General features: G+C 64.7%; 96 protein-coding genes, 2 tRNA genes and 2 pseudogenes (2 of these 100 cut by a window edge). 48 read left to right on the top strand and 52 right to left on the bottom strand.

Annotation, left to right across the window (positions count from 1 at the left end; translation table 11 throughout):
* Both AC1DBN_RS09405 and AC1DBN_RS09410 read right to left on the bottom strand, forming a co-directional pair.
* Positions 1-491, bottom strand: the 5' portion of a protein-coding gene (locus AC1DBN_RS09405) for an ATP-dependent DNA ligase (protein ID WP_477723064.1). Its footprint begins 598 nt before the window's first position; the window shows 491 of its 1,089 coding nt (coding positions 1-491); the start codon lies at positions 489-491; its stop codon lies off the left edge, out of view.
* A gap of 83 nt (positions 492-574) precedes the next feature.
* Positions 575-1,498 (bottom strand): AEC family transporter, encoded by a 924-nt coding sequence (locus AC1DBN_RS09410; RefSeq protein WP_091716841.1) that lies wholly within the window; start codon positions 1,496-1,498, stop codon positions 575-577.
* Positions 1,499-1,645: 147 nt separating this feature from the next.
* Here AC1DBN_RS09410 and AC1DBN_RS09415 point away from each other — a divergent pair, with 147 nt between their 5' ends.
* Together AC1DBN_RS09415 and AC1DBN_RS09420 are read left to right on the top strand one after the other, a co-directional pair.
* Positions 1,646-2,155 (top strand): N-acetyltransferase family protein, encoded by a 510-nt coding sequence (locus AC1DBN_RS09415; RefSeq protein WP_477723065.1) that lies wholly within the window; start codon positions 1,646-1,648, stop codon positions 2,153-2,155.
* Between the two features lie 11 nt (positions 2,156-2,166).
* On the top strand, positions 2,167-3,393 hold the full coding sequence (locus tag AC1DBN_RS09420) for a pyridoxal phosphate-dependent aminotransferase (protein ID WP_091723724.1): 1,227 nt from the start codon (positions 2,167-2,169) through the stop codon (positions 3,391-3,393).
* Between the two features lie 10 nt (positions 3,394-3,403).
* On the opposite strand, the gene AC1DBN_RS09425 is transcribed toward AC1DBN_RS09420, so the two are convergent.
* Positions 3,404-3,808 carry a hypothetical protein gene (locus AC1DBN_RS09425; protein ID WP_477723066.1) on the bottom strand — a complete coding sequence of 135 codons (405 nt, stop codon included), beginning with the start codon at positions 3,806-3,808 and terminating at the stop codon, positions 3,404-3,406.
* A gap of 150 nt (positions 3,809-3,958) precedes the next feature.
* On the opposite strand from AC1DBN_RS09425, the gene AC1DBN_RS09430 reads away from it, so the two are divergent.
* Complete coding sequence (locus AC1DBN_RS09430; RefSeq protein ID WP_314212740.1) at positions 3,959-4,195, top strand: hypothetical protein; 237 nt, start codon at positions 3,959-3,961, stop codon at positions 4,193-4,195.
* Between the two features lie 88 nt (positions 4,196-4,283).
* Here the strand turns inward: AC1DBN_RS09430 and AC1DBN_RS09435 are convergent, their stop codons facing one another.
* The 3 genes from AC1DBN_RS09435 to AC1DBN_RS09445 all read right to left on the bottom strand — a co-directional run bounded on the left by AC1DBN_RS09435 (position 4,284) and on the right by AC1DBN_RS09445 (position 5,943).
* Positions 4,284-4,571: a MoaD/ThiS family protein gene (locus AC1DBN_RS09435; protein WP_015939011.1), complete on the bottom strand. Its 288-nt coding sequence runs from the start codon at positions 4,569-4,571 to the stop codon at positions 4,284-4,286.
* Complete coding sequence (locus AC1DBN_RS09440) at positions 4,564-5,670, bottom strand: WD40/YVTN/BNR-like repeat-containing protein (RefSeq protein ID WP_091716846.1); 1,107 nt, start codon at positions 5,668-5,670, stop codon at positions 4,564-4,566. The genes AC1DBN_RS09435 and AC1DBN_RS09440 overlap by 8 nt, the downstream gene beginning before the upstream one ends.
* A gap of 72 nt (positions 5,671-5,742) precedes the next feature.
* Positions 5,743-5,943 carry a hypothetical protein gene (locus AC1DBN_RS09445; protein ID WP_056080394.1) on the bottom strand — a complete coding sequence of 67 codons (201 nt, stop codon included), beginning with the start codon at positions 5,941-5,943 and terminating at the stop codon, positions 5,743-5,745.
* A gap of 287 nt (positions 5,944-6,230) precedes the next feature.
* Here AC1DBN_RS09445 and AC1DBN_RS09450 point away from each other — a divergent pair, with 287 nt between their 5' ends.
* The 6 genes from AC1DBN_RS09450 (at position 6,231) to AC1DBN_RS09475 (ending at position 11,754) form a co-directional block, all read left to right on the top strand.
* The gene (locus AC1DBN_RS09450; RefSeq protein WP_157693405.1) at positions 6,231-6,977 is read left to right on the top strand and encodes a hypothetical protein; all 747 of its coding nucleotides are present in this window, start codon (positions 6,231-6,233) and stop codon (positions 6,975-6,977) included.
* A 108-nt stretch (positions 6,978-7,085) separates the two neighbouring features.
* Entirely contained in the window at positions 7,086-7,841 is a 756-nt protein-coding gene (locus tag AC1DBN_RS09455) for a class F sortase (protein ID WP_091716848.1), read from the top strand.
* 52 nt (positions 7,842-7,893) lie between these two features.
* Entirely contained in the window at positions 7,894-8,409 is a 516-nt protein-coding gene (locus AC1DBN_RS09460) for a universal stress protein (protein WP_091716850.1), read from the top strand.
* A 316-nt stretch (positions 8,410-8,725) separates the two neighbouring features.
* Positions 8,726-9,091 carry a metal-sensitive transcriptional regulator gene (locus tag AC1DBN_RS09465; RefSeq protein WP_091716851.1) on the top strand — a complete coding sequence of 122 codons (366 nt, stop codon included), beginning with the start codon at positions 8,726-8,728 and terminating at the stop codon, positions 9,089-9,091.
* Between the two features lie 73 nt (positions 9,092-9,164).
* A complete protein-coding gene (locus AC1DBN_RS09470) occupies positions 9,165-9,404 on the top strand; it encodes a heavy-metal-associated domain-containing protein (RefSeq protein WP_091716853.1) in 240 nt (79 codons plus the stop codon).
* A 37-nt stretch (positions 9,405-9,441) separates the two neighbouring features.
* Positions 9,442-11,754 carry a heavy metal translocating P-type ATPase gene (locus AC1DBN_RS09475; protein ID WP_091716855.1) on the top strand — a complete coding sequence of 771 codons (2,313 nt, stop codon included), beginning with the start codon at positions 9,442-9,444 and terminating at the stop codon, positions 11,752-11,754.
* A 27-nt stretch (positions 11,755-11,781) separates the two neighbouring features.
* On the opposite strand, the gene AC1DBN_RS09480 is transcribed toward AC1DBN_RS09475, so the two are convergent.
* Positions 11,782-12,054, bottom strand: a complete 273-nt coding sequence (locus tag AC1DBN_RS09480) for a DUF2277 domain-containing protein (protein ID WP_015939020.1) — start codon at positions 12,052-12,054, stop codon at positions 11,782-11,784.
* 224 nt (positions 12,055-12,278) lie between these two features.
* Between AC1DBN_RS09480 and AC1DBN_RS09485 the strand changes: the two genes are divergently transcribed.
* Positions 12,279-12,542: a WXG100 family type VII secretion target gene (locus tag AC1DBN_RS09485; protein ID WP_045731203.1), complete on the top strand. Its 264-nt coding sequence runs from the start codon at positions 12,279-12,281 to the stop codon at positions 12,540-12,542.
* A 172-nt stretch (positions 12,543-12,714) separates the two neighbouring features.
* On the opposite strand, the gene AC1DBN_RS09490 is transcribed toward AC1DBN_RS09485, so the two are convergent.
* Positions 12,715-13,755, bottom strand: coding sequence for an EamA family transporter (locus AC1DBN_RS09490; RefSeq protein WP_477723067.1), 1,041 nt, complete (start codon positions 13,753-13,755; stop codon positions 12,715-12,717).
* A 71-nt stretch (positions 13,756-13,826) separates the two neighbouring features.
* Here AC1DBN_RS09490 and AC1DBN_RS09495 point away from each other — a divergent pair, with 71 nt between their 5' ends.
* Positions 13,827-14,372, top strand: coding sequence for a CGNR zinc finger domain-containing protein (locus AC1DBN_RS09495; protein ID WP_091716857.1), 546 nt, complete (start codon positions 13,827-13,829; stop codon positions 14,370-14,372).
* On the opposite strand, the gene AC1DBN_RS09500 is transcribed toward AC1DBN_RS09495, so the two are convergent.
* The 3 genes from AC1DBN_RS09500 to AC1DBN_RS09510 form a co-directional block, all read right to left on the bottom strand.
* Positions 14,369-14,737: a hypothetical protein gene (locus tag AC1DBN_RS09500; protein ID WP_091716859.1), complete on the bottom strand. Its 369-nt coding sequence runs from the start codon at positions 14,735-14,737 to the stop codon at positions 14,369-14,371. The genes AC1DBN_RS09495 and AC1DBN_RS09500 overlap by 4 nt on opposite strands.
* Positions 14,738-14,838: 101 nt before the next feature.
* Positions 14,839-15,429, bottom strand: coding sequence for a hypothetical protein (locus AC1DBN_RS09505; protein WP_477723068.1), 591 nt, complete (start codon positions 15,427-15,429; stop codon positions 14,839-14,841).
* Between the two features lie 26 nt (positions 15,430-15,455).
* The gene (locus tag AC1DBN_RS09510; protein WP_477723069.1) at positions 15,456-16,808 is read right to left on the bottom strand and encodes an MATE family efflux transporter; all 1,353 of its coding nucleotides are present in this window, start codon (positions 16,806-16,808) and stop codon (positions 15,456-15,458) included.
* 192 nt (positions 16,809-17,000) lie between these two features.
* Here AC1DBN_RS09510 and AC1DBN_RS09515 point away from each other — a divergent pair, with 192 nt between their 5' ends.
* The 4 genes and pseudogenes from AC1DBN_RS09515 (at position 17,001) to AC1DBN_RS09530 (ending at position 23,268) form a co-directional block, all read left to right on the top strand.
* Positions 17,001-17,435, top strand: a complete 435-nt coding sequence (locus AC1DBN_RS09515; protein WP_091716865.1) for a DoxX family protein — start codon at positions 17,001-17,003, stop codon at positions 17,433-17,435.
* Positions 17,436-17,753: 318 nt separating this feature from the next.
* Positions 17,754-19,712, top strand: a pseudogene (locus AC1DBN_RS09520) (SGNH/GDSL hydrolase family protein); the annotation flags it as partial.
* 630 nt (positions 19,713-20,342) lie between these two features.
* Positions 20,343-22,157 (top strand): annotated as a pseudogene (locus tag AC1DBN_RS09525) (rhamnogalacturonan lyase); the annotation flags it as partial.
* Between the two features lie 139 nt (positions 22,158-22,296).
* Positions 22,297-23,268 carry an acyl-CoA thioesterase gene (locus AC1DBN_RS09530; RefSeq protein WP_477723070.1) on the top strand — a complete coding sequence of 324 codons (972 nt, stop codon included), beginning with the start codon at positions 22,297-22,299 and terminating at the stop codon, positions 23,266-23,268.
* Between the two features lie 28 nt (positions 23,269-23,296).
* On the opposite strand, the gene dnaB is transcribed toward AC1DBN_RS09530, so the two are convergent.
* Positions 23,297-24,682: a replicative DNA helicase gene (gene dnaB, locus AC1DBN_RS09535; RefSeq protein ID WP_015939029.1), complete on the bottom strand. Its 1,386-nt coding sequence runs from the start codon at positions 24,680-24,682 to the stop codon at positions 23,297-23,299.
* Positions 24,683-25,486: 804 nt separating this feature from the next.
* Between dnaB and AC1DBN_RS09540 the strand changes: the two genes are divergently transcribed.
* Positions 25,487-26,059 carry a hypothetical protein gene (locus AC1DBN_RS09540; RefSeq protein ID WP_477723071.1) on the top strand — a complete coding sequence of 191 codons (573 nt, stop codon included), beginning with the start codon at positions 25,487-25,489 and terminating at the stop codon, positions 26,057-26,059.
* 46 nt (positions 26,060-26,105) lie between these two features.
* Here AC1DBN_RS09540 and AC1DBN_RS09545 read toward each other — a convergent pair whose 3' ends face one another.
* Together AC1DBN_RS09545 and AC1DBN_RS09550 are read right to left on the bottom strand one after the other, a co-directional pair.
* Positions 26,106-26,732 carry an FMN reductase gene (locus tag AC1DBN_RS09545; RefSeq protein ID WP_477723072.1) on the bottom strand — a complete coding sequence of 209 codons (627 nt, stop codon included), beginning with the start codon at positions 26,730-26,732 and terminating at the stop codon, positions 26,106-26,108.
* A 137-nt stretch (positions 26,733-26,869) separates the two neighbouring features.
* On the bottom strand, positions 26,870-27,721 hold the full coding sequence (locus AC1DBN_RS09550) for a PhzF family phenazine biosynthesis protein (protein WP_477723073.1): 852 nt from the start codon (positions 27,719-27,721) through the stop codon (positions 26,870-26,872).
* A 57-nt stretch (positions 27,722-27,778) separates the two neighbouring features.
* Between AC1DBN_RS09550 and AC1DBN_RS09555 the strand changes: the two genes are divergently transcribed.
* Positions 27,779-28,201, top strand: coding sequence for a DUF1801 domain-containing protein (locus AC1DBN_RS09555; RefSeq protein WP_477723074.1), 423 nt, complete (start codon positions 27,779-27,781; stop codon positions 28,199-28,201).
* A gap of 64 nt (positions 28,202-28,265) precedes the next feature.
* Here the strand turns inward: AC1DBN_RS09555 and rplI are convergent, their stop codons facing one another.
* From rplI to AC1DBN_RS09580, 5 genes are all read right to left on the bottom strand, one after another.
* Positions 28,266-28,718 (bottom strand): 50S ribosomal protein L9, encoded by a 453-nt coding sequence (gene rplI / locus AC1DBN_RS09560; RefSeq protein WP_015939034.1) that lies wholly within the window; start codon positions 28,716-28,718, stop codon positions 28,266-28,268.
* A 17-nt stretch (positions 28,719-28,735) separates the two neighbouring features.
* On the bottom strand, positions 28,736-28,975 hold the full coding sequence (gene rpsR / locus AC1DBN_RS09565; protein ID WP_003800144.1) for a 30S ribosomal protein S18: 240 nt from the start codon (positions 28,973-28,975) through the stop codon (positions 28,736-28,738).
* 127 nt (positions 28,976-29,102) lie between these two features.
* Positions 29,103-29,684, bottom strand: coding sequence for a single-stranded DNA-binding protein (locus AC1DBN_RS09570; protein WP_015939035.1), 582 nt, complete (start codon positions 29,682-29,684; stop codon positions 29,103-29,105).
* Between the two features lie 73 nt (positions 29,685-29,757).
* Positions 29,758-30,063, bottom strand: a complete 306-nt coding sequence (gene rpsF, locus AC1DBN_RS09575) for a 30S ribosomal protein S6 (protein ID WP_013602900.1) — start codon at positions 30,061-30,063, stop codon at positions 29,758-29,760.
* A gap of 225 nt (positions 30,064-30,288) precedes the next feature.
* Positions 30,289-31,707 carry an amino acid permease gene (locus AC1DBN_RS09580; protein ID WP_477723075.1) on the bottom strand — a complete coding sequence of 473 codons (1,419 nt, stop codon included), beginning with the start codon at positions 31,705-31,707 and terminating at the stop codon, positions 30,289-30,291.
* Between the two features lie 446 nt (positions 31,708-32,153).
* Here AC1DBN_RS09580 and AC1DBN_RS09585 point away from each other — a divergent pair, with 446 nt between their 5' ends.
* From AC1DBN_RS09585 to AC1DBN_RS09620, 8 genes are all read left to right on the top strand, one after another.
* Positions 32,154-34,847: an AAA family ATPase gene (locus AC1DBN_RS09585; protein WP_477723076.1), complete on the top strand. Its 2,694-nt coding sequence runs from the start codon at positions 32,154-32,156 to the stop codon at positions 34,845-34,847.
* 153 nt (positions 34,848-35,000) lie between these two features.
* Positions 35,001-36,617: a sugar transferase gene (locus AC1DBN_RS09590; protein WP_231994400.1), complete on the top strand. Its 1,617-nt coding sequence runs from the start codon at positions 35,001-35,003 to the stop codon at positions 36,615-36,617.
* A gap of 28 nt (positions 36,618-36,645) precedes the next feature.
* Entirely contained in the window at positions 36,646-37,761 is a 1,116-nt protein-coding gene (locus AC1DBN_RS09595; RefSeq protein ID WP_091716879.1) for a Gfo/Idh/MocA family protein, read from the top strand.
* Positions 37,758-38,750, top strand: a complete 993-nt coding sequence (locus AC1DBN_RS09600) for an NAD-dependent epimerase/dehydratase family protein (RefSeq protein WP_091716881.1) — start codon at positions 37,758-37,760, stop codon at positions 38,748-38,750. Before AC1DBN_RS09595 ends, AC1DBN_RS09600 begins: the two co-directional genes overlap by 4 nt.
* A complete protein-coding gene (locus tag AC1DBN_RS09605; RefSeq protein WP_477723077.1) occupies positions 38,750-39,916 on the top strand; it encodes a DegT/DnrJ/EryC1/StrS family aminotransferase in 1,167 nt (388 codons plus the stop codon). The genes AC1DBN_RS09600 and AC1DBN_RS09605 overlap by 1 nt, the downstream gene beginning before the upstream one ends.
* On the top strand, positions 39,913-40,572 hold the full coding sequence (locus AC1DBN_RS09610; protein WP_091716885.1) for an acetyltransferase: 660 nt from the start codon (positions 39,913-39,915) through the stop codon (positions 40,570-40,572). Before AC1DBN_RS09605 ends, AC1DBN_RS09610 begins: the two co-directional genes overlap by 4 nt.
* 80 nt (positions 40,573-40,652) lie before the next feature.
* A complete protein-coding gene (locus AC1DBN_RS09615; RefSeq protein ID WP_477723107.1) occupies positions 40,653-41,702 on the top strand; it encodes a DegT/DnrJ/EryC1/StrS family aminotransferase in 1,050 nt (349 codons plus the stop codon).
* Positions 41,703-41,724: 22 nt separating this feature from the next.
* Complete coding sequence (locus tag AC1DBN_RS09620; protein ID WP_477723078.1) at positions 41,725-43,215, top strand: oligosaccharide flippase family protein; 1,491 nt, start codon at positions 41,725-41,727, stop codon at positions 43,213-43,215.
* A gap of 463 nt (positions 43,216-43,678) precedes the next feature.
* On the opposite strand, the gene AC1DBN_RS09625 is transcribed toward AC1DBN_RS09620, so the two are convergent.
* From AC1DBN_RS09625 to AC1DBN_RS09640, 4 genes are all read right to left on the bottom strand, one after another.
* Positions 43,679-43,918, bottom strand: coding sequence for a hypothetical protein (locus AC1DBN_RS09625; RefSeq protein WP_477723079.1), 240 nt, complete (start codon positions 43,916-43,918; stop codon positions 43,679-43,681).
* An 856-nt stretch (positions 43,919-44,774) separates the two neighbouring features.
* On the bottom strand, positions 44,775-45,950 hold the full coding sequence (locus tag AC1DBN_RS09630; protein WP_269457148.1) for a glycosyltransferase: 1,176 nt from the start codon (positions 45,948-45,950) through the stop codon (positions 44,775-44,777).
* Positions 45,951-45,963: 13 nt separating this feature from the next.
* Positions 45,964-46,809 carry a YveK family protein gene (locus tag AC1DBN_RS09635; protein ID WP_477723080.1) on the bottom strand — a complete coding sequence of 282 codons (846 nt, stop codon included), beginning with the start codon at positions 46,807-46,809 and terminating at the stop codon, positions 45,964-45,966.
* Positions 46,806-48,227 carry an O-antigen ligase family protein gene (locus AC1DBN_RS09640; RefSeq protein ID WP_477723081.1) on the bottom strand — a complete coding sequence of 474 codons (1,422 nt, stop codon included), beginning with the start codon at positions 48,225-48,227 and terminating at the stop codon, positions 46,806-46,808. Before AC1DBN_RS09640 ends, AC1DBN_RS09635 begins: the two co-directional genes overlap by 4 nt.
* A 144-nt stretch (positions 48,228-48,371) precedes the next feature.
* Here AC1DBN_RS09640 and AC1DBN_RS09645 point away from each other — a divergent pair, with 144 nt between their 5' ends.
* Positions 48,372-49,742 (top strand): hypothetical protein, encoded by a 1,371-nt coding sequence (locus AC1DBN_RS09645; protein ID WP_477723082.1) that lies wholly within the window; start codon positions 48,372-48,374, stop codon positions 49,740-49,742.
* Positions 49,743-49,893: 151 nt separating this feature from the next.
* Here AC1DBN_RS09645 and AC1DBN_RS09650 read toward each other — a convergent pair whose 3' ends face one another.
* The 16 genes from AC1DBN_RS09650 to AC1DBN_RS09725 form a co-directional block, all read right to left on the bottom strand.
* Entirely contained in the window at positions 49,894-54,336 is a 4,443-nt protein-coding gene (locus tag AC1DBN_RS09650; protein ID WP_477723083.1) for a DUF4082 domain-containing protein, read from the bottom strand.
* A gap of 342 nt (positions 54,337-54,678) precedes the next feature.
* On the bottom strand, positions 54,679-57,240 hold the full coding sequence (locus AC1DBN_RS09655) for a WecB/TagA/CpsF family glycosyltransferase (protein WP_477723084.1): 2,562 nt from the start codon (positions 57,238-57,240) through the stop codon (positions 54,679-54,681).
* A 440-nt stretch (positions 57,241-57,680) separates the two neighbouring features.
* On the bottom strand, positions 57,681-58,994 hold the full coding sequence (locus tag AC1DBN_RS09660) for a M18 family aminopeptidase (RefSeq protein WP_477723085.1): 1,314 nt from the start codon (positions 58,992-58,994) through the stop codon (positions 57,681-57,683).
* A 10-nt stretch (positions 58,995-59,004) separates the two neighbouring features.
* Complete coding sequence (locus AC1DBN_RS09665; protein WP_091716903.1) at positions 59,005-59,931, bottom strand: intradiol ring-cleavage dioxygenase; 927 nt, start codon at positions 59,929-59,931, stop codon at positions 59,005-59,007.
* A gap of 58 nt (positions 59,932-59,989) precedes the next feature.
* Complete coding sequence (locus tag AC1DBN_RS09670; protein ID WP_091716905.1) at positions 59,990-60,682, bottom strand: response regulator; 693 nt, start codon at positions 60,680-60,682, stop codon at positions 59,990-59,992.
* Positions 60,679-62,052, bottom strand: coding sequence for a sensor histidine kinase (locus AC1DBN_RS09675; RefSeq protein WP_477723086.1), 1,374 nt, complete (start codon positions 62,050-62,052; stop codon positions 60,679-60,681). The genes AC1DBN_RS09670 and AC1DBN_RS09675 overlap by 4 nt, the downstream gene beginning before the upstream one ends.
* 13 nt (positions 62,053-62,065) lie before the next feature.
* The gene (locus AC1DBN_RS09680; RefSeq protein WP_091716907.1) at positions 62,066-62,962 is read right to left on the bottom strand and encodes an ABC transporter permease; all 897 of its coding nucleotides are present in this window, start codon (positions 62,960-62,962) and stop codon (positions 62,066-62,068) included.
* 5 nt (positions 62,963-62,967) lie between these two features.
* Positions 62,968-63,933 carry an ABC transporter ATP-binding protein gene (locus tag AC1DBN_RS09685; RefSeq protein WP_091716909.1) on the bottom strand — a complete coding sequence of 322 codons (966 nt, stop codon included), beginning with the start codon at positions 63,931-63,933 and terminating at the stop codon, positions 62,968-62,970.
* A 193-nt stretch (positions 63,934-64,126) separates the two neighbouring features.
* Complete coding sequence (locus tag AC1DBN_RS09690) at positions 64,127-65,623, bottom strand: bifunctional phosphatase PAP2/diacylglycerol kinase family protein (protein ID WP_091716911.1); 1,497 nt, start codon at positions 65,621-65,623, stop codon at positions 64,127-64,129.
* A gap of 36 nt (positions 65,624-65,659) precedes the next feature.
* Positions 65,660-66,853, bottom strand: a complete 1,194-nt coding sequence (locus AC1DBN_RS09695) for an MFS transporter (RefSeq protein ID WP_091716913.1) — start codon at positions 66,851-66,853, stop codon at positions 65,660-65,662.
* 90 nt (positions 66,854-66,943) lie between these two features.
* Positions 66,944-68,626 (bottom strand): ABC-F family ATP-binding cassette domain-containing protein, encoded by a 1,683-nt coding sequence (locus tag AC1DBN_RS09700; RefSeq protein ID WP_477723087.1) that lies wholly within the window; start codon positions 68,624-68,626, stop codon positions 66,944-66,946.
* 93 nt (positions 68,627-68,719) lie between these two features.
* On the bottom strand, positions 68,720-70,708 hold the full coding sequence (locus AC1DBN_RS09705; RefSeq protein WP_091716915.1) for a penicillin-binding transpeptidase domain-containing protein: 1,989 nt from the start codon (positions 70,706-70,708) through the stop codon (positions 68,720-68,722).
* Positions 70,709-70,791: 83 nt separating this feature from the next.
* Complete coding sequence (locus tag AC1DBN_RS09710; protein WP_091716918.1) at positions 70,792-72,240, bottom strand: phytoene desaturase family protein; 1,449 nt, start codon at positions 72,238-72,240, stop codon at positions 70,792-70,794.
* Positions 72,233-73,693, bottom strand: a complete 1,461-nt coding sequence (locus AC1DBN_RS09715) for a glycosyltransferase family 87 protein (protein WP_091716919.1) — start codon at positions 73,691-73,693, stop codon at positions 72,233-72,235. The genes AC1DBN_RS09710 and AC1DBN_RS09715 overlap by 8 nt, the downstream gene beginning before the upstream one ends.
* Positions 73,694-74,487: 794 nt before the next feature.
* A complete protein-coding gene (locus tag AC1DBN_RS09720; RefSeq protein WP_045731238.1) occupies positions 74,488-75,072 on the bottom strand; it encodes a histidine phosphatase family protein in 585 nt (194 codons plus the stop codon).
* Positions 75,069-76,577, bottom strand: coding sequence for a CCA tRNA nucleotidyltransferase (locus AC1DBN_RS09725; protein WP_091716921.1), 1,509 nt, complete (start codon positions 76,575-76,577; stop codon positions 75,069-75,071). The genes AC1DBN_RS09720 and AC1DBN_RS09725 overlap by 4 nt, the downstream gene beginning before the upstream one ends.
* 207 nt (positions 76,578-76,784) lie before the next feature.
* On the opposite strand from AC1DBN_RS09725, the gene AC1DBN_RS09730 reads away from it, so the two are divergent.
* The 5 genes from AC1DBN_RS09730 (at position 76,785) to trxA (ending at position 82,819) form a co-directional block, all read left to right on the top strand.
* Positions 76,785-77,285, top strand: coding sequence for an NUDIX hydrolase (locus tag AC1DBN_RS09730; RefSeq protein ID WP_091716923.1), 501 nt, complete (start codon positions 76,785-76,787; stop codon positions 77,283-77,285).
* Positions 77,286-77,352: 67 nt separating this feature from the next.
* A complete protein-coding gene (gene murJ / locus AC1DBN_RS09735; protein WP_091716925.1) occupies positions 77,353-79,500 on the top strand; it encodes a murein biosynthesis integral membrane protein MurJ in 2,148 nt (715 codons plus the stop codon).
* Between the two features lie 162 nt (positions 79,501-79,662).
* Positions 79,663-81,300 carry a protein kinase family protein gene (locus AC1DBN_RS09740; RefSeq protein ID WP_091716928.1) on the top strand — a complete coding sequence of 546 codons (1,638 nt, stop codon included), beginning with the start codon at positions 79,663-79,665 and terminating at the stop codon, positions 81,298-81,300.
* 198 nt (positions 81,301-81,498) lie between these two features.
* Positions 81,499-82,455, top strand: a complete 957-nt coding sequence (gene trxB, locus AC1DBN_RS09745; protein ID WP_091716930.1) for a thioredoxin-disulfide reductase — start codon at positions 81,499-81,501, stop codon at positions 82,453-82,455.
* A gap of 37 nt (positions 82,456-82,492) precedes the next feature.
* Positions 82,493-82,819 (top strand): thioredoxin, encoded by a 327-nt coding sequence (trxA, locus tag AC1DBN_RS09750; protein WP_015939073.1) that lies wholly within the window; start codon positions 82,493-82,495, stop codon positions 82,817-82,819.
* A 5,390-nt stretch (positions 82,820-88,209) separates the two neighbouring features.
* Here trxA and AC1DBN_RS09755 read toward each other — a convergent pair.
* The 8 genes from AC1DBN_RS09755 to rpmH all read right to left on the bottom strand — a co-directional run bounded on the left by AC1DBN_RS09755 (position 88,210) and on the right by rpmH (position 93,945).
* Positions 88,210-89,514: a ParB/RepB/Spo0J family partition protein gene (locus AC1DBN_RS09755; RefSeq protein ID WP_477723088.1), complete on the bottom strand. Its 1,305-nt coding sequence runs from the start codon at positions 89,512-89,514 to the stop codon at positions 88,210-88,212.
* A 66-nt stretch (positions 89,515-89,580) separates the two neighbouring features.
* Positions 89,581-90,648 carry a ParA family protein gene (locus tag AC1DBN_RS09760; protein ID WP_269457149.1) on the bottom strand — a complete coding sequence of 356 codons (1,068 nt, stop codon included), beginning with the start codon at positions 90,646-90,648 and terminating at the stop codon, positions 89,581-89,583.
* 89 nt (positions 90,649-90,737) lie between these two features.
* Positions 90,738-91,388 carry a 16S rRNA (guanine(527)-N(7))-methyltransferase RsmG gene (rsmG, locus tag AC1DBN_RS09765; RefSeq protein ID WP_091716933.1) on the bottom strand — a complete coding sequence of 217 codons (651 nt, stop codon included), beginning with the start codon at positions 91,386-91,388 and terminating at the stop codon, positions 90,738-90,740.
* 19 nt (positions 91,389-91,407) lie between these two features.
* Positions 91,408-91,974, bottom strand: a complete 567-nt coding sequence (locus tag AC1DBN_RS09770) for a Jag family protein (RefSeq protein WP_091716935.1) — start codon at positions 91,972-91,974, stop codon at positions 91,408-91,410.
* The gene (yidC, locus tag AC1DBN_RS09775) at positions 91,975-92,955 is read right to left on the bottom strand and encodes a membrane protein insertase YidC (protein WP_091716937.1); all 981 of its coding nucleotides are present in this window, start codon (positions 92,953-92,955) and stop codon (positions 91,975-91,977) included.
* 15 nt (positions 92,956-92,970) lie between these two features.
* Positions 92,971-93,363, bottom strand: a complete 393-nt coding sequence (yidD, locus tag AC1DBN_RS09780) for a membrane protein insertion efficiency factor YidD (RefSeq protein ID WP_172829889.1) — start codon at positions 93,361-93,363, stop codon at positions 92,971-92,973.
* Complete coding sequence (gene rnpA, locus AC1DBN_RS09785; RefSeq protein WP_091716941.1) at positions 93,356-93,766, bottom strand: ribonuclease P protein component; 411 nt, start codon at positions 93,764-93,766, stop codon at positions 93,356-93,358. Before rnpA ends, yidD begins: the two co-directional genes overlap by 8 nt.
* Positions 93,767-93,807: 41 nt before the next feature.
* Positions 93,808-93,945, bottom strand: a complete 138-nt coding sequence (gene rpmH, locus AC1DBN_RS09790) for a 50S ribosomal protein L34 (protein ID WP_003800212.1) — start codon at positions 93,943-93,945, stop codon at positions 93,808-93,810.
* Between the two features lie 471 nt (positions 93,946-94,416).
* Between rpmH and dnaA the strand changes: the two genes are divergently transcribed.
* The 12 genes from dnaA (at position 94,417) to AC1DBN_RS09850 (ending at position 107,614) form a co-directional block, all read left to right on the top strand.
* Complete coding sequence (dnaA, locus tag AC1DBN_RS09795; RefSeq protein ID WP_314212643.1) at positions 94,417-95,838, top strand: chromosomal replication initiator protein DnaA; 1,422 nt, start codon at positions 94,417-94,419, stop codon at positions 95,836-95,838.
* Positions 95,839-96,365: 527 nt separating this feature from the next.
* Positions 96,366-97,490 carry a DNA polymerase III subunit beta gene (gene dnaN / locus AC1DBN_RS09800; RefSeq protein ID WP_045731249.1) on the top strand — a complete coding sequence of 375 codons (1,125 nt, stop codon included), beginning with the start codon at positions 96,366-96,368 and terminating at the stop codon, positions 97,488-97,490.
* 95 nt (positions 97,491-97,585) lie between these two features.
* The gene (gnd, locus tag AC1DBN_RS09805; protein ID WP_477723089.1) at positions 97,586-98,470 is read left to right on the top strand and encodes a phosphogluconate dehydrogenase (NAD(+)-dependent, decarboxylating); all 885 of its coding nucleotides are present in this window, start codon (positions 97,586-97,588) and stop codon (positions 98,468-98,470) included.
* Positions 98,471-98,515: 45 nt separating this feature from the next.
* Positions 98,516-99,724, top strand: coding sequence for a DNA replication/repair protein RecF (gene recF / locus AC1DBN_RS09810; protein WP_477723090.1), 1,209 nt, complete (start codon positions 98,516-98,518; stop codon positions 99,722-99,724).
* Positions 99,708-100,265, top strand: coding sequence for a DciA family protein (locus tag AC1DBN_RS09815; protein WP_314212637.1), 558 nt, complete (start codon positions 99,708-99,710; stop codon positions 100,263-100,265). The genes recF and AC1DBN_RS09815 overlap by 17 nt, the downstream gene beginning before the upstream one ends.
* Positions 100,266-100,647: 382 nt before the next feature.
* Complete coding sequence (gene gyrB, locus AC1DBN_RS09820; RefSeq protein WP_091716949.1) at positions 100,648-102,729, top strand: DNA topoisomerase (ATP-hydrolyzing) subunit B; 2,082 nt, start codon at positions 100,648-100,650, stop codon at positions 102,727-102,729.
* 53 nt (positions 102,730-102,782) lie between these two features.
* Entirely contained in the window at positions 102,783-105,413 is a 2,631-nt protein-coding gene (gyrA, locus tag AC1DBN_RS09825; RefSeq protein WP_314212634.1) for a DNA gyrase subunit A, read from the top strand.
* Positions 105,410-106,078: a DUF3566 domain-containing protein gene (locus AC1DBN_RS09830; protein ID WP_045731255.1), complete on the top strand. Its 669-nt coding sequence runs from the start codon at positions 105,410-105,412 to the stop codon at positions 106,076-106,078. Before gyrA ends, AC1DBN_RS09830 begins: the two co-directional genes overlap by 4 nt.
* Positions 106,079-106,176: 98 nt before the next feature.
* A tRNA-Ile gene (locus AC1DBN_RS09835) sits at positions 106,177-106,250 on the top strand.
* A 68-nt stretch (positions 106,251-106,318) separates the two neighbouring features.
* Positions 106,319-106,435, top strand: a complete 117-nt coding sequence (locus AC1DBN_RS09840; protein WP_208858419.1) for a DLW-39 family protein — start codon at positions 106,319-106,321, stop codon at positions 106,433-106,435.
* 72 nt (positions 106,436-106,507) lie between these two features.
* A tRNA-Ala gene (locus AC1DBN_RS09845) sits at positions 106,508-106,583 on the top strand.
* A gap of 92 nt (positions 106,584-106,675) precedes the next feature.
* The gene (locus tag AC1DBN_RS09850) at positions 106,676-107,614 is read left to right on the top strand and encodes a DMT family transporter (protein WP_091716953.1); all 939 of its coding nucleotides are present in this window, start codon (positions 106,676-106,678) and stop codon (positions 107,612-107,614) included.
* A 19-nt stretch (positions 107,615-107,633) separates the two neighbouring features.
* Here the strand turns inward: AC1DBN_RS09850 and AC1DBN_RS09855 are convergent, their stop codons facing one another.
* Both AC1DBN_RS09855 and AC1DBN_RS09860 read right to left on the bottom strand, forming a co-directional pair.
* Entirely contained in the window at positions 107,634-108,509 is an 876-nt protein-coding gene (locus AC1DBN_RS09855) for a glycosyltransferase family 2 protein (RefSeq protein ID WP_056080232.1), read from the bottom strand.
* Positions 108,510-108,647: 138 nt separating this feature from the next.
* Positions 108,648-109,634, bottom strand: a complete 987-nt coding sequence (locus AC1DBN_RS09860) for a hypothetical protein (RefSeq protein ID WP_314212627.1) — start codon at positions 109,632-109,634, stop codon at positions 108,648-108,650.
* Between the two features lie 155 nt (positions 109,635-109,789).
* Here AC1DBN_RS09860 and AC1DBN_RS09865 point away from each other — a divergent pair, with 155 nt between their 5' ends.
* Together AC1DBN_RS09865 and AC1DBN_RS09870 are read left to right on the top strand one after the other, a co-directional pair.
* Positions 109,790-110,335, top strand: a complete 546-nt coding sequence (locus AC1DBN_RS09865; protein ID WP_091716956.1) for a peptidylprolyl isomerase — start codon at positions 109,790-109,792, stop codon at positions 110,333-110,335.
* A gap of 9 nt (positions 110,336-110,344) precedes the next feature.
* Positions 110,345-111,223, top strand: a complete 879-nt coding sequence (locus AC1DBN_RS09870) for a rhomboid family intramembrane serine protease (protein WP_477723091.1) — start codon at positions 110,345-110,347, stop codon at positions 111,221-111,223.
* A gap of 794 nt (positions 111,224-112,017) precedes the next feature.
* Here the strand turns inward: AC1DBN_RS09870 and AC1DBN_RS09875 are convergent.
* The gene (locus AC1DBN_RS09875; RefSeq protein ID WP_477723092.1) at positions 112,018-112,626 is read right to left on the bottom strand and encodes a DNA-3-methyladenine glycosylase I; all 609 of its coding nucleotides are present in this window, start codon (positions 112,624-112,626) and stop codon (positions 112,018-112,020) included.
* A gap of 48 nt (positions 112,627-112,674) precedes the next feature.
* Entirely contained in the window at positions 112,675-112,926 is a 252-nt protein-coding gene (locus AC1DBN_RS09880) for a cell division protein CrgA (protein WP_091716962.1), read from the bottom strand.
* Between the two features lie 165 nt (positions 112,927-113,091).
* On the opposite strand from AC1DBN_RS09880, the gene AC1DBN_RS09885 reads away from it, so the two are divergent.
* The 3 genes from AC1DBN_RS09885 to AC1DBN_RS09895 are packed head-to-tail and all read left to right on the top strand — an operon-like array spanning position 113,092 to position 114,685.
* Entirely contained in the window at positions 113,092-113,874 is a 783-nt protein-coding gene (locus AC1DBN_RS09885) for a class E sortase (protein WP_091716964.1), read from the top strand.
* Positions 113,875-113,876: 2 nt separating this feature from the next.
* The gene (locus tag AC1DBN_RS09890; RefSeq protein WP_172829890.1) at positions 113,877-114,047 is read left to right on the top strand and encodes a hypothetical protein; all 171 of its coding nucleotides are present in this window, start codon (positions 113,877-113,879) and stop codon (positions 114,045-114,047) included.
* Positions 114,044-114,685 carry an aminodeoxychorismate/anthranilate synthase component II gene (locus AC1DBN_RS09895; RefSeq protein WP_012630758.1) on the top strand — a complete coding sequence of 214 codons (642 nt, stop codon included), beginning with the start codon at positions 114,044-114,046 and terminating at the stop codon, positions 114,683-114,685. The genes AC1DBN_RS09890 and AC1DBN_RS09895 overlap by 4 nt, the downstream gene beginning before the upstream one ends.
* Positions 114,686-114,740: 55 nt before the next feature.
* Here the strand turns inward: AC1DBN_RS09895 and pknB are convergent, their stop codons facing one another.
* A protein-coding gene (gene pknB, locus AC1DBN_RS09900; RefSeq protein WP_477723093.1) for a Stk1 family PASTA domain-containing Ser/Thr kinase crosses the window boundary here: on the bottom strand, positions 114,741-115,343 show its end. The gene runs 1,350 nt beyond the window's last position; 603 of the gene's 1,953 nt are visible here — the last part of the coding sequence; the start codon falls outside the window, past its right edge — the gene reads right to left on this strand; its stop codon occupies positions 114,741-114,743.

Genomic DNA, 115,343 nt, shown 5'->3' on the forward strand with positions numbered 1-115,343 from the left:
GTGGTGGCAGCGGTGAGGTGGACCGGAGCCTTGCTGGCCGCGAGCGCCTTTTCCAGGGCGGCCCGGCGTTCGGCGAAGGGCCTGCCGGTGTAGTCGTCACCGTCCAGGGCCAGGAGGTCGAAGGCCACGAAGGAGGCGGGCGTCTGCTCGGACAGGAGCTTCACCCGGCTGGCGGCGGGGTGGATGCGCTGCTGCAGGGTGTCGAAGTCCAGCCGGTCACCGGAGGCACCCACCAGGATGATTTCGCCGTCAACCACGCAGCGCTCCGGGAGGTTTTCCTTGAGTGCGGCCACGAGCTCGGGGAAGTAGCGGGTCATCGGTTTTTCGTTGCGGCTGCCGATCTCCAGCTCGTCTCCGTCGCGGAAGATGATGGACCGGAAGCCGTCCCATTTGGGTTCGTAGCTAAGGTCCCCGCCTTTCGGAATGCCGTCGATGCCGCTGACGGCCTTGGCAAGCATGGGCGGGACGGGCGGCATCACGGGAAGTTCCATGTGCCCATTCTTGCCCGGCAGGTGGCGGGGGCGGTACCCCCGGGACGCCCGGCGCGGCGCGGCCTTCGCCGGATTCAGCAGGCTCAGGCGGCCAGGAGCCAGACGATCAGGACCAGGACCGGGGCAGCCGCCGCCGTCGAAATGAGGATGGTCTCCCGCGCCACCGCCATGCCCCGGCCGTATCTGCTGGCGAAGAGGAACACGTTCTGTGCCGGCGGGAGCGCGGCCATGAGCACCACGCCCAGGAGCATGTGCGGTTCGAGGTTGAAGAGAAAGCGGCCCACGACGTAGGCCACCGCGGGCATCACTGCGGACTTCAGTGCGGTGGCGGTAAGGATTTCGGCTGTGTGGCCGCCGCTCCGGAGCATCCGCGTGCCGCGCAGCGACATCCCGAAGGCCAGCAGCACCACCGGCACCGCCGCACCGCCCAGCAGCGTCAGCGGCGCCATGACCGGTTCGGGCAGCTTCACGTGGAAGGCGGCCAGGACGGCTCCGAGGAGGGTGGCGATGATCATCGGGTTCCGGAAGGGCTGCGTCAGCATCAGCCGCGGCGAGAAGCGGCCTGCGGCGGAGAGGTCCAGGACGGTCAGGACCAGGGGTGCCAGCAGGAGCAGCTGGACCAGCAGCACCGGGGCCACCGGCGTGGCGTCACCCAGGGCGTACAGGGTGATGGGAATGCCGATGTTGTTGGCGTTGACGTAGGAACTGGCCATGGCACCCACGGCCGTGTCAGCCATGGGGCGGCGGAACCAGATACGGCTGGCGGCGACGTACAAGAGGGCGGTGATGGTGGCGGTGAGGAGGGCCAGCGGGACGTAGGCGGAGAACACCACGGAGATGTCGGATTTCAGCACCACGGTAAAGAGGAGCACCGGGTTGGTGATGAAGAAGGCGATCTTCGTCAGCGCGGAGACGGTGTGTTCGTCACCCAGTCCGCACCGCGCGGCCAGATAGCCCACCGCAATTACGGCGCCGATTACGGCCAGCCCCACCAGCACGCCGCCCATAGGGGTACTTCCTTTCCCGTCCGCGTTCCCGCACTGCGCAGGCCCAGCGGTATTACAAGTACCAAACTTATCGGTCAAGTACTGGTCCCCGTGCATCGCAAGCCCCTGTCCTCGACACAGAGCGGCCCATAAGGGTAGACGTTAACGATGGTTACGGTGCGTCCAGCGGAAGAGGGGGACCTGCCCGGCATCCTCGAGACCGACCGGCAAAACGGCCGGCTTCCTTCGGGGACCGCGGCCCTGGCCGCTGCGCTGGCAGACCCGGACCGGCTCGTGGTGGTCGCGGAATCCGCGGGAGAGGTGGTCGGGTGGGGCAAGACCCACTACTGGGACTATCGGGACGGCCCCGCACCCGCCGGCCACTACCTTGGCGGCGTGACGGTCCGGCCGTCACAGCGCCGCCGCGGCGTGGGTGCCGCCCTCACGGCGGCCCGGCTCCAGTGGATCTGGGACCGCACCCCGGATGCCTGGTACGTGGTCAATGCCGGAAACACTGCCTCGATCGGCATGCACAGCTCCTGGGGCTTCGTCGAAGTGGCCCGCGCTGCGCGGTTTCACACCACCACGTTCGACGGCGGCACGGGACTTCTCCTGCGCGCGCACCGGCCCGGGCGGGGACTCGCGCAGGAACCGGCCTCCCGTCGTCGTGCTTTGTGAAAAAATCAACCATGCGCGCCATGCAACACTCCAGCAAACTCCAGAACGTCCGGTACGAACTCCGCGGACCCATCCTCCAGGCAGCCAAGAACATGGAGGCCGAGGGGCACCGGATCCTGAAGATGAACCTGGGCGACACCGCGCCGTTCGGCCTGGAGACTCCCGAGTCCGTGGTGGTGGACATGATCCACCACCTGCGGGGCGCCCAGGGGTACAGCGATTCGAAGGGCATCTTCTCCGCACGGACAGCGATCTCGCAGTACTACCAGACCCGCGGCCTCATGAACATCGGCGTGGAGGACATCTTCATCGGCAACGGCGTCAGCGAGCTGATTTCCATGTGCCTGCAGGCGTTCATGGAGAACGGCGACGAGATCCTGGTGCCCGCACCGGACTACCCGCTCTGGACCGCCGCCGTGACACTGACCGGCGGCACCCCGGTCCACTACCTCTGCGACGAAGCCGACAACTGGTGGCCCAACATGGCCGACGTCGAAGCCAGGATCACCAGCCGCACCAAGGGCATCGTGATCATCAACCCGAACAACCCCACCGGCGCCGTCTACCCGCGCCGCATCCTGGAGCAGTTCGCCGACCTCGCCCGCAAGCACAACCTGGTGCTGTTCTCCGATGAGATTTACGAAAAGGTCCTCTACGGGGACGCCGTGCACATCCACACCGCGGCCGTGGCCGAGGACGTGTGCTGCCTGACGTTCAGTGGACTCTCCAAGGCCTACCGGATGCCCGGCTACCGGGCCGGCTGGGTGGCGGTCACCGGACCCCTCGCAGCAACCGCCGCCTACCGGGAAGGCCTGGAACTGCTCGCGTCCCTGCGGCTGTGCCCCAATGTCCCAGCCCAGCACGCCATCCAGACCTGCCTGGGCGGCTACCAAAGCATCGAAGCCCTGGTGCGGCCGGGTGGCCGGCTCCGTGAACAGCGCGACCTCGCCTATAAGCTGCTGACCGCCATCCCGGGCATCACCTGTGTCCCCGCGGCGGGGGCCATGTACCTGTTCCCGCGACTGGACCCGGAGCTGTACCCGATCGCCAGCGACGAGCAGTTCGTCATCGACCTGCTCAGGGACCAGAAGATCCTGGTGTCCCACGGCACGGCCTTCAACTGGCCCACGCCGGACCACTTCCGGTTCGTGATCCTCCCGTCCGTCCTGGACATCGAGGAAGCGGTCCGCCGGATTTCGACGTTCCTGGCGAGCTACCGCAACCGCGAAGCGGCGTAAAAACCCGGGGTCAGGAACGGCCCTTGGCCCCTGCGGCCTTGACCAGCCGTTCCGCCTCAGCCACGATAAGCCCCTGAACCGGCGGCGGGACGGCCGCCCCGCGCCGGCCGCTGCCCTCTTCCTCCCGGATGCCCACGGCCAAGGCGCTCATCAGGTCGGCATCCTCGGTGGTTGCCAGGTCACTGCCGATGAGCTGGACCAGCACCTTCAGGCCTGCGAGCCGGCGGTGCGGGTCACGGCCATCCAGGGCGGCATCAATAGCCCACTGCGCCCGCTTCCACCACTGGTCCCGCCTGTCCGCGCGGTCCCGCTGCCGGTAGGTCAGGTAGGCAACGAGGACGACGCCGAAGGTCGCCAGGGGCGCCAGCGACGCCGCCCCGAGCACCACAGCCCAGATCCCCTGCAGAATCTCCATGGCACCACCATAGGCGCGGCCCGGACATTTACAGGTCCGGCGCCAAGAACTAACCGGCAGCTAACCGCGGGGAAACGGGCACGCAACATTCGCAGCCCACACTGGTGAATGCAGGCAAGAGCCGGCACCAGCTCCAGCCAGGAGGCCCCGATGTTGAAGAAGGCGACCACGCATGTAACCAGAGTCCGCACTTTGGATCAGCTCCACCGCGGCGACGAAATCGAAGCCCGGCTGTCCGTGGGGCCCTCCTACGACGATGTGGTGATCCGCCGCGGCAGCGTCCAGGAAACAGCGCCAGGAATCGGCGTCGTCTGGATCATGGACCGGATCACGGGCCTCCGCAAAGCCGTCAATACGGACGAATGCACGGTCTGGCGCGTCGCCTGACCCGTTTCTTGACGCACGACGGCGGCACACCAGTGGCGCGGCATCGGGCGCAGTCAGTAAGGACTGCCCGAAGCCGCGGCAGGAACCGTCAGCCGCCGGCCACCGACTGGATCACCAGCACCTCCTGGCCCGGGGACACCTCGGTATCCAGCCCCTGCAGGCGCCGTACCTCGTCACCGTCCACGTAGACGTTCACGAAGCGGCGCAGCGCACCCGTTTCGTCCCGGAGCCGCCGGGCGAGCACAGCGAACCCGGCAGTGACCGAATCGAGGAGCTGCCCCACTGTTACCGGCCCGTCGGCGGGCGCAGTCAGTACGGACTGCCCGCCGGCCAGGGGCTGGAGGACGCTGGGTAGAACCACTGTAATGTCAGGCACCGGCCACCACTGCCGCCCGGACACACAGGACGTCCGGAAGGTGCGCGATTACCTCTGCGAACGTCTCCCCCTCGTCCGCGCTTGCGTACACCGTCCCGCCGCGGGTGCCGAAGTACACTCCGGCCGGCTCGGCGGTATCCACCGACGCGGCGTCGCGCAGCACACTGTTGTATTCCTTGCCGGGCAGGCCGTTGCTGAGCCGCTTCCACGAGTTTCCGGCATCGTCAGTCCGGTGGACCGCAAGGTCCCCATCCGGAGGGATGCGTTCGCCGTCGGCTTTGAGCGGGACCACCCAGGCCGTTCCTTCCCGGCGCGGGTGCGTCAGCATGACGAACCCGAAGTCCGCGGGCAGGCCGTCGGCGATCGACGTCCAGGTGTCCGCATTGTCGTCCGTGCGGTACACGCCGTGATGGTTCTGGGCATACAGGCGGCCTTCCACGGCGGAATCCGCCGCGATCTTGTGGACGCACTGGCCAAACTCGGGGTTGGGATCCGGCATGAAGTACGCCGAGATCCCCTTGTTGCGGGGCTCCCAGGAGGTGCCGCCGTCGAGCGATCGGTAAACGCCGCCGGTGCTCATGGCGATGTGGACCGTGTCCCCGGCGGGATCGACCACGATGGAGTGTGCCGCCGCGCCGCCGTAGCCGGCGCCCCAGTCGCTGCGGTGCGGGTGGTCCCAGAGGCCGCGGTTCAGTTCGAAGTGTTCACCGCCGTCAGTGGATTTCCACACGGAGATGGGTTCCGCGCCGGCCCACACCACGCCCGGCCGGGATTCCGCGTCCGGGTAGATCTGCCAGACGCGCTCCACGGCGGCTCCGGTGTCCTCAGGGAATTTGATGGCACCCTGTTCGGGTTCGGACCAGGTTGCGCCCAGGTCATCCGAGTGGGCTACGGTGGGGCCCCAGTGTTCACTGCGCACTCCCACCATGATCCGGGTGCGGCCGCCCCTGGTGTCGATCCCCACGCTGGGAATCTCCGCCATCAGGAAGTGGGGGCCGGTGAAGGACCATTCGCGCCTGTCCTGGCTGGTGGCCAGCCACAGGCCTTTCTTGGTCCCGATCGCTAAGACAAAGTTCTCTGCGGTTGCCATGCCCACCATGCAACCACCGCCGTGTGCAGGCTGCAACGGTTTTGGCGCACGGGAAAAATGAGCGGTGGTCCGGACGGGACGCTAGTCGACGAACTCGGACTGGGTTTCGATGAAGTCCCAGTCGGCGGCCGTCAGCACGGCAGCGGGGTTGTCCGGGTGCGGTCCGCCGGCTTCGGCGATGCCCTGGAGCACCGGCAGCGGCAGCTCACCTGTCCGAAGGTTCTCGCGGAGCCATTCCTTGCTGTCCAGGTCAAGGTCCAGCCACCACATGAAAATTTCCATGCCAGATCCACCCGCCTTTCTTTGAAATCAACGTTAGGCGCGGGCGAATTCCGGGACAAGGCTCAGCCCTCCCCCACAGGTAGTTGCGGGCAAAGATCGGGTACCGGCAAGTAACCTGGCCGCCGGCGGGTCCGGAAAAGACGAGTACACCCTACTGAGGAACTCCCCGGGCGCCGCCCCTAGCCTGAAACCTCAAGCAAGCTGACCGTGCTGCTGGGGCATACGGGCGCCACCGCTGGCCTTCCCCCGCCATGGTCCGTTTCACGCCAAAAATTGGGGAGAGAACAATGAAACGCACCATTGGAACACTCGGCGCCGTGGGCCTGGCGGCACTCGTCGTCGCCGCCCCCGCAGTGGCTGACCGCGGCTGGAGCGATGACGACAAGGTCATCATCTGCCACGCGGGCTCAGGCTCGAACGCCAACCACTACACCGTGAACTCGGTTGCGGTCCCGTCACTGAACGGGCATGGCAAACACGGCAACGACATCATTCCGCCCAACGACGGCCTAAAGTACGGGCAGAACTGGGACGCTGCCGGGCAGGCGATCTACAACAACGGCTGTGTTGCGGCGCCTCCCGTCGACAATCCGCCGGTCGATAACCCGCCCGTGGATAACCCTCCGGTGGACAATCCCCCGGTCGACAACCCGCCCGTCGACAATCCTCCTGTGGATAATCCCCCGGTCGACAACCCACCGGTTGTCAATCCACCCGTGAACAACCCGCCGGCCGTCGTCCCCCCGGCAGTGACGCCCGTGGTCCCGCCCGCCGCAGCACCGGCAGTGGCGCCTCCGGCAGCGGTGACCCCGGTGGTGCCCGCCCAGCCCGCAGCCACCCAGGTGCAGCAGGCAACGGGAGCGGTGGCCGCTGCACCCGTCAGCATGGGAACCAACCAGGGCTACAACGCCCAGACCGCCGTCGGCGGCAACCCGGCCTCACCCGCCTGGCTGGGCGGCATCGGCGCACTGGTTGCCGCCGGAGCTGCCGTGGCCATCCGCCGGCGGTCGGCTTCCTCACCTACGGCCCGCTGACGCCGTCGTCAACGCCGCAGCGCCGCGGCCCCTGACAAGGAAGGCGTTCCGCCAGTGCCCGGCGGGACGCCTTCCTTCCCATCACCAGCGATCCACCGGAGGAGTGCCATGGCCGAGGAGAACAGCCGCCGGGCCGCGCGGCCACGGCGGCCGTGTTGGCGCCTGAACCGCACCGACCTGGCGATCCTCCTGTGCGGCGTCACGGCAGCCATGGGCATCACGTTCGGCGGCCCTCTCCTGCAGCAGGGCCCGCCTCCCGCCGTCGTCAACGCCGTGGCGGCCGCACCGGCCACCGCCGAACCCGTCCCATCCGCCACTCCCGCGCCCATATCGGCTGCCGCGTCCAGCACTACGACGCCGGCACTTGGCTTGCCTGCCACAGCGACACCGGTGCAGGCGGCACCGGAGCCTGCACTTCCGGAAGCGGCGGCACCGGTCCGCATCAGCTACCCGTCCGCCGATCTCGACGTGCCGGTCCACCCGCTGGAACCTGATTCAGCCGCAGCTGCCAGCCAGACCATCGTTCCGCCGGAGACCAAGGACGCCTACTGGCTCACCCCCTACGGAACACCCGGCAACAACTCCGCCAACACCACGTACGTCATCGGCCACAGCTGGGACGGCGCGGACGCCCCCTTCAACCACCTGAGTTCAGCCGCCCGCGTGGGCGACTCATTCACCGTGGAGACCGGCACTGGAGCAATCTCCTACCGGGTGGACACCGTGACCACCTACGTGAAGGCCAGCCTCAAGGACAGTCCCATCTGGGACATCGTTCCCAACAGGCTGGTCCTCATCAGCTGCTACACGCAGGATCCGTGGGGGAAGAACGTGGTGGTGACCGCCTCCCCCGCAGTCCCCTGACAAGGGCCGGCGGGACCTGTTCACCTGCCGCATCCCGGGCGGACAATGGGCTATGACATCGGAACGGTTCAGCGGTACCGCCCCGCTACTGGTGGGCATCATGCCGAAGCAGCACCCGGAAGTCCTCCACACCGCTGCCAGCCTGGCCGCCCGGCTGGGCCAGCCATTGGTCTGCGCGTATGTGGACGAGGCCAGCTACCTGGTGGAATGGGACCCCGCACGCTCCGCCCACCGGCTTTCCCTCCATCCTGACGCCGATGACGGGGACATCCGCGCCCTGACCACCGGACTGAAGGCGGACATCATGGCGGCGATGGAAAAGGTGCCTGCCGGCAGCGGAGCGGTGGCATGGACGCTGCGCACGCTCGCCGGGGATCCCGCCCGGGCGTTGGCCCGGCTGGCCGCCGAAACCAACGCACCCATGATCGTGGTGGGCACCTCGGAACGTGGATTCTCACACCGGCTTTCGGAGGCGCTCAACGGATCGGTGGGCGCCTGGCTCAGCCACCACCAGAGCCTGCCGGTCCTGGTGGTTCCGTACAGGATGCCGGCGCACGAGGACAGCTGAAGCACCGGCCGGGCCAGCTCGCCAATGGCTGCGGAATAGGGCCTGGAACGGCGTCAAAGCGGGCCTCCAACAGGGCCGGATAAAATAAAGCGAAAGTAGTTATTCCGGGTGGTGGCGGAGTTGCCTACCAGACAGTAAGCTGAATCAAGCAGGCCGGTTCCGCGGAGAGTGGATGCCGGGTTTGCCCAAGAGCTGCTCCGGAGTGCGTATCCCCCAATAACGCACTCCGGAGCTTTTTTGTGCCCTGACCGCATTGGGCACGGATACCCCTGGGGGGTACTTGTACCGATACCCCGATGGGGTATACATTGAATCCATGGACGCCACCGAACAGGCAGAAGCCGCGCCACCCTCGGAATTAGCGCAGGAGCAGGAGCAGCACGCACCGGAGCACGGGTACACGGCCAACAAGGACGCCTACCTGCGCCGCCTCAAACGCATTGAAGGCCAGGTCCGGGGCATTGCACGGATGGTGGACGAGGACAAATACTGCATCGACATCCTCACCCAGGTTTCCGCCGTCACCAAGGCGCTGCACGCCGTCAGCCTGGGGTTGGTGGAAGAGCACATCGGCCACTGCGTAGTGGGCGCCGCTGCTGAGCCGGACCCGGAAGCACGCGCCGAAGCCATCGATGCCAAGGTCAAGGAAGCTGCTGAAGCCATCGGCCGCCTGCTCCGCTGACAGCCAGTCGAATTTTTCACGCCAGACCCACCACCCATGCCGGCCACCCGCCGGACGCTACGAAGGAGCAGCCATGAGCACCACCTCCCCCACCACCACGAAAGTCAGCGTCTCCGGCATGACCTGCGGCCACTGCATTTCCGCCGTCAGTGAGGAGCTCGAAGCCCTCAGCGGCGTCGAAGCCGTGGACGTTGACCTCAACGCCGGCGGCATTTCCACCGTCACCATCACCTCCACGGGCAAACTGTCACCCTCCGAAATCGGTGAAGCCGTGGCCGAGGCCGGCTACCTGGTCGTCGCCAACGAAGCGTAGGGACCCCCGCGCACCGCACCAACCCTGAGAGGACGGCATGAACCACCAGGAACTGCTGCAACCGTCCGGTATCCGCGTGGTGGAACTGGACATCGAGGGCATGACCTGCGCTTCCTGCGTCAACCGGGTGGAGAAGAAGCTCGGCAAACTGGAGGGCGTGGCGGCCTCGGTCAACCTCCCCCTGGAATCAGCCCATGTCACGGCACCGGCGGGAATCACCGACGAACAGCTGGTGGCTACCGTCAATGCCGCCGGTTACACCGCCACGGTGCGCACCCCGCCGGCCCCCGCGGACACCGGCGGACCGGATGCGGGTGGCACTGACCATCACATGGCGCACGGCGGCACGGCCGCGCAGCTGCGTCCGCGCCTGATCCTGGCCGCCATCCTCACAGTTCCCGTGTTCCTGGTATCCATGGTTCCGGCGTTCCAGTTTCCACACTGGGGCTGGGCGGCAGGAGCCCTGGCGCTGCCGGTCGTCACGTGGGCGGCCTGGCCGTTTCACCGCGCCGCGGCCGTCAATGCCCGGCATCTGGCCTCCACCATGGACACGCTGGTCTCGATCGGCGTCACGGCAGCCTACCTGTTCTCAGCCTGGCAGCTGGCAGCCGATCCGCGGATGACCGAGCACCCGGGCATGGAGGGCATGGACGCCGGCGGCCTCTACTTTGAGGTGGCAGCAGTGGTCACCACCTTCCTGCTCCTGGGCCGCTATCTGGAGGCCAATGCCAAGCAGAAGGCCGGGGATGCCCTCAAGGCCCTCCTTAACCTGGGTGCCAAGGACGCCGCAGTCCTTCGTGACGGGGTGGAATATCGGGTTCCCGCGGACCGGCTCCAAGTGGGGGATGTCCTGGTGGTCCGTCCGGGCGAGAAAATCGCCACCGATGGCGTGGTCCTCGATGGAACCTCAGCGGTGGACGCCTCACTGGTGACCGGCGAGTCGGTGCCCGTGGAGGTGGGCCCTGACAGCAAGGTCACCGGCGCCACCATCAACACCTCGGGCAGGCTGCTGGTCCGGGCAACCCGCGTGGGCGCCGAAACCACCCTCGCGCAAATGGCCCGCCTGGTCTCGCAGGCGCAGACAGGCAAGGCGCCCATCGCCCGCCTGGCGGACCGCATCAGCGCCGTCTTCGTCCCGGTGGTGCTGGCCATTGCCGCGGCGACGTTCCTGCTGTGGCTTCTTGTGGCAGGTCCTGAGGCCGGCGACGCCGGGTTGCGCCAGGCTTTCACTGCCGCAGTCGCCGTCCTGGTCATTGCCTGCCCGTGCGCGCTGGGCCTCGCCACACCGGTGGGGCTCCTGACCGGCAGCGGGCGCGGGGCCCAATTGGGCATCCTCATCAAGGGGCCGCAGGTCCTCGAAGACACCCGCACGGTGGACACCATCCTGCTGGACAAGACGGGCACCGTGACCACCGGTGTGCTGGCGGTCGGCTCCACCACCGCGTTCGGCCCCTTCGATGAGCAGCAGGTGCTGCGGCTCGCCGGGGCGGTGGAGGCGGCATCGGAACACCCCGTGGCGCGGGCCATCGCGGCGGCGGCCAAGGAGGCCGCCCACGCTGGCCCGGGCAGTGCCGCGGACGACGACAGCCGCTTGCCCAATGTCGACGGCTTCCGTTCCGCACCGGGCGGCGGCGTCACCGGAACAGTGGAGGGCAGGCTGGTCCTGGCCGGACGCAGCGGCTGGCTCCGCGACAACGGCATTGAGCCATCCCCGGCGCAGCTGGAGGCACTGGCAGAAGCAGAAGCGGCCGGCGCCACGGCCGTCTGGGTGGCCGTGGACGGTGTCCCCGCAGGAATCATCAGCCTTCGGGACACGGTCAAGGAAGGCTCTGCCGCTGCGGTGGCACGGCTGAAGGACCTTGGCCTGCGCCCCATCCTGCTGACCGGAGACAACGCCGCGGTGGCCGCCCAGGTGGCTGCCGCCGTCGGGATTCCCCCCGCTGATGTCTACGCGGGAGTGCTGCCGGAAGGCAAAGTGGAGGCCGTGCGCAGGTTGCAGGCCGCGGGAGCAACAGTGGCCATGGCCGGTGACGGCGTGAACGACGCCGCAGCCCTCGCGCAGGCGGACCTGGGGATCGCGATGGGGTCCGGGACGGATGTGGCCATCGAGGCCGCAGACCTCACGGTGATGGGCAACGACCTTGCCCAGGTGGCGCAGGCCATCGAGCTGTCCCGCAGGACCCTGGCCACCATCAAGACGAACCTGTTCTGGGCCTTCTTCTACAACGCCGTCGGGATCCCGGTGGCAGCGCTCGGCCTGCTCAACCCCATGATCGCGGGTGCTGCCATGGCCGCAAGTTCCGTACTGGTGGTGGCCAACTCGCTGCGGCTCCGGAGCTTCGGAAAGTAACGGGTTCTTTGCAGACGCAGCGCGGGCTCAGGCTGCGCCGTAGCGGACGGCGGCGCGCGCCCGGGCCTTGGCGGCTTCCTCATCGCGGTCCTTCGGCGGCGCCTGCGTCACCAGCGCGTCCAGCAGGTGCTGGGTGATGTGGGCGATCTCGTGGACCGCGTCATCGAAAGCGTCCTGGTTGGCCTTGGACGGCTTCGTGCTCCCGCTGATCTTGCGCACATACTGCAGCGCGGCGGCGTGCACCTCCTCGGAGGTGGCGTGCGGTTCGAAGTTGTGAAGGGTTCGGATGTTCCGGCACATAGGGCCATGCTAGGCTCTGGAGCGCCTAAGATCGACCCTTCGAGGCCTGCTTTAAGGGCAGGTTGAGGAGGTCCGTCCATGGGGAGGACAGCATGGGCAGGGGTGCCCATCGACACTCCTTTGAGGGCCGGGATAGGTTTTAGGCAATGGATCTTCCGGATGAGCCGGGGGGCCGCTGGGGATGCCGACCTGGTTCGGATCCACTTACCAACAAGGAGATACTGATGGCTATTTGGGGTGCAGACGTTCAGCAGCTTCGTCAGCTGGGCAGCAAGCTTCAGGCAGGTGCGTCCGAGATTGAGACGCAGAAGTCCACTCTCACCAAGGTTTTGAGCAGCACCAACTGGGAAGGCCCCGACGCTGACAAGTTCCGCAACGAATGGTCGGGCCAGCACACCACCATGCTGACCAAGGTTGCTGAAGCACTGAAGGAAGCCGGCGACAAGGCCAAGCGCAACGCCGAAGAGCAGGACCAGGCTTCCCGCTAAGCACTGGCTGCGCAGGTCCTGTCACCAGGAACCTGTTTGTAGACGGCGAGGGCCCGGGCACCGCAAGGTGTCCGGGCCCTCCCCCGTTTAATCTCGGTTCAGGTGCCGGCGGACCTGCCCAACTCCCCTGCCCCGGACAGCCGTGCGCGGAAGACCGCGCTTGCCGGGGCACTCAGGGCACGGGTTCGACGTCGTTCGCGTGCTCGAGCGGTGAGCCCGCCTTCGCCGTCGGCTGGCCGGGTGAGGGTTGCGGGGCCGGGGCCCGGAGTTCGTCGAGCCGGACCAGGAGGACGCCTCCCACGATGAGGACACCGCCCACAAGCTGGATGGCGCCGGGCAACTCGCCGAGCAGCAGCCAGGCCCAGATCACGGCGAACAGCACCTCGGTGAGGGAGACAAACGAGGCCACCTTGGAGCCCAGTGCGCGGGCCGCCATGATTCCGGAGACGTAAGCCAGCACTGTTGCCAGGACCACCAGGCCGGCCAGCGAAACCCACCACGGGGTCACCCAGGGGCCGAGTGTGGTGTCCGCCGTGTTGAACGCCATGGGCAGCAGTCCCGTGGCGCCGGCCAGCCACATGACGGCGGCACCCACCATCAGGCCGCCGGATGCCAGCACGAGGGGCGGCAGGCTGTCATTTTCCTTTGCCGTAATGAAGAAGTACATGGCCAGGCAGACCGCTGCGGCCATGCCCCAGAGGACACCCACCGGGTCCACCTTCACGGCACCGGTGAGATCCAGGACCAGCACCAGGCCAGCCAGCGACAGCAGGGTTCCCCCAAAGGTGAGCGCGCGCGGACGCTTGCGGCTGGCCGCCCAGATCCAGAGGACGATGATCACCGGGGCAAGGTACTCGAGCAGCAGCGCGACGCCCACGGAGAGCCGCTCCACCGCGTTGAAATAAAACAACTGGCACGCGGCCACGCCGATCAGGCCAAAGAGCAGAATGGTGAGCCAGTTGTCCCGCAGCTGGTGCCAGCGGCCCTTCAGGGCGATGACCGCCGGGACGGCGAGGATGAGCGCGGCGCCGGTGAGGCGTGCCGTGACGGCGGCGCCCGGGGACCATCCCGTTTCCAGGAGCGCCTTGCCGAACGATCCCGACGTGCCGAAGACGGCGGACGAGAACAGGGCGACACCCAGGCCGGAGGCCAGGAAACTGCGCCGGGGTGCCACCAGGCTTGGCGTGGCGGGATGGTTCTTTGCGGCAGGCACCGTCGCCTCCTGTCAGGAGTAAAGTGGGGTATTGGTCATGACAGTACGCTTCGGCGCTGTAAGGAGTCAAGATGGTATTTGCCCCTGACACTGAGGTTGCGCTGCGCAGCGTGGTCAACCTCATCAATTCCGGTGCCAACGGGCGCGAGGCCCTGGGATCCCAGCAGGATCTGGACGGGTTCCTGGCGGCGGAGCAGTTCTCAGGTTCCAGGGCCAGGGATGAGGCAGAGCTGGCCAGCGTCCGGCGGCTGCGCGGGGAACTGGCCGGGGCGTGGGTAGCGGGGGAAGACGGTGCCGTGGCGACGATCAACCGCCTGCTCCGCGACGCGAACGCCCTCCCCCAACTGGTCAGGCACGATGGCTGGGACTGGCATTTGCACGCCACCACGCCCGAGGCCCCGCTTGCGGACCGGATCAGCACGGAGGCCGCGATGGCACTGGCGGATGTGGTGCGCAGCAAGGAGATGGACAGGCTTCGCGTCTGCGAGGCCGAGGACTGCGACGCGGCGGTGCTGGACCTCAGCCGAAACCGCTCTAAGCGCTACTGCGATACGGGCAACTGCGCCAACCGGGCGCATGTGGCGGCCTACCGGGCACGGCAGGCCGCGGCGGGTTAGCGGCCTGCGGAACCTTCAGTGCCGCCGTCGGGATCCTGCTGCTCAGGCGAGCCGGGGGCCTTGGTCCCGCCGAAGCCGTGGGACGTGTTCTTGGCCGAGCTGAGGTTGACGCCGGACCCCTTGCCCAGGTGCTCGGCATTGTCCTTGTGGCTCATGGACAGCATGGCAGCGATCACCAGGGTGACGATGAAGGCGATCCCGGCACCCGTGAAGGCCAGGTCGAAACGCGGAGCGCGGGCGCTGCCGCCGGAAGCGAAAATGACCACGGCGAAGAAGGCCACGACGGCCCAAAACGCGGAGAACATCAGCGGGCCCTTCACAGAGGTCCGCAGCTTGCGCGGTTTTCCCTGGTGCTGGTCTGCCACGGTAAGTCCTCCCTGCGGGCGGCATGGATGGCCGGCCCGGTGTACGTTGTGGGTGGCCCCGGGAAAATTTCTACAGCGAGTAGAACCGGGACCTTCCTAGTTTACGGCTTAGCGGCCGTACTGCGGGAATCGTGCCTGAGCGTCAGCCCGGACAGCGCCCACAGCACACCGAGGATGATGGCCCCGCCGCCGGCCACGCCCAGCAGTGCGTGCGCACCGAGGCTGATGAAGAACGGCAGGATCACCGCCGTTCCGAGGCTGATGAGGCCGGAGGTGATCCAGTCGCGGGCCAGGACGTGCCGGCCGCGGTTCCGGATGCCGCAGGCCAGCTCCAGGGCTCCGGCGACGCCGAGCCCTAGCGCCGCGATGACACCGAACAGGAGGTCGCTGTGCAGCAGGAGCACCGCGAACCCCGCACCCGCCAGCACGGATCCGGCGGCCGAAAGCAGCTTGCCGGACGCAGAGTCGCGCCCGAAGCCGGTAGCCGGGATACCCCAGAGGGTGATGGCGCCGATGGCCAGGAGGTACAGGCCGCCTGCCCAGCCCATGGCTTCCACGGAGGGCGTTGCCCAAAAAATCGTTACGGCTCCGAAGACCAGCGAGGCGGCGGAGCGCAGCAGGACCGGCTTCCACAGGTCAGTGCGGGGGGCGGTTCCCTGGGCGGCGCCTGCGGGTGTCAAGGGTTGTGTCACCGGTCCAGTTTAGTTGCGCGTCCCGGTTAGGCCGAACCCAGCACCATCCACCGGTCGCTCCGGGCGCGCAAGCCCAGCGTGAGCGCCCGGGCAGCCATGTATCCGATGGAGAATGCCGCCCAGAGCCAGCCGAGCCCCGCAACCCCTGAAACTCCGGAGAACGCGACAGCCGCCAGCATCGGGGCATACGCCGCAACATTCATCAGGCCGGCCAGGGCCAGGTAGCGGGCATCCCCCGCGCCAATCAGCACTCCGTCCAGCACAAACACGTAGCCCGCAATCGGCTGGCCCGCAGCCAGGATCCACAGGGCAACCGCCAGGGCGGCCTGTACATCCCGGTCGGGGGTGAAGAGGGCGCCCGCCCACGGCGCCACCGCCGCGAGGAGCAGCCCCGTGACCACGCCGAAGCCGATGCCCCAGCGGATCATGGTGGTGGTCAGCACCCGGGCCCGGGCGGCGTTCGAACCGCCCAATTCCTTGCCGATCAGCGCCTGCGCAGCGATGGCCAGCGCGTCCAGGGCGAAGGCCAGGAAGGAAAAGATGGTCATTGCCAGCTGGTGTGCCGCCAGGTTAATGGCACCCTGCCCGGTCACCACCAGGACCGTCACCAGGATGGCGGCCCGCAGGCTGAGCGTGCGCAGCATGAGCCAGGATCCCACCCTGGTCATGCTGCGGATGCCGCGCCAGCTGGGCAACAGCGATACGCCATGCCGGACGGCGTTGCGCCGCACCATCAGCACGTAGACCGCCGCCATGCACCACTGCGCCACGCTGGTGCCCACCGCGGAGCCGGTGACGGACCAGTTAAGCCCGTAAACCAGCCAGAGGTTCAGGACGATATTCAGCCCGAAGCCGGCAGTGGCCACCACCAGCGGGGTGCGGGTGTCCTGCAGCCCGCGGAGTACGCCGGTTCCGGCAAAGACCAACAGCATCGCCACAAGTCCCGGCATGGACCAGCGGAGGTAGTCGACAGCGAAGGCGCGCACCTCGCCTTCTGCGCCGATGAGCCCGATCAGCGGTTCTGCGGCCACAAAGCCAGCTGCCGCCAGGACGACTCCCAGCAGCATGGCCAGCCAGACGCCGTCGCGCCCTGCCGCCAGCGCTTTCCCAAGCTGGCCGTCGCCGATGGCCCGGGCCACCGCAGGGGTGGTGGAGTAGGCGAGGAAAACCATCAGCCCGACGACGGTGTGCAGCACGGCCGAGGCCAGTCCCACGCCGGCCAGCTGGGCCACTCCCAGGTGTCCAACTATGGCCGAGTCCGCCAGCAGGAACAGGGGTTCGGCCACGAGTGCACCGAACGCGGGGACGGCGAGACGGAGGATCTCGCGGGCATTGCCGCGGCGCGACACTACAGGCGCGGAAGTGGAGGGTTGGGACACCGTGCCAGCTTAACGGCCACTGGGCGGGGACCCGGGGCACTGTGACGTCACGGTCATGACATATCCCACAGAACACCCGGATTGGTTGACTCTTCAACCAATCCTGCGAAACACTGGAGGGGTTCAACGCTGCGATCCGGCCCCTGCTTGCATGTGTCCAGCTCCGACCGATATCCGAAACGGTGAAACCCCATGAACCAGTCCCGCCTTACCACCACCGCCATCACAGCCCTCCGCATTGTCCTGGGCTTCCTCTTCGCAGCCCACGGCTGGCAGAAGTTCAACGAATGGACCATTGCCGGCACCCAGGCGTCCTTCGCCAAGATGGGCGTGCCTGCCGCCGATGTGATGGCCCCGGCCGTTGCCGTCCTCGAATTCGCTGGCGGCATCGCCCTGGTCCTGGGCATCCTGACCCGCGTGGTGGCCGCCCTCCTGGCCATCGACATGCTGGGCGCCCTCTTCCTGGTGCACGCTCCCGCCGGAGTTTTCGCTGCCAACGGCGGCTACGAGCTGGTTCTGCTCCTCGCAGCTGCCGCGTTCGCACTGGCCCTCACCGGCGCCGGCCGCGTCTCCGTGGACCGCGCCCTCTTCGGCCGCAGGAACTCCAAGCTGGCAGTCCTGGCCTAAAGCGAAACGCCCGACGGCGGCTGCGCACCACGGTGCGTGGCCGCCGTCGGCATCTATGGCAACATCCATCACGGAGCCGAACATTTTCCAACAAAAAGATTCGGGAAAGATGGGAAAACGCTTGCCCTGAAATTGGGCGGCCTGATAGACCAATGTCTGTTGCAGTGAAAGCTGCAGCATCGCACCCCTGGTCTCAGCCGCACCTTCCACCGGACTCCCTGGAACCCCTCGGCAACTGCGCGCCTCCCGAAATTTTGCAGTTCTGTTTGAATCGTTCCAAGGCCCAGCTGGGACCGCTTGCACCACTCATCGAAGGAGATGACAGTGAGACAAACCCAGCAAGCCGTACCGCTCCAACCTGAAGGCCCGCCGCCCGGGCGGCGAACGCTACGGAGAACCGGCGCCAAGGTGGTAACTGCCGCAGCCGCGTCCGCGGCCATCGCCCTCGCCGGCCTGCCGCCAGTCCACGCGGATACCACGCCTCCACCGGTTGGCAGCGGATTCAAATTCGACTTTGGCCCCGGCTCCACCGCTGACGGTTACACGCGCGTCGAAGCAGGCACTCAGTATTCTGCCGCAGGAAAATTCGGCTTCACAGACACCGCAGCCACCTCCGGCGCCGACCGCAGCACCGGCGACGCCCTGCGGTCCGACTTTGTTCAGGCCCAGGGCAGCAGCTTCCTGGTAGACCTGCCGAACGGCGACTACACGGTCAAACTGATCGCGGGCGACGCCGTGGAAGCGACCAACATCGCGATCACCGCGGAGAACATGGCCAAAGTCCAGCTCACGGACAAGCCCGCCAGCCAATATCTTGAGATGGAATTCCCCATCTCACTGGTTGACGGCCAGCTGAACCTAGATTTCAGCGGCACCGCAGCCAAGATCAATTCCATCGTCATCGCAGCCAGGGCTCCACGGGCGGCAACCACCGATCCGGCCGTGTACCTTACCGGCGATTCCACAGTCCAGACCTACGATCCCGGGTTCGTTCCGCAGGCCGGCTGGGGCCAAATGATCGACCGGTACTTCGATAGTGCCGTCACGTTCCGCAACCACGCCATCGGCGGACGGAGCTCCAAGAACTTCATCAGCCAGGGCAGACTCGACGAGGTTCTCCGCGTCATCAACCCCGGGGACTACCTCATGGTCCAGTTCGGCCACAACGACGCGACCGTCGGCGTGGACGACAGATACGCCTCCCCCGCCGACTACAAGGAATACCTGCGCACCTATGTCCACGGCGCACGCCAGCGCGGTGCCATCCCCGTACTGGTGACGCCGGTTGGACGGCGCGACTACGACGAGGCCACCGGCAAATTCCGGGTCAGCTTCCCGGAATACGTGTCCAAGATGCAGGAACTCGCCGCTGAGGAAAACGTGGCCGTGGTGGATCTGTCCGCGTCCAGCCGCGCGTACTACGACCAAATCGGTCCCGAGGACACCAAGTCCGTCTTCCTTCATGTGGACGCAGGCGTGTACCCGAACCGGCCCACGGGGACTGCCGACAACACCCACTTCCAGGAATACGGCGCCATCCAGATCGCCCGACTGGTTGCGGGCGGCGTGAAGCAGCTCAACGTTCCCCTGGCCTCGCGTGTCAAGGAGATGGTCCCGCCGTCGTCCGTTCCTGCCAAGCCGCAGGGACTGGTGGCGGGCAGTGTCTCCAACGCCGGGGCGCTGCTCAAATGGCAGCCGGTTGACGGCGCGGACATCTATAAGGTGTACCGCAAGCTGGCCTCCGAACCTGACAGCGCCTTCCAGCTCACCACCACCGCAACGGTGCCAACCGCCAACCTGACCGGGCTGGCAGAAGGCACTGCGTACAGCGTGCGGGTCGCGGCGATGAATGGAAAGGGCCTCTCCGAGCCCAGCGACACGCTGTCCGTATCCACCAAGCAGGCGAAGTACAAGTTCGACTTCGGCCCGGTGGGTGCTCCCGTGGAGTCCGGCTACACGGAGGTGAACCGCACCATGGGATACACCCCGGAGCGCACGTTCGGGTTCAAGGACGTCTCTGTCCTCAGCGACAGGGACCGCGGCGCCGTGACCAGCAACCTGCTGCGGGACTTCGTGCTGAGCGGCACCAGCTTCGAATTCCAGCTGGACGTACCCAACGGCACCTACGCCCTGAAGACCTATCACAGCGACTGGATCGGCTCCACGCGCACCGACGTTGCCGCCGAAGGCATCCCGTTCGGGCAGGTGTCCTCCAGCCGGGCCTCCTCGGCCACCAAGATCATCAACCAGGTCCTGGTCTCGGACGGGCAGCTCAACCTGACCATCAGCGGCTCCGGCCAGCGCCTGAATGGCCTCGAAGTCACCCCACTGCTGGTGGGACCAACGAACCTGCGCACCACGGCCGTGGACGCAACGGCCGAACCCGCGACCGTGGACCTCGCCTGGGACGCAGTGGGTGATGCCGCCAGCTACAAGGTCTTCCGGCAGGCGTCCTTTGAAACAGAACCGCATCTGGTGGCCGAGAACGTCACCGTGCCCGCCTTCCACGACACCACCGCACTGGCCGGGCTGAAGTACAAGTACTTCGTGACCGCCCTGGACAACACCGGTCTCGAGTCAGTGCCCTCCAACACCGTGGAGACCGCACTGGTGGATCCCAAGGCGCCCGTCCCGGGGGCCACCGGCAAGGTGGACGTCAAGGCAGTTGAGAAGACCAGCGCCACGTTGAAATGGCAAAAGGTGTCAAACGCTGCCTTCTACCAGGTCTACCGCGCCACCTCCCCGGACGGTCCTTTCGAATACGTGGGCAGGGCCTCGGAGGTCAACTACACCGACTACACAGTGCTGACCACCATCAAGTACTACTACCGTGTCACCACCGTGAACAAGGGCGGCGAGTCAGCCCCGTCGCCTGTGGTAGGTACCGAAAAGATCACTGTGATGAACCGGCAGATGGAGACGCTCGACCGCGCTCCTGTTGCGTTGCTGGTGGACGGCGGCGTCCGTGTGGGCTGGCGCATGCTGGGCCTGGACCCCGAGCAAATCGGCTTCCACGTCATCCGCGACGGCGTCAAGATCACCAAAGAGCCGATCCGCAACAGCACTACGTTCCTTGACCCGGCCGGCACGGTCTCCTCGCGATACGTCATCAAGGCGGTTGGCGCCGGCGGTGACCAGCTGACCAAGGAGTTCACGCCGCTGGCGCAGAGCTACCTGTCCGTGAAACTGGACAAGCCGGCGGACGACTACACCAAGGACGGGCAGCCATACACCTACTCGGCGGGCGACTCCAGCGTGGCCGACCTGGACGGCGACGGCACCTACGAGATCCTGCAGATGTGGTCCCCGTCCAACGCCAAGGACAACTCCCAGTCCGGTTACACGGGAACCGTGTACGTGGATGCCTACCGAATGGACGGCACCAGGCTGTGGCGAATCAACATGGGGCAAAACATCCGTGCAGGTGCCCACTACACACAGCTGCTGGCCTACGACTTCGATGGCGACGGCAAGGCCGAGGTAGCCATGAAGACTGCTGACGGCACCCGGGACGCAGCTGGAACAGTGATCGGAAACGCCGGCGCGGATTACCGCAACAGCAGCGGCTACGTGCTCAGCGGACCCGAGTTCCTCACGGTGTTCCACGGGGCCACCGGCACCATCATGGACACCGTGGCCTACGACCCGCCGCGCGGCGACGTGGGCGCCTGGGGCGATGCCTACGGCAACCGCGTGGACCGCTTCCTGGGCGCCGTGGCATACCTGGACGGGGAACGCCCGTCCATGATGTTCAGCCGCGGCTACTACACCCGCGCTGTGCTGGCCGCCTACGACCTGGTGAACGGCAAGATCACAAAGCGCTGGACATTCGATTCGGACATCGCCGGTGCGCAGTACCGTGGACAGGGCAACCACAACCTCTCCGTGGCGGACGTGGACGCCGACGGGAAGGACGAATTCATCTTCGGTTCCATGACCATCGATGACAACGGCAAGCCGCTGTACACCACCGGTTTGGGCCACGGTGATGCCATCCACACGAGCGACTTCGATCCGTCCCGTCCGGGCTTGGAAACGTTCGCCGCCCATGAGGACATGGGGTCCAGTGGAAACCTCGGTGCCACCTTCCGCGATTCGAAGACCGGCCAAATCCTGTGGAGCATCCCGGCAGTGAAGGACACCGGACGCGCTGCGATGGGCGACATCGATCCGCGCTACGCCGGTGCCGAGGGTTGGGCCATCGGCGGTGACGCCGCCTGGAACTCCCCCGTCGGCCAGCTCCGGTCCGCCAAGGGCGAACTGATCGCGGAGAAAATCCCCGCCGCCAACTTCCTGGCCTGGTGGGACGGCGACCTCCTTCGCGAGATTGTCGATCACGACTGGAACGCCACGACCAACACGGGCACGCCCAGCATCGCCAAGTGGAACTGGGAAACCGAATCCAGCGACCGGCTGCTGACCGCCACGGGCGCCAAGTCCAACAACGGCACCAAGGGAACCCCGGCCATCCAGGCCGACCTCCTGGGTGACTGGCGGGAAGAGATCGCCTGGCCTTCGGCAGACAGCACGGAGCTGCGAATCTACACCACAGGTTCAGGGACAGACATCCGGCTCCGCACCCTGATGCACGATCCGGTGTACCGGCTGTCCGTGGCACGGGAGAACATCTCCTACAACCAGCCGCCGCATCCGGGATTCTTCATCGGCGAAGGGATGGAGCTTCCCACCCAGCCCGACATCGTTTACACCCGCGCCGGCTAGCCTGCGATTCCCCCATAGCGCTGCCCTGTCCGCCCTCCAGGCGGGCGGGGCAGCCGCTTTTCCGGTCAAATTTCCGGCCGGACGCGGTCTGTTGCGGCCGAACCGGCCGGTAACCGGCTGCGTCAGTATGATCGGCAGCATGACTGAGACCGGTGCGCCCAACTCCGTGACCCTCCGCTTCCTGGCGGCACCCACCGACGTTGGCCACAGCGGCTCCGTGGATGCCGGGACGGTGTTGGAGTGGGTGGACAAGGCCGCCTACGCCGCCGCCGTGGGGTGGGCGAAGTCTTACTGCGTCACGGCATACGTGGGCAACATCCACTTCGCGGACCCCGTCAACAGCGGCGACATGGTGGAGGTGGAGGCCACCATCGTGTACACCGGCCGGTCTTCCATGCACATCCGCACCGTGGTCTCCTCCAGCGACCCCAAGGGCGGCCCCGCCACCATGCGCAGCCAGTGCATCGTGATCTTCGTGGCGGTGGGCGAGGACGGCAAGCCCACCCCGGTCAAGCAGTTTGAGCCCGTCAGCGCCGCGGAGATCGAACAGCGCGACCACGCCCTGGCCCGGATCAAGGTCCGGGAACAGATCGTCGAAGCAATGAACCATCAGGAATATACCGACGCCGGAACGGCCGAGCGGGTGACGTTGCGCTTCATGGCTGCACCCACCGACGTGAACTGGGGCGGCAAGGTCCACGGCGGAATCGTCATGAAGTGGATCGATGAGGCCGCCTACGTCTGCGCGTCACGCTACTGCGGCAAGGACACGGTGGCGGTGTTCTCCGGCGGTGTCCGGTTCTACCGGCCCCTCCTGATCGGGCACGTGGTGGAGGTGGAGGCCCGCCTCGTCTACACCGGCACGAAGGGGATGCACATCGCCGTCCACGTCCGCTCCGGCGATCCCAAGGGCCGTGAACTGAACCTCACCACGTATTGCCTCACGGTCATGGTGGCGCGCGACGGCGCAGGCAACTCAGTGCCGATCCCGGCCTGGGTGCCGCTCAGCGACGAAGACAAGCGGCTTCACGCCCACGCGCGGGAACTGCTGGAGATCCGGGGCACAGCGCCGGGGAACCGGATGCCAAACCACCTTCTGGCCAAGGACTGACCCAGGGCCAGCCACTCCGGCGTCCGGCCTAGAAGCCTCCGCCGCCGCCGGCGTCACCGGCCATGTTGGCGAACCGGGAGTAGTGGCCCTGGAACGCCACCACGATGTCCTTGGTGGGGCCGTTACGGTGCTTGGCAATCAGGATGTCGGCTTCACCGGCGCGCGGGGATTCCTTGTCGTAGACGTCCTCACGGTGCAGCAGGATGACCATGTCGGCGTCCTGCTCGATGGAGCCGGATTCACGGAGGTCCGAGACCATGGGGCGCTTGTCTTGCCGCTGCTCGGAGCCACGGTTCAGCTGGGACAGGGCGATGACCGGCACCTGGAGTTCCTTGGCCAGCAGCTTGAGGGCACGGGAGAACTCGGAGACTTCCTGCTGGCGCGACTCCACTTTCTTGCCGGAGCTCATGAGCTGCAGGTAGTCGAGGATGACGAGTTTGAGGTCATGCTGCTGCTTCAGGCGGCGGCACTTGGCCCGGATCTCCATGAGGGACATGTTCGGGCTGTCATCGATGAACAACGGAGCGTCGTTCATGCGGCCCATGGTGGTGGCGATCTTGGACCACTGTTCGTCCTTGATGGTGCCCTTGCGGAGGTCCTGCAGCCCGATGGTTGCCTCGGCCGAGAGGAGGCGCATGGCAATCTCGTTCCGGCCCATTTCCAGGGAGAACATGACGGTGGCCAGGTTGTTCTTGATCGCCGCCGAGCGGGCGAAGTCCAGCGCAAAGGTGGACTTGCCCACCGCGGGACGGGCTGCGATGACGATCATCTGGCCCGGGTGCAGGCCGTGGGTAAGTTCGTCGAGCTCATAGAAGCCGGTGGGTACACCCACCATGCCTTCGCCACGGTGGCCGGAGGCCTCGATCTCGTCCACGGTGGATTCCATGACGTCCTTCAGGACCACGTAATCCTCAGCCGTCCGGCGCTCGGCAACAGCGTAGACCTCGGCCTGGGCCTGGTTGACCAGGTCCTCCACTTCGCCGTCTGAGCCGTAGCCCAGCTGGACGATCTTGGTCCCGGCGTTGACGAGACGGCGCAGCACCGCACGTTCGGCAACGATTTCGGCGTAGTAGCCGGCGTTGGCTGCCGTGGGAACAGTCTGGATCAGCTCGTGCAGGTAGGCCGGGCCACCGATCCTGTTGATCTCGGCCCGCTTGGTCAGCTCGTCAGAGACGGTGACGGCGTCCGCGGGCTCACCGCGGCCGTAAAGATCGATGATCGCTTCGTAAATGGTTTCGTGGGCAGGGCGGTAGAAGTCCTGGCCGCGGAGGATCTCCACAACGTCGGCGATGGCATCTTTGGACAGCATCATGCCGCCCAGGACGGATTGCTCAGCCGGGATGTCCTGCGGAGGCTTTCGGCTCGCGTCTGATCCGCGGGTAGTTTCGACCTCGTCCAGATGCGCGATTGACAAAGCTGCCGTCCTCCATAGTTACCGGGCGCGCCCGGTGGTTGCCGTCCTGCAAAGGCTTCGCCGGAAATCCGGGTCCGCCACCTGTCCAATGTCTACCGGCAGGGTCCGACACTGCGGCTGACCTGGCCTCCGACCCGACTTGTGCACAGGAGTTATCCCCAAATCCACAGGTTTTCCACAGAGACCCCTCCCCTGGGGTTTACCGCAGCTGTCCGGCCTGCCTTCGATGCAGGTCCGCGGGCCGCAATTGATCCCCGGAACAGGTACCCCGCCACGCTAGCGGCCCCCGGCCCCACCGCAAAGTCCACCACCGGGACTGCCTGTGGATAACCTGTGCACTAACCGGCATAGCTTGTGCACAGCCTGTGTGAAAAGTTGTGGAAAAGAAAAAAGTTTGGCCCTCGTAATGGCTCTGACCTGCGAAAACTCTTCACACGGCATGTGGAGCAAATATTTCTTTTGTGGAATTTCATCCACAGCGGCGTGTCGGAACATGCCGCTCCTGCGCGTGTTGCCGGCATCCGTGACACACCTCATCCGGGCCCTTTGGACGGATTTCATATTCCCTCGAAGGACTGCCCGGCGGCCAGTGGGCCGAGCATGCAGCGCGGTGAATATTGCTGTGGATAACCCGGATCTGCCCTAAGCTCGTAGGTATGGGCGAACTACTCCTGGTTCTGTTGCCTGCGATTGTCCTGGTGGTGATTATGTGGGGTCTTGTGACGTCCGCCGGCCCCGGGTCCTTTCCGCAGCGATCCCGGCCACATCCGCAGCAGCAGGTAGATAGAGAACGGCTTTAGAACCATGGAATCGCTAGTCATCCCCGCCCTCATCCTTGTGGCTGTGGCAGTTGCCGTTGTACTGGCTTCCCGCGCCTTGGGCAAGAGGAAGGCTGCGCATGACGCCGCTCCCCAGCAGCCCGCCCCTGGCGCCGCAGAGCTGGCCCGGACCGCAGCCGCCAAGCTGTCCGAAGCAGAACACCGACGTATATATGCGCTGATCGCTCAAGGGCAGGCGATGGCCGCCACCAAGCTGTACTACGAGGCGACCGGAGACGGCCTGCGTGCCTCCCGCGACGCCGTCGGGGCCCTGGCCTCCCACCCCCAGCCCTACCGCAGCCCGGCAGCCCCCGGAAGCACACCGGAGGACGACGAAGACGACGAGCCGCAGCGCTTCCCGTACCGCTACCGGGCCATCGCCAGCAAGGGCGACGTGACCCGCGAAGTCAGCAGCAACATGCTCAATGACGAGATTTACGGCAGGATCCGCACACTGGCCCGCAACGGGGATGCAGAGGCAGCCGCTGCAGCCTTGACGCGCCACTCAGACATTTCCATGAAGCAGGCGCGGGAGTTCATCGAACTCCTCGACGACTAAGCGCCGGCCAGCCCGCAGGCCGGCCGGCTCAGAGCCGATCGGTTGGTCAGTTGGTTCCTGAGATTCCCGCGAGCAGCTGCTCGAACGGAAGGGATTCCATGGGCGCCAGCTTGCGGCCCGGCTGCAGCCCTTCCAGGAGCTGCGAAAACTCGCCGGATGCCCGGTCCACCCTGCTGGCCAGGGAGGTGCCGGCGTCGCTCGCTGCGCCCCAGTCCTGTGGCCCGGCGAACACGGCCGTGGCTGCAATCCGGGTGCGGAGGTAGCTGAACAGGGGGCGCATGGCGTAGTCCAGAACCATCTGGTGCCGGTCCGTGCCGCCGGTGGCGCCCAGCAGGACCGCCTTGCCGTCCAGTGACTTGGGGTCCAGCACGTCGAAGAACGACTTGAAGAGCCCGCTGTACGAGGCGCTGAACACCGGGGACACCGCGATGATGCCGTCTGAAGCTTCAACCGCGGCGATCACGTCGGCCAGGCGCGGGGCTGCGTAGCCCGTAACGAAGTTGTTGGCGATGTCCACCGCCAGGTCCCGCAGCTCGACGGTTTCCACTTCCACGCTGTATCCGGCGGCCTCCAGTTGCCGCTTGGCCGACGCCGCCAACTGGTCGGCAAGAAGGCGGCTCGACGACGGGACGCCGAGTCCGGCGGAAAGGACGGTGATGCGGCGGGTTTCCATGGCGTTCTCCTGTTGCTGGTTCACTCATCGTACATGCATTTGCATCTACTTGATGAACAGGCGTCGCTTCTGGAGTATTCCCTGCGCAGGATCCCCAAGCAGGGCTGCGGTCCGGAGCCATCCCGCGAAGAGGGAATCTACAGCGTGACAGTCCCGCGGATGCAGGTGGCGGAGTGGCCGCCCACCCAGATGTTCGGCCCCTCGGCGGAGACGTGGACGCGGCCTGCACGGCCCAGCACGGTGCCCTGTGCCGCCACGTACTGCTCCGGCGCCCGCCCGGTGCTGATCAGCCACTGCGCGGCGCCTGCGTTGAAGCTGCCCGTCACGGGATCCTCCACCATGGCATCGCCCGGGATGAAGGTACGGACCTCAAAATCGGCGTCCCCGCCCGGCAGGTGCGGGCCGATAACCCCGACCTTCAGGCTCCCCATGGCAGCAAGGTCCGGCTCGAGGGCCAGGACCTGCTCAGCCGATCCCAGCAAAACCCCAATCCACTCGGGGCCGTTGACCAGCCAGGACGCATCAAGGACGTCGGGCCCGGGCAGCCGAAGAGCGGCGGCCAGCTGCCGGCGGACAGAGCTGTCCACGGGTTCGAAGCGCGTGAGTGGCGGCGCGGCGAAGGCGAGCCGCCCGCCGTCGCGCTTTATCCGCACGAGCCCGGCCCCGCACTCCTGCACCAGCCAGTCGGCCGACTTCGGCACGCCGCCGGCCTCAAGCCAGGTGTGCGCAGAGCCCAGCGTCGGGTGGCCGGCGAAAGGAAACTCCTCGGTGCCGGTGAAGATGCGTACCCGGTAGTCCGCCTCAGGGTCCGTGGGCGGCAGCAGGAACGTGGTCTCGGAAAGATTCGTCCAGTTGGCGAAGTGCTGCATCTGCTCCGCGGACAGGTCTTCGGCGTCAACCACCACAGCCAGCGGGTTGCCGCGGTACGGTTCGGCGGAAAAGACGTCGGCCTGGTGGAACGGGCGGATTCGCAGGCTCTGGTTGGTCACCGGTGCAGGCTATCACCGGTGTGGCCGCACCCCGGCGGCGTCTGCCACACTACGTCCATGGCAGAGAACAAGACCGCCCCTACCGGGGCTGACGTCAACGACTTCCTGGCAAGGGTGGAACACCCGGTCCGCAGGGCCGATGGTTTCGAGCTGCTGGAGCTGATGCAGGACATCACAGGCCAGGAGGCAGTGATGTGGGGACCCACAATCGTGGGCTTCGGCAGCTACCACTACAGGTATGCCACCGGCAGGGAAGGCGACTCAGCCGCCGTCGGGTATTCCCCGCGGAAGGCCAACCTTGCCCTGTACGGACTGACGTACGGACCCGATGCCGGGCCGCAGCTTGAAGCCCTCGGCAAGCACAAGACCGGCGCCGCCTGCCTGTACATCAACAGGCTGGCAGATGTTGACCGCCAGGTACTGGAGGCCATGATCAGGAGCGGCTACCACCATGTAATGGCCCAACTCCACCGGCCCTGACCGCAGATGCAAAAGACCCCCGCCGCCGTTATCCGGCAGCGGGGGTCTTCGGTGCAGTCAGAAATTACTTTCCGGCTACTACGTCGAGTTCGATCACAGCGGCAACATCCTCGTGGAGACGGACGTTGGCCTGGTAAGAACCAACCGACTTGATGTGGACCGGCAGTTCAACCTTGCGCTTGTCGATGCTGCCCAGGCCTGCGGCCTCAACAGCGTTGGCGACGTCGGCCTGCTTGACGGTGCCGAACAGGCGTCCGGTTTCGCCGGCCTTGACGACCAACTGGACAGGCTTGGACTGCAGTGCAGCGGCCTGCTTCTGAGCATCTTCCAGGGAAGCGTGCTCGCGGGCGGCGCGGGCAGCCTTGATGGACTCAACCTGCTTCTCGCCACCCTTCGTCCAGGTCAGGGCGAAGTTGCGGGGCAGCAGGAAGTTACGTGCGTAACCGTCCTTGACCTCGACAACATCGCCGGCAGCACCGAGACCGGTGACTTCGTGGGTCAGAATGAGCTTTGCCATGTTAGTAAATCCCTTCCTTAACCGCGGCCAGCGCCGGAGTAAGGCAGCAGGGCAACTTCGCGGGCGTTCTTGATTGCCTGTGCGATCTTGCGCTGTTCCTGGACCGTGACGCCGGTGACGCGACGGGCGCGGATCTTTCCGCGGTCGGAGATGAACTTGCGCAGCAATGCTACGTCCTTGTAGTCGATGACAGTGATGTCAGCGGCCTTCAAGGGGTTGGACTTTGGTTTGGGCTTACGGAGTTCAGCCTTAGCCATCGTGGAGCTCCTATTCTAGGGAGCCCGTGGATATTGATCCACGGGATGGTGGTGGTCCGACGGCGATACCCGACACCATGCCGGATGGCACAGTGCCGCGGTCCCGACGCCGGGCCGAGATGATTTTTTAGAAGGGCGGTTCGGAGTCGGGGCCGTTGCCCCAGCCACCTGCATTGGAGACACCGGGCGTTGCCCAGGGATCGTCCTGTGCAGCCTGCTGGTTGCCGCCGCCGCCACCCCAGTTACCGCCGGAGTTGCCACCCTGGTTTCCACCAGAGTTGCCGCCGCCGAAGCCACCGCCGCTGTTGCCACCGCCGAAGCCGCCGCCACCCTGACCGCCGGAGCGCTGGGTGCGGTTGACCTTGGCGTTTGCGTAGCGCAGGCTGGGGCCGATTTCATCGACCTCAAGCTCGATAACGGTGCGCTTTTCGCCTTCTTTTGTTTCGTAGGAACGGCTCTTCAGGCGGCCGGTAACGATGACGCGCATGCCCTTTGTCAGGGACTCCGCTACGTTCTCGGCCGCTTCACGCCACACCGCAGCGCGGAGGAACAGGGTTTCCCCGTCCTTCCACTCATTGGACTGGCGGTCAAAGGTACGCGGGGTGGAAGCGATGGTGAAGTTCGCTACTGCCGAACCTGACGGTGTGAACCGCAATTCCGGGTCATTGGTGAGGTTACCGATGACCGTAATGGTGGTCTCGCCTGCCATCTACTGCCTCCTTGTTCGATCCTGGGTGAAGATTCGAGTCCTGCGGGGTGAAGAATGAAGAGTGGTACCGAAATTACTCGGCAACAACCTTCTGCTCTTCGGGGCGGGTGATCTTGGTGCGCATGATGGTCTCGTTAAGAGACAGCTGGCGGTCAAGTTCCTTGGCGGTTTCCGGCTTGGCGGTGAAGTTCACCACGGCGTAGATACCTTCGGACTTCTTCTTGATCTCGTAAGCCAGGCGACGACGGCCCCAGATGTCAACCTTTTCGATGGTTCCACCATCGTTGGTGATGACGTTCAGGAACTTCTGAAGCGACGGCTCAACGGTACGCTCTTCGACCTCGGGGTCGATGATTACCATCAATTCGTAAGGACGCATATGTGAACCCACCTCCTTTGGGCTAAGCGGTTACGGCATTTCCGTAACAGGAGGTTCATTTGCGATTCCATGCAAGCCCCGCCGCCGGAACGGTGGCTGGGGCGCAGCACAGACTTCAATATCTTAGTGCATTTGGACGGGATAGGCGATTCGCGCTTGACTCAAGGCTAGAGCCCGTGCTGCCGGGATGGCAGCACGGGCTCTCCTATGTGGAAAAACAGCAGATTACGACGCCGGGCCCGCCTTGGCCGGGACGTCGTCAGCTTCGAGCCCGTCCCCGGCCTGGCCTGCGGAAGCTCCGCGCCGGCGGTAGCGCAGGACTCCGATGGCCACCACAACTCCGGCCAGCGCCACGGACAGCAACAGGGATTCCCGCGTGGAGTCCAGGATGACCATGCCGATGAGCAGGGCAACGATGCTGCCGATCGACAGCCAGGTCAGGTACGGGAAGAGCCACATTTTCAGGGCAAGGTCCTTGGCGGCGGCGCCCATGCGCTTGCGGAGGATCAGCTGCGAGGAGGCGATGACCAGCCAGACGAACAGCGCAATGGCGCCGGAGGTGTTGACCAGGAACAGGAAAACGGTGTCCGGTGCGATGTAGTTCAGGCCAACGGTGACGAAGCCGACAACCGTGGAGGAGAGCACCGCAGCGACCGGCACGCCGCGGCGGGAAATCTTCGCCCAGGAAGCGGGGGCGTCTCCGCGCTTGGACAGCGAGAACAGCATGCGGCTGGCGGTGTAGAGCCCGGAGTTCAGGCAAGACAGGACCGAGGTGAGCACCACGATGTCCATGATGGTTCCGGCGCCCGGAATTCCGAAGAGCTCAATGACGGCAACGTAGGGGCTCTTGGCCACGCTGGCATCGTTCCACGGCAGCAGTGTGACCACGATGGCGATGGAGCCGATGTAGAAAACGAGGATGCGCCAGACGGTGGACTTGACGGCCTTCTTGACTGCGTCCACCGGATTCTCGGACTCGCCGGCGGCAATGGTGGCGATTTCGGCGCCGAAGAAGGAGAACACCACAACAAGGATTCCGGCCAGGACGGCGCCGGGGCCATTGGGCATGAATCCGCCGTTGTTCAGCAGGTTGTCAACGCCGGGGGCGGGCACGCCGGGAACGAGGCCCAGGATGGCCGCCACGCCGAAGAGCAGGAACAGGATGATGGCGGTGACCTTGATGGAGGCGAACCAGAACTCAAACTCACCGTAGGACTTGACCGAACCGAGGTTGGTCAGCGTCAGGAGGACCATCAGGATCAGCGCCCAGACCCACTGGTCGATGCCCGGAATCCACCGGTGCATGATGGCCGCCCCCGCGGTGGCTTCGATGCCCAGCACGATGATCCAGAACCATGCATAGAGCCAGCCGATGCTGAATCCGGCCCAGCGGCCCAGCGCCTTGTCCGCGTAGGTGGAGAATGAGCCGGTCTCAGGGTGGGCTGCGGCCATCTCACCAAGCATGCGCATCACCAGGATGACCACGATGCCAGCGGCCATGTAGGCCACCAGGATGCCCGGGCCCGCCTGCTGGATGGCGGCGCCGGATCCGACGAAGAGTCCTGCGCCGATAACGCCGGCAATGGCGATCATGGAAAGGTGCCGTGGTTTGAGCGACTTGGACAGTTGCTGGTCAGCGGGCATGCGTGCGCCGTCCTTCTGGTTATTGCGTGGAGTTGGGGCTACTGGCGGCGGCGGAGGTTTCCCGGGGCCCTTCCAGTGCGGTGGATCACAAGTTTCTCCCACCCTAGACCCGCTCCGGCCTCCGCGATTATGTGCATCGGCACAAGCTCGCAGCATCCAAATCAGAACTTTCTCCAGCTGCGGACATCTCAGGGCATCAAAAGATGCATGCAGGGCAACACTGAAATCTCGAGGAAACGCGGCGCCCAATCTTGAGCCAATCCAGCGCCTATTTGGATGGCAACCCGAACTGCGGCCGCTATATATTCCTTCTTACGGCTGGGTTTCGCGCTGGCGGCGGGAACCAGCCGGGACGTACCTCCGGGGCGGGAACCCGGCGGTACGGCTGCCGTGCCGGTACACATGCGCAAGAATGCGGTCTCCTTTCTTAACAGGATGGGGACCCCATGTCTTTGGTAGGCCGGAGCAAGGAACTGGACAGGATCCTGTCGGTGATCCGTGGACCCAAGGATTCCGCCCTGGTGGTGTCCGGCGGCAGGGGAGCCGGAAAATCTGCAGTCCTTGCTGAAATTTCTGCCCTGTGCGAGTACCCCACGGTGTTCCTCAGCGCCAGCGCGTCCGAGTCCGACTGGCCGCTCTCCGGGATCACGGCCCTCCTGAACAGGATGGACGACCCGGTCCTGAACCGGATCGCGGACGAGCTCCTGCGGGACGCGGCGGGCACCCTTAACGTCCCGGCTTTCTCGGCGACGCTCCTGGCCGGCCTGCTCCAGCGCTCGTCATCCCGGACGGTTATTGCCATTGACGACGCCGACCGGCTCGATCCCGGAAGCCAGGCAGTGATCGGTTTCCTGGCCAGGCGCCTGACCGGAACCGACGTTGCGCTGTTCCTCAGCGCCCGTGGCGCCCCGCCTGACAGCCCGTTCAACGGACTGGAGTCGCTCATGCTCAATCCGCTGAGCTACAACGAAACGGTGCGGATGCTGGAGGCCATCCCCGCAAAGCAGGCCACGACGGCGGCCGCCCACGCAGTTGCCTCAGCCACCCCGGGAAATCCGCTCGCCGCCGTCGAGCTTTACCACCACCTGCTGGAGCGGCAGGCCGACGGGAAGTACGCCATGCCCATCCCGTTGCCCTGCAGGGGCAGCTTTGAAACGGAATTTGCGGCGGTAGTGGGCCGGCTGACTCCGGCGGCCCGCGGCATCCTCGACCTTCTCTCGCTGTCCTGCCGGACCGACATCGGAGCACTGGAAGAGGTCAACGGGGACGTATGGTCCGGCGTCGACGAACTGCTGTCCGAAGGGCTGGCCAGCCGAACGGGGGCCCACCTGCGGATCCGCGACCAGTTGCTGCGCGGCTACGTCTTTTCCACCATGACCCCTGCGGCGAGGACCGCCAGCCACCGTGCGCTGGCACACGCCTCAGAGTCTTCTGATCCGTACGCCAGGCGCTGGCACTTGAGCTACACGGCGCTGGAGCGCCAAACCCCGTTCAGCCTGCTGCGGCACGCGGTGGACCTGATCCGGGGCGGAGATGTGCCGTTCGCCGTCGAGTATGTTGAGCGCGCGCTGACCCTCAACCCGTGGGAGGCCGAAACCGCTGCACGCCTCGCCGCCATTGCCGAACTCCTCTTCAGCCTCGGCGAATTCGTGTACGCCCGCCGCTATCTGGACTGGGCGCGCCGGGTCACCCGCAACCCGGCCCTGATCCTTCGGCTGACCGGACTGGCCTTTGAAATCCAGTTCGCCCAGGGCGCTTCGGTGCGCTCGAGCATGGTGCTGCGCCTGGCCAAGGAGTTCGGCCGGCACGACCCCGCATACACCGCGGCCCTGTTGGCCGGTGCAGCCCTCTACTATGCGGAACGGTGGGAGCTGGCGGACGCAGCCGAAGTGCTCCGCTATGGCGCCGGCTTCCGGGATGCGGCATCACCCGAGTGCCTGGCCATCGCCGAACGCGCAAAGACGCTAACGGGCTCCATCAGCGGGGATGCCACCAGCCTTGCCCGCAAGCACGAGCCTGCCGGGGAAGCCCGTGCACTGTGCCTGCTGGTGCAGGGCCGGGCCCTCAGCTACGCCGAGCGGTATGAGCACGCGGAGGAGGCCTTCGCCATGGTGCGCAGTTCCGACGGAGCCGGCGACACCAACTGGCGGGAGTGCGCGATGTTCCTGGCCGTGGACAACGAGGTGCGGGCGGGCAACGTCCGCGTGGCGGTCCGGCTCATCGACGAACTGGAAGCGCAGGAGCCTGAGATCAAGTATTTCCGTGGGATGCGGCACCTCTTCCGGGTGTGGCGGGCACACGCACTGGGGGACGAAGCCCAGGCCACCACGCACGCCACCGAAGCCCACCGGTTCGCAGCTTCCGAAAACCATCCCGCGCTCTCCGCCCAGCTGGCAGCCATGCAGGGCCATTTTGCGTTGCTGCGTGGGGATCTGGCGGAAGCCTGCGCCCAGCTGTCCCGGGCCGCGGAGATCGGGATGTGCTTCGGCAATCCCACCCTGCTCCGCTGTGAGGCGGACCTGGTGGAGGTGTTGGTCCGGCTTAACCGGCACCGTGAGGCCACGCTGGCCCTGCAGCGCCTGGAAAGCCGCTCCGTGGGCCTGCGGTCACCCTGGCTGATGATGGCCGTGGCGCGAAGCCGCGCCATGCTGGCGGACGGGGAACAGTCCCTGCAGCTTTTTGCCCGGGCACTCGAAGCCAGGACCGGGCATGAATCAATCCTTGAGCGTGCCCGCACCCTGCTGTGCTACGCAGAACGCCTCAACGCTTTCGGACGGCTCCGGGACGCCCGGGATGCCCTCATGCGCGCCAAGGTGATGTTCGACGAGGCCGGCGCTGATGCGTGGACCCAGCACGTGGATGTGCTGCTGCTGGACGAACGGGTGGAAGCTGCCCGGCCGCAGGGCAACCCGGCCATGATGCTGCTGGCCGACCATGAACGTGCCCTGGCCCGGATGGTGGCGCGGGGGCTCCGCAATAAGGAAATCGCGGCAACCCTCTACGTGTCCGTCCGGACGGTCGAAGTGCGGCTGACTGCCATCTACCGGAAGCTCGGCGTGGAGTCCCGCGCGCAGCTGACAGCCCTCGCCAGCACGAAGGAATCGACGCCGTCGGAGCCGTACGTACTGCCCGTCCTGTAGGGCCCAAAGCCTGCAAATGCAGGTATCCGCAGTATCCACACTGATCCCGGGACAGACCCACAAAGCCCCTTCTGAACCCCGCCGGGCCGGCATTTTGAAAGCTAGCTTTTCTTCACGGCCAGCCATCAGCGGACATGCCGGGAAGGGGTCACCTTGGCAGAGATACCAGTAGCCAGAACCCGGCGTGCCGGCCTTGACTGGCCCGTTGCGCCCGTTGCTGCACAACGGAAGGCAACACCGCAGTTGGCGGCGGCGGATACCGCAGGAACCCGGTTTCTGCGGCCGCCAACTGCACACCCGGCCAACGCCACGGCTAACGCCCAGGCCAGCGCTCCGGCAACCGGGCGCAAAGCCGCAGCCTCCTGGCTCTCCACGCACGTCAATTTGCTGCGTGCGGCTGATTCTCTCCTGGTCATGGGGGCGGTGGGCGCCGGCTACCAGCTGTCCAACGTGGGATTCGCACCGGCGGACCCGGGCGACGCGGGAACGGCGGCCGCGGCGGCTGCGATTGCCCTCCTGTGGCTCGCCGGCCTGGAGGTCTACCGGACACGCGACGCGAAACTGCTGGGCATCGGCGCCGACGAATTCAAGCGCGTCACCTCGGCAACCCTGCGGGTCTTCGGACTGATGGGACTGGCGGCCGTGCTGTTCTCCCTGCACGGTGCAACCGCTTTCGTTACGGTTTCGCTGCCGCTGGGCCTGCTGGGGCTGACCGCAAACCGGTGGGCGTTCCGCCGCCGGCTGACGGCCCAGAAGGCCAGGGGCCGGTGCCTTTCCCGGGCGCTGGTGGTGGGTGATCCGGACGACGTCCGCTACGTGGTGCAGCAGGTCCTGCGGAAATCGGGGCCGGTGTACCAGATCCTGGGTGTGTGCCTCCCGGGGGCCCGGCGTGGAGCCGTCCTCCGGGTGGACGGGCGGGCCATCCCGGTGCTCTGTTCCACGGATGACATTGCCCGCACTGTCCGGCTTGCGGAGGCCGACTCGGTGATCATCGCCGGGCCCCTCCCTGGCGGCAACCGTTTCATCCGTGAGCTCGGGTGGCGGCTTGAGGAATCGTCAACGGAACTCATCCTTGCGGCCACGCTGACCAACGTAGCGGGCCCCCGGATCCACTGGCGGCCGGTTGAGGGGCTGCCGCTGATGCACGTCGACATCCCGCAGTACACCGGTGCCAAGCACGCGATGAAGCGGGTGATGGATGTGGGGATGGCGCTATCAGCCCTCCTGGTGCTGTCCCCACTGCTCCTGGTCCTGGCGGCCATCGTGCATCTGGACAGCCCGGGCCCGGTGTTCTTCCGCCAGGACAGGGTGGGCCGGGACGGGCAGGCATTCGGCATGCTGAAGTTCCGGTCCATGGTGGTGGACGCGGAAGCCAGGCTGGCAACCCTGGGTGCGCAGAACGAGGGCGCCGGGGTGTTGTTCAAGCTGCGCGACGACCCACGGGTGACGCGCTGCGGCCGGTGGATGCGCAAATACTCCCTCGATGAGCTGCCGCAGCTGTGGAACGTGGCCCGCGGCGACATGAGCCTGGTGGGACCGCGGCCGCCGCTGGCCCGGGAGGTCAGCGGCTATGAACGCCACACCCACCGCCGCCTGCTGATCAAACCCGGCATCACGGGGCTCTGGCAGATCAACGGGCGCTCCGACCTCCCCTGGGATGAGGCCGTCCGGCTCGACCTCTACTACGTCGAAAACTGGTCCATCGCCGGGGACCTGCTGATTCTCTGGCGGACGTTCCGGGCAGTCGTCCGGCCGTCCGGCGCCTACTGACCCAACCGCACTCCGGAAAGAAAGTGATATGAGAGCCTTCCCGAATCCTTTCCAAGCCCACACCCACCGGCAACCGTCGCGGAAACTGCGGATCGCCGTCGTGGGCGCCGGGTACTGGGGGCCCAACCTGGCCCGCAACCTGCAGGCAAGCCCCGACTGGGACCTCGTTGCCATCTGCGACCTGGACCTTGAACGCGCACGAAAGCTGGCGGCGGCGGTGGGTGAAATTCCCGCCGTCGAATCCCTGGACGAAGTGCTGGACACCTTCGACGTGGATGCCGTGGCCATCGCGACGCCGGCCCGCACGCACCACGGCACCGTCATGACGGCGCTGCGCGCCGGCAAGCATGTCCTGGTGGAGAAACCCCTGGCGGACAGCCGGGCGCACGGGCTGGAAATGGTGGCTGAGGCCGAAGCCAACGGCCTGGTGCTCATGGCGGACCATACGTACTGCTACACCCCGGCCGTCCTGAAGATGCAGGAACTGGTCCAGTCCGGGTCGCTGGGCGAGATCCTGTTCGTGGACTCCACCAGGATCAACCTGGGGCTGGTGCAGCCGGACGTCAACGTGTTCTGGGACCTGGCCCCGCATGACCTTTCCATCCTCGACTTCGTCCTTCCGGGCGGGCTCAACCCGGCCGAGGTCTCAGCCTTCGGGGCGGACCCGCTGGGCACCGGGCGGGACTGCGTGGGCCACCTGAACTTCCGGCTTCCCAACGACGCCACGGCCCACGTGCACGTGAACTGGCTGAGCCCCACCAAAATCCGGCAGATGGTGATCGGCGGATCGCTGCGGACCCTGGTCTGGGACGACCTCAACCCGCAGCAGCGGCTCAGCGTGTACGACCGGGGCGTCAGCCTGGACCGGCAGCCCAAATCAGCCGGGGAAAAGGCCTCCACCAACATCTCCTACCGGCTGGGCGACACCTGGTCCCCGGCACTGCCCGAACGGGAGGCCCTCAGCCAGGTGGTGGCGGAGCTGGCCTACTGCATCCGCAACGGCCAGGAGGCCCGTACGGGCGGCGCATCCGGGCTCCGCGTGCTTTCCGTGCTCGAAGCGGTGACCCGGAGCCTCACGCAGGACGGCCAGCCCGCTGCTGTTGCCGGAGCTGAACTTGCCGAAGAGATGGAGGGAGTGCGGTGAGCCGGCTGGAGGGGGCCAATGTCCTGGTAACGGGCGGGGCCGGGACCATCGGTTCCACGCTGGTGGATGCGCTGCTTCAGGCGGGCGCGGGCCGGATCGACGTCCTGGACAACATGGTCCGCGGCCGGCTTGGAAACCTTGAGGCTGCCCTTTCATCCGGACGGGTGGAACTGGTGCAGGGAAACATCCAGGACCGGGATCTCGTCAACGACCTCGTCCAGGGCAAGGACGTGGTGTTCCACCAGGCAGCCATCCGGATAACCCAGTGCGCCGAGGAACCGCGGCTGGCGCTGGAGGTGCTGGTGGACGGAACGTTCAACGTCATTGAGGCGGCGGCCGCGCACAAGGTGGGCAAACTGGTGGCGGCTTCCAGCGCTTCCGTTTACGGGATGGCAGAGGAATTCCCGACGGCGGAACGGCACCACCACGCCAACAATGACACCTTCTACGGGGCAGCCAAGTCGTTCAACGAGGGCATGGCCCGCAGCTTCCGCGCAATGACGGGGCTGGATTACGTGCTGCTGCGCTACTTCAACGTCTACGGTCCGCGGATGGACGTGCACGGACTGTATACCGAGGTGCTGGTGCGGTGGATGGAGCGGATCATGGACGGCCGGCCGCCGCTGATCTTCGGCGACGGGCTCCAGACCATGGACTTCGTGTACACCACGGATGTGGCAAGGGCCAACGTGCTCGCCGCCGCCGGCGACATGCACGAGGGCGTCTACAACATTGCCAGCGGAACAGAGACAAGCCTCCTGGAGATGGCACAGGCGCTGCTGCGGGTGATGGGCTCGGGCCTGGCAGTGGAACATGGCCCCGCCCGGCTGGTCAACGGTGTGGTGCGGCGCCTGGCGGACACCACCGCCGCTGCCCGGGACCTCGATTTCAAGGCCGAGGTGGGCCTGGAGGAGGGACTCCGCGATCTGGTGGCCTGGTGGAGACCGCTGCGCGATGAGATCGCTGCATCCCGGAAGGCCGGTGTGTGATGAGTGCTGAAGCGGTGCTTTCGCGGATCAATGTCATGAAGCCGTGGCTGGGGGAGGAAGAGGCCCGGGCCCTGGCCGAGGTGGTTGCCTCGGGCTGGGTGGCCCAGGGGCCCAAAGTCAAGGAGTTCGAGGAGAAGTTCGCCGCGATGCAGGGGGTGCGCCATGCCGTCGCGGCCTCCAGTTGCACCACGGCGCTGCATCTGGCGCTGGCGGTGGCCGGCATCGGTCCCGGGGACGATGTGGTGGTGCCGTCGCTGTCCTTCATCGCGACGGCGAACGCTGTGACCTACCTGGGCGCACGGCCTGTGTTTTGCGATGTGGACCCGGCCACCGGCAATGTCACGGCGGAGACCATCCACGCGGCGCTCACCCTGGATACACGGGCCGTGATTGTGGTGGACCAGGGCGGGGTGCCGCTGGACCTGGACCCGATCCGTGTCCTGTGCGACCGCCACGAGATCACCGTCATCGAAGACGCTGCCTGCGCGGTGGGGTCCACGTACCGTGGCCGGCCCGTGGGCGCCGGCGCGGACGTTGCTGTCTGGTCCTTCCACCCGCGCAAGATCCTCACCACCGGTGAGGGTGGAATGCTGACCACCAACAGGGCGGACTGGGCGGCCCGGGCCAGGACCCTGCGGGAGCATTCGATGAGCGTGTCCGCGGCGGACCGCCATGGTTCCACGCTGGCCCCGCCCGAGTTCTTCCTCGAAGTGGGGTTCAACTACCGGATGACGGACCTGCAGGCCGCCGTCGGCATCGTCCAGCTGGGCCGGCTCCCGGAGATCCTGTTGCGGCGGCGCGAGATCGCGGCCAGGTATGTGGCAGGACTGTCCGGCCTGCGGGGGCTGCGGCTGGTGTCCGATCCGCCGTACGGGACCAGCAACTTCCAGTCTTTCTGGATCGAGGTGTTGCCGACTTTCGCCACCACGCGTGAAGGCCTGATGGAGCGGCTGGCCGAGGCCGGGATCTCGGCGCGGCGGGGCATCATGGCCGCGCACCGCCAGCCCGCCTACAAGTGGCGCGATACGGGCAACGCCTGCCTGCAGCAGACCGAACGGCTTAACGACAGGACGCTGATCCTGCCGGTCTACCACGAGCTGGACGACGAAGGGCTGAACCGCGTCATCAGTACCATCCGCGCTGCCGCGGCCGGAGCGGACGCATGAGCGAGCTGATCCTGATCGCTGCCAGCGGCCTGGCCCGCGAAGTCCTGGCGATGGTGCGCAGCAGCGGCCAGTACGACGTCGTCGGCCTGCTGGATGACGACCGGGAGATGGCGGGCGTGACCGTGGACGGCGCGCCGGTGCTCGGAACGATCGATGACGCCGCGAACTTCAAGCACGCGTTCGTCCTGGTGTGTATCGGCTCAGGCAGGGCGCGGGAGGCCGTGGTGGAACGGCTCACGGCCCAGGGATTCAACGAATCCCGCTATGCCACCGCGGTGGACCCCACGGTCCAGTACCCGGAGGGGTGCCGGATCGGCCGGGGCAGCATCCTGCTGCGCAACGTCACGCTGACCGCGGCGGTGACCATCGGCGCCCACGTGGTGGCCATGCCGTCGGTGACCTTCACGCACGACGACGACGTGGCGGACTTCGCCACGTTCGCTGCGGGGGTGTCGCTGGGCGGCGGAGTCCGGGTTGGCCGGGCGGCCTACCTCGGCATGAACGCGAGCGTCCGCGAGCGGACATCGGTGGGGGCCTACGCGACGGTAGGGATGGGAGCGGCGGTGCTGAGCAACGTGCCCGACGGCGAGACCTGGGTTGGGGTGCCGGCCCACGAGATCGAGCGGGCGGCTTTTACGTATGGAGGTGCGCTGTGAGTGCGGAAGCAGTGTCATCGGTTGGCGTGGTGCCACTGGTGGACCTTGTGGCGCAGCAGGCCGAGGTCCATGGCGAGGTCATGGCTGAACTGGCGGACGTCCTTGGCTCGGCATCGTTTATTGGCGGCCCGGCCGTTGCTGCGTTCGAGACTGCGTATGCGTCCTTTCTGGGAGCACGTCACTGCATTGGGGTGGCGAACGGAACGGACGCATTGGAGCTGGCACTGCGGGCAGCGGGTGTGACGGCCGGCGGCGAGGTCATCCTTCCGGCAAACACGTTCATCGCCACGGCGGAGGCCGCGAGCCGGATTGGAGCTGTACCGGTTCCGGTGGACGTGGATCAGGAGTACCTGCTGATCTCCCCGGAAGCCGTGGCCGCGGCCGTGACGCCGCGGACGCAGGCGATCGTCCCGGTTCACCTCTTCGGGCAGACGGCCTTCATGGAGCAGTTGATCCCGGTGGCTGAAGCCTGTGGGGCTGCGCTGATTGAGGATGCGGCGCAGTCACAGGGGGCTACACGCTTTGGCCGCCACGCCGGCACCTGGGGACTCGCTGCGGGAACCAGTTTCTACCCGGGCAAGAACCTCGGGGCGGCCGGGGACGCCGGCGGCGTACTGACTGACGATCCCACGATTGCTGCCACGGTCCGGATGCTCGGCGCCCACGGCAGCCTTGAGAAGTACCGGCACGACGCCGTCGGGATCAATTCCCGCCTGGACACGGTCCAGGCCGTGGTGCTCAAGGCAAAACTGGCCCGGTTGCAGGGGTGGAATGCGTTGCGCCGGGCCGCCGCGGAACGCTACTCGGCCCTGCTGGCCGGTATTCCCGGGGTCGTGCTGCCGCGGGAGGCTCCCGGAAATTCGGATGTGTGGCACCTATACGTGGTTCGGGTCCCGGACCGCGACGCGGTTCTCGCAGCCCTGCAGGCGGCGGGGATCCAGGCCGGCATCCACTACCCGGTTCCGGTACACCTCAGCGGGGCGTACGGGTCCCATGGCTGGGTTGCGGGTTCGTTCCCTGTTGCCGAGGAGGCTGCCGGCCAGATCCTGTCCCTGCCCCTGTATCCGCACATCACCGCGGAACAGCAGGAGCGGGTGGCCGGGGCCCTGGGGGACGCGGTGCGGCCTTGATGCAGTCCTCGGGGAGCCCCCAGTGAAGCGTCCCGCGCCTTCCGCTGAACCAGTAAACGTTCAACCCGGGGCCGGGTTGCGGAGGCCGGGCGCCACTACCGCCCTCGCGTGGAGCCTGCTCAACACTGGCCTCGCCAAATTCGGCACCCTGGGAATCGGGATCGTACTGGCACGGCTGCTTGGTCCGGAATCGTACGGCAGCTTCGCCGTGGCCATGGTGGCGTTGCTTGCGGTCCTTACTTTCAACGAATTGGGCGTCAGCCTCGCTATCGTGAGGTGGCCCGGGAACCCCGCACTGATCGCTCCCACGGTTACCACCATCTCCATTGCCAGCAGCGTCGTGATCTGCGGTGCCGGCCTCGTTGCAGCCCCCTGGTTTGCCGGGTTCATGGGCGATCCCGAATCGACTGGCGTTGTCCGTGTCATGGTCTGCTGCGTCCTGGTCAGCGGCGTGGTGGCCACGCCCGCAGCGCTGATGCAACGCGCGCTTGACCAGAAAATGAAAATGCTTATTGACCAGGTGAATGTGTGGACGGGTGCCGTCGTCTCGGTGTGCCTGGTCCTGGCCGGCCTCGGCGCGATGAGCCTTGCTGTGGGCCGCTTGGCGGGAACTGTTGCCGCCGGCGTGCTGTTTGTCGTCAAATCCCCGTTGCCCCTGAGGGTGGGTATGGACCGCGCGTACCTGTTACCCCTGCTCCGGTTCGGCCTTCCCCTCGCAGGGACCAGCATCATCGTCTTTTGCGTGGGCTACCTGGACCAGCTCATTACAGGCAGCACGTTGGGGCCGGTCATGTTGGGGATGTATGTCCTCGCGTTCAATCTCTCCAATTGGCCTGCGACTGTCTTTTCACAGCCCCTGCGCAGCGTGGCGCCAGTCGTTTTGGCCCGGCTTCAGCACGACAGCGGGAAAATGCGCACAACTGTTACAGCCCTCATTGGCGTCTCGGCGAGTGTGGTCTTCCCTGCCGTCACACTGCTGGCGGCCGAGGCAGACGCCATCGTTCGGCTTGTGTACGGGGACGCGTGGGCCAACGCCGCCGCCGCACTGTTTTGGCTTGCAATGCTGGCAGGGTTCCGTATCCTCTTTGAGCTGCTCTACGACTATCTTGTGGTGGCCGGGATGACGGGCTCCATCATGTCCATCCAGGTCTTCTGGCTGGCAGCCCTGGTGCCGGCCCTCTTCTTCGGTGCCGCCGGGGGCATTTCAGGGATAGCCCTGGCCCAGTTCGCCGTGGTTGTGGCGCTGGTCTTTCCCTTGTACCTGTGGCGGCTGCGGACGGTAGGACTTCATCCGGGCCTTGTGCTCCGCCAACTCCTCCTTCCGGCTACGGGTTCAGTCATACTGCTGGCTCTGTCCGGGCTGCTAAACCTGATGGACCTGCCGGCTGTGTGGGCACTGGTCTTATCCGGTATCGCTGCAACATTGGTCGCCGCAGGCCTGCTCTGGTTGAAGCGCTCCGACGTGGGCATCCTGAAAAAGTTGGGAAGGAGCGGCGGCCTTGGAGACCATTAGCGGGAACAGGGAAAACTTCCAGGCCCTGGTCCACCGGGCATCACGGCTCGCTGCGGCCGGACAGTGGGAACGGGCGGCAGTCCAAGCCCAAATCGCTGCGCGCTTCGCGTGGACGGATCACACCGGCCTCTTTGCCAGCCAGGAGCTGGAAGAAGTCCTGGGCCTCATCCGCCAATCGGTTGAACCGCCCCCTCCGCGATTCCTCGCCAGGACTTCGAACGTCCGTCGGGTTGTCCACGTGGCCACGCAGGTATACGGCACCGGTGGACACACCCAAAGCATCGCCCATTGGATCAGGCAGGATCAGGCTTCGCGGCATGAGCTGGTCGTCACCAGGCAGGGAGGCTCTGACGTCCCGGACAAGATTGCGTCCTGTCTTCCGGACAGCGAAGCACTGACGTTGCTTGACCGTATGGCCGGAGGACTGGTCCATCGCGCGGCTGTGCTCCGGCGGATGGTTGCTTCAGCCGACGTGGCCGTAGTGCACGCGCATCCGCACGATGTGGTGCCAACCCTTGCTTTGGGACTGCCCGGGTTGCCGCCCGCGGTCTTCGTCAATCATGCCGATCATGTCTTCTGGCAGGGTACGTCGGCTGCCGGCGTCGTCCTGTGCCTGCGCGAAAGCGGCAGGGACCTGGCCGTTAACCGCCGGGGAGTCGAAGCCGGGCGCTGCGTCGTAGCCAACAGGCCACTCGAACTCCACGGGCTCACCGGGCCCGCTGCGACTCGACGGTCGGCGCTTCGATCGGACCTCGGGGCCCGGGAAACAGACTTCGTTGTGGTCTCTGCCGCGGCCGGCAGCAAGTACGACCCCGTGGGAACAGACTCCCTGATAGGACTTTTTCAGGCATTCCTGGTTGAACGGCCAGGCTCCCGGCTGATTGTGGCCGGACCTGACCCGACAGGAATCTGGTCCCGGGCTGCCGAGGCAACCGGTGGCCGGATCCAAGCGCTCGGCAGGTTGCCGAACATCTCCACCCTGCTGGGTGCCGCGGATGCCTACGTTGATTCCTTTCCCTTTGCGTCCCTGACATCCCTGCTTGAGGCAGGATCACACGGCCTCCCGCTAGTAACGTTCAGGGGACACCCTGAAGACTGCGCCGTACTCGGTTCCGATTCACCCGGCCTTGACGGCCTTCTCCTGGCGCCGACGGGTCCAGCTGAATTTGTTTCCGTGTTGAAAATGCTGTCGGATTCCCCATCGTTCAGGGCAACTCGCGGGGCCGCCGTCCGAAAGGCAATTATTGACACGCACAGTCCCTCAGCCTGGCAGGAAACGGTCCGCGGGGTCTACGCCGCGGCCGGCCGTGCGGGATCGACACCCATTGTCACGGGTCCCACTCCATGGCGGAACGGTCCGCTGGACCGGATGGTTGCAAAAGTGCAGCTGGAAACCGGGTATGCCGGGATGGGCGCTGCCGTTGCCGACAGCCTGCCGTTCCTTGCAGCGCCCGAAAGGGTCAGCCGATGGGCTGACCTGCGTGTGTCGCAGTCGTTGAGTCCCACCCAGCTGCTTCCAGACCGTTTCCGGTGCTGGCTTTCAGATGCACGCAGGCGCTTCACGCCAGCTTCATAGCCAAAGGTATGGACCTGGGGTTCCGGTAATACGCGCTGGCGGCTTCCACACCGGGTCCGGCCAGGATCCAAGCCCCAGTAGTTTGGTGGAATCCCAGCAGGACCCGTCTTCCCTGCAGGGCCTGAACGGCACTCCGGATCGTGGCGCCATTGACGTTCGTGATGGCCACGGTTGAACCGGGGTGGTGCGCGGCCACCAGGCCGGCCAAGGTGGCTTCGTCAGCGGTGAAGAAGCTGAACCGGACGTTGCGCCGGGGCAGCTCCAGGGGTCCGCCCATCCGCCGCGACCCACCATGGTTGGGGTAGACACTGATCACCGAGGCCTCAATGACCCCCGCAGAGGCGCAAATCTCGTCAATATCCCGCCGAAGGTCCCCCAGGACCGTGGGCAGGCGCAGGGATGAGTTCTTCCTCAACCGGTAGGCAGCAAGGGACTCCCGCAGCCAGCGGTACCGCCACTTATGGGCGCCGAAAGGAGCGCGAAGGGCTTTGATGACCCGGACGGGCCGCTTGACCGTGCCGCAGGTGGTCATGATCGGAAGCTGGTCCGGGTACGCCACCGCGATATGTTGATGCGCTTCGGCCAGGCGGTGAAGATTTATGGTCAGGCTATTGTGCGTCAGCGGAATGTCCGCCACGACAACCCGTTTGCCCAGGGTCCTGAGTCTTGCCCCGTATTCGACGGCATAGGCGTGCCACGAAAGATCGATCTCCTGGCTGATGGGATAAAGCCGGACCTGCTCCTTACGGGCCATGAAGAGAACCTCATCAAGGCTGTCGACTTCCGCCAGTGCCGGTTCATGCTCGCCCGAAAGAAATGTACGGTCCCGTATGAGTCCGAGGAGGCGGCCGTCCCGGGTAACTCCCGTTGCTCCGGCCATGCCCAGCGACTCATCCTGCATGAGCGCGGCGGCAGCTTTTTCCAGCGCAGGGATGGAGTGCAGGTAAACATCCTGATGGACAAAGACAACCACGTCGTTTCGCGCCAGGGACGCCCCGTAGTTCAGAGCCGCTCCGGCTGATGAGAACCGTTGGGTCGTGTTGTCCATGGGCAGGTATTCGCTGCCTTCAGCTTCGAACAGGCCGGCCTCCACGGAAGGCGACAGACACTCGCTGAGCACGCGGGGATCGTTGTAGACACAAATGATGGAAACGGGCACACGCGGCCGCGTTTCAACGCTGCGCGGGGACACCTGAACCCCGTTCCTCGTAGGAAAGTGTGTCGGGCACCATCAGGGATGGATGGTCGTCGTCGGGCAAAAAGGCGAGCTGCGGCCCAAGTGCGCCTTCCCTGTGGACAGCCGACGCCGGCCTGTGTCCGCCTGGGCGGGATTGGCTCCGCCGCGCCTGCCGTGGGGATTCCGTCGCCCCGGAGGCCCTGGACGCCCGCGAGTTCTCCGCCAACCGTGCAATGGAGACTGCTCCAAACATGAGGATGACGCCACCAATGAGCACTACAACAAGCGAACGAAGACGGCTGGAAAACTGCTCTGTGGCCTTGCTGGGCGGATCGATTTGGAGAGCTGTGAAGAGGTAGCGGTCATCGGCTCCGTTCACCCTTTGCGCATCCCGGAGCTGGGTAATAAGTCGTTTGCCCAATGTCTCCGCGGTGGTGATGGCGCGTTCTGGACTCGAACCGGTCGCTTCCATGCGGATCAGCTGGCCGGCTCCCGTGGTGGCCGGCAGGGTCACTGTGTAGTCGGGGGTCTCGCCATCTTCCTTGAGGAAGTCAATGACATCGGTGGAGCTCATTTTCGTCGCCATAACCTGCGTTATCAACGAACTGTCAGCAGAACGCAGATACGGGTTGTCCGAGTTCAAGGCAGCCAGTGCGGGATCGCTTCGCATTTCTTCCGTGCTGGGGAGCCGGGGTGTGACCAGTACGTAGACCGTCGACGCCATGTAACTCCGGGGCGCGAAGAAAAAAACGTAGCCCCCTGCAATCAGGGTAAGGACCAAAACCGTAAACATGGCCAGCTTGTGCCGCCACAAAACTTTGAGGACCGAGACGGGGGTCATGGTTGCCTTTCTGATTCTGCAGGGTGGGCACCCTGCCGGTTGGTGGTCGGCCTGGACGTCCGCCGTTCGTCAGCCACGAGCAGCCAAACGGTCCCGGATAGCCCGACACAAAACGGATAGATAAGGGCCACCACGGGGAAACCCAGGAAGTCGAAGGCCGCTGAGGCGGGGGCGGCGACCAGGCAGGAGGCTGCTACCGCACCGGCAAGGGTTTTCAGGCGCTCCGCTTTCGCCTTGAACGCCGCCGTCCAAGCAGCAATCCCGGGAACGACCATGTAGGCAAGCAGCGCCAGGAATCCCGGTACGCCCATTTCAACGATGGTCTTGAGGTACTGGTTATCCAGGACCTCAATAGCGTTGCGGGTGAGATACGCCCCCGGCCCTATCCCAAGCCAAGGCCTGGCCGACATCATGGCCTCCACCCTGGGATAGTCCTCAAGCCTGGCCGTGATGGAAGTATCCGCCGTCCCTGCCGTGACAGTCCCGAACAACGTCGCCACGAATCCGGGCACCGCCAGAAACAGGAGGACTGCCGCACCCAGGAAACCAAGGACTGTCCATTGTCTGGATCGGGACGGAAGAAACGGCAGGAACACGAAAGCCACCGTCAATACGCCCAGAACCGCAGAGCGGGAAATTGTTGCAGCTATGGCGAACACGATGAGTCCCGTGCCCGCCCAGTGCATCCACTTACGCCCTGTGTGATCGTAAAGCGCCCGCCACAGTGCGAGGGGAAGGAGCATCGAGGCGATGACGCCCAGTTCAATGGGGTGGAAAGTACTGCCCGCAACCCGCAGGAAACTTCCCCGTTCCTGGAAGGGCTGGTTTCCGCCGTTGTCCTTAAACCCTGGCATCAGCCCTTGAAACCAAGCCATCGGGTCCGCATGGGCAACAAATTGGTAGGCGGCCACCAGGCTGCAGAAGACAGCGCCGAACAAAAGGGCCCTCACCAGCTGCATGGCAGCGTCGACAGTCCTCGTTGTCTCGGTCGTCATCAGGACGATCCCGGACGAAGCAACCATGAGCAGCATCCAGCGGTCCGCACTTGCACGGGTGGCATCGGTCGATCCGCCGCTTATTCCCACGTACATCGCGGCATAAGAGGCGCACGAAACCACGAACAGCGCCGCCAGGACGGCCCGGCCAGGATGTTCGCGGTCGATCGTTTGGTGCAACCCAAACATGACCGACGTGGTCCACAACGCGAACACCAACAATGCCAGGACATGCGCTACGTAGCCGGCTGCTCCGAGCGGTTCCAGAACCATGTTGGATGGAAATATGAAGCACGCCGCGGCCGTTGCACGCAGCAGAAGGGGAGTTCCCTGATTTCCGTAGCCGAACTGGGTGGGGGCATCAATCAGGGCTGTCGGCCGCAGCGCTGGTTCGATCCGCAGATGCTTTCCCACATCCCCCACTCTTCCCGTTCAAACAGGCACAAAGCGCCGTTTACGGCCAATGTCGTGAGTGATATCTTAGCCACAATTCAGTCCTTTTAACCCTGCATATTTCCGCAAACTTCGTGCAGGTATAGGCCTGATATTCGCGATCGGGGAAATAGTGTGAAAGCCAAATTTGAACTCCGCAATGGTTTATACAAAACAATGTGGAGTTCCGCAAAGTCGATGTGGAAAAGCGCAATCATAATGGCGTTTATTCTGGCAGCGTCCTACATTTCACCCAGTGCGCGCACTGACGTCCCGGCGTCGGCGCAGGTACTCCTGCCGCCGGGAATCTCACTCCATCCGATCGACGGGGGCACCGCGTATTACGGCAGGTTTTCTCCATCCCTACCGGATGATCCCGGGTTCTTCCCCGTGGGGGTCTGGTTTGAAAGTGTGCTGAGTGACGTGGATATTGCGACGGACCGTGCCGCCGGCCTGAACACCTATGTGCAGCTCACCGATGATTCGAACGTGGATTTAGTGAAGTCGAACGGCCTGCACGCTTTTCCGTCCACCACGAAATCGGGATCTTCAGGTTTTGTAATCTCCGACGAAGTTGACATGTGGGGTGGTGGCGGGAACAGCAATTGGACCGGCCGGACGCAGGGCGAGGGCATCATTTGCGATCCCCCCGATTCGGCCTGTGGCTACACGATACAAGAGTCCCTGAAATTACAGTTTCCGCGCCAATCCCTGCTCTACGCCAATTACGGCAAGGGCGTGACATTTCATCTCAAGGATTCCGAAGCAGCACAATTTGTCAACCAATACCAGGATGTGGTGTCCGCGGACAATTATTGGTTCACGGACCCCTATATCTGCAGTCCGGTGGAAGGCGGTGCTGTCTTCGCTCCAGGCCGCGACCTCAGCGACGAAGAGTGCCGCACCGCAGCCCATTACGGCTGGACCGTTGACCGGGTACGCTCACTTGTCCAACCCGCCGGTTCAAAGCCCGTCTGGGCCTTCGTCGAAGTTGGCCAGCCGTTCTCCGATCCTGCTTCGCCCCCCATAAGCCCGGCGCAAGTGCACGCTGCAGTGTGGAGCAGCCTCATTCACGGCGCACGGGGCATCGTGTACTTCAATCACAATTTCGGCGGCACGTGCCTGTCGCAGCACGTCCTTCGCGATGAGTGCGGCGGTGACGTGCGTCCTGCCGTAACAGCAGTGAACCACCTCATCACCAGCTTGGCTCCAGCGCTGAATGCGCCTTCCATAACAGGCCTTATCACCAGCGGCACGCCAGGCGTGGATATGTTGGTTAAGGCCAGCGGCGGACACCTCTATCTGATGGCAGCTTCCACCCGCAACGAGCGGAGGGACGTTGCTTTTTCCCTCGCCTGCGGTTCGCCGGAGCAGGTCACTGTCCTGGATGAGGGCAGGACCATTTCCATGTCGGGCAAGACTTTTACGGATACCTTCGACGACGCGAACGCTGTCCACGTTTACCGGTTCGACGGTGGGAGCTCCTGCAACCTCGGTATCAACTGATGCCCTGCCCCTGGGATACGGTGTCCAACCGTGCGCCGTTGCCGTGACTGGCGCCCCTTGGCAGGCATCATCCTTCCGGCTTAGCGGGAGACATGCCACGGGCCCGCGACGCCTGCTCGGCTCGTCGCGGGCCCGCGGTGGGGCAGTATTGCTAGGGAGTTGCTACTTCCACGTCCACCCAGTAGTTCGTGGAGTTCCATGTATTCGTCGGAAAACCACCAGCCCCGTAGAGGTAGACGCCGTTCCCGCCGCTGGTGCCTTCAGCGAGTCCGTGCAGGATTCCCCTGTCAGCAGACTTTCCGGCAAAGAATGCACCGTCCGCCGAGTAGAAACCGTTGGGGGCCACATAGGAAACCACATAGACGGTATTGGCGGTGATGGGAATTGGCGTTGCAAAGGTGGCCCGCTGCCAGCCGGTGGCCCCTTCGTTGGTAAAGGTTACTGAGCCAAGAAGCTGCCCACCGGAAGTCCATAGCTTGCCGATATGCGTTCCGGTGTTCTGCGGCCCCTTGTAGAACCTGACGGCTGTGACATTGGCATTCGTATCCGCCTTGAATTTCATGCCAAGTTCTACTGCGGAGTTGTCCTGGACGGTAACAGTGGACGGAACCGCCGCGGAATCGAAAACAGTGCACGGGCAGCCTGCCGTTGGCTGCTGGACTGTTGTAAACGACCAGCTGAACGGCGCCGCCATGGCCTGTCCGTTGCTTCCCTTCGCCCCGGAGACTATGGCGGTAAAGGTGGTGTTGTAGCCCAACGATGCCGTCGGAGTGAAGACGGACGTGTTCGTGAGGCTGTCATACGTGAGCGTGCCGGGGACGCCCGCGTTGGACGCATCCCTGACATTGAAAGTCACGGTACTTGGATCAACCGCGCGATCGTATGTTGCCTTGACCGGACTGGCAGTGGCGACGTTCGTTGCCCCTGCTGCCGGCGACGTGGAAGATACCGTGGGCACTGTGGCCGAGGACGACCCATTGAGCACCACGTCAACCCAGTAGTTCGCGTTGTTATAGCTGTTCGATGGAAATCCAGAGGTGCCATACCGGTAGACGCCGTTCAACCCATCCACTCCGCTGGCGAGTCCATGGAGCGGGTAATTGTCCACGGTGCTGTTAAAGAACTGGCCGTCCGCCGAGTAATGCCCGTTAGGCGCGAAGTACGAAACTATGTACGTCGTGTTGGCTTGGATGGCTACAGGGGTGCTGAAGTTGGCCTGCTGCCAGCCGGAACCGGACTCTCCTGTGAACGTAACGCTCCCCAGCAACTGGCCACCACCTGTCCACAGATTTCCGGTGTGGGTACCGGTGTTGCTTGAGCTCTTGTAGAAACGGACCCCCGTGATGTTGCCGGCGATATCGGAGCGGAACTTCATCCCAAGCTCAACCGCTGAGCCATCAGGTTGATCGATGGTCCCAGGCAGGGTACCGGCCGCAAACACAGAACACGGGCACGCCGCAGTGGGTTGAGCGGCTGTGGTGAATGTCCACGAATAAGGTGCAGCCATCGCCGTCCCAGCAGAGTTGGTGGCACCGCTGACCGTGGCAGTGTACGTGGTGCTGAAGGCCAGTGCACTGCCTGGTGTGAAGGTTGCGGTGGTTCCGCTGTACGACACGCTTCCCGCCACCACCGTGGCACCTGTTTGGAGTTTGAACGTGATGCTGCTTGCGGTGACGGACTGATTGAAGGTCGCCGCTGGAGCCGTGTTGACACCCACACCCGTCGCCTTATCTGTCGGAGCCGTGGACAACACGGCCGGTGGTGCCGCTGCCGCTGCGGTCGTGAACGTCCAGGTGTACGGCGCGGCCATGGCCTGTCCCGTGGAGCTGACGGCTCCACTGACCGTGGCGGTGTACGCCGTGCTGAAGGCCAGTGCGCTGCCCGGTGCGAACGTGGCCGTGTTGTTAGCGGAGTTATAACTGGTGCTTCCCGCCACCGCAGCGTTGGAGGGACCGGTCAGGGTAAAGACAACCGAGGAGGGGACCACAGCCTGGTTGAAGGCGGCGGATGGTGTGGCAGACACCGCCACACCAGTGGCCTGGTTGGCCGGCGACGAACTGCTCACTGCCGGCGCAGGCGGTGGGGCCGTCGTCGTGAATGTCCAAGTGTAGGGACCAGTCATCGTTTGGCCCGCGGCATTGGTGGCTCCGCTTACTGTCGCAGTGTAGGTGGTGTTGTAAGCCAGGGACGACGACGGGGTGAACGTCGTTGTTCCCGAACTGTAGGTAGTGGTTCCGGGAACCAGGGAAGCGTCGGGCTTCTTCAGCGTAAACACAATGCTGCCCGCCGTTACCCCTTGGCTGAAGGTCGCGGAAGGAGCGGTGCTGACCGGCACGCCCGTTGCGGCGTTCGCCGGAGAGGTTGAGGTGACCGAAGGTGGCGTTGAAGTGGCAGGCATGAACCGCACATCAACCCAGTAGTTTTCGGCGTTATATGAAGAACGCGGGAAGGCACTTGCTGCGCCATACGTGTAAACCCCGTTTCCCGAGCTCGAGGTGTTCCGAAGGCCATGCAGCACACCGCTGTCCAGGGAAGAGCGGCCAGCCGGCATGGGAGAGGGATTCGGGTACATGAACCCGGCCGCTTGGGCATAGTGGCCTTGCGGGGCGAAATAGGAAACCACATACGTCGTATTGGGCGAGACAGCCACGGGGCTTGCGAAATTCACCGTTTGCCAGCCGGTCGCCGTCTCACCGGCAAAAGTAGCCGTGGCGAGCCGGGTTCCGTCTGACGCCCACAGATTGCCCACATGGGTACCTTTGTTAAGGCCTGACTTGTAGAACGACACACCGTTGATCGTTCCCGGCACGTCAACCGTGAATTTCATGCCGACTTCAACGCTGCCACCGTCACCGGAGTCCGGCACGGCGGGCACCACGCTCGACCCGAAAACGGAACAGGGGCATGAGACGTTGACGGTGGCGCCGGAACCTGGCACTTCGGTATTGCCGGAGTCATCCGTGGCCCGAACTTTTATGGAAACCGACGGGCTGCCGTGAACTGTCCAGCTGTAGGTCCAGTTGGTGGTCCCGCTGGCCACGCGCCAGGTGCTCCCGCCGTCCGTGGAAAACTCAACGCCGGCCACCACCCCGCCTGCATCAGATGCTGTCCCGGAGACCACCAGGTTTGAACCATCAGCAAGCGTCTGGCCATTCAATCCCGCCGTGATCACAGAGACGGGGGCGGTTGTATCCGTCGATTTCGTTGCCCCCACCAGGCCCGTGAGGAGTGTCGAGGGTTGGACTCCCATATCTGCGAAGAGGTTCACCGTGGCCTGCTGCATGTTCTTGTCCGGCGAGCTGGTGGGAATCGTAAAGTTGTCCAAGCCATAGGCCCATTGGACCGTTCCTGCCCCGAACACGAGGGCACCGCTGGGGGCCCGGTACATCATCAGGTTGTGTGTCTGGCTCGATGGGGCGGTGGTGCTGCCGTAGTCCGTGAAGGCTTCCGGCACAGAAACTGTGGTGGATGAGAGCTTGAAGGCACCGGCGGGCCTGAAACCGTTGTCGGCATCAATGTCCCACTCGTATCCCAGCGTATCGAGGCCGCTTCCGAGGGTGAGGGACTGGGTGCCGGTCAGCCTTGCTGCAGCGGTATTCCGCCACAGTCGAAGCGCCGCGTATTGGGCCGGAACCTTGATATCCGCTGATCCGGAATTCACCAGGAAGAATTGGCCCGTCAGCGAGTTCTCCGGATTCCCGCCGCCGGAAGCCGTCCCGAAACGCGGATCCCGCCAGGTTCCGGTCCATTCCACCGGGTCCACAGGAGTGTTGTAGTGAGTGTCCTTGTAGCTGACCAAGGTGCGCCCGGAAGTTTGGGAAGTATCGATGGATGCCTCCCACCGGGTTCGCCAGAAAGCCTCATTGCCGCTGAAGAAGGCCAGGCTCACCCCGGCATTTCGCGCTGCCTCAACATTTGAGCGTTGAGTTCCACTCCAGTACTCGTCATGGCCCGATGAAATGAAGACCTTATGGTTCTTCAGCAGGTTTCCCTTGGTTGCTGTGTCGAGTCCGCTCATGTAGCTGACGTCGTATCCATTTGCTTCCAGGAACCGGATCATGGGGTATTCGGTATCCATCAGCCAGCTGTGGCCAAGGTCGCCCGTAGAGAGGAAAGGCCTGTTGTACGACACCTTGAAGGCGGATTTGTATGCCAGTGGATTCCCCGTGGGGCAGGCGACGGTACAGCTGTAAAGGCTGTTTCCCCCGTAGGTGTTGTAGGCCTGCCACGTAGTGTCCGATGTTTGCACGACGATGCCACTGTTGCCTGCGTCGTTGCGCACCACGAACGGAACCATGCTGTCCCCGCCGGTGTCATTTCGTACGAGATGTGCGAAATACACGCCCGAGACCGCTGTTGACGGGACGGTCCACGTAGCAGAGACAGCCCAGTTGCCGCAGTCGATCAGTCCGGTACCCTGCTGTGTCAGGCAGGCCGGCTGCGACTGAGGGAGATTCACTTTGAGTGGAATGTTGGCCGCTATTTTCCGCGCCCCGTCTCCCTTGTAGTAACCGAAGCGGAGAATATCAATGTGGTAGGCGGAGGCAGGTGTTTTCACCTTGAAACTGATGGCCTCGCCAATATTCACACTCATTGCAGTGCCGAAACCCTGAATGCTCGAATCTCCCGATCCCGTGACTTCCCAGTCAGAGGACGGGGTCCCGGGCAACGAGTTCTCACAGGCAATGGCATTGGTAATGGGTGGAGTGCACGCGTCCGCGCGGGCGGCAGGCGCCGTAACCACCACGGACGCAAACGACAGCGTGGTGGCGATGAGGATCAAAACCAAAGTGCTCGCTGCCGAGCGAAGGGTGCCCGGGGTGAAACTCGATGTCGAAAACACGTTAACTCCATCTTGAGATGCGAATAAGCAAATCTTCGGACCCGGCGTGAAAACACCCTGGCCGCATTGGGGAGGACCGGCAGAGCGGGAACGTCAGGTTCGGCTGCTTTCGTCCCGCTCCCAGGATCCGTGGGAACTCGGCAAAAGGCGGCCCAGCAAAGCGAAGACGGCATACACGGACCCATCAACAGCCGAGGAAGGACTTTTGATGGAAGCGGCCAGTTCCTGAAGTGTTCGCGCAGTGTGGGCACTTTGGGGATGGGGCAATTCGGAATTGCTGCGATACGTGCGCTTCAAAACCGTCAGGAGTGCCCTGCCTGTGCGCGGCGTCCTGACCGTCACGGGCGGGCATTCAAGGACTGCTTTTTCACTGTCCGTGAAAAGCCCGTCGAGGTAGCAGTCCTCGGCCGCCAACTCCGGGAACCGGCCCAAACGCTGGTGTCCGTCCCGGTTCAGCCCGTAGACCCCTGCGCCCCACATCGACGCGGACGCTTGAGGTAGGCGGTTACGTGCCCGGTAGTACGCGCGGACACTCCAGGATGCACCAGCAGTGTCGTACGTGAAACGCGGCCGGGCACAGAGGACCCCACCACCGGAAAGTGCTTCAAAGGTGGCGCGCAGGGCCTCCACCGGTACTTCAACGTCTGCGTCCACGTACATCCGGGGCCAGAGCGTAGCCACCTCGTCACCAGCATTAAGGGCGGCAGGTTTCGATGCCTCGGCTACATCAATCACGCGGACCCCTGGCACCGCCTGCGCGATGGCCGCGGTCCCGTCGGTGCACCCGTTGCAGGCAACTATTATTTCCACGTTGCCGCTCTCACGGGGAAGCGTGAGGGCTTCCAACGCCCTGCCCAATACCGAGGCCTCGTTGTGGGCCGGAATGATCACGGCTCCGGCGGGGATATCCTCCCTCTGCAGGCTGGAATAGCTGGCCGCGTGGGGCAGGGCATCCCATCTCTTCTTCCTTGCGACCAGTCCCAGCGTGCCTCTCCGGCCCGGCAGTCCCATCCGCAGAAGGGCGGAGAGAACCACCATCAGGTGAAAGGCCATTGCGTAGCCGGCATCGTGGTGTTTGCTGGCGTAGCGGACCTTGTTGGCCATCATGAGGGCGTCCAGGGCCGCGGAACGCCCGGAACCGCCTCGCGAATGCAGCATGGCAGCCTTCGGCTCGAACCACACCGTGCATCCAATTTCGCGCACACGGTGCAGGTAATCCGTTTCTTCGGAGTAGAGGAAATAGCTCTCGTCCCATGGGCCTACGGATGCGGCGACGTCGGACCTGATGAGCAGGGCAGCGCCGGTGGCCCAATCCACCCTGTGGGCGTGAACGTAGCCTTCCGCATCGAAATCCATTTCCGAAAGCCACCCGGGGCGCCCCGGGAACCTGCTTCCGCAAAGGGCGTCACCCATCGCCCGGAGGATGCTCGGTTCCCGGCGCAGGGATGGATAGACGGTGCCGTCCGGGTCCCGAAGGACGGGCACCACAACGCCTGCCCCCGTTCGGGCCATGGAGGCGCGCAGCACACCAATCGCCCCCCGCGTGACCTGGAGGTCCGGGTTGAGCACCAGGTACGTGTCGGCCGTTCCCGCCCTGGCCATGGCCGCATTGATCCCGGCCGCGTAGCCGATGTTGCCTCCCGTGGCGAACGCATCGACCCCGGCATAGCGTGCGGCCATGGTCAGGGTCAGCGGGTCAGGCGAGTTGTCCGCGACCACCACTTTGATGGATTGTTCCCCGGTTTCGGGGCACAGGCTGTCCAGGAGGCCGCAGATGTCTGAAGCGCTGTTATAGGTAACCACCAGCACTGCCACGTCGGCATGTTCGGTGACCGGCGTGAAGCCGTCGCGTGGCACTGTTCGGCTCCCCGGGGCCGCAGTGCTTCGCGGCTCGGCACCTGCCACGCTCCCGGTTGCTGGTAGCGCGGACGTTGCGGCAGTTCCGCCGCTGAATCGCTGGAGCTTAAGGTAAGCCTCCGGCCCGTCCACCAGGTATCTCTTTGCCAGCCGACGCGGTTCCATGGCCAGCCGCCACGCCCATTCCAGGCCCGCGTTGGCAACACGAACCGGCGCGCGGCGTATGTTGCCGGCCAGGAAGTCAACCACAGCCCCGAAGGCAAGCAGTACTTTTGCGCCGGTCAGGGCTCCGTACTCTGAGATCCACAATTCCTGCCGGGGCTTGCCAAGGCAGACCACAAGAATGTCCACGCCTGATGCACGGATGTCCGCGATGAGCTGCGTGCACTCAGCCCGGTCAGTAAGGTCCTGCCGTTGGGGAGTCCACCACCCGGCTATGCGGAGCGCCGGCCGATCACGCCGAAAGCGCTCGTGAGCCATTTGCTGCGCCTCGACGCTGCCTCCGAGGAACCCAACGGACAGTCCGTTGCGATCCGCCCCGTCGAGTAGCACGTCGATGAGATCGCTGCCTGCGAGGCGCGGCCAGGAGCGTCCGGTCAGGCCTTCCGCCTTGGCCACCAGGGGGGCACCATCAAGCAGGGTCAGCCAGTTAACCGGGGCAAGATCCAGGCACCCCTCCCATCGGCCGCCCGACCCGAAATGGTTCACGTGGTCGAGGTTCGCCGAGAGTACTCCCAGTGGCGTCTGACCGGTGGCGGCATGGTCCAGGATCGCGGCGACGGCCGCCTCCTGTGTCATGAGGTCGACGCCGACTCCACCGAGTACGGCTTTCCCAGACCCGCCGGCCGGGTCTCTACGCCGCCCTCTTGGGCTCCTTCCAGGAGCGAACAGTCCAAATAATCCCAGTACTGTGCCGTGCCGGCGGGACTTTCCAGGTGCAGACGTCATCTCATGGCTCCAAAGTCGCGGCACGACCAGGGAAAGTAGCCGGAACCGGGGTCTGCACTCCCGTCTCCGCCTGGCCGGCAGAAGCCGGCACCCCGTCGCGTCAGTCAGTTAGGACGAGGACCGTTGGGTAGGACCGTCTGGTCCCGTAAAAGCGGTCCGGAACCGTGGACCGCCTACCCTTGGGGCTCCCGTATGGCACCACCGTAGGGGCGGGTACTCTTCCCCACTAGGCGCAACCAAACACCGTGTGGGTACCCGCACGGAACATTGTGGGCACCCCGGCGGAGTACTTAGAGAGCCGTGCGGAAGAACAACTCGGCCACGGAGGCCAGGCGCCAGGGATCCTGCACACCGCACAGCTCGCGGGCGGAGTGCATGGACAGCAGGGCCACACCCACGTCCACGGTCCGGATTCCCAGCCGCGTGGCGGTCAGGGGGCCGATGGTGGAGCCGCACGGGATCGCGTTGTTGGACACGAACTCCTGGTAGGGCACACCCGCTTCACCGCACAGCCGGGCCCACAGCGCCGCCCCGGGTGCGTCCGTGGCGTACCGCTGGTTCGCATTGATCTTCAGCAGCGGGCCGCCGTTGAGCACGGGGTGGTTGGCGGGATCGTGCCGCTCGGCGTAGTTCGGGTGGACGGCGTGGCCGGCGTCGGCGGAAACACAGAACGACGCCGCCAGGGCCTGCCGCCGCTGGCTCACCGAGGCGCCGAGGCCGTCGGAGATCCGCACCAGCACGTCCTCGAGGATGGGCCCGCAGGCACCGGAGCGCGAGTTGGAGCCGATCTCCTCGTGGTCGAACGCGGCCAGAACTGCAATCGGAGCAGCAGAGTCAGGGGAGCCGGAACCGGACGAAGCATGGGCAATCAGCGCCGCCAGTCCGGCGTGCGTGGAGGAAAGGTTGTCCAACCGCCCGGATGCGAAGAACTCACCCGATCCCCCGAAAACCGCAGGTGCCTGCGTGTCCGCAATGACGACGTCGTACCCTCCAATGCCTGAAGGATCAACGGAGGCGCCTTCCACGGAGGAGGCCAGGACCCGCAGGACGTCGAAGTCTGCCGGGTTGCCCAGTCCCCACACCGGGTTCATGTGCCGCTGCTTGTCGAGCGTCAGCCCGTCGTTGACGGCACGGTCCAGGTGGATGGCCAGCTGGGGGAACCGCAGCAGCGGTCCGGTGGCGGCCAGGTGCTCGGTGCCGTCCAGCATCACCAGCCGGCCGGCCAGCCGCAGCTCCCTGTCCAGCCAGGAGTTCAGCAGCGGGCCGCCGTAGACCTCCACCCCGGCCTGCAGCCAGCCGTAGGCGCCGGTGGTGGGCTTGGGCTTGAGCTTGAAGGACGGCGAATCCGTGTGGGCGCCCAGGATGTGAAACCCGGTGGTGGGACCGGCGTGCTCCGGAACCACCCAGGCGATCAGTGCGCCATCCCTGATGATGAAGAATTGGCCGGGACCGCCGTCCCACGGCTCCAGCTCGTCCAGCCGGGTGAATCCCGCCTCCGCCAGCCGGCGTCCGGCCTCGTGGGCCGCGTGGAAGCTCGACGGCGACGCGCTGACGAAAGCGCCAAGGTCCTGGATGTGGTCTGTGGCAGGGGATTGGTTAGGCATGCTCCCGAGTCTAGATGGTGACGTTGAGCCCAGCCGTGTAGCCCGCGGCCGCCGAACCTGCCATCGTGGCCAGCTGGTAGATGCCGCCGTCGTCACCAAACACGTTGTCTGACTGCAGGGTGGTGCGCTTCATGTTGGTGACGCTGCGTTCGTATCCGGCCGTGGCGTAGACGTCGTCGCATGCGGCCTGGGTGAGCGCAATCTGCGAAACCGCCAGCACCTGGCCCGCCGCCGTCGCGTTGTTCATGGACTCGAACACCTCAAAGTGGATGTGCGGCCACCGGCCGGAGTAAGCGCCCGGGAAAATGGACGTGAACGTGACCTGGCCGTTCGAATCGGCCTCCTGGACTCCGCGCAGGTAGTTCTCATTGGTGAGGCTCGAATCGTACATGGAGTACTTTCCGTCCCGGTCGCAGTGCCAGGCATAGACGGCGGCGCCGGCCATGGGGGTGCAGCCGTTGGCGTTGTCCAGCAGGGTCAGCGTAAATGTCAGCGGGACGCCTTCGGCGGTGGCGGAGGCTGAGCCGAAGCTGGAGGTGATGTCTTTGCGGACCACTCCAGACGCTTCGAGGACGTTGGGGCCGTTGGAACCGTCCCCGGGGAACGGTCCTGCGGTTTCCTGCGGGATCTCCACACCGCATTCGGCAATGGCGCGGGTCAGCGTGGGGGACGGAGTGGCGCTGGCGGAAGTCGCCGCGGACGGGGAAGCGGACGCCGTGGCGGAGGCGGTGGAAGCGGACGACGCCGGCTGGCTGGCCGTGGAGGAACCGCCCGGCGTGCAGGCAGCCAGGGCAGCCGCGGCACCGCCGGCGCCAAGGAACAGTCCCAGCGACCGCCGACTCAACATCGTGGACAGGTCGAACTCCAGCCCCCGGTCGTGGTCTGGGTGGGGCTGTTGTTCCTCAGGGCCGGATTCATGGGGCGGAAGCAAAGTCATGAGTCCATCAAAGGGCCTGGCCCTATGTCCTGCATAGGGCCTTCCTGTGAACCGGCTGTCAGTAGTCGGGGTTGCTGGGCACCACCAGCCCGGTTTCGTACGCGTACACCACCGCCTGCACCCGGTCCCGGAGGTGCAGCTTGGTCAGGATCCGGCGCACATGCGTTTTCACCGTGGCCTCAGACAGGAAGTACCGGTGCGCGATCTCGGCGTTGGACAGCCCCTCCGCCATGGCCTCAAGCATCTCGGTTTCCCGCGGTGTCAGGTCCCCCAGCAGGGGGTCGGGAGCCTGCGCGGCGGGGGCCGGGGCTGCCGCACCGCGGACGTACGTTTCCAGCAGGCGCTGTGTGACCCTCGGCGCCACCACTGCGTCCCCGCTGGCCACCACCCGCACGGCGTGGATGAGTTCCGACGGCGCCACGTCCTTGAGCAGGAACGCGGACGCCCCCGCCTGGAGGCCGGCGAAGGCGTACTCGTCCACATCGAAGGTGGTGAGGATGATGATGCGGGCCGGGGACCCTTCGGCAGTGATGGCGCGGGTGGCTTCGATGCCGTCCAGCACCGGCATGCGGACGTCCATGAGCACCACGTCCGGGGTGAGGTTCCGGACGAGCTTGACGGCTTCGGCGCCGTCGGAGGCTTCGCCCACGATGTGCAGGTCGTCCTCCCCTTCCAGGATCAGGCGGAATCCCATCCGCAGCAGGGGCTGGTCATCCACCAGCAGGACGGTGATCGGTGCGTGTTCAGTCATGCCTTGCCTTGCAGTTCGGGGGGTGCGGAGATCGGTTCGGGTCGGTCATCGGCCGGGCAGGTCAGGACCGCGTGGACGCGCCAGCCGCGCCCGCCCGGTCCGGCGGTCACCGTACCGGAGTAGATCCGGGCCCGCTCGGCCATGCCGGCGAGCCCTTGTCCGGTCCCGAACGGCAGGCCCGATCCCGTCGATGCGTCGGCCTGGGCACCTCCGTCATCGGTGCGGTGGGCACTCCCGCCTGCGCCGTCGTCGTGCACGTCAATGGTCACCATGGCGCCCTGCCGGGCGATGTCCACGTCCACCCGCCCCAGGGATCGCCCGTAGCGGAGCACGTTGGTGAGCGATTCCTGGACGATCCGGTACACGGTGAGCTGGAATGCGGCATCGTTGGGCAGCGCCGGGCCAGTATGCGAATAGTGCAGCGGCAGCCCGGCGGTGCGGAAACCCTCCAGCAGCTTCGCCAGGCTCTGCCCCGCCGCCAGCGGAGTCCTCGGGGCGGCCGTTCCGGCGTCGTCTCGCAGCACGCCCAGCACCCGGCGCATGTCCGCCAGCGCTGTCCGCCCCGTCCGGGACAGTTCGCCCAGCACCTCGCCGGCCCGCTCAGGGCTTTTCCGGACCACGACGCCGGCGCCGTCCGAGAGGCTGATCATCACCGTCAGCGAGTGGGCAACCACGTCGTGCATTTCCCGGGCGATCCGGTTGCGTTCGTTGACGGAGGCAAGCCGGGCGGTCCGCGCGGCCCACGCGGCAACCTGCTGCTCATGTTCCCGGCGCTGCTTCACACCGATGCCGATGCCCGTGGCGATGACGTTGGACAGTGCGATGGTGGCACCGGTGGCGATGCTGGTGAGCAAGTGGAAGTCCGCCGGGTTGGCCCCCTGGTCCTGGACGAAGGAGTTTTCCATGGGCCCGACGGCGGCCAGCAGGTAGAGGAGGGCGAGCGGTGCGGTGGCTGCCGCCATGGTGATGAGCGCGAAGCGCCGGGTGTGCACCACCGCCACGGAATATAGCGAGAACCACAGGCCCGTGGACACGTTGGACCCCCAGGGGTGCAGCAGCGTCACGGCGACTTCCATGACCGCCACGAAGGCCACCAGCCCCACCGGGTGGAAGCGCCGCAGGAACAGTGCCCCCGCCACGGTCCCCAGCAGCGCAGCGGCCAGCCACTTGCCGGAGACCAGGGCATCCACGGCGGTGGGAGCCACCAGGAGGATGTAGCTCAGCGCCACCACGGCATCCATGACGCGCGGGTGTTCGTAGAGGTAGCGCCGGATCCTGCCCCGGCGCCTCTCGTTAAGCTCGGCAAAGGACGCGGCGGCCTGCCAGTTGCCGGCGACCAGCGCGTCCTTTGCCGTTGATGCTTCGTTCATGCTGTCCGTAGGGTCAAACGTCGCGATTCTTGAGCACGATCATTGCCGGCACCAGGAACAGCAGGACGTATCCCAGGAAGAGCAAGCCGCCCTGCCAGGGGTCGATGTAGGCGTCGATTTCGCCGATGGCCAGGAAACGGCCGCCCGCTTCGCTCGGAATGTACTGCGGCACGTACTTCCAGAAGTCGCCCGGGATAAGTGAGGCAAAGCCCGCCGCGATGGGGATGACGAAAAAGATGCCCACCAGCACGGTGATGGCGCCGGCCGAATTGCGCAGCAGGGTGCCCAGGGACAGGCCAATGAGGGCCACGCCCGCCACGTACAGCCCGCCGGTGAAGACGCTGTAGATCACGCCGTCAGTGGACCAGGAGAGGTCAAGCCCCAGGCCCTGGAACATGGGGACGGACAGCAGGAAGGTGACGGCACCGGCCACCGTGGTGATGACGTAGGACACCACCGCCAGGATGATGGCCTTGGCCGCGAAGGCCGGGGTGCGGGCCGGAACGGCGCTCATGGTGGAGCGGATCATGCCGGTGGCGTACTCGGAGGCCATGAACAGGACAGCCAAGGCACCAAAGATCAGGATGCCGATCTGAAGCCCTGCGTTGGGCAGGTTGTACAGGTCGAGGCCGGAGCCCGGCGGCATGGACTGCTCCAGCATGTCAGAGGACGGTTCCAGCCCCTGGGCCCTGGCGTTGGCGGCCATGGAATCGAGGATGTTGTAGCGGACGAACGCGGTCAGGACGCCGACGCCGATGATGGCTGCGAACGTCAGCACCAGCAGGATGCGGGTGGACAGCAGGGAGAACAGCTTGATCCATTCGGAGCGCAGGACGCCGCCGAAGCTCAGGCTGTGCCGGGTACCGGCAGCGGAACGCGACGCGGGGGCGTTGTTGATTGTTGTGCTCATGGTCCTTACTTTCCTGCCGTCGCCGGAGCCGGGGCCGCCTGCGGCTGGCTGCCCGCCGGGCCGCCTGCCAGGTGCGAGTGGTATTCCACTTCGTCCTTGGTGAGGTCGAAGTAGGCGTCTTCAAGCGAGGACACCTTGGGGGTGAGTTCGTAGACCAGCACGCTGTTGTCCAGGGCCACCCGGGCGATCTGCCGCGGATCCAGGCCGGTCACGGTCAGGGTTTCCGGCTCGCTCTGGTCCACCGTCACACCGTTGCCTGCGAGCAGCGACTGCAGCTGCAGGGCGTCGTCGGTGCGGACCAGGGTCTTGGCCTGGCGGGTTCCGGCAATGATGTCCTTCACGGGTGCGTCGGCGATGATCCTGCCGCGGCCAATGACGATCAGGTGGTCCGCGGTCTGGGCCATTTCGCTCATCAGGTGCGAGGACAGGAACACCGTCTTGCCCTGGTTCGCGAGATAGCGGACCAGGTTGCGTACCCATAGCACGCCTTCGGGGTCCAGGCCGTTGACCGGCTCGTCGAGGATCAGTGTCTGCGGATCACCCAGCAGGGCGGCGGCGATGCCCAGCCGCTGTCCCATGCCCAGCGAGAAGCCGCCGGCCTTCTTCTTGGCCACGGCCTCCAGGCCGGTCATCTCGATGACCTCGTGGACCCGTGCCTTGGGGATGCCGTGCGTCGCGGCCATGGCCAGCAGGTGATTGTAGGCGCTGCGGCTGGTGTGTACCGCCTTGGCGTCGAGCAGTGCGCCCACCTCGTGCAGCGGTGCCTTGTGCTGGGCGTAGGGCAGTCCGTTCACCGTGACGGAGCCCGACGTCGGCCGGTCCAGTCCCATGATCATGCGCATGGTGGTGGACTTCCCGGCGCCGTTGGGTCCCAGGAAGCCCGTAACCTGTCCGGCCCGGACTGTGAAACTGACCCCGGCCACGGCGGTCTTTCCGCCGTAGGCCTTGGCCAGGTCTGTTGCCTCAATCATGGAGTGTTCCTTTGATCGGCAGCGCTGGGCTGCGGAATGCGTTTAGGGAGGTGGTACCCCCTACGCTACCGACGCGGGCAGGGCTTTTCGCCGGTCTCAGGGATGATTCAGGGGCGAATCAGGGTAGTCCCGACGGATGACCGCACCGGAGCGTCCGGTCTGTGGCCCACAGACGGGTGCGCTGCAACCGGTCTTACGCCTGCGGTGAGTAGTAGACCAGCGCCCTGGGGACCACCCGGTAGTGCACCTTGCGCACCCCGGCCAGCGCTTCGCCGTCCACTGCCAGGGCCATCGGTGCGCCGTTGGCGTGGATGGTGACCTCGGTTGCTTCACGGAGGTGGGTGATGCTGGAACTGGCCACGGTTCCGGTGAGCACCGCCCAGAGAAGCCTCAACCGTGCGAACGATTCATCCGCCGAGAAGATCCTGAAATCCAGCACGCCGTCGTCCAGCACGGGCCGGAGCAGCGGCGCATGGTCCCTGGGGTAATAGCGGCCACGCCCCACGTATGCAATCCACACCCGGTGCGGGGTTCCGTCCACAGTCAGCGTGATGGGCGTTCCGGCGGCGAAGGTCCGGAACATGGCCACCACTCCCGCCAGCGGCTTTCCGAGGGCCGGCTGCAGTTGTTCGCGCCGCCGCACCAGGTTGGGGTACAGGCCGATGCTGGAGGTATTCAGCATGATCAGCTCGGACACTTCCGGCGACCCGGCCAGGCCGCGCTCGGCCGTGACAAACCCGATGTCCGCCTTAGCCGCCTCGCCGTTGGACGCCGCGGTCACCGCCTGCTGGAGATTCCCGATTCCGGCATCCCGGGCAAAGTGGTTGAGGGTTCCGCCGGGGAGCACCAGCAACGGGAGGGACCGCTCGATGGCGGCAGCCGCCGCTGCCCCGACCGTACCGTCTCCGCCCCACACTCCCAGGGCCTTGGTTCCGGGAGTGTCCGCAGTTGCGCTGATCTGCTCCACAAGGTCATCTTCGGGCCGGACCGTCACAATATGCGCCTCAGGGAATACTTCGCGCAGGGCATCGGCCGTTTCATCGGTGAATGATCCGCCCAGCGCGTTCACCACAATGCTGAGTCCCTTTCCGCCGGGCAGTTCCGGGGCGGAGGCCGCGGTGCGCTGGGTCTTGGGGATGGGTGGCCGCACCGGCCACCAGTGGCGGGTGACCAGGGCGGCGCCTGCGCCCAAGGCAGAGCCAAACAGGACGTCCGAAGGCCAGTGGGCCCCGGTATGGACCCGGGAGTACGCCACCCCCGCCGCAGCGGGGGCAAGGGCGGCGCCGATGGCGGGCCGCACCAGGCCCACGCCGACAGCAAAGGCCACGGCGGAGGCAGAGTGGCCGGAGGGCATTGATGAGCTGGTGGGCTGCGGATGCACGAACCGGAACACGGGAAGATGTTCCGGCAGCGGCCGCGTCCGGGGCAGCAGGGTTTTGAAGATGACGTTGGTAACGGTGGAGGCGACCGCCTGGGCCAGGAGGCCGTGGACTGCTGCCCTGCGGGTCTTGCCGGGGAAGGCGGCCATGCCCGCGGCGATCGCTATCCAGAGTTTCCCATTGTTGGCGGACGCCGAGAGCCGGCGGAAAAAGTCGTCATGGCTGCCGCCCGGCAGGTTTGAAACATGCCGGACAAGGTACCTGTCCATCCGGCTGATCCATCGGTGGCTGCCCCGCCATGTGCTCTGCATTTCCACACCCTACCGCCGCCCGCGCGCAGGGGGCTCCTAGTCGGTCTTGAGCGGCCGCGCGGCTCCGGCCAGGAGCAGTGCGAGGAGGATGGGAGCCATGATGGCCAGCAGTGCCTGGTGGATACCCACCACGTCACCGAGGTATCCCAGCACGGGCGGCCCCGCCAGGAAAGATATATACCCCAGGGTGGATACAACGCTGACGCGCGCCGCCGCGCGTGCGGGGTCGTCAGCCGCGGCGGACATGCCCATGGGGAAGGCCAGCGCCGCGCCGATGCCCCAGAGAGCTGCGCCAACTGCTGCTACCCAGACGTTCTCTGCGAGGACGAACAGGCCCAGGCCCGCAGCCGCCGCTGCCATGCTGGCCCGCAGCACCGCAACTCTTCCGTAGGCGTCGATGACGCGGCCGCCCATGAACCGCATCGCCGTCATGGCCAGGACAAAGAGCGCGAACATCAGCGCACCGGTTGAGTCAGCGGTTCCCAGCCCATCCACGGAGGCCTTGGCTATCCAGTCATTGCCGGCGCCCTCGGTGAGGGTGGCACCCAGCACCACCACGCCGATGAGGAGCGTCCTGCTGTCCCGCCAGGCGGAGGGTCCCTTGGCCGTCTTGGTTTCGCCCTCGGGAAGTGCAACTGCCATATGGGGGAGGAAGTAGCGCGGCGCAACCAGCGTTGCCAACAGCACCACGCCTGCGATGACCAGCAGGTGGAGCGGCAGCCCCACGCCAAGGTTGGACAACCCGGCACCCACCAGCGCACCTACAAAGGCTCCGCCGCTGAAGGCCGCGTGGAACTGGGGCATGATGGTGCGCCGGAGCCGGTGTTCGACGTCGGCGCCCTCAATGTTCTGCGAGACGTCCCAGAGGCCGATGGCAATTCCGAAGAAGAACAGGGAAATGGCAGTTCCCGGAATTGATGCTGCGGAGAGGGACAGGGCGATGCCCACACCGGCCGCCGCCGCCAGCGCCCCGCTGAAGCGGACGGTGTTGGCCGTTCCGATCCTGCCCACCACCAGGCCGGCCGTGGGCAGGGCCAGCAAGGACCCCACCGCGGTGCACAGGAGCAGGGTTCCCATCTGGCCCGAAGTAATCTGCAGGATTTCCGTTACAGCCGGGATGCGCGCCGCCCAGCTGGCAAAGACAAGTCCGTTGATGCCGAAAACCACGAAGGTGGCCGCGGCGGCAGCCGTCACTCCGGCCTCCTGGTCCGTGCCGGTATTGGTGTTCATGCGTTCACTGCTTCCACTGGATTCCTGCGGATTCGGCCCGGGTCTGACTGTGCGCTGTCACGTCTGCCTGCTGTTGGCTCCGGCAGCGGTTCAGCGTGCACGTTCAACGCGCTTTTCATCCCACACCGGCTCCGCGGATTCGTAAACCTTGCCGTCGGAACCGAAGACCAGGAACCGGTCGAAGGTCCGTGCGAACCAGCGGTCGTGCGTTACGGCAAGGACGGTGCCTTCAAAGTGGTCGATGGCCCGTTCCAGTGCCTCGGCCGAGTGCAGGTCCAGGTTGTCCGTGGGCTCATCGAGCAGGAGCAGCGTGGCGCCGGACAGCTGCAGGAGCAGGATCTGGAACCGGGCCTGCTGTCCGCCGGAGAGCGATTCGTATTTCTGCTCCGACTGGCCGGCCAGGCCGTACCCGTCCAGGGCGCCCGCCGCCGCTTCACGGCCCAGGCCGGAACGGTGCTCGTCCCCCCGGTGCAGGATCTCCAGCAGTGTCTTGCCCAGGAGGTCTGGCCGGACGTGGGTCTGGGCGAAGAATCCGGGCCTGATGCGCGCACCCAGTTTGACGGTACCTTCGTGCGGGACCTCCGCGATCTCCACATCGGACACCGGCACGTGCTCGCGTTCCGGGTCCGTGCCGACCGTGGCGAGCAGCCGCAGGAAGTGGGACTTGCCGGACCCGTTGGAGCCCAGGACTCCCACGCGGTCGCCGAACCACACCTCCGTGGAGAAGGGCTTCATCAGCCCGGTCAGCTCCAGCCGCTCGGCCACGATGGCGCGCTTGGCTGTCCTGCCGCCCTTGAGCCTCATCTGCACGTTCTGTTCGACCGGGAGGGCCTCGGGCGGGCCTGCCTCAAGGAACTTGGCCAGCCGGGTCTGGGCTGCGTGGTACCTGTTGGCCATGTCCGAGCGGAAGGCCGCCTTGTTCTTGTACATGTTGACGAGTTCCTTGAGCTTCGCGTGCTCCTCGTCCCAGCGCTTGCGCAGCTCCTCAAAGCGGGCGTTGCGGTCTGCCCGGGCTTCCACATAGGAACCGAACCCGCCGCCGTGGATCCACGCGCCTGCGCCGCTGATGCCTGGTTCCAGGGTGACGATGCGCCCGGCGGCGTTGTTCAGCAGTTCCCGGTCGTGGCTGATGAAGAAGACGGTCTTCCGGGATTCATTGAGCTTGTCCTCAAGCCAGCGCTTGCCGGGCACGTCAAGGTAGTTGTCCGGTTCGTCGAGCAGCAGCAGGTCATCCGGGCCGGCAAACAGGGCCTCCAAGACCAGGCGCTTTTGTTCGCCGCCGGAGAGGCTCGACGCCGGGCGGTGCTGCGCGCGGTCGAACGGCAGGCCCAGCGCGGCCATGCACACCTCGTCCCACACGGTCTCCACGTCGTATCCGCCGGCGTCGCCCCAGTCCACGATGGCCTGGGCGTAGCGCATCTGGGTGGGCTCGTCGTCGTCCTCCAGCATGGCCAGCTCCGCCTCGTCCACCTCTCGGGCGGCGGCGGCCAAGGCCGGGGGAGCTGCGGAGACCAGCAGGTCACGGACGGTTGAGTCGTCGCGGACCTGGCCCACGAACTGGCGCATGATGCCCATGGTCCCGGAGCGACCCACCACGCCCTCGTCGGGAACCAGGTCGCCGGCGATGATCCGGAACAGTGTGGTTTTTCCCGTGCCGTTCGGTCCGATCAGCGCTGTCTTGGTGCCGTCCGGAACCTTGAAGGTCACCCCGTTCAGCAGCTGGGTGCCGTCGGAGAGGAAGTAGTCGATGCCGGAAACGTCAATATGAGCCACGGGCTCCATCTTCCCACGCCCCGGTCCCGGTGATTCTGTCCGGATCTGTGGGTGGGCCTGACGGCCCGCAGCAGCGGATATTCGGGAAAAGCCCTAGCCGGCGGCGGTGAGGAAGGCCTTCAGCAGCGGACCCGAGGTGGTGGCGCCGAGGCCGCCGTCCTCCACGAAGACTGCCACGGCGAGGTCGCCGTGGACGGCCACGATCCAGGCGTGGGTCTTGGGCGGGTTTTCGTTGCCGAATTCCGCGGTACCGGTTTTGGCTCCCACCGGCTGGCCGGGAACGCTGGACAGGAATCCCGCGTGGCCGGAGGTCACCACGGCGCGCATCATGTCAGCCAGGGAGGCTGCCTCGGCGGCGGTGATCGGTTTGTCCGACGCCGTTGACGGGGCTTCGGCACTTGCCGTCGCGGAGGGCTGGGCCGACGGTGCGACGGATCCGCTGGCCGTCCCGGCGGCGGCAGCACCGCCGTCGGGGTTAAGGACAAGCTGGGGCGAAACCGGCGCACCCTTGGCCACCGCGCCGGCCATCATCGCGGCGGCCAGCGGGGAGAGCAGCACCTTCCCCTGGCCGATCATGGAAGCGGCGTGCTCCGTTCCTGCAGCGTCCGCGGGGACGGATCCCAGGAAGGCGTCGGCTCCCAGGGACGGCGCCTCGACGGCAAGGCCCATGGCCATCGCCGCTGCTTCCAGCTGGCCCTGGGACACGGAATCCCGGGCGGCGATGAACGCCGTGTTGCAGGAATGCGCGAAGGCATCCCTAAGGGTCACCGAGCCGAGCGAGCCTTCCGGGTAGCCCTCGGCATTCTTGAAGGTGCGCCCGTCAACATTCAGCGTGGGGGTGCACTGCACCTTCGAATCCGGCGTCAGCCCGTTGCGGAACATGGCCAGCGAATCAACCATCTTGAACGTCGAACCGGGCGCGTACTGTCCCAGCATGGCTGTGTTGTAGCCGTTGCTGCCGGGACCGGAGGCGGCGGCGAGGACGGCGCCGCTGGATGGACGGATCGCCACAATCGCCGAGGCCGGCTTCACGTCCTGGAGGGTGGTCTCGGCAAGGGTCTGCAGGCGCGGATCCAGGGTGGTTTTGAGTGGAGTGCCCGGCTGGGGCGCGATTTCGAAGAGGACCCGGCGCGGGTCCGTGGCGGCGGACTGGATCTGTTCGCGTGTCAGGTCCGCGCGCTGGGCACGGATCACGACGGCGTCAGTTCCCCTGAGCTGCTCGTCGTACTGCTGCTGCAGGCCGCCGACGCCGGTGGCATCTCCGGCGGTCAGCTTGCCTTCCGAGGCTTCGATCTGCTCGGCGGTTGCCTGGCCGACGGACCCGAGCACGGCCCGGGCGAAGGTCCTGTTGGGCGCGAGCGGCACCGAATCCGGAATGGCGCGGGCACCGGGGATGGCAGCAATCTGTTCGTTGGTGACGGTGCGGCCTTCTTCGCGCAGCGTGATGGCGGGAACGAACGCTTCTGCGCCCGAGGCCTTGACCTGCTGCGTGTAGCCGGCCGGGTCCACTCCCACGAGAGCCGCCAATTTCGCGGCGGAGTCTGCCGGATCTGCGGCGCCCAGTTGCGGCTTGTCGATCCCCACGTTCACCACCGGCCGGTAAGTGACCAGCGGGGCGTCTCCTGCTCCCAGGATGTCGGCTCGCTGGGGCGACCGGGTGCCTTTGGTGAGGATCTCCGAGTCGTTCAGGTCCGGCACCAGGCTGGCCGGGCTCCAGACCGTCAGCCACTTGTCCCCGGACTTCCGGAAGGCAGCGGACGTGGTGTACTTCCAGTCGCTGTCGGCGATCTTCCAGCTGTAGGTCAAGGGCGCGGAGGCGTTCTCGCCGTCCAGGGTGATGTCCCCCGCCTCGACGGTGGGCTTAGCCGGGTCCAGGGAGGCGAAAACGTTCTTCAGCTGCTCGTTTGCTGCCGCAGCGTCTTTGCCGTCAAAGGCAACGCCGCCAACATCGAGTCCGGAAACGGCTGATGCCAGCTGCCGGGCTGCGGCTTCAGCGCCGCCCCGTCCGTCGTCGCACGCCACCAGCGACGTTCCGAGAATGAGCGCAGCTACGGCAAGCGAAAGTTTTGTTGATTTCCCCATGGCGCCATTATCCACCGAGTTGGATGCGCTTTTCCCACGCCACGGCGACGCCGGATAGGCAGGACGGCAGGACTCCGCGGGACCTACGACCCGCCCAGGCCGAGCCCTGGCAGCCCGAGGCCGAACATGTCCTTAAGGGCATATGTGGCGGCGTGCATCCCGGGCATCCCGGTAACTCCGGGACCGGGAGGCGTAGCCGAGGAGCAGAGGTATACCCCTGGCAACGGGGTCCGCCACGGCACGGGAGACACCACGGGCCGCTGGATGAGGCCCCTGAGGTCCATGGTCCCCACGCTGAAATCCCCGCCAATGTAGTTCCGGTTGTAACGGGCAAGCTCCGCCGCGGTGACGGTGTTGGATTCCACGATCAGGTCCCGGAATCCGGGAGCGAACCGTTCCAGTTGGGCTGTCACGGCCTCGGTCATGTCCTTGGTGGATCCGGCAGGGACGTGGCAGTACGTCCACAGCGTGTGCCGTCCTGCGGGGGCGCGCGTGGCGTCAAAGCGTGAGGGCTGTGCCACCAGGACATACGGGCGGTCCGGATGCTTGCCCGCGGTTACCTCGTTTTCCGAGCGCGCCAGTTCCTCGCGTGTCCCGCCCACGTGCACGGTTCCCGCATCAGCCAGCCCCGCGGCCTGCCACGGAACCGGACCGGACAGGATGAAATCCACCTTGCAGGAGCCGTTTCCGTACCGGAAGGACTCCAGCGATGACCGGTAGCGTGGCGGCAGCGCGTCGCCGGCCATACCGGCGAACCCGCGCGGGGAAACGTTGAGCAGGGATGCCCGCGCGGGGGGAAGGTCGGTGAGCCGGTCCACCGGGGTGTCCGTGTGGATGAGCCCGCCGTTGTCCCGGATGTCCTGTGCCAGGGCCGCCGCGATGGCTGCGGAACCGCCCACCGGAATGGGCCAGCCGCCCGCGTGGCCCAGGGCTCCGAGCATCAGGCCCGCGCCGGACGCGGCCAAGGAGGGCTGGTGGGAGATGGCATGGGCGGCCACTCCGCTCAGGAGCGCCGGGGCTTTGTCTTCCCGGAACCTGAGGTTCCACAGGAAGGATCCCTGCTCTGCGGTCCGCGCTCCGAATATCCCGGCGGCCAGCGGATTCCTGGGGATCCGCAGCAGCTGGTCCTGGGTGAAATCCATGATGTCCGCGGTCCGGGAAACCAGCGGCGCCATGAGGTGCCGGTACGCAGCGCCGTCCCTCCCCAGCTCGAACGCCGTCCTGTCCAGGGAACGGTATGCCAGGGCGGCCCGGCCGCCGTCCAGCGGCGAAGCGAAGGAGAGTTCGGGCGTGACCAGGTCCACCCGGCGTGCGAGCTCGAAGGCACGGAAGAAGGGGGAGGCCAGCGCCATCGGGTGGACCGCCGAACAGACGTCGTGGAAGTGGCCCGGCTGCATGAGTTCGGTAGTGCGGGTACCGCCGCCGATTGACCCGGCCGCCTCGAAAACTTCCACGGACAGGCCCGCGCGCGCCATGATGGCCGCAGCTGCAAGTCCGTTGGGTCCGGCGCCGACCACGTTGACATCAGGCATGGGTGGATTCCTTCCAGTGCAGCAACGACCCGGACGTCCGGCGGAAGTCCAGGCGGAGCCGGTCGGGTGCGTTGCTGAAGGGGCCGCCGTGCGGATCGTCAAGGTTGTGCCGGCGGATGGGGTCGTAGTGGGGGTCGTAGATGTCCCAGGTGACCCGGGCCATGAGGTAGGCCACCGCGAGCATGTGCGCTGCCACCGCCAGTACGTAGTAGGGCATGTCCAGGTTGTGCTGGGAGGAACCCGCACTCGTCACCTGTCCAAGGTACATCCACACCGCGGCCCAGTGCAGGCCCTCGATTCCCTGCCACACCAGGAAATCCCGCCACTTCGGACGGGCCAGCGCAAGCAGCGGAATGAGCCAGAGCACGAACTGGGGTGAATAGGCCTTCCCCGTCAGGACGAAGGCGGCCACCAGCAGGAACACCAGCTGCGCCAGGCGGGGCCGGCGCGGAGCAGACAGGGCAACAACGGCAACCAGGACGCACGCCAGGGCGAAGAACCCAGCGGAAAGCAGGTCGATTGCCTCCGGGCTGAGGACTGGCCGTTGCAGCTTGGCCGCCACAAGGTTGTAGGCGAACCATGGCGAACCATATCCAGCGTCCCGGCTGGCGTTGAACTGGAAGTAATAGGCCCAGCCGCCGGGATTTGCTGCTGCGAACGGAAGATTGACCGCGGCCCAGCTGACCGCCGCGGCGGATGCGGTGGCAAGAAGCGGCCGGAATTTTCCGGTCCGCAGCGCCAACAGGAGGACGGCAGCGGGGAACAGGAGGGCATAGGCGTTGGCTGCCACCGCCAGTCCGGTCAGGATTCCGGCGGCGACGGGACGCTGGGCGGCAAAAAAGTACATGCCCACGGCCAGCAGGCAGACAGCCCAGAGGTCCCAGTTGATGGCGCCCGCCAGGACCAGGCCGGGCGCCACGGCCACCATGGCCGCGTCCCATGGACGGCGCGCGGAAATCCGGGCTGTAGCAAGAACGGCCATCATTGCCGCCACGGCGAGCAGGACGGCGTTGATATCGAAGAAAGCCAGCACCCGCGCATCGGAAATACCCTGGCCCGGGACCAACAGTGCGGTCACCCCGGCAACAAGGCCCACCACCACGGGGTACTCGAAGGGGCTGCTGACGATGGGGAAGGAGCCGTCGGCAAGGCCCCGGTTGCGGAACAGCTCGGGAAGGTCGGAATAGCAGGTGGCATAAAACTGTGTGGGGGATTCCCATCCGTACGCCCGGCAGTACCCCTTAACAAGGATCCCGAGAAGGGCCGCAGCGAGGGTCAGCAGGATCAGCACACGGTCCACGGTGAACGGCCCGGGGGACACCACGCCCGGTTCCGATCGGCGCCCCAGTGGTCCGCCCACCAGCTCGGTGAAGTTCCGGAGCAGCACGTCACTGCGGCTGGGAACAACCAGCCTGGACCGTCCACGGTGCCCCCGGGGCTCGGTGTCCTGCATGTTCCCGAGCTTACAGCCCGCCCCCGGGCAGGAAGCCCCGGGGGCGGGTGTCAGCGCAGGCCTCCCATTTGCTGGTGCATCACTGCGAAGGCGTCGTCGCGGTGCTGTTCCAGCAGCCGGCTGTTGAACCCGGCCTGGGCTGGCCGCCTGCGGACTCGGGTCACGAGCTTGCGGATTATTCGGATCAAGGTACTCACCCCCTTTGGAAGGTGTAAGGAAGATTTTGGGCACGGCAAATAAGGCCATCGCCAAAAAGGAATTTAGGCATAAATAATTACCGAAAGATGGCGCACTGAAATTCGGTGAAGCAGGCGGCAATTAAATGCGTGCCTGAATAAACGGGAATACCGTCAGCAGGGAGGCGGCTGCCACATGCGGGTACGGGAAGTGCGGGCACCGGTGCATGGGAGGCCAAGGCAACCCCTGCAGGCCGACAAAGGCGGCATGCACAGGGCGGCACTCAGCGACATTGCACTCAAGCGTCCGGCAGGTCCGGTATCAGAAATTCCGCCGCCTGTGCAGCGGAATCACGGGCTAGTGGCCGGCGCGGCCCTGCGGAAAGTGCACCTCGTGCGCGGAGGCCGGGGCAGCATTGACGGCCACATTCCATTCGCCAGTCAAAGTCATCATTCTCCCAACCTCCTCTTCTTTCATTCGCGGCACCATGTGGATGCTGCAGCACGGGCGATGCCCCGGCAGAAAAGGCCTGGGGCTAGGAATAAAGGTACACCACGAATTACGCGGCGGCCATCCTTTGTGCGTGGAAAAAGAGAAATTCTTTAGGAAACGGGTATTCAGAGTCCCCAGCGGACAATTGCGGGAGTTTTCTTATCCCACCCGAGGGTGCATACCTTGGCTGTACCGAGGACGAAATGCCGGCCCTCAACGGGAGGCAGTTCCAGCCATCGTGCGGTCAGGATCCGGGAAAAATGCCCGTGAGCCACCACCAGCACGTTGTCCATCCCCGATTCGAGGACGCGGCCGATGATCTTGTCAGCCCTCGCCGCCACCTCGTCCAGGCTCTCACCATTGGGCACGCCGTTGGTCCAGATCAGGTAGTCCGGGTTGTCCTTGCGGATGAGGTCGGAGCTGATTCCCTCGTAGTCGCCGTAATTCCATTCGACGGCGAGGGGTTCGTGCTGGGCGTCGGGGAAGCCTGCCAGCTCAGCTGTCCGGCGCGCACGGCGCAACGGGGACGTGAGGACCAGGTCGAAGTCGACGCCGTCCAATACTTTGCGGGCTTCAACGGCCTGCTGTTCACCTTCAACGGTGAGCGGCAGGTCCGTGAGCCCGGTGTACTGGCCGCTCTTGGACCACTCCGTTTCCCCGTGGCGGAGGATCCAGAGCTGGGGGCGCGGGGCGAGGGCGGGATTGGTCACTTGGACTCCTCAACATGGGAAGGTTCGACGCCGGCGGGGGACTCTCCGTCCGCCGGTTCGGCAGGTGCTGCTTCAGGCTGTTCGGCCCACCAGCGGAGGAGCCTGGCCTCCGCGTCGTCGGCGGGCAGGGGGCCATGCTCCATCCGCTCGTTGAGGAGGAATCGGTAGGCCCTTCCCACCACGGGTCCGGGCTTGAGGCCCAGCAGGGACATGATCTGCGCCCCGTCAAGGTCCGGGCGGACCGCCTCCAGGGACTCCTGTTCACGCAGTGCAGCGATCCGTTCCTCGAGATCGTCGTAGGCGAAGGACAACCTGTCGGCTTTGCGCTGGTTGCGGGTGGTGACGTCGGAGCGGGTGAGGCGGTGCAGCCGCTCCAGCTGGGGCCCGGCATCAGTAACGTAGCGGCGGACGGCGGAATCGCTCCACCCGGCGTCCCCGTAGCCGTAGAAGCGCATGTGCAGCTCCACCAGGCGGGCCACGGACTTGATGGTGTCGTTGTCGAAGCGCAGGGTCTTCATCCGCTTCGTTGTGAGTTTGGCACCCACCATGTCGTGGTGCCGGAAGCTCACCGCGCCGCCCTGTTCGAACCGGCGCGTAGCCGGCTTGCCGACGTCGTGCATCAGTGCCGCGAACCTCAGGACGAAGTCGGGGCCGGGCACGGGTCCCTCCGCGTCCGTCTCCAGGGCCGCCGCCTGCTCGAGGACCTGCAGCGAATGCTGGTACACGTCCTTGTGCCGGTGGTGCTCGTCGGACTCGAGCCGGAGAGCGGAGACCTCGGGCAGCACAAACTCGGCCAGGCCCGTGTCCACCAGCAGGTCAACACCCACACGGGGACGGGCGCCGCAAATGAGCTTGACCAGTTCATCGCGGATCCGCTCGGCCGAGATGATGGTGATTCGTTCAGCCATCCCGGTCATGGCCTTGCGGACGTCGTCGTGGACGGAAACACCCAGCTGGGATGCGAACCGGGCGGCCCGCATCATCCGCAGCGGATCGTCGGAGAAGGACGCCTCCGGCGAGCCCGGCGTCGCCAGCACCGAGGCATGGAGGTCGCGGACCCCGCCGAACGGGTCCACCAGTTCCATGGTGGGCAGCTTGAGTGCCATGGCGTTGATGGTGAAGTCGCGGCGCAGCAGGTCGTCAGTCAGCGATGAGCCAAAGGCCACCACGGGCTTCCGGGAGTCCGGGTCGTAGGCTTCGGCCCGGTAGGTGGTGATCTCGATCTGGAATCCGGCCTTGCGCATGCCGATGGTTCCAAAGGCACGGCCGATTTCCCAGAAGTTGTCCGCCCACTTCTTAATAAGGGCAACCGTCTGGTCCGGGGTGGCGTCGGTGGTGAAGTCCAGGTCCGGCGAGGTCCGGCCCAGGAAGAGATCGCGCACGGGACCGCCTACCAGCGACAGTTCGTGGCCGGCGTCGACGAAGCGCTGGCCAAGCTCCAGGACCACCGGGTCCACCTGGAAATCGACGGTGTGGGAATCAGTCTTGTGATGTGCGTGCGCCATAGTTACTTAAGCTTGGCAGAAACCGGGGGCACGGCAGGCCAAAAAGTCCGTCAAGATCCGTGGGATTCCCGGGCCGCCGCGAAACTGCGTCATATGCCGTCCATGTTTGCGTCATGTTCCGGTCATCACGAACGGGCAACAGTCGTTAGAGTGGACTCCATGGCCCATCCAGTACCGAGCGCTCCAGGCAGGAGGACAAACGCACCATTGCCGTCGGCAATCGGTGCGCACGTTGCCCCTGCCCCGCACTCGGCGCCGGCGTCGCTGCCAACGGTGGAGGAAGTTTCCGCCGGCGGCGTGGTGGTTGACACGTCCGACGCCGAGCTTCGGGTTGCGATTATCGCCCGCCTTAACCGCGGGGGACGCCTCGAGTGGTGCCTGCCCAAGGGCCACCCGGAGGGCAAAGAGAACAATGAAGAGGCGGCGGTCCGAGAAATCGCCGAGGAAACCGGCATCGAGGGCACCATCCTGGCCCCCCTGGGCAGCATCGACTACTGGTTTACCGTCAGCGGGCACCGGGTCCACAAGACCGTGCACCACTACCTGCTGCGTGCCACCGGCGGTGAACTGACCATCGAGAACGATCCCGACCAGGAGGCCGTGGACGTTGCCTGGGTCCCCATCCAGGAGCTGGCCAGGAAGCTTTCCTTCCCCAATGAGCGGCGCATCGCCGACCTCGCACGCGAGGTCCTGCCCGGCCACCTCTGACGCCAGGCCGGCCCAACCCACAGCGGCGTTGCGGTGTTAAGCGCCTCCGGGTGAGACGATGAACTCGATGTCAGCTACCAACTTTCCTTCCGACAAAGCGGGCCGGACCGGCAATGCCGCGCCGGAAGGCCTCCCCGAAGAACCTGCGGCTCCGGCCACCGCACCGGCGTCTTCAGGAGCCAGCGAAACCCGCTCCAGCGCTATCATGGCCGCCGGCACCCTGGTATCCCGGTTCCTGGGCTTCGGCAAGACCTGGATGCTCGGAACGGCCCTCGGCCTCGGCTCCACGGTCAACGACACATTCATCAACGCCAACAACCTGCCCAACCTGATCTTCCTGCTGGTGGCCGGCGGTGTCTTCAACGCCGTCCTGGTGCCGCAGATCATCAAGGCCAGCAAGGCTCCGGACAGGGGAGCGGACTACATCAGCCGCCTCCTTACCCTTGCAGTCCTGCTGTTGCTCGGCCTGACGGCATTGGTGACGCTGGCGGCCCCGCTGGTCATCGATGTCACCACGCAGGGATACAGTCCGCAGCAAAAAGCCCTGGCTGTCACCTTCGCGTTCTGGTGCCTGCCCCAGATCTTCTTCTACGGCCTGTACGCCCTCCTCACCCAGGTCCTCAATGCCAACGGGGCTTTCGGGCCGGCCATGTGGGCGCCCATCCTGAACAACCTGGTGGCTATCGCCGGCCTGGGGATGTTTATCTGGATCTTCGGCACCAACGAGTTCAGCCCGCACACCCTGGCCAACTGGGGGTCAACGCAGACGTTGTTCATTGCAGGATTCTCCACCATCGGGGTGCTGGCCCAGACGGCCATCCTGATGATCCCGGTCTTCCGGCTAAAGCTTGGCCTCCGCCCACGGTTCGGGTGGCGGGGCGTGGGACTGGGCCAGGCAGCCAAGCTGAGCGTCTGGACCCTGCTGACGGCCGCCGTCGGGCAGCTCGCCTTCCTCTACGTCATGCGCATCGCCACCATCCCCGGCGCCGAACGCCTCCGCCTCGCGGAGGCGGACAATCCCGCCGCGGACATGCTGCCCGGCAACGCGGTGCTGGAGGTGGCCAGCCAGCTGTACCTGCTGCCGCACTCGATCATCGCCCTGTCCCTGGCCACGGTCCTCTTCAACCGGATGACCCGGGCCTCCCAGGACGGCAACCGGGCGGAGCTGCGGGATGCCCTCTCCCACGGCCTGCGGACCATGGCCGTCGCCACCGTTTTCGGTGCCCTGGCACTCTTTGCCCTGGCCGGCCCACTGGGTATGTTCTTCTCCGGCGGCTCGCGCAACGACGGCGTGATGCTGGCCCAGACGCTCACCATCCTGGCCCTCAGCACCCCCTTCATGAGTGCCAACTTCATGATGTCCCGCGTCTTCTACGCCAATGAGGATGCGCGCACCCCGTTCTACGTCCAGCTGCTGCTGGCGGTGGTGTACGTGGTGGGCGCCTTCGCCATCCAGTTCATGCCGGTGGGCCAGATCATCTACGCGATCGCCGTCCTGTACATGGTGGGCAATATCCTCTCCGTAGTGATCAGCGCGTTCTTCCTGCGGCGCCTCCTGGGCAGCCTTGACGGTCCGCGGATTGCCAATGCCTACATCCGCATGGGCTACGCCGCCCTGGGTGCGGCCATCGCGGGTGCCGGTGCCCTGTGGCTGATGGGCAGCTACAGCCCGGACGGTTTCGCCTGGAGCGGGCGCCTCCAGGCACTCGTGACGCTTGCCGTCGTGGGGCCAGTGATGCTGGCTGTGTACTTCCTGCTGCTCAGGCTGTTCCGCGTCTCCGAGCTGACGGACATGCTGCGGCCCCTGCTCGGACGGCTTGGACGTGGCGGCCAGGTGGCGCCCGCAGCGGCGGGCGGGGTCCCGCCGTCGTCCGCTCCCGAGGGAACCCCCTCAGTGGAAGCCGGGCCGGCAGCGGAGCGTCCCGCCCGTGCCACCACCTCGGTGGATACGGGTCTCATTCCCCGGATTTCCGGTGAGTTTGATGCTGTGTCGTTCAGGGCAGGTCCGGAGCCTGAGCGGGAAACCCCCAGCGCGCATTACGACGACGGCGCCTCGGGACCGGACGACGGCAGCTACCTGCCCGGAGAGGACCAGTCCAGCACCGCGCGCGGCGGATTGCTCCGTGAGCAAATTCCGCTGCCGGGCCGGCGCACTTTCCAGGGCAAGGCGGGCCAGAACCCCTATTTCAGCCACCGGCGCCCCCGGAAAAAGTGACTTTGACGCTGTTTCGGGGCTTCGTTCTCCGCAGCCGCCCACCCTCAATCCGCTAGGATCGGAGAGGTACAGGGGGAAGTTGTATCCGGGAGACCGCCATCCTGCCGTCCGCGGACGGCACGATCATCCATGCCGGAATCCCGGAAAATCTAGGAGGAACACGTGTCCAACCCGATCGATGTCGGATCAGTACTGGGCGGCCGCTACAAGGTCACAGCCACGGTATTGACCTCTCATGACCACGATCTGGTGCTGGATGGTGTGGACCAGGTCCTCAACCGCCCGGTCAGCATCCTGGTTGCCGGACCCCAGAACACCGAGCAGGTGGCCCAGAGCGCACGCGAAGTTGCCACGGGCGAACGCCCCGGCACTGTGCAGGTGCTGGATCTTGGCGTCACCGAGGCCGCCACGTACCTCATCACCAACCACACGTCCGCGGCAGACCTGCTGGACCTCGTGGTGGCTTCCAACCCGCCCTATGTGGAGCCGTTCTTCACCGACACGCTGGGCAGCGAGATCTTCGGCCAGGCCCGCTCGTACGAGCCGGAACCGTATGACGACGAAGAAAACGTCGAGGCCGGCTACATCAATTACTCGGACACGCACCCCAGCCAGGTGGATCCCTACCGGGATGCTCCTGCCGTGCCGCCCAAGCCTCCGGTGCGTCCCGCCGCGGCACCGAATGCCGCACCTGCCGCCGCCCGCAACAGCGGTTCCGGCGCTGCAGCTGCCGCCGGTGCTGGCGTTGCTGCTGGTGCTGCTGGCGCGGCCGCGGGTGCTGGTGGAACCGCAGCTGCTGGCCGTGCGCCGGCTTCCGCGCCGGCTGATCCCGAAGCCACTGCCGCTCATCCCGTGCAGCCTCCTGCCGGCCGTTCCGTGCCCGAAACCACCGGCAGCGGGCACGCCGGGGCCTCTGACTCCGGGCGGCCGAAGGTTTCCCTGTGGTCCGACGACGACTATGCGCAGGCGGACACCCAGGACGACTACGACTACCAGTACGAGGAAGAGCCTGTTGAGGAGCGCGCGCCGTCCAACAAGAAGAGCGCACTCTTCGCCAGGGCAGCAGCACCGGCGGCCGCTGGCGCGTCCTTCGCCGGCCGCGGCGATGATGATGACCGCGATGATTACGACGACGACCAGGACGACACAGGGCGCGAACCGCGGTCCATGCGGTGGCTCGTTGGAGGACTCCTGGCAGTTGTCCTCATCGCCGGACTGATTTTTGCCGTGACAAACCTGGGCAGCCTCTTCACGCAGCCGCAGGCCGGAAGCCCCGCGCCAGCAGCTACAACTGGCGCTCCCGAGGCGTCGGCAGCTCCCACGCAGGCGCCCACGTCCGCTGCACCGGCAGTTCCCCCGGCGATTGAAAGTGTGACCCGCCAGGGTAACTTCGACTTTGCTGCCACCTTCGACGGCGACCTGGTCAAGGCCTATGACGGCAACGCCGCCAGCTACTGGTCGGATATGGAATTCGCCACCGAGAACTGGGGCGGACTCGCTCCCGACGGCGTGACGCTTGCGGTCAAACTGAAGAGTGCAGCCACCGTTTCCTCCATCACGCTCTCGCAGCTTGGGGGATCGGGCGGAAGCATGACCGTCTACACCAACGACCGGCCATCGCTTGACGGCGCCAAGTCCGTGGGAACCAACAGCTTCACCTCCGGTGACCTGAACCTGCCGCTGGCTGAACCCGTCAAGGCCCAGTACGTCATCGTCGCAATCAATGCGCTTCCCAAGCTCGCAGCACCCAAGACCCGCTACGGCTACGGTCTCCGCCTCGCCGAAATCAAGGTTCAGTAGCCGGTCACGGTAACCTCTGCGCCCCAGCCCGGGCATGCCCTGTAATCTGGAAAGAGCGTCCTGCTGAGATAGCTCCATTCCGTATGTCTGTGATCTTCTCTGCCCGGACGCCGGAATATTCAGCATCCAGAAGCAGTTGTGCCATGTGGCCGGCCTCCACACGGAGGCGCGTCGAACAAGGAAGAGGTTCACCGTTCAGTGACCATCGCAGAAACCACCGCGTCCGAAGTACGTGATGTCATCATTGTCGGCTCAGGCCCGGCGGGTTACACGGCAGCCGTCTACACTGCCCGTGCCAACCTCAAGCCCCTGCTCTTCGCAGGCTCGGTTACCGCCGGCGGCGAGCTCATGAACACCACAGACGTGGAGAACTACCCGGGGTTTCCCGAGGGCATCATGGGTCCTGACCTGATGGAGAACTTCGAGAAGCAAGCCACCCGCTTCGGAACCGAGATCCAGTTTGAGGACGTCACCGCGCTGGAGCTCGAAGGCGCCGTCAAGACGGTCACCATCGCAACGGGGGAGACGTTCAAGGCACGGTCCATCATCCTCTCCACCGGTTCCGCCTACCGCGAGCTCGGCCTGCCCAACGAAAAGCGGCTGTCCGGCCACGGCGTGAGCTGGTGCGCAACCTGCGACGGTTTCTTTTTCAAGGACCAGGACATCGCCGTCATTGGTGGGGGCGACTCCGCCATGGAGGAGGCTCTCTTCCTCACGAAATTCGCCAGGTCCGTGACCGTGGTGCACCGCCGCGATTCCCTGAAGGCATCCAAGATCATGGCAGACCGCGCGCTGGCCCACGACAAGATCAAGTTCATCTGGAACAGCACCGTGGAAGACGTCATCGGCGAATCGAAAGTCACCTCGCTGAAGTTGAAGAACCTCGTTGACGGCAGCGTTACGGACCTCGCTGTCACGGGCGTGTTCGTTGCCATCGGCAATGACCCCCGGACCGACCTGGTGAAGGACGTCCTTGATCTCACCCCGGAAGGCACCATCGCCGTCCAAGGGAGGAGCTCCAAGACCAGCATCCCCGGTGTCTTCGCAGCCGGCGATGTCGTGGACCCCACCTACCGGCAGGCGATCACCGCCTCCGGTTCGGGCTGTGTGGCCGCAATTGACGTTGAACACTACCTGGCGGAACTTCCCGCCTAGGCACCGACGAAAAACATACCGAGAAGAAAGAGTGGCTATGAGCAACGCTAAAGACGTAACTGACGCAAGTTTCGGCACCGACGTACTGTCTTCGGAGAAGCCGGTTATCGTGGACTTCTGGGCAGAATGGTGCGGTCCCTGCCGCAAGCTGGGTCCCATCCTCGATGAGATCTCCGTGGAATACGGCGAGAAGGTAGACGTCGTCAAGGTGAACGTCGATGACAACCCCGCCATCGCTGCCGAATACGGCATTACCTCCATCCCCGCCGTTTACCTCTTCCAGGGCGGCGAAGTGAAGAACACGGTCATCGGTGCAAAGCCGAAGCAGTTCTTTGAGAAGGAATTTGCTGACGTTCTTTCCTAAGCTGATTTCTCCCGTAAAGGGGAGTTGACAGCTCTTTGAGTGGCCATCGCCTTATTGGCGGTGGCCACTCTTTTTGCTCGCTCATCCTGATGCGGTTTCACCGGCCAGCAGCAAAGGTGAAGCGCCATATCTAGTGGTTGTCTTTGCAAGTTGACCTCGGCAATCGACCTCGGAACGGCGTTCGAGCGGTGGTGTTTCACGTGAAACATCGCCGACCCTGCTCCGTGCTGGATGGGACTCCTCAGGCGAGGCTACCCGGACACTGATGCCAGGCAGCGGCATCTGCAGCCTCTAAATTCGCGGCAACCCTCTTGTGGCGCCGTAGCCTCAACAATCACCTCAGAATGCCTGGATATGGCTTCTCGAGCTTGTATCGGAGAAGTCGGCTCATCACGGCGACGGTGAATGCCTGGAATCGCGACAAACACCGTCGTATGAAAATTGCGCCACCATAGGACTGCCCAGCGATTGACCCGGGCGACTGGCAAAGGGGCGTAAAGTTTCACGTGAAACATCCGCATCGGTCTTGAACGAATATTAACCGCTCCCTATCAGCGCTGAATCTGGACCATAAATCGCGCTCAGTGGTTTCTAACGCTGGCGCTTCCATTGCCTCACCAGCTGGAAACCACTCGCACAGGACAATTTTCGTGAGACGTGCGGATGGCGCCTTATCGGTCCGTTCGACAGATCCTTGGCAATTGGGATCCTGCGAAAGACACCAGCGATACCGAGTGCTGCATGGCGTCTTCACATGCCGCGGAATGAGCATAGCAGCGAGCTGAGGCTCAGAATGAGGATTCTTGGCATGCAGATGAGATCTATCCCCATGGGGGACCGTATGGTGTCTGCGTGCACTGGCGCGAGGAGGCCACGCATGCCAGCAACATTGCCACCTGGCGCCCGCTGTGCCAGCAGAACGAACGGAACTGGCTACCGCGTTCTAGTCAGATAACCTACGCCTGGAGGCATCCGATCAAGTAGCAGCTAGCAACAATGCCGAACAATGGCCTTGGAGGACCGCTCATTTGCCCGGCTATACCGGGCGACGATTCAAAGAGGATCATTCCGTCACCATCTCTAAGGGCAGGAGTGGACGCAGCAATCGGCAAATGCCGCCGCAATACCTCCGATAGTCAGTCAGCCTCGTAAAGCTGAATCTAGGACTCAGGTTGCCGGCCAACACAGAGTGCCGCAGTACTCGTACTCGTGTTTCGCCTATGGTGGTAAGTGGCTCACAGTAGGGGCCACTAAGCCCCCGGAGAGGACACTCAACTAGGTACGTTTCACGTGAAACACAGTCCCAAATCGAGCAGCCACGCATCCGCCTCCTACGGCCTTACGTCCCGGCGTTGACGAGATGACCCAGTAGCTCCCTCAGTCATGGGGTCCCTGATAGTAGTCAGAACTTGCAGAGCCATACCTAAAGGGTGACTAGGTTCAGCCAAAGAGCCGGTCGCAGCCATAGCAGCCCCGTGAGACATGCGGATAGGTGAGCAGATATTTCACGTGAAACGGAAGCAGTACCCGCCTCGACCCTGTGATCGCAATACTCTGCTCCTGAGACTGGCCCGTTTCACGTGAAACATATCATCCGCCCGATCACTATAGTCAGGACGGGCGCTAACAGGCGAGTGCATCCAACTTGGCAAACGAATTGTCCTGAGCCCAACCTATAAGCGTGCTGAGCTTTCGCTCGGAGGCGGACCGAAATCATCAAGGGCACCGCGTGCGAATCGCTCGTAGTTCACCAGGATGACGACAACCCGGGGCATGAGAGAGGTTGCGACGGCCGACCGCCAGGTCTCCAAATGGGGGAGCTGCGCCAGACTGCCTACCAGCCAGAGAGACGCTGTTACTAGCGGTCCATGGATCCGTCTCCGTGCGGGAGGGCGCAATCCTGCAGCATTCAAGAGTCACACTCTGGCGCCCGCAGGCTTCCCAGGCCTGCCAGCCGACACGATGCAGCGTGAGGAATGCCGCTGAACAAGGACCCAATAGAAGGTGATGCCGTCTTGGGAAGCAGACCAGACTGCAACTTACTCGACATCTACTGTCGGATCCAGGGCGGCTCTTCAAGTGCCGGACGGGACCCCCACGCCATAAGCCTGTTCGCCGCGGCTCCGCAGGTTCGCGTTTCTCTAGCGAACAGCAGTTCACCTGACAGGACCTCGCCGCCTCTACCAGGAGAGGCGGCCCGCCGAAGACAGGGGTGAAGGCCATAGGCCACCGGGCACGTATGGTCCTCGGCATGCCTCATTGAGCCGGAGGGTCTTTTATAGCGGCATACCGGGCGAACCATATGGGACCCTGACGACCCCTAAGAGACCGATACTGATCAGCCAACCGGGAACCTCGCAATGGACTGTGGCCGGTGCCATTGCGACTGTGCGTAGCCCACGACCGCAACTCGGGTGATCGGCGGCTGCTGCAGCAAGGCAGGAAAGGGTGCCCGGCCGTGTTCTTTCCCACAACTTTATCCACAGCCACCGTCTCCTCAATCCACAGAGTTATCCACAGCTACTTCAAGGCGCCACAGCGGGTATCCTGGGGTGGCGGAACGCCGGCTGCCGTGTCATTGGGAACGGCGCAGATCATTGAAGGATCTGGCTGGCTCCGAGCCGCTGGTCCACACCGGGCAAACCAGCACTTGAGCCGCTGGATCAGCCACATTCGTACTATTTTAGATGCGCGAACGTGCCCCAACGGCAATCTTCTGACGCGGCCTCAAGTCCGTGCTCCGTTTCACGTGAAACGGCTCCCTGTTGGGCGCAGGTTGGTCGTGAGAGGCGTTCCGTCTCTCCTCGGCATGAGAAGGTAGGAGAAGCCAAAGCCTGGTCTTGTCCACAGATCTATCCACATTGTTATCCACAGGTTTATCCACTACTGCCCACAGCTCAGGTGAGACTCGGCCTCCCCGCCCTCATGCAGTCTCAAGCCCCGGCAGGACCCTGACGTCAGACGGGTATCACTGCCGGAGGACGAGGCACGAGATGCCCAGCCGCCGACGTGTCGCGGCCCCACCGCGGACCCGCGCCTGCCGACAGACTGCCTGAACGGAATGCGTACAGTCCCAGAGCCAATCAAAAGCATGCTCGAGTTCCTCAATGAAGCCGCAGGGCCTGGACCAGCCGCTCGGAAGATGCACGCACTCTCGAGACGCGCGTCTAGGAGCGTGTCGTCAACAGTCCGGGGCATGCGGCTGGATAAACGCACTGAGGTGCAGGGGAGTGGAAGGCCAAACATAGCCGAAGTGGAACGTACCATTGTCCACCGCCCCGCACGCACTTCGGCTCTGACTGCATGGCCTTCTTAGGCGGCGCTTTGATATCTCTAGCGAACCAACAATCATTGGCCCCCCGCCTCTCTATTGCAGGCAGGGCCTGCGCAACTGGAGTGCAGTAAGGCTTTGGCCTCGGTCATCAGTCATCGAATGACTTACGGAGTGCCCCTGGAGGCTCACTGCACAGCGTCGCGCACGGCAGGCCATACTTCCAGGAGGGCTGAGAGGGCCCGTAGAACGCACTGAGGCGAGCTTGGGGCCGAAGCTTCCCAGGAGGGAACGCATTGGGTATGGGGCTGTCACGGTGTGGCCCGGGGGACTGGTAACTGGGGCTCGGTGGCTGCTTCGGCTGGTCGGTTCTTGCATACACCCACCGCCAGGTTCGAAGCGCACGAGGCCCCTGTGGCCACGATTGGCCGGGTCAAGTGTGGCAAGACTCCGATGGGAATGACGGCTGGCTACGTTCGTGGAGCTATCAGCGCCGCGGCATACAGGCGAGTTCCGATTGCAGAATATGTGAAGGAGGCGAGTCCTTGGTTAGCGTTTCACGTGAAACATGCCGCCGTACCGGGCACGATGGCATGTTTAACGACAGGGGGTGGTGCCGGTAGGACTTGCCGTGCTACGGTCACTCACCCCGATGGGCATCATGCTCGTCAGCTCCGAGTTTCACGTGAAACATTTCCATGACTGTCGTCGTTTTGTCAGGGTAGTGGTGGTAGGCAACATCGCCGAGGCATCCTGCCCCTCAACGTCACTGTGACTGTTGGAACTAGGTGTTCAAGGCTCTCCGTTTCACGTGAAACATCATGACAAGAGCAGCTCCTATATTTGTACCTTGTCGACGAGGGTGCCGGCACTGGGCCCGGACTCACCTGTTGTCCTCGAGCAATCCGCGCCGCGGCCTGTGTAGGTGGAGATGTTCCACGTGAAACACCTTGGGATGCCCCATGCACCCTTTGTGTCGAACACCTTTCGTAGACGCGACTAGCGAGCGGAGCTGTGGCTAGGATCGACGAACCCCAAAGGATAGGTGAAGGCATTGGGCAGAAATCTAAGCCTTCCAGCATGGGATGCGAAAAGCTCGCCACTGACGAAGTCCGTGGCTAGCGGCATTCGCGCCCCAAGCGGCCCAGTAGGGCCTTGAGGCAGAGATAGAGCTACGAACCTGATCAACATGTGGGCTGCCAACGCATTCGTAAGTCGGCTCGCTTAGCAAGGTACTTAGCAACGAATCTTCGGCTCTTCACCGACTGGGGGAGTTCCTGAAACACTCGAAGACCCATCAGAGCGCTATCGCTTCCAGAGGAAGCGGCATCAGGATCTATGATTAGCGACCCCAACCCTACCCGTACTGAGCGGATACTCGGGGTGCAGGGCGCCTTTAGCTGATCCGAACTGTACTGGGATTCGAAGTAGATGGAGCCGACAGAACCCATTCAGCAAGCGACCGCGCATGATCCGACGTACACAGTGGGGATGCAACTAAGGTGAGGAGCTGGAGTATCCGCCTGCCCATCAATGAGATTCTTGGGGATTTTTTGCGGCCCTCCTGCGCGAACAGTGCTGATGCATGCAGTCGGGTGGATTCCTGCCTCTGCGGGCCGCAAGACGAAAGGCTGCGTCTCGACCGCCCGCGCACCAGGCCTCTGTCGACAAAGGAGGGCAGCGGTCCAAAGAGCTCTACGGTCCAGATGCCCACATGCCCCAAGTGAATAGAAGACTCCCGACCGGCACCTGCCATCGGTCGCAGCCCTCACCCGGCAGTCGATGAAGACGCGCTAACTACACACAAAGTGGCCGAACAACAGCCGACGACAATGGCGAAGTTTCACGTGAAACACTCCCCCCAAGAGGACCAGCATCCACCGGCTCCAGGTTCGTGGAACAGAGAATACATGCTACGGATACCTCGGCTGTGCACTTCAATCTGCGCCACGGCGTCCACACGGAAAGTTACCGCCTTGTCCGCGCACCCACCCCGCGCGTGCGCTGGAACGATTCGCGTTCAGGAAGTACAGCCTGAACGCTTCTCTCCCGGTACTTGAGGTTAGACAAGACAGGAGGCCCGGTTCAAAAGAACCGAGCCTCCTGTTGATCACTACAGCTAGTTAGCCGAATCTGGCGCCAAAACGTCCATGATGCGGTTCAAGTCCTCAACACTGGCGAACTCAATACTGACCTTACCCTTGCGGACGCCCAAGGAGATCTTGACGTTGGTATCCAACCGGTCGGAAAGGGAAGATGCAAGGTAATCAAGACGCTCGTGCCGCGCACCGGGGCGGGGGACATTGTTCTTGGCCGGGGTGGCCGGATCCTGGTAAAGGGTGACAGCCTCTTCCGTGGCCCGCACAGACATTCCCTCAGCGACGATCTTCTGGGCCAGGCGCTCCATCGCAGCAGCGTCCGGCAGGGACAGCAGTGCACGCGCGTGGCCGGCCGAGAGGACACCCGCTGCCACCCGGCGCTGTACAAGCGGGGGGAGCTTCAGAAGGCGCAGGGTGTTGGAAACCTGTGGTCGGGAACGGCCGATCTTGTCGGCCAGCTGCTCATGCGTTGTCCCGAAGTCCTCCAGCAACTGCTGGTACGCGGCTGCCTCTTCGAGCGGGTTCAGCTGGCTACGGTGCAGGTTCTCCAGTAGGGCGTCGCGCAGAAGGTCATCGTCAGTCGTTTCACGGACGATTGCCGGGATAGTGTCCAGGCCGGCTGCCTGCACTGCCCGCCAGCGGCGTTCGCCCATGACGAGCTCATACGGCTCGATACCATCTTCAGTTGATTTACGGACAACAATTGGCTGGAGGACGCCTATTTCACGAACAGAGTGAACAAGCTCCGCCATATCATCTTCGTCGAAGACTGAACGCGGCTGTTTCCGGTTGGGATGGATGTCCGCAACAGAAATCTCGGCGAAGTGGGCACCCGGGACCTCCACCAAGTCAACCCCGTTGTCAGCGGCTCGGACATCGGCCACCTCACCGGACGGGGAACTGTCCGTCGAGGGAGACGAGGGAGTCACATCGGACGCGGGAGCCACCGCCTGCGGGATCGGCGTCGGCGTGGCTGGGACCGTATCCGGAGCGGCTGAAGCGGCATCTGCAACCACAGGAACATCAGCGGCAGCTGCGGACTTCTTTGTGGTGCTGCCTGTGGCCCGCGCAGCACCGGAAGGTTTCTTCGGCGCTGGAGCCTTCGCGGGTGCTGCTTTCTTCGTGGCCGGCGCGGATTCACGTGGGGCTGCAACTGACGGCACGTCCGGCTTGCCCATGCCTTCAGCTTCAACGGGCTCGGATTTTTTACGGCCTTCCGGGAAGAAGAGATCCACCGGACGCGACGCAGCGGCACCGTTGGACGCGCCCGAACTAGGAATCAGCGCGCCAAGTCCGCGGCCAAGGCCCCGTCGCTTCTCGCTCATGGGTAAATCCCTCCAGTGGTAGAGCCGGGCGTAGTCCCGACTCCGGTCGATGCAGTATTGAAGATTTTAGCGTTCTGCTATTTCAGCAGCGGCTTCCAGGTAGGACAGGGCACCGCTGGAGGAAGGGTCATACGTCATTACAGTCTGCTGGTAGCTTGGCGCTTCGGAGATGCGTACAGAGCGGGGGACCACTGCGGAGAGCACCTGCTCAGGGAAATGCGTCCGGACCTCCGCCGCAACCTGGGCGGCAAGGTTGGTACGGCCGTCGTACATGGTGAGCAGAATGGTGGAAACAACCAAGTCGGCGTTCAGGTGCTTCTGGATCATTTCAATGTTCTTGAGCAGCTGGCTCAGTCCTTCCAGCGCGTAGTACTCGCACTGGATGGGAATGAGGACCTCATTGGCCGCGCAGAACGCGTTGACCGTCAGGAGGCCCAGGCTGGGCGGGCAGTCGATGAAGATGTAGTCGAGCCGTTCCTCACCGTTCTTTTCCCGGGTCTTGGCGTAGACATCGATGGCCCGGCGCAGCCGCTGTTCGCGCGCCACGAGGGACACAAGTTCGATTTCCGCCCCGGCGAGGTGGATGGTGGCAGGAGCGCAGATGAGCTTTTCCATGTCGGGGCACTGCGCCACTACATCTGCCAGCGCCACGTCATTGATGAGGACGTCGTAGATGCTGTCCACGTCGGCATGGTGCTCGATGCCAAGGGCTGTGGAAGCGTTGCCCTGCGGGTCGATGTCGATGACCAGCACGTTCAGCCCGGCAGCTGCCAGCGCGGCAGCGATATTCACCGTGGTGGTGGTCTTGCCAACACCGCCCTTTTGGTTCGACACAGTGAAAATCCGGGTCTTTTCGGGTCGCGGAAGGCGGCGGCCCATCAGCTTTTCGCGCCGCTTGGTCTCGTGGGCGAGCTCGCGGGCAATGGGGCTGGAATCGTCAATCGCATCGATAACGTTTGATCGACCCGCAGCGGTTGTTTCACGTGAAACAAGTACTGATGAAGAGTTGCTCGCAACCGGTTTCGGGTGGTTTCCGCCTCGTCCAGGAATACTAACCGGGCCAGAGACAGAACGTGCTGACCCCAGCGTCACAAACGGTGGTATCCGTTGTGTGGAGGCTTCACTACTTGTCACTGGGGCACACTCACTCTCGTTCAGCCAATTTTGCTGCCGTTGTCTAGCCTAACTGCTGCACCCGGCAGACCGAGGTCACCGGGCCCTTACTAGGACTTCTTTTGGGGCTTGTTTACAACGATGCGTACTACCGTGGTGGGCTCCTCAAGGAGGTTGTCACCCACGGTGAGTACTGATGTCTCAACGCCACCCAGTTTCCTGATGGCTTTGGCGGCTTTTTCGATCTCTTCACCGGCACTGCGGCCCTTGATGGCGATCACTTCGCCCTTGCCGGCAAGCAGGGGGATGGTCAGTCCCGCAAGGTTTGTCAGGGCAGATACGGCCCGGGCGGTCACGACGTCGGCTTCGACATTGCCCACGGCAAGCTCGGCGCGGCTACGCATGACCGTGACGTTGTCCAGGCCGAGGTCGTCAACCACTTCCTGGAGCCAAATTACCCGGCGTTCCAAGGGTTCGATGAGGGTCAGTTCAAGATCCGGCCGGGCTATCGCCAGGCACAGCCCCGGAAGCCCGGCACCGCTTCCAACATCCGCCACGTGGCTTCCCTGCGGAATCTCGCTTTCGATGACGGCACAGTTGAGGACGTGGCGGCTCCAGAGGCGTGGGATCTCCCGAGGACCAATGAGGCCCCGTTCAGTTCCGGAGGTTGCCAAGTGCTCAACGTAGCGCTTTGCCAGATCCAGCCGATCGCCGAAAATCTTCTCAGCAGCCCGAAGTTCGGCAGCCGTGATGTCAACCATGGTTAGCGGCAGCAATTCTCTAGTCAGCGGATACAACGATATGGCGGCCGTTGCCTTCGCCTTCGGACTCGCTCACGAGTCCCAGGTCGGCAACGGCGTCGTGGACAATCTTGCGCTCGTAGGCACTCATGGGCTCAAGGGCAACGGGCTTGCCGGTCTCCTTGACCGAAGCAGCAGCGTCTTCGGCAATCTTCTGCAGGTGGCCGGTACGTTCCTGCCGGTAGCCGTTGATGTCCAGCACCAGGCGCGAGCGGCTTTCAGTGGCAGACAGGACTGCAAGACGCGTCAGTTCCTGCAGTGCCTCGAGGACTTCACCGTCCTCACCCACCAGGCTCTCCAGTCCTTCGGTCTCCTCTTCGGCGACGATGGAGATGTACGTGCGGCCGTTGCGGACCTCGATGTCGATATCGCCATCGATATCAGCGATGTCCAGCAGTTCCTCGAGGTAGTCAGCCGCGATGTCGCCCTCTTCTTCCAGCCTGCTGGCAGCAGAAGGTTTTACGGACGAACCGTCCGCAGTGCCGGACTCGTCGCGGTCCTCGACCACGTCTTCGGAAAGGGCGTGTTCGGTGCTCTCGGCTGACATCTACTTCTTCTTCCTGTTCTTACGTTGTGGCTGTACGCGCTGTCCCTTGGCTTCGGCGATCGCGGCTGCGGCTTCTGCCTCAGCCTCGGCGGCGGCGTCCTTCTTTCCGGTCAGGATAGACAGCGCGGGCAGGCCTTTGGCGGCCCGACGTTCAGCAAGGGCCTTGGCAGCAGGGGAACCAGGCGTGGGCATCCGGCGGATGACGAAGAACTGCTGGCCCATGGTCCAAAGGTTGGTGGTGGTCCAGTAGATCAGGACACCAATGGGGAAGTTAATGCCACCCACACCAAAGACGATGGGCAGGATGTAGAGCATCATCTTCTGCTGGCGCATGAACGGGCTGGCCATCGCCTCTTCAGACATGTTCTTGGCCATGATCTGCTTCTGGGTGATGAACTGCGACGCCGTCATGGCGAGGATCATCACGATGGAGAGGATCCAGACGGCAGTCTGGTTGCCGCCACCGCCGCCGTGCAGCAAGGAGGCCGACAGCGGAGCTCCAAAAATGCTCGACGCATCGAACTCGACAACCTGCTCGTGGCTCATGGCGCCAATGCCGTTGCCCTGGTCCTTGGCCTGGGAGATTCCCGACAGCACCTGGAAGAGTGCAAAGAAGAAAGGCATCTGGATCAGCATGGGAAGGCAGGCCGAGAACGGGTTGGTCCCGTGCTTCTTGTACATGGCCATCTGCTCCTGGGCCATGGCCTGGCGGGAGAGCTGATCGGTCTTGCCCTTGTACTTGTCCTGCAGCTTCTTCAGGTCAGGCTGCAGCAGCTGCATGCCGCGCTGTGCCTTGATCTGCTTGACGAACACCGGGATCAGGGCGGCACGGATCACCAACACCAGCCCAATGATGGACAGCGTCCAGGTCCAGCCGTTCGCCGCGGGCATCCCGATGGTGCTCAGTCCATCGTGGAATCCAATCATGATGATGGAAACCAGCCACTTGAACGGGGCCATGATTGTTCCAAAGAAGTCCATACTTATCCCTATTCGTCAGGCCGCACTGCGGCCTTCTTCATTAGTCCGAGCAACCAGGTACTTGTCTGGGTTGTTCAGCACAACAATTGTGGGGGTCTGGTTTTCAGGCCATTCCCGCTTGCCCGCGGGGACGTGGTCCACTCCGCCGGCGTTCCATGGGTGGCAGCGGCCCAGGCGGCGGGCAGCCAGCCAGGTTCCTTTAACAGCGCCGTGGACGGTGACAGCTTCAAGGGCGTAAGCCGAGCATGAAGGAAAAAACCGGCAGACCTGGCCGTACAAGGGTGAAACCACCTTGCGGTAGGCCTTCAGCAGGAGAATGAGGATGTTCCGGGGCGCGTTCCAGAGAAACAGCAGGACGGCGGCGGGAACAGGATGAAGATGGGCGACGACGGCGGTGGCGTTATGCACGCGGTGTCCCCTTCTGTGTTGTACCAGCCGAACCCTTGGCAGCAGCCCTTTGGGGGCGGCCGGCCAGCCGGTTCAGCGTCGACTCAAGTGCAGCGTTATAGTCCTCCAGCAGCTGGTCCCAGCTGGCGGAAGCGGACGCAGGCAGCGCCCTGACCACTATGGCGAGACCGGTGCCGTGTTCGCGCAGCGAGGCAGCACCTGCTTCCCGTAGTCTCCTCTTAACGAGGTTCCTGACCACAGCGTTCCCGACACTCTTGGAAACGATGAACCCGATCCGGCTGGGTTCGTCGGCAGCGATGGCTGCCGCATATAACACTACGTTCCGGCGTCCATTGCGGACACCGGAACGTACGGTTGTTGAAAAGTCGGTGGAAGTCCTCAGGCGGTTGCGGGTGGCCAGCACCTTAAACTCGCAATGAAGGTATCTACCGACAAGTCAGTTATTTAAGCCGACAGCTCGGTGCGGCCCTTGCCACGGCGGGCTGCCAGGATGGCGCGGCCGGCACGGGTACGCATACGAAGGCGGAAGCCGTGCTTCTTGGCTCGACGGCGGTTATTCGGCTGAAAAGTCCGCTTGCTCACGTTAGTTACTCCAGTGGATCAAAGGTGCGTCCACCCGATCAAAAATGGGGAAGAACTGGCCGACGCTAAGTTTTGTATATGCACGCTTCCCCCTGCTGCCCAGGCGCAGTGCGCTTGGGAGAATCAGTCGGGGCCAAAAAGCGGACACAAAGGACTTCACAACGTTAGGGCAATTTAGACCCTGCAGTCAAACCGGGAGGGGTCCCCTCCACTATCCCCAGCTGTGTCTAACTACCCTTCACCACCTGTGGATGAAGTGGCTCACAAGCGCCAAAAGCGAACCACAACGGTGTAATTATCCACAAGCAGTTTCCCAGCTATCTTCTAGGCTTTTCATCCCCTAGAGTGGCTCAGTAGCCGATTATCCACGGACTGTGCATAACCCTGTGGATGAAGCTGGGCCAGCATCTTGGTTCCGGGTCCGGGGCTGCAGGTAATGCAGGGCAAAGCAAGTTTTGAGGGAACCGATTGATGACAGTAGACGAAGCCAACCACGCCAATACTGTCGGAAGTTCCTGGCGGCGCGTTATCAGCCTGCTGGAGAAAGACCACCGGGTAACACCGCGCCAGCGTGGCTTTGTCATCCTCGCCCAGGCCCAGGGCCTGATCGGATCGACCCTCCTGGTGGCCGTTCCCAACGAACTCACCCGTGAGGTGCTGCAGACGCAGGTCAAGGACGCCCTGGACGATGCCCTGCACAACGTCTTCTCTGAGGACATCAGGTGCGCCATCGACGTCGACACCGATCTTGTCCCCATCCACAAAGAGCCCGAGCCCGTGGTTGAGCCTGCCTATGCGCAGGACCAGCTGATTGAGCAGAAGCCGCAGCCCATGCTGCCAAGCACCTCCCACGAATTTGGCCGGCTCAACCCCAAATATGTCTTCGACACGTTCGTCATCGGTTCATCCAACCGTTTCGCCCACGCTGCTGCCGTCGCCGTCGCCGAAGCACCTGCCAAGGCCTACAACCCGCTGTTCATTTACGGCGACTCCGGCCTGGGCAAGACACACCTGCTGCACGCGATCGGGCACTATGCCCGCCGGCTCTACAGCGGCATCCGGGTTCGGTATGTGAATTCCGAGGAGTTCACCAACGACTTCATCAACTCGATCCGGGACGACGAGGGCGCCAGCTTCAAGACCACATACCGGAACGTGGACGTCCTGCTCATTGACGACATCCAGTTCCTCGCCGGCAAGGACCGGACACTGGAGGAGTTCTTCCACACCTTCAATTCGCTGCACAACAACAACAAGCAAGTGGTGATCACTTCCGATCAGCCGCCCAAACTGCTTGCCGGTTTCGAGGACCGGATGAAGTCGCGCTTCGAGTGGGGCCTGCTGACGGACATCCAGCCCCCTGAACTGGAAACCCGCATCGCCATCCTCCGCAAGAAGGCCCTCAGTGAGGGACTGTCCGCGCCGGACGACGCGCTGGAGTACATCGCATCCAAGATCTCGAGCAACATCCGCGAACTTGAGGGCGCGCTCATCCGCGTCACCGCATTCGCCAGCCTGAACCGGCAGCCAGTCGACGTAGCCCTCGCGGAAATGGTCCTGAAGGACCTCATCACCGACGACGGCGCCCAGGAAATCACCTCCAGCCAGATCCTGCAGCAAACGGCTGACTACTTCAAACTCAGCATGGAAGAGCTCTGCAGCAAGTCCCGGACCCGGACACTGGTCACCGCCCGGCAGATCGCCATGTACCTCTGCCGCGAACTGACGGACATGTCCCTCCCCAAGATTGGCCAGGAACTCGGCGGCCGCGATCACACCACAGTCATCCATGCAGACCGGAAGATCCGTGAGCTGATGGCCGAGCGACGTGTGATCTACAACCAGGTCACGGAGCTGACCAACCGCATCAAGCAGCAGCAGCGCGACTCCTGATCCCCGCATCTATACCTTATTAACAGGTGCATGTGGATAAGCCTGTGGATAGTTAAGGGGACAAGCGCGCTTAATGGGCTTAAAACCCTTAAGGCGCCTGTGGATCGTTAAAACCGGCTTCTGGGTTGTCCCCATCCACACCCTGTTTAAAACCCAGTTAACTCACAGTCCGTGAACAGGGCTTAACCGCGGATCTCCGCCGCGGGACGGGGTTATCCACAGTTTCCACAGCAGTTATTAACACTACGAATCCCAAAAAATTGAAAATCCCTCAAACAACAAGATCGTTCCCCTAGTACCGTGCAGGGACCATCGGCCCCCTGAAGGGGCCGGGGAGGTTTTGGGGGATGGGTTAATCCCGGATCTTCCGGCTAAGCTGTCAGCAGCGCTCCCATCCCTGGGTTTTTGTGTGGTTTCCGTTCAGCGCGGACCATGCACCTGCCGGAATCGGGTGCATCATTTTCCGGAATCACCCCTGCGGAGGTTCCGGCCTACTAGGCAGCAGCAACGAAAGGCGGCATCCCTCCGTGAAGTTCAGAGTCGATCGGGACGTCCTGGCAGAAGCCGTTACCTGGACAGCCCGCTCGTTGTCTCCGCGGCCGCCAGTGCCAGTCCTCTCCGGCCTGCTCCTCAAGGCAGAAGCCGGAACCGTCAGCCTTTCAAGCTTCGATTACGAAACGTCTGCGCGCCTTGAGATCGCTGCCGACATCCGTGATGAAGGCACCATCCTGGTATCGGGCCGGCTCCTTGCGGATATCTGCCGAAGCCTGCCTTCGGCGCCGGTCGACGTCGAAACCGACGGCAACAAAGTCACCCTCACCTGCCGCCGCAGCAGCTTCCACCTCGCCACCATGCCCGAGGCCGAATACCCGCCGCTTCCCGCGCTTCCCGCCATCAGCGGCACCGTTCCCGGTGATGCGTTTGCACAGGCCGTTTCCCAGGTGATCATTGCCGCCAGCAAGGACGACACCCTCCCCATCCTCACCGGGGTGCGCATGGAAATCGAAGACGACCTCATCACGCTGCTGGCTACCGACCGCTACCGCCTGGCGATGCGCGAGGTTCCGTGGAAGCCCGTCACTCCCGGCGTCTCCACCAGTGCGCTGGTCAAGGCCAAAACCCTCAACGAAGTGGCTAAAACACTGGGCAACAGCGGCGACATCAGCCTGGCACTGTCCGATGACGACACCCGCCTGATTGGCTTTGAAAGCGGTGGACGCACCACCACGTCCCTGCTGGTGGATGGCGATTACCCGAAGATCCGGTCGCTTTTCCCGGAGTCAACGCCCATCCACGCCACTGTCCAGACCCAGGAACTGGTGGAAGCCGTCCGTCGTGTGTCCCTGGTGGCTGAACGCAACACGCCGGTCCGACTGGCGTTCACCGCCGGACTGCTGAACCTGGATGCCGGCACCGGTGAAGACGCCCAGGCGTCCGAAGAACTCGAAGCGCAGCTCTCCGGAGACGACATTACCGTGGCGTTCAACCCCCACTACCTTGTGGAAGGCCTCAGCGTGATTGAAACCAAATTCGTGCGGTTTTCATTCACGTCAGCCCCCAAGCCGGCCATGATCACCGCCCAGGCTGACGCCGACGGCGAGGACCAGGATGATTACCGGTACCTGGTGATGCCGGTTCGTCTCCCCAACTAGTCCCCATCGGCTCCCAGCCTTCGAAGACTCAGGCCGGGCTCCTCGCCTATGAGGCCCAACCACCGCCACCCACTAGCCCAGAAAAGAGTTCCACCATGCACATTGGACTGATCGGCCTTGGCAAAATGGGATTCAACATGCGTGAGCGGTTGCGCAACAGCGGCATCGAGGTCACGGGTTACGACCGGAACCCCGATGTGACCGACGTGGCTACCGTCGATGAGCTCCTGGCCGCCGTTCCCGCACCGCGGCTGATCTGGGTGATGGTTCCCGCCGGCGCAGTCACGGATGTAGTCATCACCGAACTCGCCGACAAGCTGGACCAGGGCGACCTGGTAATTGACGGCGGAAACTCCCGCTTCACCGAGGACCAGAAACATGGTGAACTCCTCGCCGGAAAAGGCATCCGTTTCGTGGATTGCGGTGTTTCCGGCGGCGTCTGGGGCCTGCAGAACGGCTATGGCCTGATGGCCGGCGGCGACGCTGCGGATGTGGAACTGGCCCTGCCGGTCTTCGATGCCCTGCGTCCGGAAGGTGACCGTGCGGACAGCTTCGTCCATGTGGGCGGCGTCGGCGCGGGCCATTACGCCAAGATGGTCCACAACGGCATCGAATACGGCCTGATGCAGGCATACGCCGAGGGATACCAGCTGCTCGCTTCGAAAGACATCATCAGCGACCTCCCCGGCACTTTCCGCGCCTGGCAAAAAGGCACCGTAGTCCGGTCGTGGCTGCTCGACCTGCTGGTCAAGGCCCTGGAAGAAGACCCCGGCCTGCAGAACATCGATGACTACGTGGAGGACTCCGGCGAAGGCCGTTGGACCGTTGAGGAAGCAATCGCCAACGCCATCCCGGCTCCCGCGATCACGGCAGCGCTCTTCGCCCGGTTTGAGTCCCGCGAGGACAGCTCACCTGCCATGAAGATGGTGTCCGCACTCCGGCACCAGTTTGGCGGGCACGCCACCCGTCCCGCCAAGTAGCACCCACCGGGGACCGCCGCTGTCCCCAGAATTGTCGAAACCCGCGTGTATCTGGAACACCTCTCCCTGACCGATTTCCGCAGCTACGCCCAGGTGGACCTTTCCCTCAGCCCCGGCGTCACGGTGCTGGTGGGCTACAACGGCATCGGCAAAACCAACCTGATGGAGGCCATCGGCTACCTGGCCACCCTCAGTTCCCACCGGGTCAGTTCGGACGGCCCGCTCCTGCGGTTCGGCACCGAACGCGCCCTGGTACGGGCCAGGCTGGTGCGCAACGGCCAGACCACGGTGCTCGAGCTGGAGATCAATGCCGGCAGGGCCAACCGCGGCCGTATCAACCGCAGCAATCCGGTCCGGGCGCGGGACCTGCTGGGCATCTGCCAGACGGTGCTCTTTGCGCCGGAAGACCTGGCCTTGGTCAAGGGGGATCCGTCCAATCGACGCAGGTTCCTGGACGAACTGCTCGCCAGCCTGGTCCCGCACCATGCCGCAACACGCAGCGACTACGACCGCGTGCTGAAACAGCGCAACGCCCTGCTGAAATCGGCCCGTGCCGGGAGGGTCACCGCCGCCCACGAAGCCACCCTCGATGTGTGGGACCAGCACATGGCAAAGGCCGGGGCCGAGCTCCTGCACGCACGGCTGGAACTGGTGGAACTTCTCCGGCCCCACCTTTCCCGCGCCTATGCGGAGCTGACCGACGCGTCCAAGCTGGCGGACGCGATCTACCGGTCCACGCTGCAGAACCAGATGGACGACGACGGCGCATCGTTGGGTGCCACAGGCCGGCCGGGGCCGGGGGACACGGCCGCTGCCGAAGACCTGCGCGGCCTCAGCATTGAGGAGCTGACCCAGCGCTATATCCGCGCGTTCGGCGAATCACGGAAGAAGGAGCTTGAGCGGGGCATCTCGCTGGTGGGTCCGCACCGTGACGATCTTGAACTCGTGCTGGGACAGGCCCCCGCCAAGGGTTATGCATCCCACGGTGAAACATGGTCCATGTGCCTGTCCCTGCGGCTGGCGTCCTACTACGTCATGCTTGACGATGCCCGTACCGGCGGCTCCGCTCCCATCCTGATCCTTGACGACGTTTTTGCCGAGCTGGACGTCCAGCGGCGGCGTAAACTGGCCGCTATAGTTTCCGGCGCGGAACAGGTCCTGGTGACCGCCGCCGTCGACGCCGATATCCCGGAGGAACTGTCCGGACGGCGGGTGAAAGTCGTCCCGGGAGGCATTGATGAGCAGGGAGAGTGACGCCGGCGGGCTGCAGCCCGGACGGGATCCCGACCAGATCGATGCTCCGCAGGCTGCGCTCAACCGGATGCGCGAGGCCGCCGCAGCCCGCGGCGAGATTCGCCGCAAGGCACAGCGGCCCGGACAACAAAAGTCCAGGGGCAGCATCCGGGACACCCGCGGGTTCAGCCAGTTCCATGCGACGGGCCGCGATCCGTTGGGGCTCGGCAAGGTGGTGGGGCGGCTGGTGGCCGAGCGGGGCTGGACATCGCCCGTGGCTGTCGGTTCCGTCATGGCGGAATGGGCCACTCTCGTGGGTCCGGAAATTTCAGCGCATTGCACTCCGGAAAGTTTTACCGATACCACCCTGCATGTGAGGTGCGATTCGACCGCCTGGGCCACCCAGCTGCGGCTCCTCAGCGCCAGCCTGCTGGAGAAATTCAGGGTGGAACTGGGAGACGGCGTGGTCACCAGCATCCAGGTTCTGGGCCCTTCGGCGCCCAGTTGGCGCAAGGGCGGCAGGAGTGTCAACGGGCGCGGACCGCGGGATACCTACGGATAGCCCGGCGCCAATTCCTTGATAATCGGCCTGCGGCCGTGTAGGCGCCTGCAAGGGCTGCGGCCTGTATAGGCACCAAGAGGCGGTTCCGTTAGGGCGCCCTAGGCGGGGCCAGCGGCCTGCCATGGCCACACGGCACCGCGTCCACGCCCCTGGAATGCGGGGATATGGGGCGCTTCGCGGTAGAATTGTTGCAGATAACTGGGCGCGGGTGAGACGTTGACTGAGTCCGTTTTCCGCGCACTCCGGTCCGCGGTCTGCGGCTCCCCACAACGTCAACAAGTCACCGGCGCCATAAGTTTGTGCCTGTTGGCAGGTGACTTCCTGTATTTACCCGGGGAGTAACCGGCCGGCCATCATCGAGAACGAGGAGTCGACAGCGCCTGTGGCTAACGACAATACAGATATTCTGGCAGTTGACCCCGCAGCCGGTGACGCCGGCGGTCCTGACGCAACGGCGGAAGCGGCCACCCCACGGGAGTATGGCGCCAGTGACATCACTGTCCTCGAAGGCCTTGAAGCGGTGCGCAAACGCCCCGGTATGTATATCGGTTCCACCGGTCCGCGCGGCCTCCACCACCTTGTGTACGAAGTGGTGGACAACTCGGTCGATGAAGCGCTTGCCGGCTACTGCACCCACATCGAGATAGTCCTGCAGGCCGACGGCGGCGTCAAGGTAGTGGATGACGGCCGCGGCATTCCCGTGGACATGCACCCCACCGAGCACAAGCCCACGGTTGAAGTGGTCATGACCATCCTGCACGCCGGCGGCAAGTTCGGCGGCGGCGGTTATGCAGTGTCCGGCGGCCTCCACGGCGTTGGCATCTCCGTGGTGAACGCGCTGTCCAGCCGGGTGAACACGGAAGTCCGCCGCCAGGGGCATGTTTGGCGGATGTCCTTTGCCAACGGCGGCAAGCCCCAGGGCAGCCTGGTCCAGGGCGAGGAAACGAAGCAGACCGGCACCACGCAGACCTTCTACCCCGACGCAGAGATCTTCGAGAGCACCGAGTTCGATTTCGAAACGCTCCGCGCGCGCTTCCAGCAGATGGCCTTCCTCAACAAGGGCCTGCGCATCACCCTTACCGATGAGCGAGTGGCCACCGAGGCCGACGCCGATCCGGACCTCGACGGCATGGTCACCGAAGGCGAGATCAGCGCCGAGCACCGCACGGTGGTGTACCAGTACGACGAAGGCCTGCTGGACTACGTCAAGCACCTGAACTCCGGCAAGAAGGTTGATGTGGTCCATGAGGACGTCATCGCCTTCGAAACCGAGGACAAGGACCGCAAAATAGCGCTGGAAATGGCGATGCAGTGGACGAATGCCTACTCGGAGAGCGTCCACACCTACGCGAATACCATCAACACCCACGAAGGCGGCACCCACGAAGAGGGTTTCCGCGCGGCCATGACCTCCCTGGTCAACCGCTACGCCCGGGAAAAAGGCATCATCAAGGAAAAGGACGACAACCTCACCGGAGACGACATCCGTGAGGGACTTACTGCCGTCATTTCGGTGAAGCTCTCCGAGCCCCAGTTCGAAGGCCAGACCAAGACGAAGCTCGGCAACTCCGAGGTCAAGGGCTTCGTCCAGCGGGTAGTCACGGACGGCCTGGGTGACTGGCTGGAACGCAACCCCGGCCCGGCCCGCGATGTCATCCGGAAGGCCATTTCGGCCGCCCAGGCCCGCATGGCAGCACGGAAGGCCCGCGACAACGCCCGCCGGAAGAGCCCGCTGGAATCCTTCGGAATGCCCGGAAAGCTCTCCGACTGCTCGTCCAAGGACCCGGCCAAGTGCGAGGTCTACATCGTGGAGGGTGACTCTGCCGGCGGTTCCGCCAAGCGCGGCCGCAACCCCGAGACACAGGCCATCCTTCCGTTGCGTGGAAAAATCCTCAACGTTGAGCGCGCGCGCCTGGACAAGGCCCTTGGCAACGCCGAAGTGCAGTCCATGATCACCGCCTTCGGCACGGGCATCGGCGAAGACTTCGACCTCGCCAAGCTGCGGTACCACAAGATTGTGCTGATGGCCGATGCCGATGTTGACGGCCAGCACATCACCACGCTGCTGATGACGCTGCTGTTCCGCTACATGCGGCCCCTGATCGAGAACGGCTACGTCTACCTCGCGCAGCCCCCGCTGTACCGCATCAAGTGGTCCAACGCTCCGCACGACTACGTCTACAGTGACCGCGAACGCGACGCCAAACTGGTGTCCGGCCAGGCAGCAGGCCGCCGCATTCCCAAGGACAACGGCATCCAGCGCTACAAGGGCCTCGGTGAAATGGACTACACGGAGCTGTGGGATACCACCATGGACCCGGACAACCGCACCCTGCTCCAGGTCACCATGGACGACGCCCTCGCAGCCGACCAGATCTTCTCGGTCCTGATGGGCGAAGACGTGGAATCACGGCGCAATTTCATTCAGCAGAACGCCAAGGACGTCAGGTTCCTCGATATCTAGGACATAGCTCCTACATTCGACAACCGACATATACCTGAAACGGAAAATACAAAATGAGCGACGAAACACCTGAGAACCCGGCCCCCGACGCCGGGAATCCGGAAACCGTTCTTGAAGGCGATGTGCTGATCGACCGTGTGGAGCAGGTGGACCTGCAGACGGAAATGCAGCGGTCCTACCTGGACTACGCCATGGCCGTCATTGTGGGACGGGCCCTCCCGGATGTCCGCGACGGGCTCAAGCCGGTGCACCGCCGCGTGCTCTACGCGATGTTCGACGGCGGCTACCGGCCCGACCGTTCCTTCAACAAGTGTGCCCGCGTGGTGGGCGAGGTCATGGGCCAGTACCACCCGCACGGTGACACTGCGATTTACGACGCCCTGGTCCGCCTTATCCAGGACTGGACCATGCGGTACCCGCTGGCCCTCGGCCAGGGCAACTTCGGTTCGCCGGGCAACGACGGCGCGGCCGCCCCCCGTTACACCGAAACCAAGATGGCCCCACTGGCCATGGAGATGGTGCGGGATATCGACGAGGAAACCGTCGATTTCCAGGACAACTACGACGGCAAGAACCAGGAACCCACTATCCTGCCGGCCCGTTTCCCCAACCTGCTGGTCAACGGATCCTCGGGCATCGCAGTCGGCATGGCCACCAACATTCCGCCGCACAACCTGCGCGAAGTAGCGGACGGCGTGCAGTGGTACCTGGCCAATCCGGCTGCCACCCGCGAGGAACTGTTGGAGGAACTCCTTCGCCGCGTGAAGGGACCGGATTTCCCCACCGGCGCCACCATCCTTGGCCACAAGGGCATCGAGGATGCGTACCGCACCGGCCGTGGCTCGGTAACCATGCGTGCCGTGGTCAATGTCGAGGAGCTGCAGAACCGCACCTGCCTGGTGGTCACCGAACTGCCGTACCAGGCCAACCCGGACAACCTGGCCATCAAGATCGCCGAACTGGTCAAGGACGGCAAGATCCAGGGCATTGCCGACCTCCGCGATGAGACGTCGGGCCGTACCGGCCAGCGGCTGGTCATTGTCCTCAAGCGCGATGCAGTGGCGAAGGTTGTGCTGAACAACCTCTACAAGCACACGGAACTGCAGAGCAACTTCTCGGCCAACATGCTGGCCATCGTGGACGGCGTTCCGCGTACCCTGAGCCTGGATGCTTTCATCCGGCACTGGGTCACCCACCAGATGGACGTCATTGCACGCCGGACCCGCTACCGCCTGCGCAAGGCCGAAGAAGAAGCGCACATCCTGCGGGCGCTGCTCAAGGCGTTGGACATGCTGGATGAGGTCATCGCCCTGATCCGCGCATCCAACACCACTGAAGCAGCCCGCGACGGCCTGATGGAACTGCTGGACATCGACGAACTGCAGGCACGGGCCATCCTGGACATGCAGCTGCGCCGCCTCGCAGCACTGGAACGCCAGAAGATCCAGGACAGGCACTCCGAACTCGAAGCCCTGATTGCCGAATACAACGCGATCCTCGCTTCCGAAGAGCGCCAGCGCGGGATCATCAGCACCGAGCTGGGCGAAATCGTGGACAAGCACGGCGATGACCGCCGCACCAAGATCCTCATGGGTTTTGACGGCGACATGTCCATGGAGGACCTCATCCCCGAAGAGGAGATGGTGGTCACCATTACCCGCGGCGGCTACGTCAAGCGGACGCGGAGCGACAACTACCGTTCCCAGCAGCGCGGCGGCAAGGGCATCAAGGGTGCCCAGCTGCGGGGTGACGACGTAGTGGAGCACTTCTTCGTCACCACCACTCACCACTGGCTCCTGTTCTTCACCAACCTGGGCCGTGTCTACCGCGCCAAGGCCTATGAGCTGATGGAAGCCGGACGCGATGCCAAGGGCCAGCACGTGGCCAACCTGCTGGCTTTCCAGCCAGATGAGCACATTGCCCAGGTGCTGGACCTGAAGGACTACCAGCAATCGCCGTACCTGGTGCTGGCCACTAAGCGGGGGCTGGTGAAGAAGACCCGGCTGGAGGACTACGACACCAACCGCTCCGCCGGCGTCATCGCCATCAACCTGCGTGACGAAGACGAACTGGTCTCCGCCCAGCTGGTCTCCGAAACCGACGACCTGTTCCTGGTATCCCGGATGGGCCAGTCGATCCGCTTCACCGCCACCGACGATGCGCTGCGCCCCATGGGACGAGCCACATCCGGCGTGACCGGCATGAAGTTCCGTGAGGATGATGAACTGCTGGCCGCCGATGTGGTCACTGACGGGTCCTTCGTGTTCATCGTGACCGAAGGCGGCTACGCCAAGCGCACCGCCGTCGAGGAATACCGCCTGCAGGGCCGCGGTGGCCTGGGCATCAAGGTGGGCAAGTACCAGGAAGAACGCGGGCACCTCGTGGGCGCCCTGATTGTCCAGGAAGAGGATGAAGTCCTGGTGGTCATGGAGGGCGGCAAGGTTGTCCGTTCCTCCGTCGCCGGTGTCCCTGCGAAGGGCCGCGACACCATGGGCGTCATCTTTGCCAAGCCGGACAAGAACGACCGCATCATTGAGGTTGCCCGCAACAGCGAACGCGGTCTCGAGGACGAAGAATCAGCGGAGGATGACGTAACGTTGGCTGAAGAATCACCGGCCTTTGAGTCAGAGGACGCCTCGGGCGACGCTGAGCCGAACGACGACAACACGGAGGTAACCGAGTGAGTAATTCCGACTCATTTCCCAAGCCGAACAGCACCGTTCCCGATGGTAACCGGCCCTCGGCGGCACCCCGGGTGAATGCCCCTGTCCGCCCGCAGCAGCGGCCTTCCGCGCCCGCCGGTGCCCCCGGCCAGCGTCCTTCGGTTCCCGGACAGCGTCCGTCCCAGCCCGGTCAGGGAAGCCAGCAGGGCCAGCCCGGCCAGCGACCGGCCCAGGGACAACGCCCTGCCTCTGCCGGACCGCGCCCGCAGGGTGCCCCGGGCCAGGGCGGTCCGGGCCTCGTGAAGCCGGCGCCGAAGGCCAAGGCACGCCGAGCCCGACTGCTGATCAGCAAGGTGGACCCCTGGTCCGTCCTGAAGATGGCGTTCCTGCTCTCTGTGGCCCTGGGCATCGTCACGGTCGTGGCTGCCATCGTCCTGTGGACCGTCCTGGACCTCACGGGGATCTTCGACCAGGTGGACAGCCTGCTGGGAACTCTGGCCGGTTCCGAGGGCGGCGGGTTCGAGCTGAAGAAGGTCGCATCGCTGGGCCAGGTGGCCTCTTTCGCCACGATTATCGCCGTGGTGAACGTGGTCCTGCTGACCGCGCTGTCCATGCTCTCGGCTGTTCTCTACAACATCTCTGCCACCCTGGTGGGCGGCATTGGCGTGACCCTCACCGACGATTAGGACACCGCTTCCACCGGCCCCGGAGCCGGTGGAAGCGCCCGATTTGAGATCGGGCCGGGATGTGCTGTAAAGTCATGTCTCGGCCCGATGAGGCATCGGGGCGTATAGCTCAGGCGGTTAGAGCGCTTCGCTGATAACGAAGAGGTCCCAGGTTCAAGTCCTGGTACGCCCACGGAACCTGTGCAGGTTCAAGTTGAGGTTTGTCTGCGGAACACTGCAGCAGGCCGGAACGGGGAGCATGTGAAGAAGTTGCTTGTACTGGCAGCGGCGATCGCAGGCGTCCTGCTCTACCGGAAAGCACAGGAATCCGAAGCCCGGAAAGATGTCTGGAGCAAGTCCACCGACACGGTGAACTAGGCTGGACGCCCGGTCTGGGAGCTGGTCAAAGGCTCCCGGGTTCTAGGGTATGATTGACGGGTTGCTTCTTATGGGGGCATGGCGCAATTGGTAGCGCACCTGCTTTGCAAGCAGGGGGTTCGGGGTTCGAGTCCCCGTGCCTCCACCATAAGAAAGTCCCGGTCCGCGGAAACGCGGACCGGGACTTTTGCTTTGTCAGCCTTGTCCCTGTTGGTGGCCATAGCGTGAGGTGGTAGTGCGGTGACCCTGTTCATTGCAGCCATGGGTGTCCTGGGCGTTGCGTCGTCAGGGCCGCTGATCGCAGCCACCCTTGGAGCCACCAGCGTCAGTGCCCTGGCCATCGCCTTCTGGCGGAACGCCATCGCAGCGGTGGTGATGGCCGGTCCCACCCTGGTCCGCGAGCCGCGCAGGTTCGGCAGCATCACCGGACGCGAGTTCCGCTGGTCCCTTCTTGCCGCCGTCGCCCTCGCCCTGCACTTTGCCTGCTTCATCACTTCCCTCCAGCTCACGTCCGTGGCCGCCGCGACGGCGCTCGTCTGCCTGCAGTCGGCCTGGATTGCCATCTTCCAGCTGCTGCGCGGCACGAGGCACCGCTGGCAGGTGCTGGCAGGGCTGGGGATTGCTTTCGGTGGGGTCGTCGCCATCACTGGATTCGACATGGGGTCTTCGCCTGAGGCGCTGCTGGGTGACATGCTGGCCCTGGCCGGCGGAGCGTTGGCGGGCCTGTACACGCTGGCGGGCGGCAAGGCCCGGCAGAGCATGACTACCGGCACTTACACAGCGCTCTGCTACGGCATGTGTGCCGCCCTGGTGGCGGTGCTCGCTCTGGCCACCGGCCAGCCGCTCTCCGGGTTCGACGCCGGAGGCTGGCTGGGGATCCTCGCCATCACCGTGTGCGCCCAACTGGTGGGGCATACAGCCTTCAACCACCTCCTGGCGACCATGAGCCCGCTGCTGGTCTCGATGATCATCCTCCTGGAGATTCCCGGCGCGGCCCTCCTGGCGTCCGTGTTCCTTGGTGAGACCCTGCCGGCCGGTACCTACGCCGGGCTGGGCCTGATCATGGCGGGGCTCGCCGTCGTGGTGGCTGGGCAAAGGTCCGGAAGGGCACGGCTCCGCAGCAAGCCACCCGGCGCCGAACCGCCGCCGGACCGGATTGCGGAGCTCGGCACGGACTAGGGACCTGCGAAGGCAGGAGCTACTGGCCGCCGCGCCGAACCGGCTGGGCCGTGTTGACCGTGTGGATGGCCCGCAACAGCTTGGCGGGGAAGTAGACCGAAAAGAAGACCACCATGGGTGCCTTCAGCGCCATCTTCTTGACGTTGTGCGCCTTGTACGTGCGGTCGAACCTGGTGACGTAGTAGCGGTAGTCCCGCGGGGAGTCCTCAAGGCGGCGCGCGGACATCCCGGACACCATCTGGGGGCAGTACTGGACCTTCAGGTCGTGTTCGGCCAGGTGCAGGGACAAATCGATGTCCTCATGCATCTCGTCTTTCTCATCCCGGCACGTTTCGGCACGGATGGTGTTCCACGCGGTGGACCTCAGCGCCATGTTGGAGCCGAACAGGAAATGGTACTGGTGCTTCGCCAGTTTCAGCATGAGCTGGCGCATCTTGTCGTCCGCCTTCAGCCCGAAGCGCCGCATGGGCATGTCGTAATAGACCACCGGACCGGTGGCCGCCTGCACCGAGTGGTCCTGGAATGCCCTCTGGACCTGCTCCACCCAATCCGGCTCCACCACCGAGTCCGCGTCAATCCGGCCCAGGACGTCCCCCGTGGCATGGTCAAGGCCAAAGTTCCGGGTGGGGATGAGTCCCTGCTCCCTGTCCTGCGTCAGCAGCAGGATGGGACTTTCCGGATACTCCAGCTGCATCTGCCGGACAATGGCGGCGGTCCGGTCCGTGGAGAGGTTGTCCACCACGATGATCTCGTGCGCGGGCACGGACTGGTAGATGGCAGCGATGAGGCACTGCCGGATGACGCTCTCCTCGTTGTAGGCCGGGATCACAACGGACACGCGGGGCAACTCGGCTGCGTCGTTCAAGGGATCCCCAGAGGATTGATCGGCTGACATCAGTCCAAATCTAGCATTGCTGCCCTCCCTGCCCGGGAGCACGCAGGCACCCCCGGACAGCGTCGCGGTCTCCGGAAACAGCAGCAGGGGCCCCGTTCCGAAGAACGGGACCCCTGCCGTGGACCTGCTGGACCGGGATCAGGCCTGTGTGGTGCCCTTATCCCCGTTGTGGATGCTGTTGGCGATGTTGCGGGTGGCAGTCTTTGCATCGGTGGCCACCTTGGGAGCGGCGTCGGATGCATCTTCGGCAACGTGCTTGGCCTTGTCTGCTGCGTCCTCTGCCTTTTCCTTGGCCGCATCAGCGGACTCGGCTACCTTGTCGGCACCGGCGGCAGCGAAGGAACCTGCTGCATCCGATGCCTTTTCGGCGGCGTCGGCGGTGGTTTCCTTGACCTCGTTGACCGTGGTGGCCGGAACCGGGGCGGGCGTGGGGGTCACGGGAGAGGGCGTCTTCCACGGATCCTCGACGGGCTTTGAGGCCTTCCAAGCGGCAACTCCGGCAGCGACTGCGGCGGCGATAACGCCGAACACCAGCCAGCCGCGCTTCTTCTTCGGCTCCGGCTGGGCCAGCTGGATGCCAACGCTGCGGCCGGCCTCGGCGGCAGCGGCCTTCAGCTGTGTGCCGGTGGCCTGCGCCTGCTCCTGGATGGTGTGAACGATTCCGGCGTCACCGAGCCGCTGGGCTACGGCGTCAACGCGGGCCGGAGCGCCTTCGAGGGTGCGGTGCACGGCCTCCGAGGCGACGCCGAGTTGGTCCGAGAGCCTGGGCAGGTATTCAACCACTACGCGGTCGCGCGCGTTGAGGACCACCGGGGTGGCCTTGTCCAGTGCCTCGTGGAGCTTGGGTGATGCGTTCTCCACCACGTCATTGATCCTGGGCGCCAGCTGCGCCAGGCCGTCCTGGAGCCGCGGGGTCACGGTAGCCACGCCGTCGGCAAGGTTATGGGCGGCGGACTTCAGCCCCTCCTGGATTTTGGGTGATGCTGTGTCCAGGCCGTGCTGCAGGCGGGGAACCGCCCAGTCAACGGCGGCTTCCACACGGGGGGTTGCCCAGTCCTTGGCATTTTCCACGGCATGGGTGACCGACTGCTCAAGGTCACGGGCAATACGATCAGACTTCTTCACAACTACCTCCCGATTAATGTGACGGTTCTGTGGTTAGCCTACGTGCCTGAGACTTCACGGGCTATTCACTCTGCGGATTTTAGGGCGATTTCACCCAGCGCGGAACTGGTACAGGGGCCGCCAACGTCATAGTCCGCCATGGAAGAATGGGCCTTATGACTGCCATCGCAACCGCAAAAGCAACCATCCACACCAGCCTCGGCGACATCGTGGTAAACCTCTTCGGCAACCACGCGCCCAAGACCGTCAAGAACTTCGTTGGACTCGCCACGGGCGAGCAGGACTGGACCCACCCGGAAACGGGCGAGGCCAAGACCGGCACCCCGCTCTACAACGGAACCATCTTCCACCGCATCATCAAGGACTTCATGATCCAGGCCGGCGACCCGCTGGGCCGCGGCACCGGTGGCCCCGGCTACCGCTTTGATGACGAGATCCACCCCGAACTGAGCTTCAACGCACCGTACAAGCTGGCCATGGCGAACGCCGGCATCCAGATGGGCAAGGGCACCAACGGTTCCCAGTTCTTCATCACCACCATCCCCACCGACTGGCTGCAGGGCAAGCACAGCATCTTCGGTGAAGTGGCCGACGACGAATCCAAGAAGGTCGTCGACGCCATCGAGGGCGTCCGCACCGGCATGGGCGACCGCCCGGTGGAGGATGTCACCATCAACAGCATCGATATCGAACAGCTGTAATCCCGCACCATGAGTTACGGAATTCCGTCGGCCGAGCCGTCCGCCCAGGTCCCGGTATGCCCCCGGCACCCTGACAGGCCCTCTTACGTGCGCTGCCAGCGGTGCGGGCGTCCCGCATGCCCCGACTGCCAGCGGGCGGCCGCCGTCGGATTCCAATGCGTTGACTGCGTCAACGAAACAAGGCGTACGACGCCGGAAGTCCGGTCCGTCTACGGCGGCACCGTTGCCACGGGCAAGCCCATGGTGACGTTCGGGATCATCGCCGCCTGTGCGGTGCTGTACGTCCTGCAGTGGATCATCCCCAACGACGCCGTCTACCAAAGCCTGGGTTTTGCCAACATCTACGCCGAACCGCGGTACGGCGAGTTTGAGCCGTGGCGAATGGTCACGGCAGCATTCCTGCATTCCCAGGGATTCATTCTGCACATTGCATTGAACATGTACATGCTGTGGATCTTCGGGCAGGCACTGGAGCCCCTCCTGGGCCGCGCCCGTTTCCTTGCGGTGTACCTGCTGTCCGCCCTGGGCGGTTCAGTGGGGTATCTGCTCCTTACTCCCCTCTACGTTCCCGGCCAGCCCCTGTACGGGGTGGTAGGCGCCTCCGGTGCCATCTTCGGCCTCTTTGGCGCCATGCTCCTGGTGCAGCGCCAGCGTGGCGGGGATACGCGGCAGCTGTGGATCCTGATTGCCATCAACGGCGCCATCGGCTTCCTGGTCCCGCAAATTGCCTGGCAGGCCCACCTCGGCGGGCTGGTCACAGGCGCCCTGTGCGCCGCCGTGATCGCGTACACGCCCCGGGGTATACGGCGGGGCCTCATCCAGGCCGCTGGCCTCCTCGCGGTCCTGGCGCTCCTCGCAGCAGCAGTGTGGGTGCGCGTCTCCATTTGATGTAGCCCGTCCGGGCCCCACGTCCTAAAACCCCCAGCCTCCTTGTGGAGGCTGGGGGTTTTCTTTATCCACAGCCCTTATCCACAATGTTAGTAACTTACAAGCGTGTAGTTCAGGCCGGCGAAGCTCTGCAGCCGCCTGCTCACAGGGCCGGGGCAGTACAGAGGCGGATTTTGTCCACACCTGTGGATAACTGCTGGGGATACGGTTGTGTTTAAGTGGAAAAAACCGCGAACCCAGGTCATCAATGTGGATAACTCCAGCAGAATGGGCCGCATCAAGCCATATGGAACCGGCTGAACGCCGTTCCTCCACAGCTTTTGCACACTGTTAATAAGTCACAAACCTGTAAGTCTCGGATAAAAATCCCCCGGAATGGCGCAGTTCGGGGCAATTCATGGGCTCCTGAAGCTTCGGAATCCACAGCTGTGGATAAGTTGTGGGTATTGCTGTGTTGGTAAGTGGAAAAGCCGGCGGTCCTGCTGGACTCCCGCGAAAGCGGTTGCAGGACTTCGGTTCCCGTGCGTGGAACTGGGGATAGAGCCCGGTGGTCCTGTGGGTACCGGCCGGTAACTCCGGGGGTGACAGTTTATCCACAGGGTATTCCACAGTGTTAATAACTGCATCCATGGCGCGGGTTTCCGTGAAAGCCCGGCTTCCGCCGGGGGTGAGGGCTCAGGGAAGGGTGGACCAACGGTTATCAACACTGTGGATAACTTTCCCCACAGGCAAAAGCGCCGGAGACAACAAAACCCCCGCTGCCGATCTCCGGCGACGGGGGTTTTGGATCAAACTCAGGAAGGCTGCGGCCACACCCCTGAGGAGCCCCGGCGGTGGCTGTCCACAAGATGAGTGTCCACCATGCCGATGGCCTCCATGAGGGCGAACATGGTGGTGGGGCCCACGAACGCGAACCCCTTCCGGCGAAGGGCCTTGGACAGCGCCACGGACTCCGCCGACTGCGTGGGGATATCCGTGTGCACCATAGGTTGAGGTGTGGTGGGAGGCTGGAATCCCCAGACGAAATCCACCAGGCCACCCTCTTCGCGCAGCGCGATGGTTGCGCGGGCATTCTTGATGGTGGCAACAATCTTCAGCCGGTTCCGGACAATGCCGGTGTCCTGCAGGAGGCGGTCCACATCGCCGTCCGTGTACAGCGCCACGGCATCGGGGTTGAAGTCGGCGAAAGCGGTGCGGAACGCCGGCCGCTTCCGGAGGATCGTGGCCCAGGAGAGGCCTGCCTGGAAGCCCTCCAGGCAGATCCGCTCGTACAGGCCGTGTTCATCCCGGACGGGCAGTCCCCATTCCTGGTCGTAGTACGTCCGCATCAACGGATCCGTGGAGGCCCACGCAGGACGCGCGAGGCCGTCGTCGCCCACTATCAGGTCAGCACTTGGTGACATGCCCGGCCCTTGTCAGGAACAATTGCGGCGGTACGTGGCCCGCATGGTTCAGGAGCGCCAGCGGGTGGTCATCATGAAGCCCACGATCGCGATGCCGAAGCCGGCCACGATGTTCCAGGAGCCCCACGGCTGGACCGGAAAGCGGCCCTCGCTGATGTAGAACGTGATGATCCAGAACAGGCCGATGATCATCAGCCCGAACATGACCGGCTTGAACCAGACCGGATTCGGCTTGTAGGCAGCCGGCGCGGCCTTCTCTGCGGTGCTGGCGGTCTTCTTACGGGGCTTTGACTCGGGCACTGGCTCTCCTTGGCGGCTGTCAAGCGCGGCGTCCCGGGCTTGATATCCTGCAAGAAGGAAATTGCCAGCGGTCTGCTCGATCTTGGTCAATTCTTACTAGCACCCAATTCTAGCCGGAGTTCCGGGGCCGCCGGTGCCCAGCGGAACCGCCCCCGAGGAGAGCGCGTGGTATTGCAGGAGAAGGCGAGGCCCGCCGCCCCGCCCACTGCCGGCGTCGTTATCCTTCGCGGTGTTGTACAGGTGGCCGGCGAGCTGCTCATCACCGCCGGCGTGATCCTCTTACTGTTCGTGGCATGGCAGCTGTGGTGGACCAACGTTGAATCCGACGCCAAGCAAAGCGAAGTCATCAAGGAATTCGCCCAGGACCTCGGCGCTGCGCCGGCTCCGGCGCCCACGGCCCCGCCCGCTGAAGGCGAGGATTTCGGTGAACCCGTGGTGGGTGCTGCCCCCGGCCACGCCGGAACCATCGGCATCATGTACATCCCCAGGTTCGGCCCCAATTACACCCGGCCCATCGTGCAGGGAACCAGCCAGGACGTCCTGGACACCCTTGGCCTGGGCCACTACGACTCGACTGCCATGCCAGGGGCCTTAGGAAACTTCGCCGTTGCCGGCCACCGGCAGACCCACGGGGCGGTGCTGGACAACATCCACACCCTGGTGCCGGGAGACAAGATCTACGTCCAGACCAAGGACGGCTACTACACCTACATTTTCCGGAACAACCAGATCGTAATGCCCTCGCGCACCGACGTCCTGGCCCCGGTGCCCACCCTCCAGGGCGTGGCCCCCACGGAAAGGTTCCTCACCATGACCAGCTGCAACCCGCGGTTCGGTGCGGAGGAACGCATCATCGCGTACGCCCTGATGGACAGTTGGCGCCCCGGCTCGGCCGGACCGCCCGCCGAAATTGCCGCGCAGGTGGCCGCAGCGATCGGGAAGGGCTGAGCATGTACGGCTGGATTTTCCGCAACCTCCCGGGGCCGCTCTGGCTGCGGATCGTCACATCAGTGGTGCTGTTGGCGGCCGCACTGGTATTGATGGTCCAGTTCCTGTTTCCCTGGATGTCCGAGTACACCCAATTCACTGACTCAACGATTGGTGCAGCAAGCCAGCCATGACCACAACCAAGATCCTCGTGGTGGATAACTACGACAGCTTCGTCTACACCCTGGTGGGCTACCTCCAGGAGCTCGGCGCCGAGACCACGGTGGTCCGCAACGACGACGTCACCCTCGCCGAAGCGATCGAACTTGCCGGCACCCGCGACGGCGTCCTGGTGTCACCGGGCCCCGGCAACCCTGCCGAGGCGGGCATCTGCATTGAACTGATCAAGTGGTGCGGTGAAAACAGCGTCCCCATGTTCGGCGTGTGCCTGGGCCACCAAGCGCTGGCAGAGGCCTTCGGTGGGACTGTGACTCACGCCCCCGAGCTCATGCACGGCAAGACCTCGCAGGTGGAACACATCGGAACCAGCGTGTTTGCCGGCCTCCCCTCCCCCATCACCGCCACGCGCTACCACTCCCTGGCTGCCGTCCGTGAGTCCATCCCGGACGTCCTGGAAGTCACGGCACAGACGGCGTCCGGCGTGGTCATGGGGCTGCAGCACCGCACGGCCCCGCTGTGCGGTGTGCAGTTCCACCCCGAATCGGTCCTGACCGAAGGCGGCTACCAGATGCTCGGCAACTGGCTCGAATCGCTGGGAATGGCCGGCGCGGCCGCGCGGGCAGCCAAGCTGAGCCCGCTGATCCAGCACTGAGCCGCCCGATCCACGGGATGAACCGATGGTCCGGATCATCCCGCCGGGGTTCCGGCTAGCCCCGGTCCCTGCCGCCCTTGGTTGAGGTGGGTGTGGGTGTGGGGGACGGAGTGGCGGTGGGAGGCGGCGGCGGTGCCTTGGCCACCACTATGGTGATGGTCTTTCCCTGCTCCACTGCGGCATTGACGGCGTCGCTCTGGTCCGTCACCCGGCCCGCCTCAACCTGGCCGTTTTCCGCTTCGACGACGTTCGGCACCAGGCCCAGGTCCTTGAGCGCTGCTTCCGCCTCCTCGCGGGTGCGGCCCCGGAGCTCGGGAACCGCCACCTTGCCGGTGGAAACCACCAGTTCAACGGTGGTACCCACCCCTACGCTCTGCCCCGGTGCGGGACTGGTGGTGATGACGATGCCGGCGGGCACGGTTGCACTGTTGGCCGTGGTGGTTGACGGCGCACCCACCAACCCCACCTGGCGCAGGACGTCACGAGCCGCGGCCTCCGTGGAGCCCGGGATGGTCTCCGGGATCTTCACGGCGCTGGGACCCTCGGAAATGTTCAGGATCACCTCTGCGCCGGGATCGAGCTTCTGGCCGGACACCGGGTCGGTGCCGATCGCGATGCCCTTGGGTACGGCGTCGTTCTGTGAACGCGTAATCTTCGG

This window comes from Pseudarthrobacter sp. 10T415 (genome assembly GCF_056394175.1).

What these genes read in the sequence shown, in the direction of transcription:
- AC1DBN_RS09410 (WP_091716841.1), bottom strand. Translation starts at nt 1,498, where the DNA reads ATGGGCGGCGTGCTGGTGGGGCTGGCCGTAATCGGCGCCGTAATTGCG.
- AC1DBN_RS09415 (WP_477723065.1), top strand. Translation starts at nt 1,646, where the DNA reads ATGGTTACGGTGCGTCCAGCGGAAGAGGGGGACCTGCCCGGCATCCTC.
- AC1DBN_RS09420 (WP_091723724.1), top strand. Translation starts at nt 2,167, where the DNA reads ATGCGCGCCATGCAACACTCCAGCAAACTCCAGAACGTCCGGTACGAA.
- AC1DBN_RS09425 (WP_477723066.1), bottom strand. Translation starts at nt 3,808, where the DNA reads ATGGAGATTCTGCAGGGGATCTGGGCTGTGGTGCTCGGGGCGGCGTCG.
- AC1DBN_RS09430 (WP_314212740.1), top strand. Translation starts at nt 3,959, where the DNA reads ATGTTGAAGAAGGCGACCACGCATGTAACCAGAGTCCGCACTTTGGAT.
- AC1DBN_RS09440 (WP_091716846.1), bottom strand. Translation starts at nt 5,670, where the DNA reads ATGGTGGGCATGGCAACCGCAGAGAACTTTGTCTTAGCGATCGGGACC.
- AC1DBN_RS09445 (WP_056080394.1), bottom strand. Translation starts at nt 5,943, where the DNA reads ATGGAAATTTTCATGTGGTGGCTGGACCTTGACCTGGACAGCAAGGAA.
- AC1DBN_RS09450 (WP_157693405.1), top strand. Translation starts at nt 6,231, where the DNA reads ATGAAACGCACCATTGGAACACTCGGCGCCGTGGGCCTGGCGGCACTC.
- AC1DBN_RS09455 (WP_091716848.1), top strand. Translation starts at nt 7,086, where the DNA reads ATGGCCGAGGAGAACAGCCGCCGGGCCGCGCGGCCACGGCGGCCGTGT.
- AC1DBN_RS09460 (WP_091716850.1), top strand. Translation starts at nt 7,894, where the DNA reads ATGACATCGGAACGGTTCAGCGGTACCGCCCCGCTACTGGTGGGCATC.
- AC1DBN_RS09465 (WP_091716851.1), top strand. Translation starts at nt 8,726, where the DNA reads ATGGACGCCACCGAACAGGCAGAAGCCGCGCCACCCTCGGAATTAGCG.
- AC1DBN_RS09470 (WP_091716853.1), top strand. Translation starts at nt 9,165, where the DNA reads ATGAGCACCACCTCCCCCACCACCACGAAAGTCAGCGTCTCCGGCATG.
- AC1DBN_RS09475 (WP_091716855.1), top strand. Translation starts at nt 9,442, where the DNA reads ATGAACCACCAGGAACTGCTGCAACCGTCCGGTATCCGCGTGGTGGAA.
- AC1DBN_RS09480 (WP_015939020.1), bottom strand. Translation starts at nt 12,054, where the DNA reads ATGTGCCGGAACATCCGAACCCTTCACAACTTCGAACCGCACGCCACC.
- AC1DBN_RS09485 (WP_045731203.1), top strand. Translation starts at nt 12,279, where the DNA reads ATGGCTATTTGGGGTGCAGACGTTCAGCAGCTTCGTCAGCTGGGCAGC.
- AC1DBN_RS09495 (WP_091716857.1), top strand. Translation starts at nt 13,827, where the DNA reads ATGGTATTTGCCCCTGACACTGAGGTTGCGCTGCGCAGCGTGGTCAAC.
- AC1DBN_RS09515 (WP_091716865.1), top strand. Translation starts at nt 17,001, where the DNA reads ATGAACCAGTCCCGCCTTACCACCACCGCCATCACAGCCCTCCGCATT.
- AC1DBN_RS09530 (WP_477723070.1), top strand. Translation starts at nt 22,297, where the DNA reads ATGACTGAGACCGGTGCGCCCAACTCCGTGACCCTCCGCTTCCTGGCG.
- AC1DBN_RS09540 (WP_477723071.1), top strand. Translation starts at nt 25,487, where the DNA reads ATGGAATCGCTAGTCATCCCCGCCCTCATCCTTGTGGCTGTGGCAGTT.
- AC1DBN_RS09545 (WP_477723072.1), bottom strand. Translation starts at nt 26,732, where the DNA reads ATGGAAACCCGCCGCATCACCGTCCTTTCCGCCGGACTCGGCGTCCCG.
- AC1DBN_RS09555 (WP_477723074.1), top strand. Translation starts at nt 27,779, where the DNA reads ATGGCAGAGAACAAGACCGCCCCTACCGGGGCTGACGTCAACGACTTC.
- rplI (WP_015939034.1), bottom strand. Translation starts at nt 28,718, where the DNA reads ATGGCAAAGCTCATTCTGACCCACGAAGTCACCGGTCTCGGTGCTGCC.
- rpsR (WP_003800144.1), bottom strand. Translation starts at nt 28,975, where the DNA reads ATGGCTAAGGCTGAACTCCGTAAGCCCAAACCAAAGTCCAACCCCTTG.
- AC1DBN_RS09570 (WP_015939035.1), bottom strand. Translation starts at nt 29,684, where the DNA reads ATGGCAGGCGAGACCACCATTACGGTCATCGGTAACCTCACCAATGAC.
- rpsF (WP_013602900.1), bottom strand. Translation starts at nt 30,063, where the DNA reads ATGCGTCCTTACGAATTGATGGTAATCATCGACCCCGAGGTCGAAGAG.
- AC1DBN_RS09580 (WP_477723075.1), bottom strand. Translation starts at nt 31,707, where the DNA reads ATGCCCGCTGACCAGCAACTGTCCAAGTCGCTCAAACCACGGCACCTT.
- AC1DBN_RS09585 (WP_477723076.1), top strand. Translation starts at nt 32,154, where the DNA reads ATGTCTTTGGTAGGCCGGAGCAAGGAACTGGACAGGATCCTGTCGGTG.
- AC1DBN_RS09595 (WP_091716879.1), top strand. Translation starts at nt 36,646, where the DNA reads ATGAGAGCCTTCCCGAATCCTTTCCAAGCCCACACCCACCGGCAACCG.
- AC1DBN_RS09605 (WP_477723077.1), top strand. Translation starts at nt 38,750, where the DNA reads ATGAGTGCTGAAGCGGTGCTTTCGCGGATCAATGTCATGAAGCCGTGG.
- AC1DBN_RS09610 (WP_091716885.1), top strand. Translation starts at nt 39,913, where the DNA reads ATGAGCGAGCTGATCCTGATCGCTGCCAGCGGCCTGGCCCGCGAAGTC.
- AC1DBN_RS09615 (WP_477723107.1), top strand. Translation starts at nt 40,653, where the DNA reads ATGGCTGAACTGGCGGACGTCCTTGGCTCGGCATCGTTTATTGGCGGC.
- AC1DBN_RS09635 (WP_477723080.1), bottom strand. Translation starts at nt 46,809, where the DNA reads ATGACCCCCGTCTCGGTCCTCAAAGTTTTGTGGCGGCACAAGCTGGCC.
- AC1DBN_RS09650 (WP_477723083.1), bottom strand. Translation starts at nt 54,336, where the DNA reads ATGAGTGTGAATATTGGCGAGGCCATCAGTTTCAAGGTGAAAACACCT.
- AC1DBN_RS09655 (WP_477723084.1), bottom strand. Translation starts at nt 57,240, where the DNA reads ATGACACAGGAGGCGGCCGTCGCCGCGATCCTGGACCATGCCGCCACC.
- AC1DBN_RS09660 (WP_477723085.1), bottom strand. Translation starts at nt 58,994, where the DNA reads ATGCCTAACCAATCCCCTGCCACAGACCACATCCAGGACCTTGGCGCT.
- AC1DBN_RS09665 (WP_091716903.1), bottom strand. Translation starts at nt 59,931, where the DNA reads ATGACTTTGCTTCCGCCCCATGAATCCGGCCCTGAGGAACAACAGCCC.
- AC1DBN_RS09670 (WP_091716905.1), bottom strand. Translation starts at nt 60,682, where the DNA reads ATGACTGAACACGCACCGATCACCGTCCTGCTGGTGGATGACCAGCCC.
- AC1DBN_RS09675 (WP_477723086.1), bottom strand. Translation starts at nt 62,052, where the DNA reads ATGAACGAAGCATCAACGGCAAAGGACGCGCTGGTCGCCGGCAACTGG.
- AC1DBN_RS09680 (WP_091716907.1), bottom strand. Translation starts at nt 62,962, where the DNA reads ATGAGCACAACAATCAACAACGCCCCCGCGTCGCGTTCCGCTGCCGGT.
- AC1DBN_RS09685 (WP_091716909.1), bottom strand. Translation starts at nt 63,933, where the DNA reads ATGATTGAGGCAACAGACCTGGCCAAGGCCTACGGCGGAAAGACCGCC.
- AC1DBN_RS09690 (WP_091716911.1), bottom strand. Translation starts at nt 65,623, where the DNA reads ATGCAGAGCACATGGCGGGGCAGCCACCGATGGATCAGCCGGATGGAC.
- AC1DBN_RS09695 (WP_091716913.1), bottom strand. Translation starts at nt 66,853, where the DNA reads ATGAACACCAATACCGGCACGGACCAGGAGGCCGGAGTGACGGCTGCC.
- AC1DBN_RS09705 (WP_091716915.1), bottom strand. Translation starts at nt 70,708, where the DNA reads ATGGGGAAATCAACAAAACTTTCGCTTGCCGTAGCTGCGCTCATTCTC.
- AC1DBN_RS09710 (WP_091716918.1), bottom strand. Translation starts at nt 72,240, where the DNA reads ATGCCTGATGTCAACGTGGTCGGCGCCGGACCCAACGGACTTGCAGCT.
- AC1DBN_RS09715 (WP_091716919.1), bottom strand. Translation starts at nt 73,693, where the DNA reads ATGCAGGACACCGAGCCCCGGGGGCACCGTGGACGGTCCAGGCTGGTT.
- AC1DBN_RS09725 (WP_091716921.1), bottom strand. Translation starts at nt 76,577, where the DNA reads ATGGCGCACGCACATCACAAGACTGATTCCCACACCGTCGATTTCCAG.
- murJ (WP_091716925.1), top strand. Translation starts at nt 77,353, where the DNA reads ATGTCAGCTACCAACTTTCCTTCCGACAAAGCGGGCCGGACCGGCAAT.
- trxA (WP_015939073.1), top strand. Translation starts at nt 82,493, where the DNA reads ATGAGCAACGCTAAAGACGTAACTGACGCAAGTTTCGGCACCGACGTA.
- AC1DBN_RS09755 (WP_477723088.1), bottom strand. Translation starts at nt 89,514, where the DNA reads ATGAGCGAGAAGCGACGGGGCCTTGGCCGCGGACTTGGCGCGCTGATT.
- rsmG (WP_091716933.1), bottom strand. Translation starts at nt 91,388, where the DNA reads ATGGTTGACATCACGGCTGCCGAACTTCGGGCTGCTGAGAAGATTTTC.
- AC1DBN_RS09770 (WP_091716935.1), bottom strand. Translation starts at nt 91,974, where the DNA reads ATGTCAGCCGAGAGCACCGAACACGCCCTTTCCGAAGACGTGGTCGAG.
- yidC (WP_091716937.1), bottom strand. Translation starts at nt 92,955, where the DNA reads ATGGACTTCTTTGGAACAATCATGGCCCCGTTCAAGTGGCTGGTTTCC.
- dnaA (WP_314212643.1), top strand. Translation starts at nt 94,417, where the DNA reads ATGACAGTAGACGAAGCCAACCACGCCAATACTGTCGGAAGTTCCTGG.
- gnd (WP_477723089.1), top strand. Translation starts at nt 97,586, where the DNA reads ATGCACATTGGACTGATCGGCCTTGGCAAAATGGGATTCAACATGCGT.
- AC1DBN_RS09815 (WP_314212637.1), top strand. Translation starts at nt 99,708, where the DNA reads ATGAGCAGGGAGAGTGACGCCGGCGGGCTGCAGCCCGGACGGGATCCC.
- gyrA (WP_314212634.1), top strand. Translation starts at nt 102,783, where the DNA reads ATGAGCGACGAAACACCTGAGAACCCGGCCCCCGACGCCGGGAATCCG.
- AC1DBN_RS09855 (WP_056080232.1), bottom strand. Translation starts at nt 108,509, where the DNA reads ATGTCAGCCGATCAATCCTCTGGGGATCCCTTGAACGACGCAGCCGAG.
- AC1DBN_RS09865 (WP_091716956.1), top strand. Translation starts at nt 109,790, where the DNA reads ATGACTGCCATCGCAACCGCAAAAGCAACCATCCACACCAGCCTCGGC.
- AC1DBN_RS09870 (WP_477723091.1), top strand. Translation starts at nt 110,345, where the DNA reads ATGAGTTACGGAATTCCGTCGGCCGAGCCGTCCGCCCAGGTCCCGGTA.
- AC1DBN_RS09875 (WP_477723092.1), bottom strand. Translation starts at nt 112,626, where the DNA reads ATGTCACCAAGTGCTGACCTGATAGTGGGCGACGACGGCCTCGCGCGT.
- AC1DBN_RS09890 (WP_172829890.1), top strand. Translation starts at nt 113,877, where the DNA reads ATGTACGGCTGGATTTTCCGCAACCTCCCGGGGCCGCTCTGGCTGCGG.
- AC1DBN_RS09895 (WP_012630758.1), top strand. Translation starts at nt 114,044, where the DNA reads ATGACCACAACCAAGATCCTCGTGGTGGATAACTACGACAGCTTCGTC.